The sequence below is a fragment of the Kocuria nitroreducens genome, assembly GCF_042879195.1.
Classification (GTDB): domain Bacteria; phylum Actinomycetota; class Actinomycetes; order Actinomycetales; family Micrococcaceae; genus Kocuria; species Kocuria nitroreducens.
Genome location: NZ_JBHZTC010000012.1, coordinates 1 through 110,454, shown reverse-complemented (window position 1 = coordinate 110,454; position 110,454 = coordinate 1). Strand labels below are relative to the sequence as shown.

General features: G+C 73.0%; 109 protein-coding genes, 2 tRNA genes and 3 pseudogenes (1 of these 114 only partly in view). 68 read left to right on the top strand and 46 right to left on the bottom strand.

The genetic code is table 11. The annotated features are described in order from the left end of the window. The 6 genes from ACFYE1_RS10160 to tadA form a co-directional block, all read right to left on the bottom strand. Positions 1–982 carry the beginning of an Lhr family ATP-dependent helicase gene (locus tag ACFYE1_RS10160; protein WP_387742409.1) on the bottom strand. The gene continues 4,043 nt to the left of window position 1, outside the view, so 982 of the gene's 5,025 nt are visible here — the first part of the coding sequence; its start codon is at positions 980–982; its stop codon lies beyond the left edge, outside the window. Beyond that, on the bottom strand, positions 972–1,781 hold the full coding sequence (locus tag ACFYE1_RS10155) for a DUF4232 domain-containing protein (protein WP_387742408.1): 810 nt from the start codon (positions 1,779–1,781) through the stop codon (positions 972–974). Before ACFYE1_RS10155 ends, ACFYE1_RS10160 begins: the two co-directional genes overlap by 11 nt. Before the next feature lie 141 nt (positions 1,782–1,922). Beyond that, a complete protein-coding gene (locus tag ACFYE1_RS10150) occupies positions 1,923–4,793 on the bottom strand; it encodes an FAD-binding and (Fe-S)-binding domain-containing protein (protein ID WP_387742406.1) in 2,871 nt (956 codons plus the stop codon). A gap of 84 nt (positions 4,794–4,877) precedes the next feature. After that, on the bottom strand, positions 4,878–5,204 hold the full coding sequence (locus ACFYE1_RS10145; protein ID WP_387742404.1) for a 2Fe-2S iron-sulfur cluster-binding protein: 327 nt from the start codon (positions 5,202–5,204) through the stop codon (positions 4,878–4,880). 279 nt (positions 5,205–5,483) lie between these two features. After that, positions 5,484–5,573, bottom strand: a tRNA-Ser gene (locus ACFYE1_RS10140). A 29-nt stretch (positions 5,574–5,602) separates the two neighbouring features. Next, positions 5,603–6,148, bottom strand: a complete 546-nt coding sequence (tadA, locus tag ACFYE1_RS10135) for a tRNA adenosine(34) deaminase TadA (RefSeq protein ID WP_387742402.1) — start codon at positions 6,146–6,148, stop codon at positions 5,603–5,605. 88 nt (positions 6,149–6,236) lie between these two features. On the opposite strand from tadA, the gene upp reads away from it, so the two are divergent. From upp to ACFYE1_RS10110, 5 genes are all read left to right on the top strand, one after another. After that, a complete protein-coding gene (gene upp, locus ACFYE1_RS10130; protein WP_387742400.1) occupies positions 6,237–6,872 on the top strand; it encodes a uracil phosphoribosyltransferase in 636 nt (211 codons plus the stop codon). A 508-nt stretch (positions 6,873–7,380) separates the two neighbouring features. Further along, positions 7,381–8,205: a winged helix-turn-helix domain-containing protein gene (locus tag ACFYE1_RS10125; protein WP_387742398.1), complete on the top strand. Its 825-nt coding sequence runs from the start codon at positions 7,381–7,383 to the stop codon at positions 8,203–8,205. A 94-nt stretch (positions 8,206–8,299) separates the two neighbouring features. Continuing rightward, positions 8,300–8,839, top strand: coding sequence for a SixA phosphatase family protein (locus tag ACFYE1_RS10120; protein WP_387742396.1), 540 nt, complete (start codon positions 8,300–8,302; stop codon positions 8,837–8,839). Between the two features lie 60 nt (positions 8,840–8,899). Further along, positions 8,900–9,886, top strand: a complete 987-nt coding sequence (locus ACFYE1_RS10115) for an aldo/keto reductase (RefSeq protein WP_387742394.1) — start codon at positions 8,900–8,902, stop codon at positions 9,884–9,886. A gap of 12 nt (positions 9,887–9,898) precedes the next feature. Then, positions 9,899–11,077, top strand: a complete 1,179-nt coding sequence (locus tag ACFYE1_RS10110) for an FAD-dependent monooxygenase (RefSeq protein ID WP_387742392.1) — start codon at positions 9,899–9,901, stop codon at positions 11,075–11,077. Between the two features lie 384 nt (positions 11,078–11,461). On the opposite strand, the gene ACFYE1_RS10105 is transcribed toward ACFYE1_RS10110, so the two are convergent. Then, entirely contained in the window at positions 11,462–11,668 is a 207-nt protein-coding gene (locus tag ACFYE1_RS10105; protein ID WP_387742390.1) for a hypothetical protein, read from the bottom strand. Positions 11,669–12,649: 981 nt separating this feature from the next. Here ACFYE1_RS10105 and ACFYE1_RS10100 point away from each other — a divergent pair. Further along, a complete protein-coding gene (locus ACFYE1_RS10100) occupies positions 12,650–13,381 on the top strand; it encodes a tyrosine-type recombinase/integrase (protein WP_387742388.1) in 732 nt (243 codons plus the stop codon). A 15-nt stretch (positions 13,382–13,396) separates the two neighbouring features. Here ACFYE1_RS10100 and ACFYE1_RS10095 read toward each other — a convergent pair. Next, positions 13,397–13,469 (bottom strand) — tRNA-Arg (locus ACFYE1_RS10095). A gap of 299 nt (positions 13,470–13,768) precedes the next feature. On the opposite strand from ACFYE1_RS10095, the gene ACFYE1_RS10090 reads away from it, so the two are divergent. Both ACFYE1_RS10090 and ACFYE1_RS10085 read left to right on the top strand, forming a co-directional pair. Beyond that, positions 13,769–15,634: a phosphoenolpyruvate carboxykinase (GTP) gene (locus ACFYE1_RS10090; RefSeq protein WP_387742386.1), complete on the top strand. Its 1,866-nt coding sequence runs from the start codon at positions 13,769–13,771 to the stop codon at positions 15,632–15,634. 172 nt (positions 15,635–15,806) lie between these two features. Continuing rightward, positions 15,807–16,382: an RrF2 family transcriptional regulator gene (locus ACFYE1_RS10085; RefSeq protein ID WP_387742384.1), complete on the top strand. Its 576-nt coding sequence runs from the start codon at positions 15,807–15,809 to the stop codon at positions 16,380–16,382. A gap of 233 nt (positions 16,383–16,615) precedes the next feature. Here the strand turns inward: ACFYE1_RS10085 and ACFYE1_RS10080 are convergent, their stop codons facing one another. Continuing rightward, positions 16,616–18,016 (bottom strand): phosphomannomutase/phosphoglucomutase, encoded by a 1,401-nt coding sequence (locus tag ACFYE1_RS10080; protein ID WP_387742382.1) that lies wholly within the window; start codon positions 18,014–18,016, stop codon positions 16,616–16,618. Positions 18,017–18,089: 73 nt separating this feature from the next. On the opposite strand from ACFYE1_RS10080, the gene manA reads away from it, so the two are divergent. Then, positions 18,090–19,193 carry a mannose-6-phosphate isomerase, class I gene (gene manA / locus ACFYE1_RS10075; protein WP_387742380.1) on the top strand — a complete coding sequence of 368 codons (1,104 nt, stop codon included), beginning with the start codon at positions 18,090–18,092 and terminating at the stop codon, positions 19,191–19,193. A gap of 24 nt (positions 19,194–19,217) precedes the next feature. On the opposite strand, the gene mdlC is transcribed toward manA, so the two are convergent. Beyond that, positions 19,218–20,819, bottom strand: coding sequence for a benzoylformate decarboxylase (gene mdlC, locus ACFYE1_RS10070; protein ID WP_387742378.1), 1,602 nt, complete (start codon positions 20,817–20,819; stop codon positions 19,218–19,220). Positions 20,820–20,913: 94 nt separating this feature from the next. Then, complete coding sequence (locus ACFYE1_RS10065) at positions 20,914–21,864, bottom strand: LysR family transcriptional regulator (protein ID WP_387742376.1); 951 nt, start codon at positions 21,862–21,864, stop codon at positions 20,914–20,916. Positions 21,865–22,071: 207 nt separating this feature from the next. Between ACFYE1_RS10065 and ACFYE1_RS10060 the strand changes: the two genes are divergently transcribed. The 6 genes from ACFYE1_RS10060 (at position 22,072) to ACFYE1_RS10035 (ending at position 27,392) form a co-directional block, all read left to right on the top strand. Next, a complete protein-coding gene (locus ACFYE1_RS10060) occupies positions 22,072–23,034 on the top strand; it encodes an ABC transporter substrate-binding protein (protein WP_387742374.1) in 963 nt (320 codons plus the stop codon). A 39-nt stretch (positions 23,035–23,073) separates the two neighbouring features. Then, positions 23,074–23,868 carry an ABC transporter permease gene (locus tag ACFYE1_RS10055; protein WP_387742372.1) on the top strand — a complete coding sequence of 265 codons (795 nt, stop codon included), beginning with the start codon at positions 23,074–23,076 and terminating at the stop codon, positions 23,866–23,868. Next, a complete protein-coding gene (locus ACFYE1_RS10050; RefSeq protein ID WP_387742370.1) occupies positions 23,865–24,638 on the top strand; it encodes an ABC transporter permease in 774 nt (257 codons plus the stop codon). The genes ACFYE1_RS10055 and ACFYE1_RS10050 overlap by 4 nt, the downstream gene beginning before the upstream one ends. Beyond that, positions 24,628–25,563: an ABC transporter ATP-binding protein gene (locus ACFYE1_RS10045; RefSeq protein WP_387742368.1), complete on the top strand. Its 936-nt coding sequence runs from the start codon at positions 24,628–24,630 to the stop codon at positions 25,561–25,563. The genes ACFYE1_RS10050 and ACFYE1_RS10045 overlap by 11 nt, the downstream gene beginning before the upstream one ends. 104 nt (positions 25,564–25,667) lie before the next feature. Continuing rightward, positions 25,668–25,880: a hypothetical protein gene (locus tag ACFYE1_RS10040; RefSeq protein ID WP_387742366.1), complete on the top strand. Its 213-nt coding sequence runs from the start codon at positions 25,668–25,670 to the stop codon at positions 25,878–25,880. 174 nt (positions 25,881–26,054) lie between these two features. Further along, a complete protein-coding gene (locus tag ACFYE1_RS10035) occupies positions 26,055–27,392 on the top strand; it encodes a hemolysin family protein (protein WP_387742364.1) in 1,338 nt (445 codons plus the stop codon). A gap of 59 nt (positions 27,393–27,451) precedes the next feature. Here ACFYE1_RS10035 and ACFYE1_RS10030 read toward each other — a convergent pair whose 3' ends face one another. Both ACFYE1_RS10030 and ACFYE1_RS10025 read right to left on the bottom strand, forming a co-directional pair. Beyond that, positions 27,452–29,152 carry a thiamine pyrophosphate-binding protein gene (locus ACFYE1_RS10030; protein WP_387742362.1) on the bottom strand — a complete coding sequence of 567 codons (1,701 nt, stop codon included), beginning with the start codon at positions 29,150–29,152 and terminating at the stop codon, positions 27,452–27,454. After that, positions 29,149–29,931, bottom strand: coding sequence for a cyclase family protein (locus ACFYE1_RS10025; protein WP_387742360.1), 783 nt, complete (start codon positions 29,929–29,931; stop codon positions 29,149–29,151). Before ACFYE1_RS10025 ends, ACFYE1_RS10030 begins: the two co-directional genes overlap by 4 nt. A gap of 375 nt (positions 29,932–30,306) precedes the next feature. On the opposite strand from ACFYE1_RS10025, the gene ACFYE1_RS10020 reads away from it, so the two are divergent. Beyond that, positions 30,307–31,182 (top strand): shikimate dehydrogenase, encoded by an 876-nt coding sequence (locus tag ACFYE1_RS10020; RefSeq protein ID WP_387742358.1) that lies wholly within the window; start codon positions 30,307–30,309, stop codon positions 31,180–31,182. A 72-nt stretch (positions 31,183–31,254) separates the two neighbouring features. Here ACFYE1_RS10020 and ACFYE1_RS10015 read toward each other — a convergent pair whose 3' ends face one another. From ACFYE1_RS10015 to ACFYE1_RS10005, 3 genes are read right to left on the bottom strand one after another with little or no spacing between them, the layout of a single operon-like run. Beyond that, positions 31,255–31,599 (bottom strand): GNAT family N-acetyltransferase, encoded by a 345-nt coding sequence (locus tag ACFYE1_RS10015; RefSeq protein ID WP_387742356.1) that lies wholly within the window; start codon positions 31,597–31,599, stop codon positions 31,255–31,257. 21 nt (positions 31,600–31,620) lie between these two features. Next, complete coding sequence (locus ACFYE1_RS10010; RefSeq protein ID WP_387742354.1) at positions 31,621–32,631, bottom strand: pirin family protein; 1,011 nt, start codon at positions 32,629–32,631, stop codon at positions 31,621–31,623. Then, entirely contained in the window at positions 32,628–33,293 is a 666-nt protein-coding gene (locus tag ACFYE1_RS10005) for a carboxymuconolactone decarboxylase family protein (RefSeq protein WP_387742352.1), read from the bottom strand. Before ACFYE1_RS10005 ends, ACFYE1_RS10010 begins: the two co-directional genes overlap by 4 nt. A 232-nt stretch (positions 33,294–33,525) precedes the next feature. Between ACFYE1_RS10005 and ACFYE1_RS10000 the strand changes: the two genes are divergently transcribed. Both ACFYE1_RS10000 and ACFYE1_RS09995 read left to right on the top strand, forming a co-directional pair. Next, entirely contained in the window at positions 33,526–33,822 is a 297-nt protein-coding gene (locus ACFYE1_RS10000; protein WP_387742351.1) for a DUF1540 domain-containing protein, read from the top strand. Between the two features lie 167 nt (positions 33,823–33,989). Beyond that, positions 33,990–34,559 (top strand): hypothetical protein, encoded by a 570-nt coding sequence (locus tag ACFYE1_RS09995; RefSeq protein WP_387742349.1) that lies wholly within the window; start codon positions 33,990–33,992, stop codon positions 34,557–34,559. 75 nt (positions 34,560–34,634) lie between these two features. Here the strand turns inward: ACFYE1_RS09995 and ACFYE1_RS09990 are convergent, their stop codons facing one another. Next, positions 34,635–35,138 (bottom strand): metallophosphoesterase family protein, encoded by a 504-nt coding sequence (locus tag ACFYE1_RS09990; RefSeq protein WP_387742347.1) that lies wholly within the window; start codon positions 35,136–35,138, stop codon positions 34,635–34,637. A 5-nt stretch (positions 35,139–35,143) separates the two neighbouring features. Beyond that, on the bottom strand, positions 35,144–36,196 hold the full coding sequence (locus ACFYE1_RS09985) for a HoxN/HupN/NixA family nickel/cobalt transporter (protein ID WP_387742345.1): 1,053 nt from the start codon (positions 36,194–36,196) through the stop codon (positions 35,144–35,146). A 225-nt stretch (positions 36,197–36,421) separates the two neighbouring features. On the opposite strand from ACFYE1_RS09985, the gene ACFYE1_RS09980 reads away from it, so the two are divergent. After that, the gene (locus ACFYE1_RS09980; RefSeq protein ID WP_387742343.1) at positions 36,422–36,964 is read left to right on the top strand and encodes a type 1 glutamine amidotransferase domain-containing protein; all 543 of its coding nucleotides are present in this window, start codon (positions 36,422–36,424) and stop codon (positions 36,962–36,964) included. A gap of 121 nt (positions 36,965–37,085) precedes the next feature. Here the strand turns inward: ACFYE1_RS09980 and ACFYE1_RS09975 are convergent, their stop codons facing one another. From ACFYE1_RS09975 to ACFYE1_RS09965, 3 genes are all read right to left on the bottom strand, one after another. Further along, positions 37,086–38,690: an ABC transporter permease gene (locus ACFYE1_RS09975; RefSeq protein WP_387742341.1), complete on the bottom strand. Its 1,605-nt coding sequence runs from the start codon at positions 38,688–38,690 to the stop codon at positions 37,086–37,088. Continuing rightward, positions 38,687–39,643: an ABC transporter ATP-binding protein gene (locus tag ACFYE1_RS09970; protein WP_387742339.1), complete on the bottom strand. Its 957-nt coding sequence runs from the start codon at positions 39,641–39,643 to the stop codon at positions 38,687–38,689. Before ACFYE1_RS09970 ends, ACFYE1_RS09975 begins: the two co-directional genes overlap by 4 nt. A 133-nt stretch (positions 39,644–39,776) precedes the next feature. Next, the gene (locus ACFYE1_RS09965; protein ID WP_387742337.1) at positions 39,777–40,874 is read right to left on the bottom strand and encodes an acyltransferase family protein; all 1,098 of its coding nucleotides are present in this window, start codon (positions 40,872–40,874) and stop codon (positions 39,777–39,779) included. A gap of 289 nt (positions 40,875–41,163) precedes the next feature. On the opposite strand from ACFYE1_RS09965, the gene ACFYE1_RS09960 reads away from it, so the two are divergent. Then, positions 41,164–42,126, top strand: coding sequence for a DUF5919 domain-containing protein (locus ACFYE1_RS09960; protein ID WP_387742335.1), 963 nt, complete (start codon positions 41,164–41,166; stop codon positions 42,124–42,126). 85 nt (positions 42,127–42,211) lie between these two features. After that, a complete protein-coding gene (locus ACFYE1_RS09955; RefSeq protein ID WP_387742333.1) occupies positions 42,212–42,436 on the top strand; it encodes a hypothetical protein in 225 nt (74 codons plus the stop codon). A gap of 218 nt (positions 42,437–42,654) precedes the next feature. Here ACFYE1_RS09955 and ACFYE1_RS09950 read toward each other — a convergent pair whose 3' ends face one another. Continuing rightward, complete coding sequence (locus ACFYE1_RS09950; RefSeq protein WP_387742331.1) at positions 42,655–42,849, bottom strand: hypothetical protein; 195 nt, start codon at positions 42,847–42,849, stop codon at positions 42,655–42,657. Between the two features lie 78 nt (positions 42,850–42,927). Between ACFYE1_RS09950 and ACFYE1_RS09945 the strand changes: the two genes are divergently transcribed. The 3 genes from ACFYE1_RS09945 to ACFYE1_RS09935 all read left to right on the top strand — a co-directional run bounded on the left by ACFYE1_RS09945 (position 42,928) and on the right by ACFYE1_RS09935 (position 44,850). After that, the gene (locus ACFYE1_RS09945; protein ID WP_449274639.1) at positions 42,928–43,347 is read left to right on the top strand and encodes an IclR family transcriptional regulator domain-containing protein; all 420 of its coding nucleotides are present in this window, start codon (positions 42,928–42,930) and stop codon (positions 43,345–43,347) included. Next, positions 43,326–43,499, top strand: a complete 174-nt coding sequence (locus tag ACFYE1_RS09940; protein ID WP_387742327.1) for a hypothetical protein — start codon at positions 43,326–43,328, stop codon at positions 43,497–43,499. Before ACFYE1_RS09945 ends, ACFYE1_RS09940 begins: the two co-directional genes overlap by 22 nt. A gap of 76 nt (positions 43,500–43,575) precedes the next feature. Then, positions 43,576–44,850 carry a cytochrome P450 gene (locus ACFYE1_RS09935; RefSeq protein WP_387742325.1) on the top strand — a complete coding sequence of 425 codons (1,275 nt, stop codon included), beginning with the start codon at positions 43,576–43,578 and terminating at the stop codon, positions 44,848–44,850. Here ACFYE1_RS09935 and ACFYE1_RS09930 read toward each other — a convergent pair. Further along, positions 44,808–45,650: an SDR family oxidoreductase gene (locus ACFYE1_RS09930; RefSeq protein WP_387742323.1), complete on the bottom strand. Its 843-nt coding sequence runs from the start codon at positions 45,648–45,650 to the stop codon at positions 44,808–44,810. The genes ACFYE1_RS09935 and ACFYE1_RS09930 overlap by 43 nt on opposite strands. A 90-nt stretch (positions 45,651–45,740) precedes the next feature. Between ACFYE1_RS09930 and ACFYE1_RS09925 the strand changes: the two genes are divergently transcribed. The 3 genes from ACFYE1_RS09925 (at position 45,741) to ACFYE1_RS09915 (ending at position 47,227) form a co-directional block, all read left to right on the top strand. Then, positions 45,741–46,289 carry a pyridoxamine 5'-phosphate oxidase family protein gene (locus tag ACFYE1_RS09925; protein WP_387742321.1) on the top strand — a complete coding sequence of 183 codons (549 nt, stop codon included), beginning with the start codon at positions 45,741–45,743 and terminating at the stop codon, positions 46,287–46,289. 78 nt (positions 46,290–46,367) lie between these two features. Next, positions 46,368–46,907: a DUF488 domain-containing protein gene (locus tag ACFYE1_RS09920; RefSeq protein WP_387742319.1), complete on the top strand. Its 540-nt coding sequence runs from the start codon at positions 46,368–46,370 to the stop codon at positions 46,905–46,907. Further along, a complete protein-coding gene (locus ACFYE1_RS09915) occupies positions 46,895–47,227 on the top strand; it encodes a cupin (protein WP_387742317.1) in 333 nt (110 codons plus the stop codon). The genes ACFYE1_RS09920 and ACFYE1_RS09915 overlap by 13 nt, the downstream gene beginning before the upstream one ends. 33 nt (positions 47,228–47,260) lie before the next feature. On the opposite strand, the gene ACFYE1_RS09910 is transcribed toward ACFYE1_RS09915, so the two are convergent. Next, positions 47,261–47,428, bottom strand: a complete 168-nt coding sequence (locus ACFYE1_RS09910; protein ID WP_387742315.1) for a hypothetical protein — start codon at positions 47,426–47,428, stop codon at positions 47,261–47,263. Between the two features lie 183 nt (positions 47,429–47,611). On the opposite strand from ACFYE1_RS09910, the gene ACFYE1_RS09905 reads away from it, so the two are divergent. Next, positions 47,612–48,271, top strand: coding sequence for an SDR family oxidoreductase (locus ACFYE1_RS09905; RefSeq protein WP_387742313.1), 660 nt, complete (start codon positions 47,612–47,614; stop codon positions 48,269–48,271). Between the two features lie 74 nt (positions 48,272–48,345). Here ACFYE1_RS09905 and ACFYE1_RS09900 read toward each other — a convergent pair whose 3' ends face one another. Both ACFYE1_RS09900 and ACFYE1_RS09895 read right to left on the bottom strand, forming a co-directional pair. Further along, positions 48,346–48,468, bottom strand: coding sequence for a hypothetical protein (locus ACFYE1_RS09900; protein WP_387742311.1), 123 nt, complete (start codon positions 48,466–48,468; stop codon positions 48,346–48,348). A gap of 55 nt (positions 48,469–48,523) precedes the next feature. Continuing rightward, the gene (locus tag ACFYE1_RS09895) at positions 48,524–48,730 is read right to left on the bottom strand and encodes a hypothetical protein (protein WP_387742309.1); all 207 of its coding nucleotides are present in this window, start codon (positions 48,728–48,730) and stop codon (positions 48,524–48,526) included. Between the two features lie 134 nt (positions 48,731–48,864). On the opposite strand from ACFYE1_RS09895, the gene ACFYE1_RS09890 reads away from it, so the two are divergent. From ACFYE1_RS09890 to ACFYE1_RS09875, 4 genes are read left to right on the top strand one after another with little or no spacing between them, the layout of a single operon-like run. After that, entirely contained in the window at positions 48,865–49,347 is a 483-nt protein-coding gene (locus ACFYE1_RS09890; RefSeq protein WP_387742307.1) for a pyridoxamine 5'-phosphate oxidase family protein, read from the top strand. Then, positions 49,344–49,682: an acylphosphatase gene (locus ACFYE1_RS09885; RefSeq protein ID WP_387742306.1), complete on the top strand. Its 339-nt coding sequence runs from the start codon at positions 49,344–49,346 to the stop codon at positions 49,680–49,682. Before ACFYE1_RS09890 ends, ACFYE1_RS09885 begins: the two co-directional genes overlap by 4 nt. A gap of 41 nt (positions 49,683–49,723) precedes the next feature. Then, positions 49,724–50,695: a cation diffusion facilitator family transporter gene (locus ACFYE1_RS09880; RefSeq protein ID WP_387742304.1), complete on the top strand. Its 972-nt coding sequence runs from the start codon at positions 49,724–49,726 to the stop codon at positions 50,693–50,695. Continuing rightward, a complete protein-coding gene (locus ACFYE1_RS09875; RefSeq protein WP_387742301.1) occupies positions 50,685–51,074 on the top strand; it encodes a hypothetical protein in 390 nt (129 codons plus the stop codon). The genes ACFYE1_RS09880 and ACFYE1_RS09875 overlap by 11 nt, the downstream gene beginning before the upstream one ends. Here ACFYE1_RS09875 and ACFYE1_RS09870 read toward each other — a convergent pair. Together ACFYE1_RS09870 and ACFYE1_RS09865 are read right to left on the bottom strand one after the other, a co-directional pair. Next, complete coding sequence (locus ACFYE1_RS09870) at positions 51,049–51,486, bottom strand: DUF779 domain-containing protein (RefSeq protein ID WP_387742299.1); 438 nt, start codon at positions 51,484–51,486, stop codon at positions 51,049–51,051. The two genes, ACFYE1_RS09875 and ACFYE1_RS09870, sit on opposite strands and share 26 nt — an antisense overlap. 33 nt (positions 51,487–51,519) lie before the next feature. Further along, positions 51,520–52,290, bottom strand: coding sequence for a spermidine synthase (locus tag ACFYE1_RS09865; protein WP_387742297.1), 771 nt, complete (start codon positions 52,288–52,290; stop codon positions 51,520–51,522). Between the two features lie 91 nt (positions 52,291–52,381). Here ACFYE1_RS09865 and ACFYE1_RS09860 point away from each other — a divergent pair, with 91 nt between their 5' ends. Beyond that, positions 52,382–53,875 (top strand): DHA2 family efflux MFS transporter permease subunit, encoded by a 1,494-nt coding sequence (locus tag ACFYE1_RS09860; protein ID WP_387742295.1) that lies wholly within the window; start codon positions 52,382–52,384, stop codon positions 53,873–53,875. Positions 53,876–53,894: 19 nt separating this feature from the next. On the opposite strand, the gene ACFYE1_RS09855 is transcribed toward ACFYE1_RS09860, so the two are convergent. Next, entirely contained in the window at positions 53,895–54,509 is a 615-nt protein-coding gene (locus ACFYE1_RS09855) for a cyclodeaminase/cyclohydrolase family protein (RefSeq protein ID WP_387742293.1), read from the bottom strand. Between the two features lie 228 nt (positions 54,510–54,737). Between ACFYE1_RS09855 and ACFYE1_RS09850 the strand changes: the two genes are divergently transcribed. The 7 genes from ACFYE1_RS09850 to ACFYE1_RS09820 all read left to right on the top strand — a co-directional run bounded on the left by ACFYE1_RS09850 (position 54,738) and on the right by ACFYE1_RS09820 (position 65,764). Continuing rightward, positions 54,738–54,989 carry a hypothetical protein gene (locus ACFYE1_RS09850; RefSeq protein ID WP_387742291.1) on the top strand — a complete coding sequence of 84 codons (252 nt, stop codon included), beginning with the start codon at positions 54,738–54,740 and terminating at the stop codon, positions 54,987–54,989. Between the two features lie 82 nt (positions 54,990–55,071). Beyond that, positions 55,072–56,982, top strand: coding sequence for a pyruvate kinase (locus tag ACFYE1_RS09845; protein ID WP_387742289.1), 1,911 nt, complete (start codon positions 55,072–55,074; stop codon positions 56,980–56,982). A 44-nt stretch (positions 56,983–57,026) separates the two neighbouring features. Then, positions 57,027–58,001 (top strand): acyl-CoA thioesterase, encoded by a 975-nt coding sequence (locus ACFYE1_RS09840; RefSeq protein WP_387742288.1) that lies wholly within the window; start codon positions 57,027–57,029, stop codon positions 57,999–58,001. Positions 58,002–58,107: 106 nt separating this feature from the next. Further along, on the top strand, positions 58,108–58,926 hold the full coding sequence (locus ACFYE1_RS09835) for a di- and tripeptidase (RefSeq protein WP_387742286.1): 819 nt from the start codon (positions 58,108–58,110) through the stop codon (positions 58,924–58,926). A gap of 173 nt (positions 58,927–59,099) precedes the next feature. Next, a complete protein-coding gene (locus ACFYE1_RS09830; RefSeq protein WP_387742284.1) occupies positions 59,100–60,095 on the top strand; it encodes a glycerophosphodiester phosphodiesterase in 996 nt (331 codons plus the stop codon). A gap of 112 nt (positions 60,096–60,207) precedes the next feature. Next, positions 60,208–61,110, top strand: a complete 903-nt coding sequence (locus tag ACFYE1_RS09825; RefSeq protein ID WP_387742282.1) for an FAD:protein FMN transferase — start codon at positions 60,208–60,210, stop codon at positions 61,108–61,110. 586 nt (positions 61,111–61,696) lie between these two features. Next, on the top strand, positions 61,697–65,764 hold the full coding sequence (locus tag ACFYE1_RS09820) for a Pls/PosA family non-ribosomal peptide synthetase (protein WP_387742280.1): 4,068 nt from the start codon (positions 61,697–61,699) through the stop codon (positions 65,762–65,764). Positions 65,765–65,879: 115 nt separating this feature from the next. On the opposite strand, the gene ACFYE1_RS09815 is transcribed toward ACFYE1_RS09820, so the two are convergent. Next, the gene (locus tag ACFYE1_RS09815) at positions 65,880–66,587 is read right to left on the bottom strand and encodes an AfsR/SARP family transcriptional regulator (protein WP_387742278.1); all 708 of its coding nucleotides are present in this window, start codon (positions 66,585–66,587) and stop codon (positions 65,880–65,882) included. A gap of 325 nt (positions 66,588–66,912) precedes the next feature. Between ACFYE1_RS09815 and ACFYE1_RS09810 the strand changes: the two genes are divergently transcribed. Then, a complete protein-coding gene (locus ACFYE1_RS09810) occupies positions 66,913–67,176 on the top strand; it encodes a hypothetical protein (protein ID WP_058873962.1) in 264 nt (87 codons plus the stop codon). 119 nt (positions 67,177–67,295) lie between these two features. Here ACFYE1_RS09810 and purB read toward each other — a convergent pair whose 3' ends face one another. Then, positions 67,296–68,723: an adenylosuccinate lyase gene (gene purB / locus ACFYE1_RS09805; RefSeq protein WP_387742276.1), complete on the bottom strand. Its 1,428-nt coding sequence runs from the start codon at positions 68,721–68,723 to the stop codon at positions 67,296–67,298. Between the two features lie 166 nt (positions 68,724–68,889). Between purB and ACFYE1_RS09800 the strand changes: the two genes are divergently transcribed. The 5 genes from ACFYE1_RS09800 to ACFYE1_RS09780 all read left to right on the top strand — a co-directional run bounded on the left by ACFYE1_RS09800 (position 68,890) and on the right by ACFYE1_RS09780 (position 75,645). Further along, a complete protein-coding gene (locus ACFYE1_RS09800; protein ID WP_387742274.1) occupies positions 68,890–70,053 on the top strand; it encodes a histidinol-phosphate transaminase in 1,164 nt (387 codons plus the stop codon). Positions 70,054–70,109: 56 nt separating this feature from the next. Continuing rightward, on the top strand, positions 70,110–71,450 hold the full coding sequence (locus ACFYE1_RS09795) for a thiamine pyrophosphate-dependent enzyme (RefSeq protein WP_387742272.1): 1,341 nt from the start codon (positions 70,110–70,112) through the stop codon (positions 71,448–71,450). Further along, positions 71,447–72,430, top strand: a complete 984-nt coding sequence (locus ACFYE1_RS09790; RefSeq protein ID WP_387742270.1) for an alpha-ketoacid dehydrogenase subunit beta — start codon at positions 71,447–71,449, stop codon at positions 72,428–72,430. Before ACFYE1_RS09795 ends, ACFYE1_RS09790 begins: the two co-directional genes overlap by 4 nt. Before the next feature lie 80 nt (positions 72,431–72,510). Beyond that, a complete protein-coding gene (locus tag ACFYE1_RS09785) occupies positions 72,511–73,965 on the top strand; it encodes a dihydrolipoamide acetyltransferase family protein (RefSeq protein WP_387742268.1) in 1,455 nt (484 codons plus the stop codon). Between the two features lie 450 nt (positions 73,966–74,415). Then, on the top strand, positions 74,416–75,645 hold the full coding sequence (locus ACFYE1_RS09780; protein WP_387742266.1) for an aminotransferase class I/II-fold pyridoxal phosphate-dependent enzyme: 1,230 nt from the start codon (positions 74,416–74,418) through the stop codon (positions 75,643–75,645). Here the strand turns inward: ACFYE1_RS09780 and ACFYE1_RS09775 are convergent. The 5 genes from ACFYE1_RS09775 to ACFYE1_RS09755 form a co-directional block, all read right to left on the bottom strand. After that, positions 75,611–76,354, bottom strand: coding sequence for a DNA-3-methyladenine glycosylase I (locus ACFYE1_RS09775; protein ID WP_387742264.1), 744 nt, complete (start codon positions 76,352–76,354; stop codon positions 75,611–75,613). The genes ACFYE1_RS09780 and ACFYE1_RS09775 overlap by 35 nt on opposite strands. A gap of 131 nt (positions 76,355–76,485) precedes the next feature. After that, complete coding sequence (locus ACFYE1_RS09770) at positions 76,486–77,499, bottom strand: hypothetical protein (protein WP_387742262.1); 1,014 nt, start codon at positions 77,497–77,499, stop codon at positions 76,486–76,488. Continuing rightward, on the bottom strand, positions 77,496–78,788 hold the full coding sequence (locus tag ACFYE1_RS09765; protein WP_387742260.1) for a sensor histidine kinase: 1,293 nt from the start codon (positions 78,786–78,788) through the stop codon (positions 77,496–77,498). The genes ACFYE1_RS09770 and ACFYE1_RS09765 overlap by 4 nt, the downstream gene beginning before the upstream one ends. Before the next feature lie 33 nt (positions 78,789–78,821). After that, entirely contained in the window at positions 78,822–79,538 is a 717-nt protein-coding gene (locus ACFYE1_RS09760) for a LuxR C-terminal-related transcriptional regulator (RefSeq protein WP_387742258.1), read from the bottom strand. A 136-nt stretch (positions 79,539–79,674) separates the two neighbouring features. Continuing rightward, entirely contained in the window at positions 79,675–80,670 is a 996-nt protein-coding gene (locus tag ACFYE1_RS09755; RefSeq protein ID WP_387742256.1) for a hypothetical protein, read from the bottom strand. Between ACFYE1_RS09755 and ACFYE1_RS09750 the strand changes: the two are divergent. Further along, positions 80,652–82,147: pseudogene (locus ACFYE1_RS09750) on the top strand (AMP-binding protein). The gene ACFYE1_RS09755 and the pseudogene ACFYE1_RS09750 overlap by 19 nt on opposite strands. Then, positions 82,096–82,296 (top strand): annotated as a pseudogene (locus ACFYE1_RS09745) (AMP-binding enzyme); the annotation flags it as partial. The pseudogenes ACFYE1_RS09750 and ACFYE1_RS09745, both read left to right, overlap by 52 nt. Positions 82,297–82,467: 171 nt before the next feature. Here ACFYE1_RS09745 and ACFYE1_RS09740 read toward each other — a convergent pair. Next, positions 82,468–83,082, bottom strand: coding sequence for a flavin reductase family protein (locus ACFYE1_RS09740; protein ID WP_387742254.1), 615 nt, complete (start codon positions 83,080–83,082; stop codon positions 82,468–82,470). 185 nt (positions 83,083–83,267) lie between these two features. Between ACFYE1_RS09740 and ACFYE1_RS09735 the strand changes: the two genes are divergently transcribed. The 3 genes and pseudogenes from ACFYE1_RS09735 to catC all read left to right on the top strand — a co-directional run bounded on the left by ACFYE1_RS09735 (position 83,268) and on the right by catC (position 85,078). Further along, entirely contained in the window at positions 83,268–84,203 is a 936-nt protein-coding gene (locus tag ACFYE1_RS09735) for a LysR substrate-binding domain-containing protein (protein WP_387742252.1), read from the top strand. Further along, positions 84,200–84,517, top strand: a pseudogene (locus tag ACFYE1_RS09730) (enolase); the annotation flags it as partial. The gene ACFYE1_RS09735 and the pseudogene ACFYE1_RS09730, both read left to right, overlap by 4 nt. 282 nt (positions 84,518–84,799) lie before the next feature. Then, positions 84,800–85,078 carry a muconolactone Delta-isomerase gene (gene catC / locus ACFYE1_RS09725; protein ID WP_368821274.1) on the top strand — a complete coding sequence of 93 codons (279 nt, stop codon included), beginning with the start codon at positions 84,800–84,802 and terminating at the stop codon, positions 85,076–85,078. Here the strand turns inward: catC and ACFYE1_RS09720 are convergent. Then, complete coding sequence (locus ACFYE1_RS09720) at positions 85,024–85,305, bottom strand: hypothetical protein (RefSeq protein ID WP_387742250.1); 282 nt, start codon at positions 85,303–85,305, stop codon at positions 85,024–85,026. The genes catC and ACFYE1_RS09720 overlap by 55 nt on opposite strands. On the opposite strand from ACFYE1_RS09720, the gene ACFYE1_RS09715 reads away from it, so the two are divergent. Further along, positions 85,304–86,005, top strand: a complete 702-nt coding sequence (locus tag ACFYE1_RS09715; RefSeq protein ID WP_387742248.1) for a dioxygenase family protein — start codon at positions 85,304–85,306, stop codon at positions 86,003–86,005. The two genes, ACFYE1_RS09720 and ACFYE1_RS09715, sit on opposite strands and share 2 nt — an antisense overlap. A 216-nt stretch (positions 86,006–86,221) precedes the next feature. Here ACFYE1_RS09715 and ACFYE1_RS09710 read toward each other — a convergent pair whose 3' ends face one another. Both ACFYE1_RS09710 and ACFYE1_RS09705 read right to left on the bottom strand, forming a co-directional pair. After that, complete coding sequence (locus tag ACFYE1_RS09710; protein ID WP_387742246.1) at positions 86,222–86,704, bottom strand: MarR family winged helix-turn-helix transcriptional regulator; 483 nt, start codon at positions 86,702–86,704, stop codon at positions 86,222–86,224. 59 nt (positions 86,705–86,763) lie between these two features. Then, on the bottom strand, positions 86,764–87,471 hold the full coding sequence (locus ACFYE1_RS09705; protein ID WP_387742244.1) for a hypothetical protein: 708 nt from the start codon (positions 87,469–87,471) through the stop codon (positions 86,764–86,766). 191 nt (positions 87,472–87,662) lie between these two features. Here ACFYE1_RS09705 and ACFYE1_RS09700 point away from each other — a divergent pair, with 191 nt between their 5' ends. After that, positions 87,663–88,739 (top strand): glutathione S-transferase family protein, encoded by a 1,077-nt coding sequence (locus tag ACFYE1_RS09700; protein ID WP_387742242.1) that lies wholly within the window; start codon positions 87,663–87,665, stop codon positions 88,737–88,739. Between the two features lie 124 nt (positions 88,740–88,863). Beyond that, positions 88,864–89,709 (top strand): HpcH/HpaI aldolase/citrate lyase family protein, encoded by an 846-nt coding sequence (locus ACFYE1_RS09695; RefSeq protein WP_387742240.1) that lies wholly within the window; start codon positions 88,864–88,866, stop codon positions 89,707–89,709. Positions 89,710–89,725: 16 nt separating this feature from the next. Here ACFYE1_RS09695 and ACFYE1_RS09690 read toward each other — a convergent pair whose 3' ends face one another. Next, on the bottom strand, positions 89,726–90,442 hold the full coding sequence (locus ACFYE1_RS09690) for an HAD family hydrolase (RefSeq protein WP_387742238.1): 717 nt from the start codon (positions 90,440–90,442) through the stop codon (positions 89,726–89,728). A gap of 148 nt (positions 90,443–90,590) precedes the next feature. On the opposite strand from ACFYE1_RS09690, the gene ACFYE1_RS09685 reads away from it, so the two are divergent. From ACFYE1_RS09685 to ACFYE1_RS09625, 13 genes are all read left to right on the top strand, one after another. Then, positions 90,591–91,583 (top strand): LLM class flavin-dependent oxidoreductase, encoded by a 993-nt coding sequence (locus ACFYE1_RS09685; RefSeq protein WP_387742236.1) that lies wholly within the window; start codon positions 90,591–90,593, stop codon positions 91,581–91,583. Positions 91,584–91,764: 181 nt separating this feature from the next. Continuing rightward, positions 91,765–92,811 carry an NAD(P)-dependent alcohol dehydrogenase gene (locus tag ACFYE1_RS09680; protein ID WP_387742234.1) on the top strand — a complete coding sequence of 349 codons (1,047 nt, stop codon included), beginning with the start codon at positions 91,765–91,767 and terminating at the stop codon, positions 92,809–92,811. A 57-nt stretch (positions 92,812–92,868) separates the two neighbouring features. Beyond that, a complete protein-coding gene (malQ, locus tag ACFYE1_RS09675; RefSeq protein WP_387742232.1) occupies positions 92,869–95,079 on the top strand; it encodes a 4-alpha-glucanotransferase in 2,211 nt (736 codons plus the stop codon). 58 nt (positions 95,080–95,137) lie between these two features. Then, positions 95,138–96,013, top strand: coding sequence for an SGNH/GDSL hydrolase family protein (locus ACFYE1_RS09670; RefSeq protein WP_387742230.1), 876 nt, complete (start codon positions 95,138–95,140; stop codon positions 96,011–96,013). Continuing rightward, positions 96,010–96,138: a hypothetical protein gene (locus ACFYE1_RS09665; RefSeq protein ID WP_387742228.1), complete on the top strand. Its 129-nt coding sequence runs from the start codon at positions 96,010–96,012 to the stop codon at positions 96,136–96,138. The genes ACFYE1_RS09670 and ACFYE1_RS09665 overlap by 4 nt, the downstream gene beginning before the upstream one ends. Positions 96,139–96,586: 448 nt before the next feature. Next, positions 96,587–96,823, top strand: coding sequence for a 50S ribosomal protein L28 (gene rpmB / locus ACFYE1_RS09660; RefSeq protein ID WP_387742226.1), 237 nt, complete (start codon positions 96,587–96,589; stop codon positions 96,821–96,823). 1 nt (position 96,824) lies between these two features. After that, positions 96,825–96,992 (top strand): 50S ribosomal protein L33, encoded by a 168-nt coding sequence (gene rpmG / locus ACFYE1_RS09655; protein ID WP_017832642.1) that lies wholly within the window; start codon positions 96,825–96,827, stop codon positions 96,990–96,992. 4 nt (positions 96,993–96,996) lie between these two features. Further along, positions 96,997–97,302 carry a 30S ribosomal protein S14 gene (rpsN, locus tag ACFYE1_RS09650; protein WP_387742224.1) on the top strand — a complete coding sequence of 102 codons (306 nt, stop codon included), beginning with the start codon at positions 96,997–96,999 and terminating at the stop codon, positions 97,300–97,302. 73 nt (positions 97,303–97,375) lie between these two features. Further along, positions 97,376–97,660: an HU family DNA-binding protein gene (locus tag ACFYE1_RS09645; protein WP_031282576.1), complete on the top strand. Its 285-nt coding sequence runs from the start codon at positions 97,376–97,378 to the stop codon at positions 97,658–97,660. Positions 97,661–97,889: 229 nt separating this feature from the next. After that, positions 97,890–98,570, top strand: a complete 681-nt coding sequence (locus tag ACFYE1_RS09640) for a hypothetical protein (RefSeq protein ID WP_387742222.1) — start codon at positions 97,890–97,892, stop codon at positions 98,568–98,570. A gap of 129 nt (positions 98,571–98,699) precedes the next feature. Next, a complete protein-coding gene (locus ACFYE1_RS09635) occupies positions 98,700–99,260 on the top strand; it encodes a copper resistance CopC family protein (protein ID WP_387742220.1) in 561 nt (186 codons plus the stop codon). A 203-nt stretch (positions 99,261–99,463) separates the two neighbouring features. Continuing rightward, a complete protein-coding gene (locus tag ACFYE1_RS09630) occupies positions 99,464–101,620 on the top strand; it encodes a cytochrome c oxidase assembly protein (RefSeq protein WP_387742218.1) in 2,157 nt (718 codons plus the stop codon). Positions 101,621–101,680: 60 nt separating this feature from the next. After that, complete coding sequence (locus ACFYE1_RS09625; protein WP_387742216.1) at positions 101,681–103,573, top strand: NHL domain-containing thioredoxin family protein; 1,893 nt, start codon at positions 101,681–101,683, stop codon at positions 103,571–103,573. 59 nt (positions 103,574–103,632) lie between these two features. Here the strand turns inward: ACFYE1_RS09625 and ACFYE1_RS09620 are convergent, their stop codons facing one another. Further along, positions 103,633–104,616 (bottom strand): hypothetical protein, encoded by a 984-nt coding sequence (locus ACFYE1_RS09620; protein ID WP_387742214.1) that lies wholly within the window; start codon positions 104,614–104,616, stop codon positions 103,633–103,635. 172 nt (positions 104,617–104,788) lie between these two features. Here ACFYE1_RS09620 and ACFYE1_RS09615 point away from each other — a divergent pair, with 172 nt between their 5' ends. Next, positions 104,789–105,439 (top strand): hypothetical protein, encoded by a 651-nt coding sequence (locus ACFYE1_RS09615; RefSeq protein ID WP_387742212.1) that lies wholly within the window; start codon positions 104,789–104,791, stop codon positions 105,437–105,439. A 232-nt stretch (positions 105,440–105,671) separates the two neighbouring features. Here ACFYE1_RS09615 and ACFYE1_RS09610 read toward each other — a convergent pair whose 3' ends face one another. Genes ACFYE1_RS09610 through ACFYE1_RS09595 form a run of 4 tightly spaced genes read right to left on the bottom strand, consistent with a single transcriptional unit; the run spans position 105,672 to position 110,134 of the window. Next, a complete protein-coding gene (locus tag ACFYE1_RS09610; RefSeq protein WP_387742210.1) occupies positions 105,672–106,931 on the bottom strand; it encodes an ABC transporter ATP-binding protein in 1,260 nt (419 codons plus the stop codon). Positions 106,932–106,982: 51 nt separating this feature from the next. Further along, the gene (locus ACFYE1_RS09605) at positions 106,983–107,816 is read right to left on the bottom strand and encodes a carbohydrate ABC transporter permease (protein WP_387742208.1); all 834 of its coding nucleotides are present in this window, start codon (positions 107,814–107,816) and stop codon (positions 106,983–106,985) included. A 6-nt stretch (positions 107,817–107,822) separates the two neighbouring features. Further along, positions 107,823–108,815, bottom strand: a complete 993-nt coding sequence (locus tag ACFYE1_RS09600) for a carbohydrate ABC transporter permease (protein WP_387742206.1) — start codon at positions 108,813–108,815, stop codon at positions 107,823–107,825. Beyond that, positions 108,812–110,134: an extracellular solute-binding protein gene (locus tag ACFYE1_RS09595; RefSeq protein WP_387742204.1), complete on the bottom strand. Its 1,323-nt coding sequence runs from the start codon at positions 110,132–110,134 to the stop codon at positions 108,812–108,814. The genes ACFYE1_RS09600 and ACFYE1_RS09595 overlap by 4 nt, the downstream gene beginning before the upstream one ends. Between the last annotated feature and the right edge of the window lie 320 nt (positions 110,135–110,454).

Below are 110,454 nucleotides of genomic sequence, written 5' to 3'. Positions count from 1 at the left end.
CGAGCACCAGGTCCACGACCCGCTCCTCGACGTGCGGCCAGATCGACGCCGTGGTCGTGGGGGCGAGGGCGTCGAGGTCGTCGTCCCCGAAGGCGGAGCCGGCCAGGGACGGCGAGGCGCTCGGCCCGCCCAGCACGGTCATGTCCGGGATGGGCACCGAGACCGTGAGGTCCCACGTCTTCTCCGTCCGCGGCGCGACGACGGTGACCGGCTCCCGGCCGCCCAGGAACCGGGCGACCGTCTCGATGGGCTCGACGGTCGCGGACAGCCCGATGCGCTGCACCGGCTGCTCCAGCAGGGCGTCCAGCCGTTCGAGCGTGAGCGCCAGGTGCGCCCCCCGCTTGGTGCCGGCCACGGCGTGCACCTCGTCCACGATGACCGTCTGCACGTCCGCGAGGGTCTCCCGCGCCTTGGAGGTCAGCATCAGGTACAGCGACTCGGGCGTGGTGATGAGGATGTCCGGGGGGTTCGTGAGCAGGGCCCGGCGGATCGCCTGGGGCGTGTCCCCGGAGCGGACGCCCACGCTGATCTCCGGGGGCTCGATCCCGGCGTGCCGTGCGGTCTGCGAGATGCCGATCAGGGGGGCCCGCAGGTTGCGCTCCACGTCCACGCCCAGGGCCTTCAGCGGGGAGATGTAGAGGACGCGGGTCCCGCGCCGCTCGCCCGCAGCGCTCGTGGAGCGGGCCTTGGCCCGCAGGGTCCCTCCACCGTCCGGTGCGCCGCCCGCAGCGCCGGCCGTGGGTCCGGCGGCCTTCACTCCGCCGCTGGGCGTCGCGGAGGCCTCCGCCACGAACCGGTCCAGCGCCCACAGGAACGCGGCCAGGGTCTTGCCGGAGCCGGTGGGCGCCACGATCAGGGCGTGCCGCCGCGCGGCGATCGCCCGCCATGCGCCCTCCTGGGCGGCGGTGGGCGCGGCGAACGCACCCGAGAACCATGCCCTGGTGTGCTCGGTGAACAGGCCCAGGGCTGGTTCAGGCGTCAAAGCCCTGGATCTCGAGCTGGTGGACCTGCGGATCGCCGCAGGCCTCCACGGGGAAGGGGATCACGACGGACTCCGTGTTCTCGGGCGGGTAGACGCGCAGCCCGGCGGCCGTCCGGGCGTCGCAGGTCGGGTGGTTGCCGGCCTGGCTCATGCGCAGGCCGGCGGTGACGGACTGCCCGGGCGCCAGGACCTGGCCGGTGCCGGGGACGGTGGTGTCCCGCAGGGCCGGGGAGCCGATCATCGTGCCGGTGGCGTCGACGAAGGACACCCCGGCGTAGCCGGCCAGCGTGCACGGGTTCTCGCCCGTGTTCGTGAGGACGACGTCCACGTGGACGGAGCCGGCGGCGCCGCCCACCGGGGCGGCCGCGACTTCGAGCCGGGACGTGGAGCACAGGGGTGAGCCGCCCCCGGTGCGCGCGCCCGCGGTGGTGCCGCCGGCCGGCGTGCCGGCGCCCTCGGCGGCACTGCCGTCCGCCGGGTCCTCGGCCGCCCTGTCCGCGGCGGGCTCCTCTGCGGGGTTGTCCGCGGGGTCGTCCGCCGCGCGGGGCTCCGCCGGCTCGGTGGTGCCCTGCGCACCGGGCCGGTCCTCGGCCTGCTCCCCGGCCGGCTCCGTGGTGACCCGCGCCTCGGCCGCGGGGGCGGTCTCCGGCGGCGCCGCCGTGGCGGCCGCCCCGCTCTCGCTGGTGGTGCCGGACGTGCCGGTCTGATCCGGCTCGCCCGCGCAGGAGGTGACGAGCAGCGCGGCGGCGAGAACGAGGGCGCCCAGGACGGGACGGGACGCGGGGGAGAGCGAAGACATGGGGGGATATCCTCCTCGAGCGGACGTCGTGGCGTGCCACGTCCCGGGAAGCCGACCCTCCCGGGCCCTTCATTCTAGGCAGGGCCACCGACACGGCGGCCGGAGGCGGCGCACGCACCGGCCGGTGCTGCGCCCGGCGCGCTACCGCTCGCCGGGCTCCTCCGGGGGCAGCGCCGCGCGCATCACCTCGGCGAGGTGGACGCCGTCGGCGCCGGTGCCCTGGGCGATCTGGGTGCGGCAGGAGAAGCCGTCGGCGAGCACGATCGTGCCGTCCGCGGCGTCGCGGATCGCGGGGAACAGCTCCCGTTCGCCGAGGGTCTGGGAGACCTCGTAGTGCCCGGGCTCGAAGCCCCAGTTGCCCGCGAGCCCGCAGCACCCGCCGCCGACCACGGCGGTGTCCACGCCCAGCTTCGCCAGGACCTCCAGCTCCGGGCCGTAGCCGTTCATCGACTGCTGGTGGCAGTGGACCTGGCACACGGCACCGGCCGGGCCCGCCCCGCCTGCCAGCTCCCGGAACGGCCACGCGCCGCCGTCGGCCAGGTGCCGGGCCGCGAACGCGCCGATCGTCGTCGTCAGCTCGGTGACGCGCCGGGCGCGGGGGTCGTCGGGGAGCAGCTCGGTGATCTCCTCCTGGAGCATCACCGTGCACGAGGGTTCGAGCCCGATGATCGGGTACCCGGCCTCCAGCAGCGGCTCCAACACGTCGAGGGTGTCGCGCAGCACCTTCTGCGTCATGTCCAGCTGCCCGGTGGAGTGCCACGTCAGCCCGCAGCAGACGTTGCCCATGGGCATCAGCACCCGGTAGCCCATGGCCTCGAGCACCTCCACGGCGGCCTTCCCGGGGGCGTCGGCGGAGAAGTTCGTGAACGTGTCCGGCCACAGCACCACGGACGGGCGGGACTCGGCGTCCTCGCCCCCGGGCCGGGTGGCGGAACGGGAGCGGAACCACCGGGTGAGCGGCTGCTCGGCGAAGGAGATCATCCGCCGCTTCGGCTCGATCCCGCCGAGGCGCTTGGTCAGCTCCTCGACGGGGCGGAAGGACTCGGCCAGGTTGATGACCCGGAAGGAGAAGGGCACCTTCTCCACGATCCGCATCAGGAGCGGCATCCAGCCCATCGTGAACTGCGCCATCGGCCGCCGGTCCCGGCCCAGGAAGGACGTCAGGCCGTGCCGGTAGTGGTGGTGCAGGAACTCGGCCTTGTAGGTCGCCATGTCCACGTTGACCGGGCACTCGGTGGCACACGCCTTGCAGGACAGGCACAGGTCCAGGGCCTCGAGGGTCTCCTTGGACTTCCAGCCGTCCGTGATGGACTCCCCGCGCAGCATCTCGGCCAGGGACCGGGCCCGGCCCCGGGTCGAGTGCACCTCGTCGCGGGTCGCCTGGAAGGACGGGCACATGGCGCCCACGTCCGAGCGGCAGGAGCCCACGCCCACGCACCGGTTCACCGCGCTGGAGAACGAGCCGCCGTCGGCGGAGAACGCGTGCACGGGCGTGAGCGCGAACGTCCGCGCGCCGGGCCCGGGGCGGATTCCCTGGTCGATGGGCTCCGGGTCCACCAGCACGCCGGGGTTGAAGACGCCGTCCGGGTCGAAGACGGCCTTGAACTCCGCGAAGGAGGCCAGCGCCTCGGGAGAGTAGATGGTAGCGAGCAGCTCGGAGCGGGCCCGGCCGTCGCCGTGCTCGCCGGAGACCGAGCCGCCGTAGCGGTGCACGAGCCGCGCGGCGCGCTCGATGAACGTGCGGTACGTCGCCATGCCGTCCTCGGTGCTGAAGTCGAAGGAGATGCGGATGTGCACGCACCCCTCCCCGAAGTGCCCGAAGGGGATGCCGGTGAGGCCCAGCTCGTGCAGCAGGTCGTAGAGGTCGCGCAGGTACTCGCCCAGCCGTGCCGGCGGCACCGCGGAGTCCTCCCAGCCGGGCCAGGCCTCCCCGCCCTCGGGCAGGCGGGTCACGATGCCGGCCCCGGCCTCGCGGATCCGCCACAGGGCCTTGGCCTCGGCCGCGCCGGAGACGACCACGGAGTCCACGACGTTCTCGGGGACCAGCCCCGGCAGCTCCCTCGCCCGGGCCTCGGCCTCCTCCAGGCTGTCCGCGCCGACCTCGCAGTAGAGCCAGCCGCCGCCGCGCGGCAGCTCGCCGCCGGCGTGCTCCTGGCCGGGGCGGGTGCGCAGGGCGTCGAGCAGGTCGGAGCCCATGCCCTCGATCGTGAACACCCCGGGCACGCGCAGCTTCGGGGCGGCCGTGGCGGCCTCGAACGCGTCCGGAAAGCCCAGTACGGCCAGGGCTGTGTGGGCGGGCTTGGCCACCAGCCGGACCGTGAGCTCGGTGATGATCCCGCAGGTGCCCTCCGTCCCGGCGAAGGCCTTGGCGGCGTCGAAGCCCTTCTCCCCGAGCAGGTAGTGCAGCCCGTACCCGGAGACTTGGCGCGGGAACTGGCCCAGCTCGGTGCGCAGCATCGCCAGGTGCCGGTCCCGGATCCCGGCCAGCGCCCGGTCGAGCCCCGGCTCGGAGGTGCCGCCCCCGTGCAGCTCCACCACCCGGCCGTCGGCGAGCATGACCTTCAGCGAGACCAGGTTGTCCGCGGACGTGCCCCACGCCACGGAGTGGGAGCCGCAGGCGTTGTTGGCCACCATGCCGCCGATCGTGCAGCGGGAGTGCGTCGAGGGGTCCGGGCCGTAGGTGAGGCCGAACTCGGAGGCCGCGGAGCGCAGCTGGTCGCAGATCACTCCCGGCTCGATCGTGGCGGTGCCCGCCGCGGGGTCGATCGACAGGATCCGGTTGAAGTACCGGGACGTGTCGATGACCAGTCCCTCGCCGATCGCGTTGCCCGCCACGGAGGTGCCCCCGCCGCGGGAGACCACCGACCAACCGCGATCCTTCGCCAGGGCGAGCAGCTCGCGGACCTCCTCCACGCTGCGCGGCTCGGCCACCGCCTCGGGCAGCCGGCGGTAGATCGACGCGTCCGAGACGTAGGCGGCGCGGGTCGTGAGGTCGTCACGGATGTCGGTCATGGTCCACTTCCTGCGCGCCGGCACGGCCGGTCCGTTCGGGGTCTGGTCAGAGCTGGCGGGAGCGTCCCCGCGGGGAGGAGCGGGTCACCACTCGGGGGCGATGGTGACCTCGGCGCCGTCGAGCTTCTCCGACCACTCGACCTGACAGCTGAGCCGGGAGGTGTCGTGCCGGGTGTCGTCGAGCATGTCGAGGAGGTCCTCCTCCTCGTCGTTGATCTCGTTGGCCTTGGCGAAGGTGTCCTGGTCGAGGTACGAGTGGCAGGTGGAGCAGGACGCGTTGCCGCCGCAGGTCGCGAGGATCGGGTACTTGTGGCGGGTGAGGGCCTCCATGAGGCTCTCGAAGTCCTTCCACTCGACACCCTCGGTGCGGTTGCCCTCGCGATCGATCACGGTGATGTTGATGCTGCTCACTTGGATGGCCTCCTCGGGGCGTGGTGTCCCCTGGTCTCGACGTCGGAAATCCCGCCCCATTGTACGGTCGCGCGGCGGGCGCCCCGGACGGAACGGGGCCCGCGCCGGGCCCGCCGGCTCGGCCGGGCCGGCGCTCGCGCACGGTGCGGCACTCGAGGGAGGCGAGGCCCCCGGCCGACCACGATCTCGCGTGGGTGCCCGTTGACCCCGGGATCAGCAGACGAGGTGGGCGGAGAAGCAGAAGGCCCCGGATCCCTCAGGACCCGGGGCCTTCCCGACTGGCGGTGACGGAGGGATTTGAACCCTCGTTGGCTCTTACACCAAACATCATTTCGAGTGATGCACCTTCGGCCGCTCGGACACGTCACCAGCTCGCAGTACTGTACCGGCTGGCGTGCTCAACCGCCAAAACCCGCGGGGCGGGCGGGACCGGGGACGGGCGGTCCGGCGTCGTCGTCCCCGCCGCGCCGGTGCGCCGTGAAGAAGTCGAGGAGCAACCGGGCGCACTCCTCCTGCAGCACGCCGCCGGTCACCTCCACCCAGTGGTTGAGCCGCCGCTCGCGGAGCACGTCGAGGACGGAGCCCGCGGCGCCGGCCTTGTCGTCCCACGCGCCCAGCACCACCCGGGGCACGCGGGCCAGGACGATCCCGCCCGCGCACATGGCGCAGGGCTCGAGGGTCACCACCAGCGTGCAGCCGTCCAGCCGCCAGGAGCCCCGGGTGCGTGCGGCGTCGCGCAGGGCCAGGATCTCGGCGTGGGCCGTGGGGTCGCCGTCGGCCTCCCGGCGGTTGCGGCCGCGCCCGACCACCGTCCCGTCCGGGCCGACGACGACGGCGCCGACGGGCACGTCATGCGTCTCGAGCGCCGCCCGGGCCTCGGCGAGGGCCAGCCACATCCACTCCTCCGCCCGGGCCTCGGAGCGGGTGCGCGGGGGCAGTGCCATGCAGGTCTCCTCCTGGGCGGATCGCCGGGCCGGGCAGGCCCCGGCGAGGGGACGGGGCGCCCCTGTGGCCCGATGGTAATTTTGGTCCATGCGAGTGACCGTTCTCGACCACCCATTGGTGGCACACAAACTGACCGTGCTCCGGGACAAGAACACCACGTCCCCGGTGTTCCGCCTGCTCGTCGAGGAGCTCGTGACGCTGCTCGCGTACGAGGCCACGCGGGGCGTCCGCGTGGAACCCGTGGATATCGAGACTCCGGTCACGCGCACCACGGGCGTGGGGCTGTCGAAGCCCCGTCCGCTGGTCGTGCCGATCCTCCGTGCCGGACTGGGCATGCTCGAGGGCATGACCCGGCTGGTCCCCACGGCCGAGGTGGGCTTCCTGGGCATGGCCCGCAACGAGGACACGCTCGACATCATCACCTACGCCGAGCGGTTGCCCGACGACCTCACCGGGCGCCAGGTCTTCGTGCTCGATCCGATGCTGGCCACGGGAGGGACCCTGCGGGAGGCGATCAAGTTCCTGTACCGCCGCGGGGCGGAGCAGATCACGTGCGTGTGCCTCCTGGCCGCCCCCGAGGGCCTGGCCGCCCTCGAGGAGGAGCTGGGGGACTCCGAGGTGAACATCGTCCTGGCTGCGAGGGACGAACGGCTCGACGAGAATGCGTATATCGTCCCGGGGCTCGGGGACGCCGGGGACCGGCTCTACGGCGTGGTCGACTGACCGCAGCACCCGAGAATCCGCAGGCCGGGGACCGAAAAGGGCCCGTCGACCTCGTCGGCGGGCCCTTTTTGTGCCCCTTACCCCATGTCCGCAGAGTGAGACGAGCTGTTCCGCGCAATGGCCGTCTTGACAGGCGGCTTGAGAAATGCTTCCGGATGGAAGGCCACGGAGAACGTCCCAGATGTCTGATATTCCAGGGAAGAGGCGGTCGATGGTGCTGCCGCTGTCTGGTGAAGGGAGTTCATTTTGGAGGAGGACTTGGACAGCTGGCGTTCTAATCTCGCATCGTGAGATAGCCCCGTGAATATTACTTGCAGGATCGATAAGGCTGGTGGACGATGAGAGCAATGCCACTGTCAGGAATTTGTCAGCTTCGCGGGGACCTTCCCCGACCACCACGGAGCCGGGAGTTCGGGAGCTGACGGTGGTGGGGCCGTTCCGAGGGGCGGATCGACTCAGGCGGACGGAGTCTCGTCCGCCGCATAACGGAAAGACAGAGGGGCAGCAAATGCCAGGCACACCGGGATACGTGCACATTTCCCAGCGCAACCGTTCGAGCGAAGCTCGCGCTGCCCGCGGTCCGGCCGCGGCTCCTGAGCGGGGGCAGGCGGCCCCCGCCGACTACCGTAGCCTCCGGAGCACGATGGGTCCCATGCCGGCCGCGCCGGGCGAGGCCCCGCTCCCCACCCGACTGCAGCGGGACGCGGCGCCGCGTCCGCAGGCGCAGGAGAACGAGGCCCGCGGATTCGTGATCTACGTGGGTCTCGACGAGGAGACCGCGGCGGCCAGCGGCACCTCGCTGGTCAAGATGGTCCAGAGCATCCGGGCGTACGCCCAGCAGCTGGTCCCGCAGGCCGACTCCTACGCCGCCGTGGCGCTGGCCCCTGCCAACACCGCCGGCACCGACCTCGAGGTCGTCCGCAATGCCCTGGGCGACCCCACCTCGGGGACCGTGCGGCCCGCGGCGCCCGCCGCGCCCGCGCCGGCACCCGAGACGAAGACCAGCCAGTCCACCGGTGTGCTCATCGACCTCTCCCGGCGGGAGGTCTTCCTCGACGGCGGTCTGCTGAACCTCACGTTCAAGGAGTTCGAGCTGCTGAACTACCTCGTGGAGAACGGCAGCCGGACCGTCGGCCGCCACGAGCTCCTGCACAGCCTGTGGCGGGACTCCGAGGAAGTGCCCAACGAGCGGACCATCGACGTGCACATCCGGCGCCTGCGCTCCAAGCTCGGCCGGCTGGCGAACACCGTGCGCACCGTCCGCGGCCAGGGCTACCGCTTCTACGAGCACCCCGAGGTCGTCGTGTGGGCCGCCCCCGAGTACTCCATCTGATCCGCTGTCGACCCGTGCGAGCCCCGGTTCCCTCCCCTGACGGGAAGGAGCCGGGGTCGCTCCGTGCCCGGCGGACACGTGGCATCATGAACCGATGACCCGCCACGACCGGAAGAAGCTCGTCCTCATGCGCCACGCGGAGGCCGAGCATCCGTGGGGCGTGGCCGACCACGACCGCCCCTTGGACCGTGGCGGGGCCGTGGACGCCGCCGCCGCGGGGCGCTGGTTGCTGGCGAACGGGCACGTGCCGGACATGATCCTGTGCTCGAGCGCCCTGCGCGCGCGCCAGACCTGCACGTGGGTGTGCAGCGAGCTCGGCGACCTCGCACCGACCGCCCGGCTCGACGAGTCCCTCTACGCGGCCCAGGACAGCCGGATCATCGCGGTGGTCAACCACGTGCCTGAGACCGTGGAGTCCCTGCTGCTCATCGGCCACCTGCCCGGACTGCGCGACGCAGCTCTCCGCCTGGCCACACCGGACTCCGACTACGACGCCGTCATGGCCCTGGCCGACGGCTGCCCCACTGCCGGCCTGGCGGTCCTCGAGGTCGCCGGCACCTGGGCGGGACTGGACGGCGCCGACGCCCGCCTAGTGGACTTCACGGTGCCGCGACCGTCCGCGGGAGGCCGCTGACCGGCGGCGCTCCGGCCGCCGGGCGTCCGCGCGGCGGCCGGACCGACGAAGGAGTCTTGGATGCGACAGATCGAATTCACCCCGTCCGGGGACCGCGTGGGTGCCATCGGGTTCGGGGCCATGGGCCTGAGCTGGGTCTACGACCGGCACGGGCTGACCGAGCGGCGCAAGCACGAGGTGCTCGCGCTGGCGGTGGATCTCGGCCTGAACGTGGTGGACACCGCGGTGCTCTACGGTGGGGGAGCGAACGAGGAACTCGTCGGCGCAGCTCTCGGTGGACGCCGGGACGAGGTGTTCCTCTGCTCCAAGACCGGGCTGCGCGCGGCGTCCCTGGAACCGCCCCGGACGGAGCGCTGCGGGCACCCCGACGAGGTGCGCCGCTCGATCGAGGACAGCCTCCGCCGTCTGCGCACCGACGTCGTGGACCTCTACTACCTGCACCGCGTGGACCCCGACGTGCCCCTCGAGGAGACATGGGGCGCGATGGGGGAGCTCGTGACCGCGGGCAAGGTGCGCCACGTGGGACTCTCCGAGGTCAGCACGGAGCAGGCCGACCGGGCGCACGCGATCCACCCGGTCGCGGCCGTCCAGTCGGAGTACTCCCTGTGGACCCGCAACCCCGACGGATCGGGCCCCACCGCCGACGGGGACCCCTCCGGGGACGTCATCGGGTGGTGCGCCGAGCACGGGGCGGTGTTCGTCGCCTTCTCCCCGCTGGGCCGCGGCTATCTCGCCGGGACCCTCGCGGACCGGACGTTCTCCGGCTACGACTTCCGCTCGCGCAGCCCCCGCTTCACGCCGGAGGCCAGGGCCGCCAACGAGGACGCCGTGCTCGCGCCCCTCCGCGAGGTCGCCCGCCGGCACGAGACCTCCCTCGCGGCGGTCGCGATCGCCTGGACCACGGTGGGGGGCGGGCACGTGCTGCCGATCCCCGGCACCACCGACCCCGGCCACCTGCGGGAGGACGCCGCGGCCGCGGAGCTGCGCCTGACGGCCGAGGACCTCGCCCTGCTAGACGGCGTCAGCGCCGTCGGCGACCGGTACTGAGGGGCGCGGGCCGTGCGCGCGGTCGTCTGCGGGGCAGGCATTGCCGGACTGGCGCTGGCCGGGTGCCTGGGCCGACAGGGCTGGGACGTCGTCGTCCTGGAACGGGCGCCGAGCCCGCGGGAGCAGGGCTACATGATGGACTTCTTCGGCCCCGGCTGGGACGCCGCAGAGGCGATGGGCGTGCTGCCGGCGGTCCTCGAGCTCGGCTACACGGTGGAGCGGCTCAGCTACGTGGACGACCGCGGCCGCGACCGGGCAGGGCTGCCGTTCGCCCGGTTCGCCCATGCCCTCGACGGGCACCTCGTCAGCGTGATGCGCCCCGACCTCGAGCGGGTGCTGCGCGAGCATGCCCGGGACGTCGCGGACCTCCGCTTCGGGAGGCGCGTCGTGGGGGTCCGGCAGCGTCACGGAGGCGCGGGCGCGGTGCTCGACGACGGCACGGTGCTCGACGCCGACCTGGTGGTCGGCGCCGACGGGGTGCACTCGGCCGTGCGGCGCTCGGTGTTCGGGCCCGAGGAGCGCTTCCGCCGCTGGATGGGCCTGCACACGGCGGCGTTCGTGGTCGAGGACCCGGAGGCGTACCGGCAGGTCGGCAACCGATTCTGTCTCACCGACAGCGTCGACCGGGCAATGGGCTTCTACGGGCTGCGCGACGGGCGCCTGGCCGTGTTCGCCGTGCACCGGGCCGCCGGGCCGACCCTGCCGGCAGATCCCCGCGAGACCCTGCGCGCCGTCCACGGCACGCTCGGCTGGATCGTGCCCCGCGCCCTGACGGCCTGCCCCGGCGCGGACCGGCTCTACTACGACCAGGTGGCGCAGATCGAGGTGCCGCAGTGGAGCAGCGGCCGGGTCGTGCTGCTCGGGGACTCGGGCCAGGCGGTGTCCCTGCTGGGCGGTCAGGGCGCCTCGCTGGGGATCGCCGGGGCGTGGCTGCTCGCCGAGCGGCTGGTCCGCGCCGCGTCGGTCGAGGAGGCGCTGACGGGCTGGGAGCGGGTCTGGCGGCCGGTCGTGACCGAGAAGCAGCGCGTCGCCCGCGGCGGAGCGCAGTGGTTCCTGCCGTCCTCCCGGGGGCGCTTGGAAGCGCGGCGTCTGGCGCTGCGCCTGGCCGCCCTGCCCGGGCTGGACGGCGTCGTGACCCGCGGCCTCGTGGGGCGCGCCGGGGGAGACATCCACGCCCTCGCCGCGGCCTGACCCGTCCCGGTCCTGCGAGGCGGGGGCCGGGCACGGGGAAGCCCGTCACGGCGTTTCCGCCGCTGAGGGGCTCCTCCATGGGGTGCGCCCGAAGGGATTCGAACCCCCGACCTTCTGTGCTGCCGTCAAGCACTCCGGCGGGTGCCTCCGGGTGCCGTCATCCGTGGCACGAGAAGGAAGTAGCCGGATCCGCTCACATCTGAGTGTCGTCCGATTCCGTGGGGAAGCCTCGAAGACGTGGGGTGAACGTGGGCCGACCGCACCGTCCGCCTCGGCCCCCGCGGCCACGTCAAGATTCCTGCCACGGGGACCGAGGAGCGCAGAACCCGGAACACCGGCAACCCGGGCGCACGGTAGCTGATTCGCCCGGAAGGGACCACGCCGTCACGAATGGCGCACGTCCTTGTCGTCACTGCATCCGGCGCAGGAAAATGGCCCCATGGGCAAGACAGAGCATGGATCCAAATGGTCGCTGTGGTCGGACGACTCCTTGTTGTCCATCGCCTCGAAAGGCTCGGTCCTTTCCATAGGCAGCATCGGGTCGAGCGCCTCCATCGCCAGCATCGGGTCCTTCGGCTCAGTTCTGTCCATCGGGAGCTCCCTGAGCGCTATGTCGGTGCTGTCCTCACGATCCCTGTGGTCCCTGCTCTCCCGGCGCTCCCGGGGCGGAGTGCTGACCTCCGGGGAGCGGCGGCACTGCAGGAACTGACCTCCTGGTCCGCCGCCAACCGCACACGGCTGCGCCCCTCCTTGCAGCAAGCGAGGCGAAGCGCTGGAGCGGCTCGGCGCCGCAGGCCCGTGTCCCGACGCCCCCCGTCGGGCGCGGGCTTGCCCACGCTCCGTGCACAGCGAGAGCGCCCACACTCAGGGGAATGAGGGGGCGCTCTCTACGGCAGCCGGCTCTGGTAGCGGCAGGTTCGCTGTCCCCCCATGGATCACGATGCATCAAACCTGTGCGCCGCTTCGGTCACCGCACAGCCGACGCTACTGACACCCGGAAAGAGAGTCGATATCATTTCGGCGTCAATCGTGGGGGCGTCACCATGCGCGACCCCTGCGGTATAGGGAGGGGTCATTTCGTTATCCCCGCGACACGTCGTGCTGGCCCCCTCGGCGTAAAATGCGTAGTCATAGACATGTTCCCGCCGATGGACCCATGGACAGGACCAGGCCCCGACGGCACCCACCCCAGCCACCCCCTCGGCTGGGCGGTCCAGCACCCCCGTGCTGGACCAGGAAGCGCCCCCACCCACTCCCAGGCGGGGGCGCTTTCGTGTTCAGCAGGACGCGAGGCCCTGGACAACGATCAATGGAACTCTTCAGAATCCGGGGTGTCGTCGGGGGTTGACCCCGCCGGTCTCCAGCAGGGATCTGGCGATGCCATCGGTGCGGTTGCGGAACCCGAGCGCAGAACCGCGCAGATGCTCGAGCCGCCCGTTGACCGCCCGCTCGTCCGCGGTGGCCGCGGTTGTCTTCCTGAACGCGACGCCGGCACGCATCCAGGGCGTCGCCGGCCAGGCGCACGGGGACCACTGTCACGCCCACCACCCTCGTCCGGGACCTCCTCACCGTATGGCTGGCGGACCTGGAGCAGTCCGGGAGGCGCCGCCCCGAACACTGTCCCGGTACGAGCGGGCCTACGTGAGTGACCCGGATCAGGCGGGTCATCCCCGCCCGAAGGATCTTCCCGCGATCATCGACGTGAGGCTGGGGACGGGCGCCCGCATCGGAGAGGTGCTGGCGTTGCGGTGGTCCGATGTCGACCTCGGGGCTACGCCGGTCAGGATCACGATCAGTGGGACCGTGGTGCAGCTCGCCGGGGGTGTGGTGCGGCAGGGTGTGAAGACGTCGAGCAGCTTCCGTGTGGTGACCGTGCCGGGGTTCGTGGCCGATGCGCTGCTGGCCCGGTCGGTCGAGGAGTGGCCCGACGATGGCGACCTCGCGTTCCCATCCAGCACGGGCACTCTGCGGTGGACGAACATCGTTCAGCGGCTGTGGCGTGCAGCCGGGGCATCGAAGCACTTGGACGGCCTGGAGTGGGTGAACCTGCACGCGCTGCGGAGATCGGTCGCGACGATGGTGGAGGGGTCGTCCACGGTCCACGACGCAGCCGCGCTGCTGGGGCACTCATCCCTGGCGATCACGGGGCGTGTCGACGTGGAACGGGCCGGTGTGGCGCCGGACGTCTCAGCTGTGCTGGACCCCCGCGGGGGACAGGTCCCGGACGAAGAAGTGGGGCAACCGTGGGCGGCACACGTCCCGGTCAACGTGGAACAGGCCCCTCGCTCGTGTTTCCACCAGTGAGGAGCCTGTTGCCTGTGCGCCCGAAGGGATTCGAACCCCCAACCTTCTGATCCGTAGTCAGATGCTCTATCCGTTGAGCTACAGGCGCATCGGCGTCCCGGCGTCACCGCCGTTCAAGCCGGATACAACTCTACATGTGGCCCCCGGCTCCGCAAAATCCGCCGGCGTCCGGCTCGACACCCGACGTGACGGGCCGCGGCGCGCGTCATCCTACTGGGGCGGCCGGGGCCGGGACGCTACGATGGGCCCACATCACAGTAGAGACCGGCCGCCCACCTCCACGCCGCTCACTGTGGGTCCGGTGACACCGGGCCGAGTGTTCGACGACGAGCACCAGCACGAGAGCCCCGGGCGGTCGGCGGACGGCCTCAACGAGGAGACATGTCAATGGCTGACAACCCCACTGCAACGACGGAGACCACCGGGCTGAACGAGGCTGTGAAGGGCGCCCTGGACAACGCGCCCACCACCCACGCGCACCTCCTCTCGTGGGTGCGCGAGATGGCGGAGCTGACCCAGCCCGACCGCATCCACTGGGTCGACGGCTCGGAGGCCGAGTGGACGCAGCTCACCGACGAGCTCGTGGACGCGGGCACCTTCGTCCGACTGGACGAGGAGAAGTTCCCCAACTCCTTCGCGGCGTTCTCGGACCCGGAGGACGTGGCCCGCGTCGAGGAGCGCACCTTCATCTGCACCAAGACGGAGAAGGGCGCGGGTCCCACCAACAACTGGGAGGACCCGCAGGTGATGAGGGACTCCCTGCGCAAGAGGTTCCGCGGCGCCATGCGCGGGCGCACGATGTACGTCATTCCCTTCGTCATGGGTCACCTGGAGGCCTCGAAGCCCAGCTACGGCGTGGAGATCACCGACTCCGCCTACGTGGTGTGCTCCATGCGCATCATGGCCACCATCGGCACCCCCGTGCTGGAGAAGATGACCGAGCAGAACGGCTTCTTCGTCGAGTGCCTGCACTCGCTGGGCGCCCCGCTGGCCCCGGGCGAGGAGGACGTGCCCTGGCCGTGCAATCCGTCCAAGTACATCGTGCACTTCCCCGAGGACCGGGCCGTCTGGTCCTTCGGCTCCGGCTACGGGGGCAACGCCCTGCTGGGCAAGAAGTGCTACTCCCTGCGCATCGCCTCGGCCATCGCCCACGACGAGGGCTGGCTGGCCGAGCACATGCTCATCCTCAAGGTCACCAACCCCGAGGGCGAGAGCAGGTTCATCTCCGGGGCGTTCCCGTCCGCGTGCGGCAAGACGAACTTCGCGATGCTCGAGCCGACGATCGACGGCTGGAAGGCCGAGATGGTCGGCGACGACATCGCCTGGATCCGCTTCGGCAAGGACGGCCAGGCCCGCGTGACCAACCCGGAGGCCGGCCTGTTCGGCGTGGCCCCGGGCACCGGGTGGCCCACCAACCCCAACGCCATGCGCGCCATCGCCCGCGGCAACACCATCTTCACCAACGTGGCGCTCACCGGCGACGGCGGTGTCTGGTGGGAGGGCATGACGGACGAGACGCCCGAGCACCTGACCGACTGGAAGGGCCGCGACTGGACCCCGGAGAGCGGCCGTCCCGCCGCGCACCCGAACTCGCGGTTCTGCACCCCGATCAAGCAGGTCGACATCCTCGCCCCCGAGTACGACGACCCCGAGGGCGTGCCCCTGTCCGCGATCGTCTTCGGCGGCCGCCGCAAGACCACTGTCCCGCTCGTGTCCCAGTCCTTCGGTTGGGAGCACGGCGTGTTCCAGGGCGCCACGCTGTCCTCGGAGACCACGGCCGCCGCGAAGGGCGCCGTCGGTGTCGTCCGGCGCGACCCCATGGCCATGCTCCCGTTCATCGGCTACAACGCCAACGACTACCTCGAGCACTGGGTCGAGGTCGGCGAGCGCATCGGCCAGGACGAGATGCCGAAGGTCTTCTACGTCAACTGGTTCCGGCGCACCCCGAGCGGCGGGTTCGCCTGGCCGGGCTTCGGCGAGAACTCCCGCGTGGTCAAGTGGATCTTCGACCGCCTCGCAGGCACGGCCGGCGGCCGGGAGACCCCGATCGGCATCGTGCCCACCCGGGAGGACCTCGACCTCACGGGACTGGACGTCTCCGACGAGGAGCTCGAGGCCGCCCTCAAGGTCGACGCCGAGGAGTGGAAGGCCGAGCTGCCCAGCATCGACGAGTGGTTCCACCGGCTCGGTCACGTGCCCGAGCCCATCCTGGAGCAGCGTGCCGGCCTGGAGGACCGCCTGAACCAGGCGTGATCCCGGGCCAGGGGCGCTGCGCCCGGGCCCGGCGGACGGACGAGGGGCCTCCCGCGGGGAGGCCCCTCGTCCGCGTCCGGGGACCGCGTGGGACAATGGGGGCGCTCCCGCGGCCGGCCGGGACGCGCGAGGTCTCGGAAGGAGCTGCCATGAGCGACCGGAGGACCGCGCCGTGCGGCTGACCGCCTTCTCGGACATCGCCCTGCGCGTCCTGCTGCTGACGGGAGCCGTTCCCGAGGGGGAGAAGCTCACCACGCGCGCCATCGCCGAGGGCGTGGGCGCCCCCTACCACCACGTGACCAAGACCGTGGGCCGGCTGAGCGGGCTCGGCCTGCTCGCTTCGAGCCGCGGCCGCACCGGCGGGGTGTCGGTCACCCCCGCCGGCCTGGACGCCACCGTGGGCTCGCTCCTGCGCGAGCTGGAGGCGGGCTCCGCGATGGTCGAGTGCGAATCGGCCGGTGGGGACTGCCCGCTGGACCGCGGGTGCCGGCTGCGCCGCGCCCTCGCGGACGCGCGCGAGGCCTTCTACGGCTCCCTCGACGACGTGCGGGTGCGGGACCTCGTGAGCGAGCAGCAGGTCGGCCCGGTGCTGGTGTCCATCGGGCTGCGCCCGCCCGAGCCGCCGGGAAGCACGGCGGTGGGCGCACCAGCACGCGTCCCTGGGCGTGCTGCCCGCGCACTGCCCGATCGTCCACGCACACCCGTTCGGCGCGATCGCCCGGGAACTCGACGACGCCGCGACGCCTGAGGTCGTGGCCTCCTGGGACGAGGTGTACTTGCTGATGGCCGACGCCCTGCTCCGGATCGGGGAGGGCCCCTGCGCGGGGCAGGCGAACACCATGGTGCCCACCCCGTACCGGGTCGCGGCCGAGGAGCGGACCGGGACCAGCACCGAGGCGATCACCCGCGAGCCCGCCGACGGCACCGCGACGACCCCCGCCGGACGGCTCGTCCGGCGGGGCCCGTGCGTGTCGGGGAGTCTCAGGCGCGCACGATGCCGAGGACCCGGTCCCGGACCCGCTCCATCGTCGCCCGGTCCTTCGCCTCGACGTTGAGGCGCAGGAACGGCTCGGTGTTGGAGGGGCGCAGGTTGAACCACCAGCCCTCGTCCGGGCAGCTGAGCGTGGTGCCGTCCAGCTCCTCCACGCTGACGTCCCGGCCGGCCAGGGCGTCGACGACCCGCCGGACGGCGCCGGTCTTGTCCTCCACCGTGGAGTTGATCTCCCCGGACGCCGCGTACGGGTCGTACTGGTGCATCAGCTCGCTCAGCGGCCGGTCCTGTTCGCCGAGCGCGGCCAGCAGGTGCATCGCGGCGAGCATGCCGGTGTCGGCGTTGAAGAAGTCCTTGAAGTAGTAGTGCGCGGAGTGCTCGCCCCCGAACACGGCGCCCTCCTCCGCCATGACGGCCTTGATGAACGAGTGGCCCACCCGGGTGCGCACGGGGCGGCCGCCGCGGGCGGTGACCAGCTCGGGCACGGCGCGGGACGTGATGAGGTTGTGGATGATCACCGGGTGCTCCACGCCCTCCGCCCGGGCGCGCTCGATCTCCCGCTCGGCGACCAGCGCGGTGACGGCCGACGGCGAGACGGCCCCGCCCTGGTCGTCGACCACGAAGCAGCGGTCGGCGTCGCCGTCGAACGCGATGCCCAGGTCAGCGCCGTGCTCGCGCACGGCCTGCTGGAGGTCCACGAGGTTCTCCGGCTCGAGCGGGTTCGCGGGGTGGTTGGGGAACGTGCCGTCCAGCTCGAAGTACAGGGGCACGATCTCCAGCGGCAGGGCCTCCAGGACGGCGTCGCCCAGCACGGCGGGAGTGGTCAACCCCGCCATCCCGTTGCCGGCGTCGACCACCACCTTGAGCGGGCGGGTTCCGGACAGGTCCACCAGGGAGCGCAGGTACTCCGCGTAGCCCGCCAGGACGTCCCGCTCGGCGACCGTGCCGGGGTCGGCAGCCTCCGGGACTCCGCCCTCGTCGAGATAGCGCTGGGCGAGGTCACGGATGTCGTAGAGCCCCGTCTCGGAGGACACCGGGACGGCTCCGGCCTTCGACATCTTCATGCCGTTGTACTCGGCGGGGTTGTGGCTCGCCGTGAAGGTCACCCCGGCGGCGTCGAACGTCCCGGACGCGTAGTACAGCTCGTCGGTGGAGATCAGCCCGATCTTCACGACGTCCGCGCCGCGGCGGACCGCGCCCTCGGCGAAGGCGTCCACGAACTCCGGCGAGGAGGGGCGCATGTCCCCGCCCACGAGAACCGTCAGGCCGGCGAGACCCAGGACGTCCACGAAGGCGGCACCGGTGGCCCGGACCGTCTCCTCGGTGATGGACTCGCCCACGATGCCGCGGACGTCGTAGGCCTTGAACGAAGCTGAGAGATCGATAGTCACAAGGGGTGATCTTAGGCCACGGCCGCTCCCGGGTGCCGCAGGGCGCGGGCGGTCCTGTGATTGGATGACGAGCATGGTCGAGATCCTCCGCATGCGCAATCCCGTCCAGCACTACGCGTGGGGCTCCCGCGAGGTGCTGGCTCGGCTCCAGGGCAGGCCCGTGCCGAGCCCCGAGCCCGAGGCCGAGCTGTGGGTCGGCGCGCACCCCTCCGCCCCGTCCGTCGTCGTCCGGGACGGCCGGGACGAGCCGCTGGAGGACCTGCCGTTCCTGCTGAAGATCCTGGCCATCGAGGCCCCGCTGTCACTCCAGGTCCACCCCTCCCCGGAGCAGGCCGAGGCGGGCTTCGAGCGGGAGCAGCGGTCGGGGATCCCGCTCGACGACCCGCGGCGCAACTACAAGGACCGCTCCGCCAAGCCCGAGACCGTGGTGGCGCTCACCGAGGTGGAGCTGCTGACGGGGGTGCAACCGGTTGACCGGTTGCGCGCCACCGCCGCGCGGCTGGGGCTGGACTGGCTGCACGACGTCGCCGACGGCGGACGTCCCGTGCTGCCCGCCGTGCTGACGCTCGACGACGCCGCCGCCGGGGCCGCCCTGCTGGCGACCGTCGCCGCGGCCCGCGCCGCGGATCCGGAGGAGCCCGTGGCCGCGCTGGTCCGCTACGTGCACGACCGTCACCCGGACGACCGCGGGCTGCTGGTCGCGGTGTGCATGCACCACGTCCGCCTGGCCCCGGGGCAGTCCCTGCACACCCCGGCCGGGCAGCTCCACGCGTACCTGGGCGGGACGGCGATCGAGGTGATGAGCTCGTCGGACAACGTGCTGCGCGCCGGGCTGACCGGCAAGCACGTGGACGTGGCCGAGCTGCTCGCCGTGCTGGCCGACGAGCAGGCGGTCCCGGAGATCGGCGAGCCCGCCGCCGACGAGCACGGCCGCCGCGTCTACCCGCTGTGGGACGAACGGCTGTCGCTGACCGCCCACGAGCTCGTGCCGGGACGGGCCGTCCCCGTCGAGCTGCGGGGGACCACGGTCCTGCTGAACACCGGGGACCGGGTGCTGGTGCGCACCGCGGACCGGGAGTGGGAGCTGGCCGGCGGGGAGTCGCTGCTGCACCGGGGCGGTGCCGGCACGATCGAGCTGTCCGGTGCCGCCCGGGTGTTCACGGTCTCCTGCCGCTGAGCCGCGCCCGGTGCCCGGTGCCGCTCACGGTGTGGTCAGCTCCGTGCGGACCTCGATGAGCGTGGGGCCTTCGGCCGCGAGGCCCTGCCGCACCAGGCCGGCGAGCTCCGCGGCCGTGCCCGCGGCGTGCGCGGGCACCCCGTAGCCCCGCGCGAGGCTCAGGAAGTCGATGCCCGGCACGTCCAGTCCCGGGACGTCCCCCGTGCCGAGCATGCCCGCGAACCAGCGCAGCGCGCCGTAGGTGCCGTTGTTGAGGATGACGAACACGACCGGGACCCGGTACTGCGCCGCGCTCCACAGGGCCGTGATCCCGTAGTTGGCGGACCCGTCGCCGACCACCCCGATCACGGGCCGCTCCGGCCGGGCCAGTTTCACGCCGACCGCCGCGGGCAGCCCGAAGCCCAGTCCGCCGGAGGCCGGCCAGAAGTAGGAGCCGGGCTCCCGCAGGTCCATGTGCCTCCAGAAGTCCCCGTTCGTCGAGGTCGACTCCACGACGTAGGCGGTGTCCGCGGGCGCGGTCTCGCGCAGCACCTCGAACACGGCCCCCGGGTGGAAGACGCCGTCCACGGGTTCCCGGGCCGGCGGCGGCACCGTCCAGTCCACCGGGGCAGCCGGGCGCGCTCCGCCGCGCCGCTCGTGGAGGGCGGCCACCAAGGCCACGGCGGTCGCCGCGAGCCCGGCCACGAACGACGTCCCGAACGGTGCCCGAGCGGCCTCCTCCGGGTCCTCCGTGACGTGCAGCAGCCGCGTGCCCTCGGCCAGGTACCGGGCCGGCTCGTACTGGTGGTAGCGGAAGACGGGGGCGCCGAGCACCAGGACCACGTCGTTGTCCTCGAGCGCGGCGTGCACGCCGCGCTCCGACGGGGTGAGGACCCCGCGGAACTGCGGGTGCCGGTTGGGGAACGGCAGACGGTAGGGGGACGGCGCCACCCACACGTCGGCACCCAGCAGCTCGGCGAGCTCGCGGCTGACCGCGTTCGCCGCCACGGCGTCCACCTCGGAGCCCAGCACCAGCGCGGGCCGGCGGGCGCCGGCCAGCAGGCCGGCGATCTCCTGCACGTGCTCGGGGCCCGGATGCAGGCCCTCGACCACCCGCCGGGGCAGCAGGTAGTCGTCGTTCTCCGCGGACTCCCGGTCCCAGTCGTCGTAGGGGACCGAGACGTAGGTCGGGCCGCGGGAGCCGGTGGTGGCCTCCCACAGCGCCTGGTCGAGCATGCGGGGGACGTCCTGCGCCGACAGCGGCTCGCCCGCCCACTTCGTCAGCGGGGAGGTCAGGTCCGGGGCCGTCACGTTGGCGAGCATGGGCTCCGCGCCGATCGTGGCGCGCACCTGCTGGCCGGCCGTGACCACGAGCGGGGTGTGCGAGCTGGCGGCGTTGGTCAGCGCGCCCATGGCGTTGCCCGTGCCGGAGGCCGAGTGCAGGTTCACGAGCACCGGCCGGCCCGTGGCCTGCGCGTAGCCGTCGGCCATGCCGACGACCACGCCCTCGTGCAGCCCCAGGACGTAGCGGACGTCCGGGGGCAGGTCCCGCAGGAAGGGCAGCTCGTTGGAGCCCGGGTTGCCGAACACGGTGTCGAGGCCGCGGGCCTGCATCCAGCGGTGGGTCCTGGCACGGATGGTGGTCACGCTGCGCTCCAATCGGGACGCGGCACCGGTGTGTCGCCTCACCGCGAGAGTAGAAGGGGGCCGGGGGTGCGGCCAGTCGATGTTTTCTATCCCCTCATAGACGGCGACGATGCCAGGGCCCGGGATGCAGCGGCGCGGACGGGTCCGGCGAGACGGACTCCCGCAGCGTGTCCACGATCAGCTGCGCGAACCACTGCTGCGCGGGACGCTGGTGGCCGGTCTCGCGGGTGTAGGCGGCCAGCTGCAGGACCGGCATCTCGACCGGGTGCGGGAAGACCCGGATCCCGGCCGCCTCCTGGAGGGTCTCGGCGAGGAACCGCGGCAGCACTGCGAGGCAGTCGGTGCGCTCCACGACGGAGACCAGGCCCGTGAAGTGGGACAGCCGCAGGGCCGTGCTGCCCGGGGCGCCCGCCCGCTCCGCCGCCACCTCGGCGAGCTCGTGACCCATCGACGGTGCGAGCCGGATCCGGGGCTCCTCCGCGAACTGCTCGAGCGTGAGCCGTTCCCGGACACGCGGGTGGCAGCGGGCGGCGATCACCACGTACTCGTCCGTGCCGATGACCGTCCGGACGATGCCGGGGCCGCCGATGTACGGGGCGCAGATCGCGGCGTCCACCCGGTTGCGCATCAGGTCGTCCGGGACGCGCTCGACGTCCAGCGGCAGCACGGTCAGCTCCACGCCGGGCGCCTGCTCCCGCAGCGCCACCATGACGGAGGGCAGGAACGCCAGCTCGCCGAGGTCGGTCAGCGCCAGGGTGAAGCGCTCGCGGGCGGTCGCCGGATCGAACAGCCCGCCGGAGGAGACGGCCGCGGTCACCTGGGCGATCCCGGCCTTGACCTGGGGGAAGATGCTCCTCGCGAACGGCGTGGGGCTCAGGCCCCGGCCCTCCCGGACGAACAGCTGGTCGTTGCACTGCCGGCGCAGGTTCTTCAGGGCGTGGCTCACCGTGGGCTGGGTGAGGTGCAGCTCGGCGGCGGCCCCCGTGACGCTGCCCTGCTCGTAGACCGTGCAGAACACGCGCATCAGGTTCAGGTCCAGTTCCACGGCCCCACTCCTCGGTCAGTGACTCATAGATGTCATGTATCGGTCTATCGACAACATGCACTGGTTTGTGAATGCTACGTCACTAGAGTGAGCCCTATCACAACCCGGATCCACCGGGTCGCACAGCGCAGTGCCGACAGCGGGTCCGGCACCGACCACGAGGCACGACCACGGAATACGTTCACGGAACGACACAGGGGAGACACGATGCGGCGATCGCTCATCAGCTGGGGAGCAGCAGCGTCCGTACTGGCGCTGGCCGCGTGCGGCGGCGACAGCGGCGGAGGTGGCACCGGGGCCGAGGGGGAGATGCAGGACGTCACCGTCGGCGTCATCCCCATCGTCGACACGGCAGCCATCTGGCTGGGCGAGGAGCAGGGCTTCTTTGAGGAGGAGGGGATCAACCTCGACATCCAGACCACCAGCGGCGGCGCCGCCGCCGTGCCGGGCGTGGTCAGTGGTGACTTCGACTTCGCCTTCGGGAACACCCTGTCCGTCATGGTCGCCCAGGGCGAGGGTCTCGACCTCAAGTACGTCGCCAACGGCACCACGACCTCCGGCGACGCCGAGCGGGACTTCGGCGCCGTGGTGGTGCCCGCCGATTCGGACGTCCAGGGCCCTGAGGACCTGGCCGGCAAGACCGTGTCGGTGAACAACCTCAACAACATCGGCGACACCACGATCCGCTACGTCGTCGAGCAGGCCGGCGGGGATCCGCAGGCCATCGACTTCGTGGAGGTCGGCTTCCCGGACGCCCCGGCCGCGCTCGACCGCGGCCAGGTGGACGCGGCCTGGATCCTCGACCCGTTCCTCACCCAGGTCCTCGACGAAGGCGCCCGCGCGGTGTCCTACAACTATGTGGAGTTCGACCCGGAGCTCGACATCGCCGGCTACTTCACGACCGCCCTGAAGCTCGAGGAGGACCCCGAACTGGTGGAGCGGTTCCAGGCCGCGATGAACCGCTCGCTCGAGTACGCGAACGAGAACCCGGACGCGGTCCGGGAGGTCGTCGGGACCTACACGGAGATCAGCGACGAGCTGCGCGCCGAGATGGCCCTGCCGCGCTTCCGCACCGAGTTCGACCGCGAGGCGCTGCAGAAGCTGGGCGACGCCGCCGTCGAGTACGGGACCCTCGAGGAAGCCCCCGACCTCGACGCGCTGCTGCCGTAGCCCGTCTGCGGACACGGCACACCAGGGAGGAAGCACGACATGGCACGAAAGCGCACGGTGCGGGCCTGGGCGCCCGGCGCCCTCGGGGTGCTGGGGATCCTCGGATTCCTGCTCACCTGGGAGCTGCTGCCCCTGACCGGGATCGTCGACCCGCGGTACCTGCCCCCGGCCAGCGAGGTCCTGCTGGAGCTCGGGGAGCAGCTCGGCTCGGCGGGCTTCTGGCTGGCGGTCTGGCAGACCGTCCGGGCCTGGTTCCTCGGGCTGCTCATCGCCGCGGTCGCCGCGGTCGTCCTGGGGCTGGTCATCGGCAGCAGCACGTTCCTGCGCCGGGCCACCCACAGCACGATCGAGTTCCTCCGGCCCATCCCGTCGGTCGCGCTCATCCCGCTGGCCGTGCTGCTGTTCGGCGTGCAGCTGGAGTCCACCCTGCTGCTGGTGGTGTACGCGTCCTTCTGGCAGATCCTCATCCAGGTCCTCTACGGGGTCGGCGACGTGGACACCGTGGCGCAGGACACGGCCAAGAGCTACGGGCTCGGAACGCTGGCCCGCGTCCGGTACGTCACCTGGCCCACGTCCCTGCCCTACGTGATCACCGGGCTGCGGCTCGGAGCGGCCGTGGCCCTGATCCTGGCGGTCACCGCCCAGCTCGTGATCGGCACGCCCGGACTGGGCCGGGAGATCTCCCTGGCCCAGTCCGGCGGCGCCGTCACGGCCATGTACGCGTTCATCGTCACGGCCGGGCTGCTCGGCGTGCTCATCAACCTGGGGATGCGGGCGCTGGAGCGCCGGGCGCTGGCCTGGCACTCGTCCGTCCGCGGAGAGGTGGCGGTGTGAGAATCGTCAAGACCCTGGTCTACGCCCTTGCCCTGCCCGTCCTGCTGATCCTCCTGTGGTGGGTCTACACCCTGGTGGAGACCAACTTCTACGTCCCGGAGCCGGGCGAGTTCGCCACGACGTTCGTGGACGTCTGGATCGGGGACCGGTTCTTCGACGACGTGCTCCCGAGCATCGGCCGGCTCCTGGTGGGACTGGCGCTGTCCATCCTGCTCGGCGTCGTCGCCGGGCTCGTCATCGGCTCGGTGCGCTGGCTGCGCAACCTGCTGGAGCCCGTGCTCGAGTTCTTCCGGGCGATCCCGCCGCCGGTGCTGGTGCCCGTGCTGATGCTGCTCATCGGCGTCAACGACCAGATGAAGGTCGTGGTGATCGTGCTCGGGTCCGTGTGGCCCGTCCTGCTGAACACCATCGAGGGCGTGCGCTCGGTCGACTCCGTCATGAACGAGACGGCCCGCTCGTACGGGATCCACGGGTGGTCGCGGATCATCCACCTGGTGATTCCCGCCGCCAGCCCCCAGATGATGGCCGGCATCCGGCAGGCCCTGTCGATCGGGCTGATCCTGATGGTGATCTCGGAGATGTTCGCCTCGTCCTCGGGGCTCGGCTTCACCATCGTGCAGTTCCAACGATCGTTCGCCATCCCCGAGATGTGGAGCGGCATCGCCGTCCTGGGTCTCATCGGAGTGGTGCTGGCGTTCGTCTTCCAACGTGTTGAACGCAAGGTCCTCGCCTGGTACCGGGGCCTGAAAGAGGTGGAGAATGCAAGCTGAATCAGGAAGCTCGGCTGTGGACGGCGGCGGGCCCGCTCCCCGGACCGAGGCGGGCGGGGGCGCCACGCACGAGGCCGGCACGCTCGAGACCGGCACCGGGGTCTCGGGTGCCGGCGCGGGACGCACCGGCGGGAAGGACGTGCTGCTGTCCGTGCGCGGGCTGCAGAAGATCTACCAGAGCGACCACGGTGACGTAGAAGCCGTCCGCAACCTCACGTTCGACCTCGGCCGCGGCGAGCTGGCGTGCCTCGTGGGGCCCTCGGGCTCCGGCAAGACCACGCTGCTCAAGTGCATCTCGGGGCTCATGGCGCCCACGTCCGGCGAGGTGCTGCTGGGCGGCGAGCAGGTGACCGGTCCGCCCAAGGACATGGCCGTGGTCTTCCAGGAGTACGGGCGCAGCCTCTTCCCCTGGATGACGGTCCGCGAGAACGTGGAGCTGCCGCTGAAGAACGCCAAGCTGGCCCGGGACGAGCGGAACCGGCTCGTCGAGGAGGCGATCGCCGCCGTCGACCTGCGCGGCGCGGACAAGAAGTACCCCTGGCAGCTCTCCGGCGGGATGCAGCAGCGCGTCGCGATCGCCCGCGCGGTCGCCTACCAACCGAAGATCCTGCTGATGGACGAGCCCTTCGCCGCGGTGGACGCCCAGACCCGCGCCGACCTCGAAGACCTCATCCGGGACGTGTGGCACCGGATGGGCGTGACCGTGCTGTTCGTGACCCACGACATCGACGAGTCCGTCTACCTCGGCGAGCGCGTCATCATCCTGTCGAGCTCGCCCACGGTGGTCCAGGAGGACCTCCCGATCGACCTGCCCGACGACCGCGACCAGCTCACCACCCGCGGCCTGCCGCGGTTCACCGAGCTGCGCGGGCACGTCTACGAGGAGATCCAGCGCGCCAAGCGGGAGGCGGGCACGCGGGCCTGAGCCGGCCGCTCCACCCGGGACGGGCCGAGTCCGGAGCCGGTGCGCCCACTACACTGGGCCCACCGGCTCCGGAGTGCCCGGCGCCGCCTTCCGGGAGGCCCGCCATGAGCACCACCCCGTCCGACGGTCTGCGCGGCACCACCGCGCCGTGCCCGCGCTGCGGCGCCACCGGATTCGAGCTGGTGTACGTGCAGATCATGCCCGACGACTGGGACCAGGCGCGCGACGTCGAGCTGGCCTCTCCGTCGATGATGCTGCCCGACGGGCGCGCCCCCGAGTTCTCTTGCCAGAACAGGCAGTGCCGCCACCTCTGGTGAGCCCGGTCGGCCCCGGGACCGCTTGCCCCGCCCGTCGGGTCCGGTGCGCGCCGGCGCGGTCCAGGAACGCGACCCGGTCCGCGTAGGCGACGGACCGGAGGGTGCGAAACCGGACCGCGAGGGCGCATCGCCCTGACCCTCCGGTGCCACGGGCCGGCCGGTACCGTGGTCACCATGGACGACAGCACGATCGTGAACATCCTCCTGGTCCTGCTGTTCGTGGCCGTCGGGGGCGTCTTCGCGGGGACCGAGATGGCGATCGTCAGCCTCCGGGAGAGTCAGGTCAAGCGGATCGAGCGCTCGGGACGGAAGGGCGTCCGGACCGCCGCCCTCGTCCGCGATCCCAATCTCTTCCTCTCGGCGGTGCAGATCGGCGTGACGGTGGCCGGGTTCTTCTCCTCGGCCTACGGCGCCTCGACGCTCGCCCCGGACGTGGCCCCCGTGTTCGAGCGGGCCGGTCTGTCCACCGCGGCCGCGGAGACCTCGGCGCTGATCGGGATGACCCTGGTGATCGCCTACCTCTCCCTCGTCCTGGGGGAGCTCGCACCCAAGCGTCTGGCCATGCAGCGCTCCGTGGGCTTCACGATGCTCCTCGCTCCTCCGCTCAGCGTCTTCGCCGTGCTCATGCGTCCCGTCATCTGGCTGTTGTCCGTGTCCACGAACCTCGTGGTCCGGCTCCTGGGCGGGGATCCGCACGCCGTCACCGAGGAGGTCTCGGCGGAGGAGATCCGGGAGATGGTCGTGGACACCCAGGGCATCGGGCCCGTCTCGCGCTCGATCCTCACGGACGTCTTCGAGGCGGGCGAGCGCCGCCTGGTCGAGGTCATGCGCCCCCGCCCCGACGTCCACTTCCTGGACGGCACCCTGCCCGTCACAGAGGCCTATCACCAGGCCCTGGCCCGGCCGCACTCCCGCTACCCCGTGCTCGGCACGAGCGTGGACGACGTCCTGGGCTTCGTGCACATCCGCGACCTCGTGGTGGCGGACCAGGACGGCGACGGGGTCATCGAGGCCCCGCCCCGGACCCTGCGTGACGTGGTGCGGCCCATCCCCTTCCTGCCGGAGACCAACCACGTGCTGCGCACCCTGCACGCCATGCGCAAGGACGGGCACCACATCGCGCTGGTGGTCGACGAGTACGGCGGGACGGCGGGCATCGTGACCCTCGAGGACCTGGTGGAGGAGCTCGTGGGGGAGATCTACGACGAGTTCGACGCCGGAGCGCGGGAGTACGAGGACACGGTGCTGCGCCAGGGCGGGGCCGTGCTCGTGGACGGCGGGCTGATCATCCAGGAGGTGTCGGCGGAGGCCGGGCCCGTAATCCCCGAGGGCCACTACGAGACCGTGGGCGGGTTCGTGATGGACCGGCTGGGACGGGTGGCGCGCCCGGGGGACGTCGTCGACGTGGACGGCCACCGGCTCGAGGTCCTGGCCGTGGACGGCAGCCGGGTGGAGCGGGTGCGGATCACCCCTGCTCGGCAGGACGCGGAGGAGGAACGGCCCAGCTCCTGACCAGGTCCTCCGGGGCTCGGCCCGCGGCCACCGACGAGGACCGCGGCGCGGGCGCGGCGTCAGTGCCCCCGGAAGGCCTCGGCCAGCCACCACGCCCCGCCGTCGGAGGCGATCTTGGCGTCGATCACCAGGGGCCGGTCCAGCGACCCGGACAGCCGTTCCCGCACGGCGGCCAGGTCCTCGACGGAGCGCACGGCCACGCCGTCGGCGCCGAAGCCCCTGCCGATGGCGGCGATGTCGACGTCCGGGAAGACCACGGTGTCCAGCGGCACGTCACCGTCGCCGGCGAAGTGGTGCACCTCCGCGCCGTATGCGGCGTCGTCGTAGACCACGCACACCAGCGGCAGGCCCAGCCGGACCGCGGTCTCGAGCTCGGCGATCCCCATGAGGAAGCCGCCGTCCCCGGCGCCGAGCACGGGGAGCCGGTGCGGCTGCGCCAGGGCGGCGCCGATGGCCGTGGCCAGGCCCAGGCCGACGGACTGGAAGGCCTGGGTGAAGCAGAAGCCGCGCTCGTCCGGGACGGAGAGGTACTGGCTGGGGTAGCCCATGAAGTTGCCGCTGTCGACGGCGACGACGCGCTCGGCCGGCAGCATCGCGTCCAGCTCGCGGGACAGCACCCGCGGGTCGATCCGCTCCGCCGTGGAGAGGTCCTCGAACGGGATGTCCCGCCATCCGCCCTCCCGGGCGATCCGCGCGGCCAGCTCGGGTGTGCGCCACGACGACGACGCCGGGGCGGGGGCTTCCGGCCCGGCAGCACCCTTCTGCGCGGTGTCGTGCTCCAGGGCGGCGAGGACGTCCCGCGCGGTGAGCGCGCAGTCGCCCACGATCCCCAGGTCCAGCGGCCGGCCCACCGGCCGGTGCGCGCCCAGGGCGGACTCCTCCAGGTCCACCTGCACCACCGAGGCCCCCGGGCCGAGGAGGCGTCCGTGCCGCGTGGTCCACATGGTGAGGGCGCAGCCCCACCCCACCACGAGGTCGGCGTCCCCGATCAGCTCCGCGGTCGTCGGGGAGGAGAATCCCCCGGAGATGCCGAGGTCGAAGTCCTCGCCGGCGAACAGGCCCTTGGCCACCGCCGACGTCGCGAGCAACGCCCCCGACCGCTCGGCGAGGGCGGTCAGCTCGGCGCGGGCTCCCCGGGCGCCGCGTCCCGCCACGAACACCGGCCGGCGCGCGGCGGCCAGCATCCCCGCCAGGCGCGCGGCGGCCTCGTCGTCCGGGCGCACGCGCGGGACGGGCGGGAGCGCGGGCACCACGGCGCCCTCCGGGGCGGGTGCGGCCTGGACGTCGAGCGGGACGCTGAGCACCACGGTGCGGCGGTCGTTGCGGGCCCGGCGGACGGCCCGGGCGACGTCGGCCGCCGCGCTCGCGGGGGAGTGCACCCGCTCGGCCACCGCTCCCACCGCCCGGGCGAGGGCGTCCTGGTCGATCCGGAAGTTGGAGTGCACGGCCGCGGCCTGGGTGTCGGCGGTGAGCACGATCAGCGGGGTGCGGGACTTCGCGGCCTCGCCGATGCCGGTGGTCGCGTTGGTCAGGCCGCAGCCCTGGTGCGTGGTGAGCACGGCGACGCGCCCGCTCGTGCGGGCCCAGGCGTCGGCCATGATCGCGGCGCCGTTCTCGTGCCGGGCGGCCGTGTAGGGCACCCCCGCCGCGATCAGCGCGTTGGTGAGGTGGAAGTTGCCGCTGCCCACCACGCCGAAAGCGTGCCCGACGCCCAGGTCCGCGAGCGCACGGCCCACGAGCTGGGCGACCGTACCGGTCACGCCCCGGACCTCTCGACGAGGGCGAGCACCCGGGCGGGGCTGCCCGTGCCGCCCACGACCGGCAGGGGCGCGACCACGAGCTGCGCCCCGAGGACCGGCAGCCGGTCGAGGCGGCGCAAGGAGGTCAGCCCGTACTTGTCGTGGCCCAGCAGGTGGTGGTGGGCGGGGAAGGGCGGGTCGAAGCCGCCGGCGACGCCCGCGTCGATGCCCACGGTCTCCACGCCGAAACCGCTGATGTGCGGGTGGGCGGCGAGCCACTCGGCGGCCGCCACCGACGGCCCCGGGGCGTGCAGGCCGTGCTCGTCGGCGTTCAGGAAGAGCTCGGGATCGTCCCCGCGGTCGGACCAGCCGGTGCGCAGGAGGACCCAGCAGTTCTCGGGGAAGCGCCCGTGCTCGGCCTCCCACCGTTCGAGGTGGGCGGGCTCCAGCAGGGCGTCGGCGTCCGCCTCCGCCTCGGCGGTAAGGTCCAGGACGGCGGCCGGGCCCACGAGCCTCGCCGGCTCGATCCGGTCCACCGACCTCCCGTCCCGGCCGGTGATCCAGTGCACGGGCGCGTCCAGGTGCGTACCGGCGTGCTCACCCACCGTCAGGTCGTTCCACGCCCAGCCGGGCCCGGCCTCGTCGAAGGCGCTCACCGGGGTCATGGACAGGCCCACCGTGTTGGCGAACGGTTCCGGCAGCCGCAGGATCGGGGTGTCCCGGTCCAGGGGGGTGGTCAGGTCCACGACCTCCACGGTTCCGGCGGCCAGTGCCGCCCCCAGTTCGCCCAGCACGCTCATGACGTCACCCTCCGCAGTTCGTCGGCCCCGTCAGCAGGGCCCCGGCACACACTTCGTCGCCCATTGTCCCCCGAGCGGGCTCGGCGTCCCGGCGATGCGGGGAAGCGTCGCCGGCACGGAGGATGTCGTTCGTCCGCACGCCCCGCACTGCGAGGTGATCCGGGAGGAAGGTGTGCTCCCGGTCAATCTCAAGCCGCTTCCACTCTGTGGCACTCCTGTTCACATAGTGAGTAAAGAGGGGGTGCAGAGTCTCTCCCCGGTGTACTGTGATGGGCGTCCCATCGGCTCGCGATGCCCTCCCCGCAACCGGCACCGACTCTGCACCGAGGGCGGTCGGCGCAGCCGCGCCCAGCCCGCACCCGCAAGGAGCCCTCCATGAGCACCACCTCCGAGTCCTACCTCGTGGGCCTGATCGGCGACGGCATCACCCGAAGCCTCACCCCGCCGATGCACGAGACCGAGGCCCGGAACCACGGCCTCCACTACCTGTACCGCCCGGTGGACCTCGAGGTGATCGGCCGCCCGGGCGAGGACGTGGGGGAGCTGCTGCGGGCCGGGCGCGACCTCGGGTTCAACGCCTTCAACATCACGCACCCGTGCAAGCAACTGGTGCTGGCCCACCTCGACGAGGTCGCCCCGGAGGCGGCCGCGCTGAAGGCCGTCAACACGGTGGTGATCCGTGACGGCCGGTTCATCGGCCACAACACCGACGTGTCAGGCTTCGCCGCGGGGCTCCGGGCCGAGCTCCCCGGCGCGGCCAAGGACCGCGTGGTCCAGGTCGGCACCGGCGGCGCCGGCTCCGCCGTGGCCTCCGCCCTGCTGAGCGCCGGCGTGCAGACCCTCCACCTGTTCGACGTGGACCCCGACCGGGCGGCCGAGCGGTCCGCCGCCATGGCCGAGCTCTTCCCCGGGCAGCAGGTCGCGGCCGCCACCGCCCGGACGCTGCCGGAGCTGGTGCACGCGGCCGACGGGCTGGTCAACGCCACCCCGGTGGGCATGCACCACCACCCCGGCACGCCCGTGGACCCCGATCTGCTGGAGGCCCGGCAGTGGGTGGCCGACGTCGTCTACCTCCCGGTGGAGACCGAGCTCATCGCCGCGGCCCGGGCCCGGGGGTGCCAGGTGCTCGACGGCGGCCACATGGCCGTCGGCCAAGCGGTGGACGCCTTCCGTCTCATCACCGGCGTGGAGCCCGAGCGGGCCCGGATGCGCGCCCACTTCCTCGACCTCGTCGCGGCCCAGCAGGGCTGAGCGCGAGCCCTGGTCCCGGAAGCCCCGGGGCTCCGGTGCTCACCGGGGGCCGGCCTGCCCCGGCGGGCGGGGTCACTGCTGCTGCCGCGGGACGGCCGCGAGGTGCTCGGGGCGCACGGGCACGGTGTGCTGCTGGTGGTCGGGGTGCTTGTGCAGCCACTTCTTGATGTAGGGGCACACCGGGACGACCGCCAGCCCCGCCTCGACGGTGTCGTCGAGGGCGTGGCGGGCCAGCACGGAGGCCAGTCCCTGCCCGCCGTAGGCGTCGTCCACGGTGGTGTGGTAGAAGATCCGCTGCGGCCCGTCCGCGCCCTCGAAGGGCACCCAGGAGGCCGCGCCGATGACGGTCTCCCCGTCGAGGAGCTCGTAGCGCTGCCGGTCGGGGTCGTTCCGGACCGAGACGGTGGAGGTGTCCATGGTGGTCTCCTGTGGACGGGCTCAGCCGCGGGGCCGCAGCTGGACGGCGGGCAGGGGTGGGGCCGGCAGCGGGGCGGGCTGGCCGGCTGGGTAGGGCCCGAAGCGCGGGTACGGGGCGCCGTCGTCGTAGCTGCCGCCGGCCGGCGCGGAAGCCGGTTCGGCGTCGATCTCCGCCTGCCAGGCGGCGCGGTAGGCGACGACCTCCTCGTGGGTGCGGCCGACGAAGTTCCACCACATCACGATCTGCTCACCCAGCGGCTCCCCGCCGATGAGCAGCAGCCGGACCGGGCTCAGGCCGGCCTCCAGCACCACGGACCCCTGCCCGACCGGGAGGTAGGCGAGGTGGTCCACCGGCACGGGTGCGCCGTTGAGCGCCAGGTCGCCGGTGTCGAGCAGCACGCCGTGCTCGAGGACCGGGTCCAGCTCCAGCTCCAGCCGGGCACCGGGCCGCAGGGTGGCCTCGGCGGCCAGCAGCGGCGGGGTGAACGTGTCCACCGGGGACGTGCTGCCGGCCAGGGAGCCCAGGAACACGCGCAGCTCCGTGTCCTCCCCGACCACCGGCTCGGGGGCGTGGTGCTCGAAGGCCGGGGCCATGTGCCGGGTCGCCTCCGGCAGGGCGTACCACAGCTGGACCCCGTGCAGGAGCGTGGTGCCGGGAGTGGAGAACTCCTGGTGGGAGATCCCCCGCCCGGCGATCATCAGGTTGACCTCACCGGGACGGACGACCGCGTCGTAGCCCGCCGAGTCCCGGTGGGCTATTCCGCCCGTGAACAGCAGGCTCACGGTGGCCAGGCCGGTGTGCGGGTGCCGGGCCACCCGCATGCCCCCGGACTCCGAGACGAGGTCGGGGCCGTAGTGGTCGACGAAGCACCACGCCCCGATGAGGCTGCGCTGCCGCTGGGGCAGGGTACGTCGCACGGTCATCGCCCGGGGCCCGCCCAGGGGCACCTCGCGCGGGGCCAGCAGCTGCGCGCCGGCCCCGACGGCCTCGGTGCACAGGAGCTCCTGCGGATTCACGTCCAGATTGGTCACGCCGTGCCTCCCGCGACGGTCGACGGGGTGCGCGAGGGACCCGGCGCCTGCGCCTCCGGGGCTTGTTTCCCCCGCGCCTGGCTCCTGGCCGCGTGCTCCTTCGAGGACTGTTCCTCCGGGGCCTGTTGCTTCGGAGCCGGTTTCTCCGGGGTCTGTCTCTTCGGCGCCTGTTCTCCCGGGGCCTGCTTCTTCGGGGCGGCCGCGCGGGGGCGGACCCGGTGGCGGGAGAGGACCGAGACCCGGTTGAAGGCGCTGATCGCCACCGCCGTCCACTGCAGCGCGGAGTACTGCTCGTCGGTCAGCTCGGCCCGAGCCACTGCCAGCTCCGCCAGCCGGGTCTCCTCGTCGGGCAGCAGGGCCACGGCCTCGCCGATGGCCAGCGCGGCCCGCTCCAGGTCGTCGAACAGCTCCGTCTCGCGCCAGGCGGCGAGGACGGCCAGCTTCTGCGCGCTCACCCCGGCCTCCACGGCGTAGCCGGTGTGCAGGTCGAGGCAGTAGGCGCACCCGTTGAGCTGGGAGACCCTGACGCTGAGCAGCTCCACCAGCGCCCGGGACAGCCCGGAGTCCTCGGCTGCGTCGGCGACCTTCCGTGAGAGGCCGTTGAGCGCCCGCCAGCTGCGCGGATCCGCCTTGTCGAGGTAGAAGTGGTCGCTGGCGGTCATGGCGTCTCCTCGTGGTCGTCGCGGCTCCGCTGGGCGGCCCCGCCCTGCTCCCAGCGAATACCCCCGGCGGTGCCCCGTCAAGGGCGGGACCGCCGTGCTCGTCGGCCGGCCCGGGGACATTGGGGCACGAAAAAATGTGCTATCCATCGCCCCCGGTGAGGCGCATCCTGGAAGAGCCCGTTCAGGTCGGGGCAGCAGGCTCCGGCCAGGAGATCCTCCCGGAGGAGAAGTCATGGCCACCACCGAGTTCGTTCCCGTCTCCGACTGCACCGTGGGGCAGTGCTCGTTCAACCACGACCACGAGTGCACGGCCCATGCGATCACCGTGACCGGCAGTTCCGGCCACGCGCACTGCGGCACCTTCATCGCGCTGGGCCCCGACGGCGGCCTGCCCACCGTGCACGCGGAGGTGGGCGCCTGCCAGCGCGGCGAGTGCGTGCACAACTCGCGCCTGATGTGCACGGCCCACGACGTGAAGATCGGCGCGGGCGCCGACGAGGCCGACTGCCTGACGTACCAGGCCGCCTGACGCCCGCCGGCGGCCCCGTCCCCGGCCCCGGGGCGCCTGCGCCCCGGGGCCGGGGTCTCCGCGTGGCCTGGGAGCGGACGTGCCACGGCGCCCGGGGCGCGGGACAATGGAGCTGGACAGTGGAGGGGCACGCGCAGGCGCACGGAGCGACGAGAGGACGGTACGCCATGGACGAGGAGATCCGGCTCAGCGGGGCGGACCATCCGCACGTGCCGATCCCACGACTCGGGGAGCTCGACGCGGTGTGGGCCCGGCGGATCGTGCTCGCCGTCGTGGCGAGCCTGGTGGTCGGGCTGCTCGGCGGCATCGCGGCCGCGCTCCTGCTGGGCGAGGGCGGACTGCTGAGCCCCGCCCAGTGGGGGCTCGTGATCGGCGGGGCGGCCCTGCTGCTCAGCGGCATCGTCCTCTCGCTCACCCGCGCGGACGATGCGCCCCGCAACGACCTCATGGACGCCCGCGCCCGGGCGAGCAAGGGGCTGCGGACCTCGGTGCGCCGCGGTGCCGTCCCGCGGGACCCGGTCCTGCGGGAGATGCAGGACTACATGGCCGTGGAGATGGTGCAGTACGCCTGGCCGATCCTGCTCACCGTCCCCGGCATGGCGCTGGTGGTGTGGGCGATCTTCGTCCCCGTCCCGGCCGTGCTGGTGGCGCTGCTGCTCGTGCTGGTGTGGGCCGTGGTCCGGGTCAACGGGACCGTGGTGGGCCGGCGCTACTACAAGCTGCGGGGCCTGCTCTGAGCCGACGGGCCCGCGGCGGACGGGCCTGCGACGCCGGTTCGGCGTGGCCGCTCGATCGGGGCCTGCGTCGGGGCGTCAGCGTCGCGGCAGACGGACGCGCTCCACGTCGGTGAGCCGCCCGCCGTCGGCGACCGCCGTCAGGTAGGTGCAGTGCGGCTGGCGCCGACGGTCCGTGGGAGAGCCGGGGTTGAGCAGCCGCAGACCCGCCGGGGTGGTGCTGTCCCACGGGATGTGGCTGTGGCCGAAGACCAGGACGTCGAGGTCGGAGAACGCCCGGTCCATGCGGGCCTCCCGCCCGGCGGCGGCACCGGTCTCGTGGACCATGCCGAAGCGCACGCCCCCGAGCGTCTCGCGGGCCACCTCGGGCAGCCGCTCGCGCAGCTCCGGCCCGTCGTTGTTCCCCCAGACGCCCACGAGGCGCGCGGCCCGCTCCTCGAGCCGGTCGAGGGTCGCGAGGTCGACCCAGTCGCCCGCGTGCAGCACCACCTCGGCGTCGTCGACCGCCTGCCACACCGCGGCGGGCAGGTCGCGGGCGCGCTTGGGGACGTGCGTGTCGGCGAGCAGGAGGAGTCGGACCATGGCGCTCAGCCTCGCACAGGTACCGGCCGGCCGTCGCGGCGGATCCTGTCCAGGACCCGCGAGCCCAGCCAGACGGCGCCGAACAGGACGATCACGGCCATGCCGAGGAAGTTGAGGTCGACCGCGGCCACGAGAGCGAGCGCGCCGCCGGTCGGCTGCAGGATGTCGGCGAGCACGGACAGCAGGCTCGTCCCGCCGATGACGAAGGCGATGACGACGGAGGCGGTGGTCACCGTGACGTTGTAGTCCAGCGTGCGGTCGGCGTCCACCGAGGCCCAGCCGTAGACCCGGTTCATCAGGATGCCGTCGGCGCTGTCGAACGCCGTCATGCCTGCGGTGAAGAGCACGGGCAGCACGAGCACCGCGTACCAGGGAAGCTCGGGGGCGAGACCGCCGGCCATGACGAACAGCCCGATCGAGGCCGCCGTGTCGAGACCGAGGCCGAACAGGAAGCCGACGGGGTACATCCTGGCCGGACGGTCCACCACGCGGGTCACGGGGTGCAGCACGCGGTGCAGCACCCCCCGGGCGGCGAGGTGGGCGTCCAGCTCGCCGGCGTCCAGGGTGCCGGTGCGCCCGGTGCGGCGGGCCCGGCGCAGCCGGAGCAGCACGGCGAGGTTGAGCACTCCGGCGGTGACGAGGAACAGCCCGGAGACGGTGCCGCCCCAGACCCCCGCGGCCTGCCGCAGCTCGGAGCCCTCGTCCGCGAGACCGCCCGCGAAGGCCTCCAGGCCGAGGGTCAGCAGCAGAACGGAGACGAGGACCACCGAGGAGTGGCCCAGGGCGAACCAGAAGCCGGTGGCCGCGGACTCCCGGCCGCGCGCCATCAGTGAGCGCGTGGCGTTGTCGATCGCGGCGATGTGGTCGGCGTCGAAGGCGTGCCGGATGCCCAGGGCGTAGGCGCTGAGCGCGAGCCCCGCGAACAGTCCCGTGCCCGCCTCAGGGGTGTCGGTGCCCACGACCAGGGCGAGCAGCGAGCCCCAGCCCACGAGGTGCAGGAGGACGACCGCGGCGCCGATCGCGGTGACGGGCGGGGAATCGGTGCGGCAGGGGCTCACGGGGGTCCTCTCTCCGATCCGGTGGGTGGTCACAGGGCTGCGCTCACGCTAGCGGCGCCGTGTTTCCGACGTGTTCCGGCGCGGGGTGACGGGGAGCGGCGCGGTCCCGGGTATCGCCCAGCGAGAACGGAGCCGTGCGGCGCTTCCCTTTCGCCGCCCGCCGGGGCCACAGTGGTGAGGTGTCACGGCGCCACGGTGCCGACCCACCGACCCAGGAGGTTCCGCATGACCACCGACATCACCGGCAAGAAGATCGCGTTCATCGCTACGAACGGCGTCGAGGAGCCCGAGCTCACCGAGCCCTGGAAGGCCGTCCAGGAGGCCGGCGGCACCCCCGTGCTCCTGTCCTCGGAGCAGGGCAGCATCACCGCGATGCAGGGGGACTGGGACCACGCCGGCAGCTACGACGTCGACGGCACCCTCGCCGCGGCGAAGGCCGAGGACTTCGACGCGCTGGTCCTGCCCGGTGGAACCCTCAACGCGGACAGCGTGCGCGTGGACCAGGACGCCCTGCGCCTGGTGAAGGAGTTCGACGCCGCGGGCAAGCCGATCGCGGCCATCTGCCACGCCCCGTGGATCCTCATCGAGGCCGGACTCGCGCAGGGCCGGCGGCTCACGTCCTACGCCTCCCTCGCCACGGACCTGAGGAACGCCGGGGCGGACTGGGTGGACGAGGAGGTCGTCGTCGACGGCCGGCTCGTCACCTCCCGCAACCCCGGTGACCTCGAGGCCTTCAACCGGGAGACGCTGAAGCTCGTCGCGGGCTGACCGGCTCCGCGGCTCCGCCGCAGAGCCGTTCGGCTCCGCGCGTGCCGAGGGGGCGCCCCAGGACGGCCGTCGTCCCCGGTGCCGTCCGGGAGCGCCTCCTCGGCCGTGCCGGCCCGCAGGCTCAGGCCAGCAGGTCCCGGCGGCGGAACCCGGCGGCGGCCGCGGCGAGGAGCGCGAGCGCCAGTGCGCCCAGAGCCAGCAGGGGTGCGGCCGCCCAGTCCTCGGAGGGCACGAGCGGCGTCAGCTGCACCGGGGAGAGGTTCATCGCCGCCTCGGGCAGGTCGAGCAGCAGGCCGAACCACGAGACGAAGACCACGTACGCGACCACGGCCCAGCTCAGCGCGGCGAACCGCGGGGCGAGTCCCACCAGCGCGGCGGCGACGCCGGCCACGACGAGCACGGCGGGGACGTAGGCCAGGGCGGCCAGGGCGAGCTCGCCGGTCCAGCGCAGGTCCCCGGTGGTGGCGGTGACCCCGGCGCCGAGCGCCGCCCCCGCCAGCAGCAGGGCCAGGAGGGCCTCCACGACGACGACGGCGAGCCAGCCGAGCACCCAGCGCACCCGGTCGAGACCCGTCGAGAGGAGGAGGGCCGTGCGGCCGGCCTCCTCCTCCGTGCGCAGCCGCAGCACGCCCGAGACGGCGAACGCGACCACCCCGAGCGCGAGGTAGGACAGCGTCGCGGCGGCGAAGGACTCGGTGAGGGCGTCGAGGTCCATCACGAGCCACTCGGTGATCGACGGGATGTCCGCGATGCTGTCCTCCAGCGAGTCCGCCAATGAGCCGAAGGCCAGGCCGAAGAGGACGAGTCCCGCGGTCCACCCGAGGAACGTGCCGCGCAGCAGCCGCCGCGCCAGCCCGGTCGCGGAGAGCAGGGACGCCCCGGCCGCCGCGGGCCCGGGGCGCGCCTGCCGCAACCCCGCGCCCAGGTCCCGCCGCTGGGCCAGGAGCACGGCTGCCACCAGCAGCACCGCGGTCGCCGCCCCCGAGAGCGCCAGCGGCCACCACCGCAGGTCCACGAAGAGCCGGGTCTGCTGGGCCCACGCGATCGGCGAGAACCAGGACAGCCACGAGCCGGTGGGCTCGATGACGTCCCCGATCCCGCGCACCAGGAAGGCTGCGCCGAGCACGGCCATCGCCGTGCCGGAGGCGGCCCGCGCGTGCTCGGTGAGCTGGGCCGTCACGGCCGCGACGGCCCCGAACACCAGGCCCGTGAGCGCCGTGGCCAGTCCCCACGCCACGGCGTCGACCCCGCCCAGGCCCGCCGCGAAGAGCCCCGCGGTGATCCCGGCGCCCACCGCTGCGTCCGCCACGGCGACCGCCCCGAGGGCGGCCGCCGCCGGGGCGAAGCGGCCCACCGGCAGCGCGCGGACGACCTCGAGCCGCCCGGACTCCTCCTCGGCGCGCACGTGCCGGCTCGCGAGCAGGATGCTCATGATCGCGGTCGCCACGAGCACCGACAGGCTCAGCTCGTTGACCGTCATGGCGCCCAGCGTGTAGTCGTCCGCGCCGAAGGCCGGTCCGGTCATCATCACGGCGGACGGGTTGTCCAGCAGGGCGGCCCGGGCCTGGCGGGCCTCGCCGTCCGGGAACGTCTCCTCCAGGGCCAGCACCGTCGCGTACACGGTGCCGGTGATCGCGAGTACCCACACGAGGATCCGCACCCGGTCCAGGCGCAGGTTCAGCCGGAACAGGCGGCCGGTCGCCGCCCACGGCTCGGCGGTCCTCATCGGGGCGTCCCTGCGTCCCGGACGGCGCCGCGCCCGGCCCCGTCCGGGGCGGCGGGCTCGGCCGGGCGGTCGCCGTAGTGGCGCAGGAAGAGCTCCTCGAGCGAGGGCGGGGTGACGGTCAGGTTCCGCACGCCCAGGTCGGCGAGCGCCCGGAGGACCTCGGCGACGCGGGCGTCGTCCACGTCGAAGCTCAGCCGCCCGTCCTCGTGCACGAGGTGGTGCACGCCCGGCAGCCCGCCCAGGCGGCCGGGACCGGCGGGAGTCGTGGCCGTGACGGCGGAGCGGGTCAGGTGGCGCAGCTGGGCGAGGGAGCCGCTCTCCACGTCCCGGCCGGTGCGGATGATGGTCACGGTGTTGCACAGCTTCTCGACCTCGGCCAGGATGTGGCTGGAGAGCAGGACCGTGCTGCCCTGCCCGCTCAGCCGGCGCACCTCGTCCGTGAACACGGCCTCCATGAGCGGGTCCAGTCCGGAGGTCGGCTCGTCCAGGACGTACAGCTCCGCCTCGGCGCTCAGGGCGGCCACCAGCGCCACCTTCTGCCGGTTGCCCTTGGAGTAGCTGCGGGCCTTCTTCGTGGGGTCGAGCTCGAAGCGCTCGATGAGCTCGTCGCGGCGCCGGCGCCGTCGTCGTCCTCCGCGGATGCCGGTGAGCAGGTCCACGATCTCGCCCCCGGTCAGGTTCGGCCACAGGTTCGTGTCCCCGGGGACGTAGGCGGTGCGGCGGTGGATCTCCACGGAGTCCTGCCAGGCGTCCCGGCCCAGGACCGTGGCCGTCCCCGCATCCGCCCGGAGCAGGCCCAGCAGCACCCGGATCGCCGTGGACTTCCCCGAGCCATTGGGGCCCAGGAAGCCCGCCACCTGCCCCGGCGCCACGGTGAGGTCGAAGCCGTCCAGAGCCGCGGTGGGCCCGAAGGTCTTGACGAGCCCACGGGCCTCGATCACCGGAGTGTCCATGGGTGCTCCTGACAGGTCGGGGCCGGCGGCGTCACGCCCGCCTGCTCCTCACGGTAGGCACCGCCCGGGCGCCGGACAAGGAGGCCCGGACGCCGGGCGCGCCGTCCGGGCCGCGGAGCGGGAGCCGCACGGGTCAGCCCGGCCGGCGCCCCTCCACGGCCGTGGCGGACGGGTCCTCGGCGCCGGTGGAGGGGACGCGCCGGTCGGGCCGGTCGCGGGGATCGAGCCACGCCTTGGCCCTCAGGGCAGGCTTCTCCACGAGCGTCCACGACAGCAGCGCCAGGGGCAGCGTCAGCAGGACGACGAGCAGGGAGTTGACGGCGACACCCCACGACGCCGTGCCGAGCAGCACGAGGAGCTGCTGCACGGGGTACGCGTAGATGTAGACCCCGTAGGAGAGGTCCGTGCGCGTGGTCCAGTTCCGGGACGGGGCGGCGCCGAGACCGAGCAGCAGCACGGCGAGCGGCAGCTGCCCGTACAGGTCCGCCCAGCCGAGGTCGGTCAGAACGGCGTAGACGACGGCGGCCCCCGCCATGTGCCACCAGGCGGGGCGCCACGTGCCGGCCCAGGCCCAGACCGCCGCGCCCGCCAGGAAGTAGCCCACCAGCCGGGCGCCGTTGAGATAGAGGTGGGTCGTGACGTCCAGCGGTCCTTCGGCCAGGGGGCGGAGGACGAGCACGACGAGGAACAGCGCCGGGAGCACCCACCGGGCGTGCCGTGCCGCGACCGCGAGGCTGAGGACCAGACCGATCATCAGGTAGGCGGCGGCCTCGTAGAACAGCGTCCAGAGCGACCCGTTCCAGGAGTCGGGAGTCGGGACCCGGGTCAGGGTTCCGTCGATGCCCCACTGCGAGATCCTCAGGTCGCCGTTGCTCAGCACGAACCCGGCGGCGGAGGCCAGGTCGAGCGACGAGCCCTCGAGCGCGGCCGCGAGCGGTGCGAAGACGACCGCCACCACGAACAGACTCACCAGGAAGGCCGGGTAGATGCGCAGGAACCGCCGCCAGATGTACGGCACCATGGTGGTCCGCGCCCGGCTCTCGGCGATGAGGTAGCCGCTGAGGACGAAGAAGCCGTTGACGGCCACGTCGGACAGGACCTCGAGACCCGGCCCGTCCGCGCCGGTCAGCGGCCAGGCGTGGCCGAGGACGACCAGGGACGCCAGCACCAGGCGGACGGCGTTGAGGCGGTTGTGGCGGTCGCCCAGGCGTTGCCGGAGAGTCGTGGCCAAGGGATGTGCCTTCCGCGGGAGGGGGCAGCGCGGCCGGTGCGGTCTGCTGCTGGACGTGGGTCGGCCCCCGGAGCGGGAGCGGGCGCGACGCCGTGCCGCCGAACGTCCTAGCACGAGTTTAGTTATGCAAACGCATGTTCCGACCACTGTGCCGCCGAAGTGTGGACGGCTGCCGGGGCGGACGCGGCGCGCCGGGTGTCACAAATTGCCCCGGTGTCCGCGGTGCTAACGCCCTGGTCAGGAGCCGTGCCAGGCTGGCATCAGATCCGCCCGACGAAGGGGGAGTCCCGTGCTGGAGATCCGCAGTGCCGCCCAGGACCGGGCCGTGGGCGACGGGTGGCACGACGCCGCACGGGCCGTGCCGGTCCGGCGCCGCGTCACGGCGCCGGGCGTGCTGCTCGGCCTCGGTGCGGCGCTCGTCGTCGTCGCGCTGGTGGCCGGACGGGCGTGGTCGGAGGTGCTGCTCGACGCCGGGGCCGTCCTGCTCACCGTGGGCGGCGTGGGGCTGCTCCTGGACGCCGGACTGGCGCGGTGGCGGGGCTCCTGGCCGGTCGAGGTCCAGCGTCCTCCGGTCCCCGCGCCGCCCCGCGACGACCAGCTGGGTCTCGTGGGGGTCCGCGAGGAGCTCGACGCGGTCGACGTGCTCCGGAGCGTGCGGGCCGGTCAGGAGCTGTGGTGGATGGACACCTTCCCGCTGACGCTGGCCGGTGACCTGGACGCGATCCACAAGGCGCTGGGCGCCGGGGTCCGTGTCCGGCTGCTGGTCCTCGACCCCAAGTCCCCCGCGCTCGCGTCCCGGCTCCGCGAGATCCGCCACCACTACGGACTCTCGCCCATGGACCTGCGGCGCAGCTTCGACACGCTGGTCCACCAGCTCCGGGCCCTGGGAGAGCTCGACCCCGTGGTGGCCGAACGCCTGGAGGTGCGGGTCTACGACGGCCTGCCCGGAGCCCCGATCTACCTGGTGCTGGGCAGTCCCGCCGCGGGGGAGGACCCCGCGGCGGACCCGGGCGCACCGGAGGTGCTCCGGGCGTTCAGCAGTTACTTCCTGCTCGACGCGAGCCAGGACATGCCCTACCTGGAGTGGCGGGACGGGCCCTTCGCCGCCCGGCTGCACGCCTACGCGCGGCACAAGTGGGAGGAGGGGCACACGGTGTTCCCGACCGTGCCCGCCGACCGCTCCGCCTCGGCGTTCAACGTCCGGACCGGGACGGCGCCGCGCGCGGCCGGACGGGGAGTCGAGGGCTCCTGACGCCCGGCCGCCGCTGCGGCCGCAGACCCTCGCCCAGGCGGCGGCGAAGCAGTGGCCGGAGGGCCGGCAGGAAAAGATCGGGCACATGCGGCAGGAGTTCGCAGAGGAGTCGGGGCCGGTCCAGCTGACCGTTCCGGCCTACCGGACCGAGGGGTCCCTCGTGGTGCTCGACTCCAACCACCGCCTCGTGGGGGCCTATCTCTCCGAGGCGGATCTGCGCGTGCTGCTGGTCGTGCTGGACGGCCCCTCGTCATCCCTGATCCTTCCCGCCACGGCGCAGATCGAGAACGACCGGGCGGACCGCATCTAAGACTTTCCGCGCACCCGGTCCATGCCTCGGGGCGCGCCAGGACCTCGTCCTGGCGCACGAGCCGGCCGTCGCGCTCCAGCAGGTCGAGCACCTGCTGGTAGCGCTCCCGGATCTCACGGCCGGTCCGGTTGAAGCCGAAGACGTCGTTGAGCCCCTGCATCACGTCGCCGGTCGGGGACGGGCCACGATGCGGGGGCGTCCAACGTGCCCGGGTGTCGTCAGCTCACCTCGTCGTCGGGATCGAGGTCGGTCTCGCCGACTCCGGTGGACTCGCCGCTGGCATCGTTGTCGTCGGGGTCCACCTCGTCCTGGCCCCGGAGGGTCGGATCGTCGCGCACGTCGGAGGCGTCCGCCTCCGACGTGCCCGTGAGGGAGTCAGGGTGCTTGATGTTGTCTTCGGGTCCGGTGCTCATGACGTTGTCCTTCCGGGGCGTTCCGAGAAGTCGATCCGATGGGCGGAGCGGTGGACGCGCCCCGCGGGTCGGACATGAGTGGGCTCTTCGTCGTGTGCGGTTCAGACTAGACGCCGGACCGGGCCGTGTCTGCCCCTGGCGCCCTCGGACTCGCCCGCCCCGTCGCTGCGCGAGGCGGCGATGGCGGCGCTCGAGGACCTGCACGCCCGGGGCCGCCAGTACGCCCAGATCGGCGTCCTGGACGGCGCCGAGGTGCTGTTTCTGAAGCGGCTCAGCGCGCCGGACGCGGTGGTGGACGTCACCTACATCGCCGGACGTCTGTCCCTGCGCGCCTCCTCGTCGGGGCTCGTGCTCCTGGCGCACAGCGACGCCGCGTTCCAGGAGGAGGTGCTCGCCGGTCCGCACGAGGCGTTCACGGACTCCACGCCCACGGCCCCCGGCAGCTGCAGGACGACCGGGAACGGCTGGTGGAGCTGGTGCCGACCTGCACCCAGGTGAGCGCCGAGCTCCCCGAGCAGGTGGAGATGCCCGTGTTCCAGGGCGAGCTGGATCTCGTGAAGCTGCAGCGGACCGCGGACCTGATGCAGTGGCACGGCATCACCGGGGACCGGCTAGACGTCGCGGGTCTCGTGGCGGAAGCGGTGCGCTGAGCCGGCCCGGGGTGCCGGCCCGGCCCTCGGGGGAAGGCGCCTGCCCGCCGTCGCACCCCGCGACTAGCATGACCCCATGAGCGACGACGCCCGTCCCGAGACCCGCTGCCCCGTTCCGCACGGCGACCGGCGCAGGACCGCCCCACCCGGCGAGCGCAGCGCGCCGCGGGTGGAGGTGGCCGACGGCGTCTGGCACGTCCGGTCCCTGCCGATGGTCCGCCAGGTGCTGAGAGAGGCGGACGGCACGGTGCAGGCCGGCTTCAGCGCGGAGACCGCCCGGCAGGGCCTGACCGGTGACCACCCGCCCGTGCTCTACGCGGACGGCCCCGAGCACCGGCGCCAGCGCACGGCCACCGCGAGGTTCTTCACCCCGGCCTCGGTGAGCCGCCGCTACCGGGCCCTGATGGAGGAGCGGGCCGATGAGCTGGTCGAGCGGATCCGGCAGGACGGTGGGGCCGAGCTGTCCGCGATCACCCTGCGCTACTCCGTGGAGGTCGCCGCCCAGGTGGTGGGGCTGACGAACTCGGACATCGACGGGATGTCCCGGCGCCTGGAGCGCTTCTTCAGCGGGCCCGCCACAGTCTCCCCGCGGCACCCGCTCCCGGGCCGGCTTGGGGCCGTCGTCGGGTCCCTGCGTCCGCTGTGGGCGATGAACGCCTTCCGGCTCCGGGACGTGCGCCCGGCCGTCCGGGCGCGGCGCCGGCAGCCGCAGGAGGACGTCGTGTCCCACCTGCTCGCGGAGGGCTACACGGACCGGGAGATCCTCGTCGAGTGCCTCACCTACGCCGCCGCAGGCATGGCCACCACCCGCGAGTTCATCGCGGTGGCCGCCTGGCACCTGCTGGAGGACGACCTGCTGCGGGAGCAGTACCTCGCGGCCGACGAACCGGCCCGGCACGGGATCCTGCACGAGATCCTGCGCCTGGAGCCGGTGGTGGGCCACCTCTACCGCCGGACCACCCGGGAGCTGGTCCTGGAGGACGACGGCGAGCGCCACGAGGTGCCCGCCGGCGCCCTGCTCGACCTCTACGTCCGCCAGGCGAACGCCGACGAGCAGGCACTGGGAGAGGACGCCCGGCGGCTGTGCCCGGAACGGTCCCGGCCGCGGGGGGTCCGGCCCGAGGCGATGTCCTTCGGCGACGGCGCCCACCGGTGCCCGGGCGGATTCCTCGCGATCCAGGAGACCGACATCTTCCTGCAGCGCCTGCTGCGTCTGCCCCTGGGGTTCGCGCACCCGCCGCGGGTCTCGTGGGTCGAGCTGATCGCCGCCTACGAGGTGCGCGACGTCGTCCTGCGGGTGGGTGCCGGTCAGGGGTGGCGCACGCCCTCGCCGGCGAGCACCGCCCGGTAGCCCTCCCGGTACGTGGGGTGGCGGAGCTCGACGCCGGACTCCCGCAGCCGCCGGTTGGACAGCCGCTTCGAGCCCCGGTGCGGCGTGTCCGCCTCCGGGACGTCCTCGGGCCGGGGGACGCCGAGCTCCTGCGCCAGGAACTCGAGGACCTCGAGCTCGGGCACGGGCTCGTCGTCCGTGCCGAGGTACAGCGTGAGCGGCTGGGCGTCCATGGTCAGCAGGTGCACGGCTGCCGCCGCGGCGTCGTCCCGGTGGATCCGGTTCGTCCAGGCCGCCCCGGCCGCGACGTCCCCGGATCGCACCTTGTCGATCAGCCGGGTCCGCCCCGGTCCGTAGATCCCGGACAGCCGCAGGACCGTGCCGTGCGGGAACTGCTCGTGGAACAGCTCCTCGGCCTCCAGCAGGATTTGTGCGGTGGGGGTCGAGGGGTCCGGCGGGGTGTCCTCGGTGACCACCCCGCCGTCGGCGTCCCCGCACACGGCGGTCGAGGAGATCAGCAGGGCACGCCGGGGGAGGGTCCCGGCGGCGCGCAGCCCGTCGGCCACGTGGCGCAGCCCGTCGAGGTAGGCCGCGCGATAGGCCTCGGGCGTCCGCCCGTCCGCGGCGGTGGCCACGACCAGCAGCTCGACGTCCCCCGGCAGCTCGGGCACCTCCGTGCTCAGGTCCACCCCGAGCCCGATCAGGGGCGGCGGCACCAGCTCCGCCCGGCGGCGCAGGCCCAGCACCTCGTGCCCCTGCTCGGCCAGCCGCAGCCCGATCTCCGTGCCCACGTCCCCGCATCCCGCGATCACCACGCTCATGCCCCGATTCTCCCACGGCCCGCTCCGCGCACCGTGGCGGCGCCGCAGGCCCTGTTCCACCGGCGTCCGCGGCACCGTAGGTTGGGAGTGGTGACCGGGCACCTCCGGGCAGCCGAGGAGCACGGGAAGGGGACGACGGTGAACTGGTACCGCAAGGACGTGGAGGAGCTCGCGCCCGAGGCCTGCTGGGACCGGCTGCGGACAGACGGCGTCGCTCGGCTGGCTGTCGTGGTGGACGGGACGCCGGAGATCTTCCCGATCAACTACGTGGTCGACCGCGGGACGATCGTCTTCCGCTCGGGCCTGGGCACGAAGGTGAGCGGCGCGCTCGAGGGCCGGGCGGTGGCCCTCGAGATCGACGGGCACGACCGGGCGACCGCCACGGCGTGGAGCGTGATCGTCAAGGGCGGTGCCGAGAGCGTCCGGCCCGGCCACGCCCTGATGGACGCGCTGCAGCTGCCGTTGTTCCCGTGGCAGGAGGGGATGAAGGACCAGTTCGTCCGCGTCGTCCCCACGACGGTGACGGGCCGCCGCTTCACGATGGCCGACCACGAGGCGTGGAACTCCCCGGCGGCCGTCGGCCGCCGGACCCCCGGAGGATCCGCCCGCTGGACCGCGGCCGGCCCCGGCGGCTCGTGACGCCCCGGGCCCGGCATCCGCGGAGCCGGCCGTGTCGGGCCGGGAAGGCTGCCGTGCCCGGTCAGTAGGGTGGGGGTCATGACCGCGCACACCGTCTACACCGTGGGCCACTCCACGCGCTCCGCCGAGGAGTTCGTGGAGCTGCTCCGGGAGTCCGGTGTGCGGCAGCTCGTCGACATCCGCACGGTGCCGCGCTCGCGGACGAACCCGCAGTTCGACCCGGACGCGCTGCCGGGCACGCTCGCGGAGGCCGGCATCGAGCACAGCTGCTGCAAGGGACTGGGCGGACTGCGCCCCACGTCGACGGACTCGGTCAACACTGCCTGGCGCAACGAGTCCTTCCGCGGCTACGCCGACCACATGCAGACCGACGAGTTCCGGACCGCGCTGGCCGAGCTCGAGCAGCTGGCCGAGGACCGCGTCGTCGCGCTCATGTGCGCGGAGGCGGTCTGGTGGCGGTGCCACCGCTCGCTCGTGGCCGAGGCCCTGCTGGTGCGCGGGCACGACGTGCAGCACATCATGGGCCCCGGCAAGCTGACCCCCGCGACGCTGCGGGACTTCGCCGTGGTCGACGGAGACCGGATCACCTACCCAGGAGGAGAACCATGCAGCACTTGAACGAGATCGCCCTGCAGCACCTCAACGAGGCCCGGCACAACGGCCACGGCCGCAGCTCCGAGCGCCTGCTGCACCAGAAGGTGCTCCGCCAGACCCTCCTGGCCCTGAAGGCAGGCGCGGTGCTCGCCGAGCACAACGCCCCGTACGCCGGGAGCCTGCAGGTGCTGCACGGTCGTATCCGGGTCTCCTCGGGCGAGGACCTGGTGCTCGAGGCCGGGCACCTGCACGTGATCCCGGTGGAGCGCCACTCCGTGGAGGCCCTGGAGGACTCGGTGTTCATCCTCACCGCGGTGACCGGCATCGAGGACGCCGCGGAGTAGCCCCGGAGCGGTCCGGGGGAGGAGCGGAGGGGCTCAGCGCCGGCCCAGGTGCTTCTCCCGGCGATAGGCGATGAACACGCCGGACACCGCGATCATCAGCATCATCGTGGCGATGAGCGCGAGCGTCCACGCGCCGTCGATCAGCGCGACGACCAGCAGGACGAGGGCGATCGCGGACAGCAGGAGCTGGAAGATCAGCACGGGGCAGCCTTCGGTCGGGTACAGGGGTCCCGTCGAGGCTACCCGAGGCCGGGACGGTCCCGGACGGCGGAGCCGGGCGCATTCCCGGTTTCGCCCTCCGCGTGAGCCGTGTCCCTGCGGGCGAAAGGGGTCTAGCGTCGGGGAAGAGCGCCACGTCCCCTCTGCACCCCAAGGAGCACAATCATGTCCCGCACAGCCATCATCGGCGGCCACGGCAAGGTCGCCCTCGTCCTCGCCCAGCTGCTCACGACCGGCGGTCACAACGTCACGAGCATCTTCCGCAATCCCGACCACACCCAGGACGTCGAGAACACCGGCGCGACGCCCGCGGTGGCCGACGTGGAGCAGCTGTCCGTCGCGCAGCTCGCCGACCTGCTCGAGGGCCACGACGCCGTGGTGTGGAGCGCCGGCGCCGGCGGCGGCAGCCCCGAGCGCACCTACGCGGTGGACCGGGACGCGGCGATCCGCGCGATGGACGCGGCAGTGATGGCCGGCGCCAAGCGCTTCGTCATGGTCTCCTACTTCGGGGCCGGCCAGGACCACGGCGTCCCCGAGGACGACCCCTTCCACGCCTACGCCCAGGCCAAGGCCGACGCCGACGACCACCTGCGCGCCTCGTCGCTGGACTGGACGATCGTGGGCCCCGGCGCCCTCACCGAGGACGAGGCGACCGGCAGGATCGACGTGTCCACGGGCGAGCGGGACGGCGAGCACCGGACCTCCCGGGCCAACGTGGCGCTCGTGGTCTCAGCCGTGCTGGACGACCCCTCCACCATCGGGAAGACCATCGAGTTCTCCGACGGCCATACGCCCATTCCCGACGCGCTCGAGGTGCAGGCCTGACCGGCTCAGGACGGTGCCGATCTGTAGGGCGTCGGCGGCGGGCACCCGGTCCCACCCGCCGCCCGCGGCGGGGCTCATGGGCGGGTCCGGCCGGCGGCCGCGAGCACGGCGCCGTCGAACATCGCCGAGGCGTACGGGTCCGGCGCGTATCCGCCCTCGGCGAGCGCCACGCAGGCGGAGTCGTTGCGGGGCGCCACGGTGCGCCGCTCGATCCGCCACCCGGCGGCGGTGCGGCGGAACGTGTCGATGTCGTCACCGCAGGCCGCCCTCCGGCACGAACACCTCCCCGAACATGTCCCACTGGCCGTTGTCCAGCAGGTGCGAGGAGAAGCTGAGGATCTCGTTGCTCTCGAACCGGTCCTGGGCGCTGATCGTCCCGGGACCGCTCCCGGAAGACTGCTCGGTGGTCTCCCCGCTGGTGTTCCCAGCGGTCTGCTCCGAAGCCCGCGCGTCGTCCATCTGCCTGCTCCGGTCCTTTCCTGGGCCGGCCGGGCGGGCCGTTCCGGCCCGCCCGGCGGATGCGCGGTTCCGCCCATGATGAATTCCCGGGCCCGGCCGTGCCATGGGGCCCGGTCGTTCCCTAATCTGACCACATGAACACGCACCAGGATGACATCCAGCACATCGTCGAGTTCGTGAACCGCACCCGCGTCGGCATGCTCAGCACCCGCGAGGCCACCGGCAAGCTCGTCAGCCGCCCGATGACCGTGGTCGACGTCGCCCCGGGGGAGGACCTCAACTTCTTCACCAGCCGGGACACCTCCTCGGTCCGGGACGTGGCGGCCAACGACGCCGTCAACGTCGCGTTCGTGGGGGACCACGAGTGGGTCTCCATCTCCGGCGCCGCCGAAGTGGTCGAGGACCGGCAGGTGATCGAGGGGCTGTGGTCCGACGCGCTGAAGGCGTACTACCCGGAGGGGACCGCCACCCCCGGACTCGTGGTGCTGCGCGTGCGCACGGAGACCGCCGAGCACTGGCGCAGCCCCGGGACGGTGGCCACCGCGCTGCGCTGGGCGAAGGCCCGCGCCACCGGCGAGCAGATCGACCCCGGCCAGTCCAAGGTGGTGGACCTGTGAGCCTGCCTCCGATCCACCAGGGAGCCTCCGCCGACCGGGACCCCCAGGGGCTGGACCTCGGGGAGGACCTGCGGCTGACCGCGATCGTGCACGGCTCCGTGCAGGGTGTCGGGTTCCGCTGGTGGACCGCGCGCCACGCCGATCAGCTGGGCCTGCGCGGCTCGGCGGTCAACAACGCCGACGGCACCGTGGGGGTGATCGCCGAGGGTCCCCGGCACGCCGTACGGGACCTGCTCAGGGCTCTCAACGGCGGCGGCACGCCCGGCGTCGTCATGAAGGTGGACTCCCACTACGGCCCCGCCACCGGGGAGTTCCGCGGGTTCGTCACCGGCTGATCCACGACACCGGGCCCGCGCCCCCGCTCTACGATGGAGCCATGGCTCACGACCACGCCGGGGACCGCGGGCGCGCGGAGCACGGGCACGACCACGGGCCCGGGCACTCGCACGCCGGCCCCGGGACCGACCGGTGGCGGATCGCCACCGCCTTCGGGATCACTGCGGGCCTGTTCGTCGTCCAGCTGGTCGGCGCCCTGTGGACGGGCTCCCTGGCGCTGCTCATCGACACGGCCCACGTGCTGACCGACGCGGGCGGGCTGCTGCTCGCGCTGATCGCCGCGCAGCTGACCCTGCGCCCGCCCAGCGCCCGGCGCACGTGGGGCTGGCGGCGCGCGGAGATCGTGGCCGCGGCCATGCAGGCCGGGGTGCTGCTGGCCGTGGGGCTGTTCGTGCTGGTGGAGGGTGTGCGCCGGTTCCTCGAGCCGCACCCGGTCGCCTCGGCCGAGATGCTCGTCTTCGGCGTCCTGGGCCTGGCCGGAAACCTCGTGGCGATGGTTGTGCTCTTCGGGGGGCGCCGCTCCAACCTGAACCTGCGCGCGGCGATGCTCGAGGTGCTCAACGACGCGCTGGGCTCGGTCGCCGTGATCGTCGCGGCCGTGGTCATCACCCTCACCGGGTGGATGCAGGCGGACGCCGTCGTGGCGCTGCTCATCGGCGCGCTCATCGTGCCCCGCACCATCCGGCTGCTCGTGGAGTCCCTGTCCGTGCTCATGGAGAGCGTGCCCCCCGGGCTCGACATGGACGAGGTCCGAGGGCACCTCCTCGAGCTGCCGCACGTGGTGGAGGTCCACGACCTGCACGCGACCCGGATCTCCTCGGACCTGCCCGTGCTCACCGCCCACGTGGTGCTCGAGGAGGAGTACTTCTACTCCGGCGGCTCGGCCGAGGCGCTGGGCCGGATCCAGCGCTGCGTCGCCGAGCACTTCCCGGTGTCCGTCCAGCACTCCACGATCCAGCTGGAGCCCGCCGACCACGACGAACCGGAGGTCTGCGCACCCCATGAGCACTGACCCCCGGAGCAGCGAGCACCACTGCCTGGTCGTGTTCGTCCCCGCCACCCACGCCGAACAGGTCCTGCAGGCCTTGGGCGACGCCGGGGCCGGACGATCCGGCCACTACACCCACACCGCGTTCGTCAGCCGCGGAACGGGACGGTTCACGCCGCTGCCCGGGGCGCACCCCGCGATCGGGGAGGCCGGGACGCCCCAGGAGGTCGACGAGGTCCGCATCGAGACGCTGTACCCGGCGGCCGAGCGCGAGCGCGTGCTGCGGGCGATGGCCCGGGCCCACCCCTACGAGGTCCCGGCCTTCAGCACCTTCCCGGTCCACGACCGGGGCCCGTCCTTCGACGAGCAGGGCCGGCTCAGGAGCCGGCCGGATCCTGCCTGAGCACCGAGCGGATCAGGAACCGCTTGCCCTCCGGCGCCTCCACCGAGAACCCGGAGCCACGGCCCTCTACCACGTCCACCGTGAGCAGGGTGTGATTCCAGTACGCGAACTGCTCGCGGGACATCCAGAACTCGAGCTCGGCCGTGGCCGGGTCCCCGGGCAGCGTGAACACGCCCAGCAGCACGTCCGCCGGGCCGGTGAGGAAGTCCCCGGCCGGGTAGCACATGGGCGCGGAGCCGTCGCAGCACCCGCCGGACTGGTGGAACATCAGCCGCCCGTGGAGGCCCCGCAGCTTCCCGAGCAGATCCACGGCGGCCGGCGTCAGGGCCACACGGGAGAACCTCTCCCCCTGGACGGCGGGGACGGACTCCAGGACGGTGGTGCTCCCGGTGGTGCTCTCGGTGGTGCTCACGGCGCGCTCCTCGGCTCGGCGGTGTGATCCACGCTACAGCCGGGCGAGCAGTTCCTCCAGGCCGAGGCCGTCCAGAACGCCCGCCGGGTGCGGTCCGGCCGCGGCGAAGGCGTCCGCCCACTGCCGGGGCAGGGCCCGGCGCCCGCCCACGAGGACCAGGTTGCCCGGATGGCGGCCCGCGAGCAGCCGCTCCTCGGCCAGGCACCACACGTCGGCCAGGGCCGCCCGCACGGCCCGCGCCTGGTCGGCGAAGAACGCCAGCCCGGGGTCGTCGCCCACGTTGACGACCAGCACCCCGCCGGGCGCCAGCAGCCCGGCGGCCTCGGCGTAGAAGGACGCCTCCGTGAGGTGGCCGGGGGCGTCCCGGCCCGAGAAGACGTCGAGGACCACGAGATCGGCGGTCCCAGGGGCGACGACGTCCGGCAGGGCCGCCCGGGCGTCGTCGATCACGACCCGCACGTCCGCGCCCACGGGCAGGGGCAGCGCCTCGAGCACGAACGCGGGCAGCTCCCGCTCGAGCTCCACGGCGATCTGCGCGGAGCCGGGCCGGGTCGCGGCCACGTACCGGGCGAGCGTCAGGGCCCCGGCGCCCAGGTGGACCGCGGTGACCGGCGCCCCCGGCGCCGCCACGACGTCGACGACGTTGCCGATCCGCCGCAGGTACTCGTAGAAGATCTCCCCGGGGCGGGCGAGGTCGACGTGGGACTGCTCGGCCCCGCCGATGGACAGCACGAACCCGCCCTCGGTGAAGCCGTCCGGGGTGATCTCGGCGTGCACGCCGGCGTCCTTGAGGTATCTGCGCATGAGCCCATTGTCACTTCCCGGACGGGAATGAACCGGGGCGCGGGGCGGCTGCACCGGTGTATCACTGTTGCGTCCCGAAGGATCCCCGCCCATGACCCCCGACGTCCCCGTGTCCGAGACCACGCCGGCCCCCGCCCCCGCCCCCTCCGCCGGTGTCCCGGACCCCGGCGTCGTCGCGGACACCGACCACTCCGCCCGCAACCGACTGGTCATCGGGCTGCTGCTCGTCTCCACGTTCGTGGTGATCCTCAACGAGACGATCATGGGCGTGGCGCTGCCCCGTCTCATGTCCGACCTCTCCGTCACGGCAGTCGCCGGCCAGTGGCTCACCACCGCCTACATGCTCACCATGGCCGTGGTCATCCCGGTGACGGGGTTTCTGCTCCAGCGTCTGCACACCCGGCCCGTGTTCCTGACCGCCATGACCCTGTTCAGCCTCGGCACCCTCGTCTGCGCGGCCGCGCCCGGGTTCGGGACTCTGCTCGCGGGGCGGGTGGTGCAGGCCGGCGGCACCGCCATCATGATGCCGCTGCTGATGACCACGGTCCTGACCCTGGTGCCGCCGGCCGCGCGCGGGCGGGTCATGGGCAACATCTCCATCGTCATCTCGGTCGCCCCCGCCGTGGGACCCACCATCTCGGGCGTCATCCTCAGTGTGCTCGAGTGGCGGTGGATGTTCATCCTGGTGCTGCCGATCGCGGTGGGCTCCCTACTGCTGGGTGCCTGGCGGATGCAGAACGTCACCGAGCCGCGTCCGGCGCCGCTGGACGTGGTCTCGGTGGTGATCTCGGCCCTGGGCTTCGGCGGCCTCGTCTACGGCCTGAGCACGTTCGGGGAGGGCGGGGACGCCGCCGTCCCGGCCGGGGTGCCGCTCGCGCTGGGCGTGGCGGCGCTGGTCGTGTTCGTGCGGCGCCAGACGCGGCTGCAGCGCGCGGACCGGGCCCTGCTGGACCTGCGGACCTTCCGGTCCCGGGTGTTCACGATGTCCACGGCGGTGCTCGCCGTCAGCATGATGGCCCTCTTCGGCACGCTGATCGTGCTGCCCATCTACCTGCAGACCGTGCACGGCCTCGACCCCCTGGGCACGGGCCTGCTGCTGCTGCCCGGCGGGCTCGTCATGGGCCTGCTCGCGCCCGTCGTCGGGCGGGTCTACGACCGTGCGGGACCCACCGTGCTGCTCGTGCCGGGCTCCGTCCTGCTGAGCGCGTCCCTGTGGTACCTCGCCTCCACCTCGGGGGCCACGCCCGTCCCGATGGTCCTGCTCGCCCACGTGGTGCTCAGCACGGGCCTGGCCCTGATGTTCACCCCGCTGTTCACCGCCGGCCTGGGCTCCCTGCCGACACGCCTGTACTCGCACGGCTCCGCCATGGTGGGCACCCTGCAGCAGGTGGCGGGGGCCGCGGGCACGGCCTTGTTCGTGACGGTGCTGACCCTCGGCGCCGCCGGCGCCACGGCCTCCGGGGCCTCGGCTCTCGAGGCCACCGAGGCAGGCGTGCGGAGCGCCTTCCTGTGCGGCGCGGTCATCTCCCTGCTCGCCGTCGTCGGATCCTTCTGGGTGCGCCGGCCGGCCGCCGCGGGCGGCTGACAGGCCGCGGGCCCGGTCCTCAGCCCTGGACGCGCTCGCGGATCCGTCGCGTGAGGTCCGTGGCGTCCTCGACGGCCTGCTCGCCCTGGGCCAGCCCCGAGCGCAGCTCCTCCCGGGTCGTGGCGTCCTTGAGGGAGCGGACGTTGATCTCGAGGGTGACCATGGCCGTGGCCACGGCGGCCCGGGCCGCCTCGGAGGCCGCCGCCACGTCACTGAGGACGTTGGGGTTGCACCAGCCGGTCAGCTCGCGGGCGAGTCCCACGACCTCGGCGCCCACTCCGATCAGCTCCCGCGGGGGCTGCGCGGCGCCGGCCGTGGCCTCCTGGACCGCCCGCGAGCGTTCCGCCTTCTCCTCGTCGGTGCCCTTCGGCAGGGCGTAGGCGGCCGAGAGCGCGCCGAAGGCCTCGGCGTCGGCGTCCGCCAGACCCAGCGCGCGTGGGATCAGCTCCTCGGCGCGGTCGGCCGTGTGCTCGGCCCGGTCCGCGTGCTCGGACCCCGTGGAGTAGCGGGCGGACATCGCGAGCAGGGCCGCGCCCAGCGCCGCCTGCAGGGCCCCCGCGGCGCCGCCGCCGGGGGCAGGCTCGCCCGAGGCCATGCGCTCCACGTAGGCACTGACGTTCTCCGAGCTGATCACAGCGTTTCCTTCCGGTGGCGGGACCTGCGGCCGCCGCGGGGGCGGGCGCAGGCGGTGTCGTCCGCACGAGCCTAGCCCTCCGCCGCTCCCCGTGATGAGTCTCACAGCCGCGGCGGGACGATGGCACAGTCCGGCCATCGCCCGGAAACGTGCCGGCCACATCGGCGGACGACCCTGGAGCAGTCCGAGGGCACCTCCCCGGACCCGACCCCGAGAGGAAGCGCCGCCATGACGACCCTCGAAGCGACGACCGTCGACACGATCCCTGATGACACGTGGGTCCACGACCCCGCCCGGATCCGGCCCGGCGACCGGATCGAGGTGTGGGAGCAGGACCACCTCCGCCACGTCGGCACCGTGGGCCAGTGCGCGCCCCATCTGAGACTGCTCTGGATCCTGGAGGCCGGCACGGGCTCCCGCCGGCTGATCCCCGTCCACGGCTACCGCCTGCGCCTGTCCCCGTCCGCTCGCGCCGCCTGATGCCCCTGTTCCCTCGCGTTCAGCCGCCGTTCGCCCGGACCGACTACGGTCGGCGCTGACAGCAGGGCGGACGAGGAGGATCATGGGGAGTCAGCAGATCGACGGCGGTCGCGGCCGGGCAGCACCCGGCCGCGGCGGCGGGAGGGAGGACGGCATGGCGGTGACCGCACGGCAGGAGTGCGCCGCGCAGCTGCACGACCGGGTCGCGGACCTCGTCGAGGTGGTGCTCCGGGCCCGCCGGGCAGCCGTGCCGCAGCTCGAGCGCGTGAATGCCCGCCACCGCCGGTCCGCACTGAACCTCGTGGACTACGTGGCCGTGCGCAGCCAGGACGTGCGGGAGCTGCAGCGGGACCTCAGCGGCCTGGGCGTGTCCTCCCTGGGACGGATGGAGGCCGGGGTGATGAGCCACCTGGGCGCCGTGCTGGAGACCCTCCGCGTGCTCGCCGGCCGGGCGGACGAGGGGGTCAGGACCCCTGGTCCCGAGTTCGACGAGCCCGACGAGCCCGGTGTGTCCGGTGCGGAGGTGCTGCGCCGGAACACCGCGGCCCTGCTCGGCCCCGGCCGGGAGGGGCGCAGCACCCGGATCATGGTCACCTTCCCGTCTGAGGCCGCCCAGGACCCCCGGCTCGTCCAGGACATGGTCCGTGCCGGGATGGACGTGGCCCGGATCAACTGCGCCCACGACGGCCCCGAGCAGTGGGCGGCGATGATCGGCCACGTCCGCGCGGCCGAGCAGTCCCTCGGCCGCGAGGTCCGCGTGGCCATGGACCTCGCGGGGCCCAAGCTGCGCACCGGGCCGATCGAGCCGGGACCGCAGGTCGAGAAGATCAAGCCCACCCGGGACAGCAGCGGCCGGGTGACCGCCCCGGCCCGTCTCTGGCTGGGCGAGGCGGATCCGGCGGTCGACGACGACGCCCCGGCCGTGCCCGTGGCCGGCGCCGCCTGGACCGCGGCCCGCATCCCGGGGGAGAGGCTGCGGCTCAAGGACGCGCGCGGCTCCGGCCGGACGCTGCGGGTGCTCGAGGCCACCGGGCCCGGTGTGCTCGTCGAGTGCTCCAAGACGGTGTACTTCGCCACGGGGCTGTCCGTGCGGGCCGAGGACGGAACGGAGGGCGTGCTCGGCGAGCTGCCCGCCGTCGAGCAGTCCCTGCGCGTGCGCGCGGGGGACACCGTGGTGCTGACCCGGGACCTCACGCCCTCCCCGGCCCCAGCCGAGGGCCCCTTCCGGATCGGCTGCTCCCTGCCCGAGGTGTTCACGGACGCCCGGGACGGGCAGCCCGTGTGGATCGACGACGGGAAGATCCGATGCCGGATCACCTCCGTGGAGCCCGACGAGATCGCGCTGGAGGTGCTCCAGACCGGCCCCGACGGCACCCGGCTCAAGGCCGAAAAGGGCATCAACCTGCCCGAGACGGACCTGCGCCTCTCCGCGCTCACCGACGAGGACCGCTCGCACCTGCCGTTCGTGGCCGAGCACGCCGACATCGTGAACATGTCCTTCGTGCGCTCGCGGGAGGACGTGACCGACCTGCTGCGGGAGCTCGAGCGTATCGGCAGCACCGCCCTGGACGTCACCCTCAAGATCGAGACCGTGGGTGGTTTCGAGTCCTTGCCCCCCATGCTCCTGGAGGCCATGCGGTGGCAGGACGTGGGCGTCATGATCGCCCGCGGGGACCTGGCGGTCGAGGCCGGGTTCGAGCGGATGGCCGAGGTGCAGGAGGAGATCCTGTGGCTGTGCGAGGCGGGGCACGTGCCGGTCGTCTGGGCCACCCAGGTCCTCGAGTCCCTGGCCAAGAAGGGCCTGCCCTCCCGGGCCGAGGTCACGGACGCGGCGATGGGCCAGCGCGCCGAGTGCGTCATGCTCAACAAGGGTCCGTTCGTGGTGGACGCGATCGAGGCCCTCGACGACATCCTCGTGCGGATGGAGGGGCACACCCGCAAGAAGTCGGACATGCTCCGCCGGCTCAACGCGTGGGCGCCGCTCGCCGAGTGAGCCGTGGCGCCGGCGATGCCGTGACCCGTGCCACACTGGGGGGCATGGCCGCACGCGACACCGCTGTTCTCCGCTTCCTCGCCGCCCCGACCGACGCGGGGCGCACCGGCACCGTGGACGGTGGGCGCGTCCTCGAGTGGATCGACAAGGCCGCGTACGCATGCGCCGTGGGCTGGTCCCGGGCGTACTGCGTCACGGCGTACGTGGGCAACATCCACTTCGACCGCCCGGTGTGCGTGGGGGACATGGTCGAGGTCTCCGCCAAGATCGTGCACACCGGCCGGTCCTCGATGCACATCCGGGTGGAGGTGGCCTCCGCGGACCCCCGCGAGCACGGGGTGACGCTCAAGGACACGTGCCTGATCATCATGGTGGCCGTGGACGGGGACGGCCGGCCCACCCCCGTCCCGCAGTGGACGGCCGAGACGGAGCACGAACGGCAGCAGTCGGCCATCACGCAGCAGCGGATCGAGCTGCGCAACAGCATCGAGTCGCTGATGGCCGAGCAGCGGTACACGGACGAGGGCACGGCCGACGAGACCGTGCTGCGCTTCCTCGCCGCCCCCGCGGACATCAACTGGGGCGGGAAGGTGCACGGCGGCACGGCCATGCGCTGGATCGACGAGGCCGCGTACGTGTGCGGGGCCCGGTGGGCGGGCCGCCCGGTCATCGCCGTCTACGCCGGGGGCGTGCGGTTCTACCGGCCCATGCACATCGGCCACCTCGTGGAGGTCCGGGCGCGGCTCATCCACACCGCGGCCCGCGGCCTGCACATCTCCGTCAACTGCTGGTCGGGGGACCCCGCGACCGGTGAGCTCGCGCTGACGACCAACTGCCTCATGGTCATGGTCGCCCTCGACGACGAAGGGCACGCCCTGCCGGCCCGGCAGTGGCAGCCGGTGAGCCAGGAGGACCGGGACCTGGACGCGTTCGCCCGGGAGCTGGTCCGGCTGCGCGCCGAGTTCCCGGACTCCTTCCAGCGGGTCGACCCCTCCGTCTCCCGGCTGCCCGGGAGCTGACCGGACCCTGTCCTCCGCCGTCGGCGAATCCCGGGACCCGGTCAGTGCGCTGTGCATATAGTGGGCCGAGACCCACCGTCCCGGCACCGCACAAGGAGAGCACGCCATGGACCTGAATCCCCTGAACAACGCGTTCGACGACGAGGGCAAGCCCAAGCCCGCCATGAACAAGCTCCTCGACACCGTGCTGCGCGTGCAGCGGCCCGTGGTCCTGGGCTTCGTCCGGAAGGAGCGCGCCGACCACCCCGACGAGACGCCCGAGCAGATCGCCAAGCGGCTCGAGAAGATCTACGTCCGGTCCGTGACGATGGGCGGCGGGGCCGTCGGCGCCACCGCCGTGGTCCCCGGCATCGGCACCGTCGCGTCCCTCGGCCTGTCCTCCTTCGCGGTGATCGGCTACCTCGAGGCCACCGCCCTGTACGCCCAGGCGATCGCCGAGCTGCACGGGGTGCACACCGAGGACCCCGAGAAGACCCGCACCATGGTCATGGCCCTCATGCTCGGCGAGGACGGCCGCCAGGTCATGAACCAGATCCTGGCCAGCGGCACCAAGGGCAGGGGCATGATGTCGTCCTGGGGCCTGATGCTGGGCAAGGACGACTCCAAGACCTTCGACGTCAGCCGGATCATCCGCAACATGTTCGTCAAGCGCTTCCTGCTCAAGCAGACCGGAGCCGTGTTCGGCCGCGCCCTGCCGTTCGGCGTGGGCGCGATCGTCGGCGGGGGAGCGAACCTGGCCATGTCCAAGCAGGTCATCTCCGCGACCCACGAGGCCTTCGGGCCGCTGCCCACGACGTTCCCCGCGGAGCTCGCCCCCGAGGAGCGGGCCCCCCGGTTCGACGACCGGAAGTCCCGGAAGGGCAAGCGGGACCAGACGGCCGACACGGTCGCCGAGGCCCGCGGCGAGATCGCCGGCGACCAGTAGGCCCCGCGCCGCGCTCCCGCACCATCCGCAGCACGACGACGCCCCGCGCCCCGCGGGGCGTCGTCGTCGTTCACGGCAGGTCCGCCCGGGCGTGGCCCCGCGTTCACCGCGTCTCCCTAGCGTGGTGCGTGAGCGGGGCCGACCGCGCCCCGCCCGACAGCCGAGGGAGCGCCGTGCGGCCGATCGTCTACGCGCACCGGGGAGCCAGCGCGGCCTACCCGGAGCACACCCGGGCCGCCTACGTGCAGGCGCTGCTGGACGGCGCCGACGGCGTGGAGTGCGACGTCCACCTCAGCCGCGACGGCCACCTCGTCCTGCACCACGACGCCCAGCTGGGCCGCACGAGCGACGGCCGCGGCCCCGTCTCCGCCCGCACGCTGGCCGAGCTGCGCCGCCTCGACTGGACCTCCTGGAAGGGCGTCCGCATCCCGCCGGGCCACGGTGCGCCGGACCGTCAGCTGCTCACCCTGCCCGAGCTGCTGGACCTGCTGCGGGGAGCGGGCCGGCCCGTGGGCCTGGCCGTGGAGACGAAGCACCCCAGCCCGTTCGGCCATCGGCTCGAGGAGGAGGTCCTGGGACTGCTGATGCGGGAGGGCTGGGACCCCGAGACCGGGCGGCTGGACGACGTCACGGTCTCGCTCATGAGCTTCCACCCCGACGCCGTCCGGCACCTCCTGGAGACGGTGCCCGCCCGGCACGTGTGCCAGCTGGTGGAGACGACCACCCGCCGCACCGTCGGGGACGGCCTGCGCGTGGGCCGCACGGCCGCGGCGGTGCTCCACGCCGGCATGCGGTTCGTGGTGCCTCCGGCGCTGCCCGTGATCTCGGCGGGCCTGGTGGACCTGGTGGGTCCGGGGCTGGACTTCGTCCGGGCCCGCCCTGACCTGGTGCGGCAGTGGCGGGCCGAGGGGCGCGTGCTGCGGGTCTGGACGGTCGACACCGCACGGGACGTGGACCTGTGCCGCGCGCTCGGCGTCCAGCAGCTCACAACGAACCGGCCGGCCGACGTGCTGCGCTGGGCGGGTGCGCCGGCCGGAGTGCCGCTCGGACTTCCGCTCGGCGTCCCGACGGGTCCGCCGACCGGGGTCCGGCTCGGCGTCCCGGCCGGCGCGCCGGCACCGGAGACCGTCGCGGGCTGGTCCCGGTGCGCGACGATGACGGTCGGGTAACGGGCGGTCACGTCACCGCCCGGCGGGACCCGGCGCGTATGCTCGTCAGCACCTGCCCGTGTCCCCCGCACACTATCGATGCTCGCCTCTCCCCCACCACCAGGAGACGGTCATGCCCGCCCCCGTTCCGCCCCGCGCCCCGGACGCCGGCGCCGTGCTCGCCCCCGCCCCGGACCTCCAGGCCGAGGCGCTCCGGCTCGCCGAGCGCGTGCGCCGCGAGGTCGCCCGGGCCGTCGCACCCGGGCGCATCGACTCGGAGCTGTCCCTGCTGAACCGGTTCGCCGAGCACGAGGACATCGACGTCGTCGTGGGACCCGTCCTGGCCGAGATCATCGCTGCCGCCCTGCTCGCCGCCCGCCTCACGAGCGGGCTCGCCGACCCCACCACCGGCGCGGCGGCCTGGCGGGCCCTGGACGGGCTCGCCCCGCACCCGGCGCCCGGCATCGGTCGCCTCGAGCTGGACGTGCCCACCCGGCGGCTGCGCATGGGCCGCGGCACGGTCCTGGACCTCGCGCCTGTCGCCGACGCGTGGGCGGCGGACCGCACGGTCCAGGTCTTCACGGAGGCGCACCCCGGCCACGCGCTGGTCGCCGAGGTCGGCGGAGCGTGCGCCGTGGGCGGGCCGCCCGCCGGGGCCGCAGCCCTCGTCGGCGCCGCGCCGACGGCACCGGCCGCGGGCCCCCGGAGCGGCGTGGAGCCCGGCGTCCGTGCTGCCCTCGTCGAGCGGGGACGGCGGGGTCTCGCCGTGGTGGAGAGCTCCGGGATCGTCCTGGTCAACCCGGTGACCGGCGCCGCCGCGACCAGCCCGTGGGACCGGGTCGTGGTCGCCGCGCAGAGCGCGGTGGAGGCCCAGGCCTACGCCCGCGCCGTGCACGTGCTGGGGCAGGACGCCCCCGGCTGGGTCGAGGCGTGCGGCGCCGACGGCGAGTTCACCGGGTCACGGCCCGGAAGCACCTTCCGCCGCCGGCTCAGGACACCGGGCTGGCCGGGGCGGACGGGCCGCGCGGCGGCCTGAGAGGCGCCGCCGGCACGACCGCCTGAGAAGCGCCCCTGGCACGACCGCCTGAGAAGCGCCCCTGGCACGACCGCCTGAGAAGCGCCGCCCTTGGGGGTCGTCGCCGGAGGAGCGTCCGCGGTGACCCGTCTGCGCCGACTGCTGGAGGACGCCGAGATCACGGTGCGGCGGAGCGGAAGACCCGGAAGCTGCTCGTGGACCCGGAGGACGTCCGCACCCCGGCGAGCGTTCACGAAAGGTAACACGGGGAATTCGCCTGTCCCCGGAGCTGTGGACGGGCCGACCGGCCTGCCACCCGACCCCGGCGAACGGCGTGTCCGGACGGAGGTCCCGCGGCCGGCGGCTCCCGGTTCGGGAACCGCGGAATTGCAGTCGGAAACGTCTCGATGGGCGAGATGAGAGCTGTGATGTTCACCACTGGAAACCGATCGGAGGCCGGCATCGCCCCCGGCAACTCCGGAGACGAACGCATCGATAACGCAAGAATAACGCCACCGTGACGGATCCGTGAGGAGGCCATAACACCCCGCTCCGTAGAACGGACTTGCCGGTAACACCGGTGTCCGTGCATCGAAAGGAGTTGGACATGACCTCAGTGCCACATCGCTCTCACCGCCGCGACAAGGCTGCGGCGGCAGAGCGCGTGCTGTGGGACGAGGCTGCAGCGAAGGAGGCCCCCACGGGAGCGCTTCCGTGGACGGAGCCCTCGACCCGAGGCGTCCGGAGCACGGAGACCAAGCCCACCCGGCTGCACCACTTCTTCGAGCGCAGCTGCGATCTCACCCCCGACGCCCAGGCGCTGTACGCCGACGGCCGGTTCTACACCTACGCGGAGCTCGACGAGCTCGCCAACCGCCTGGCCCACCTGATCGCCGGCTACGGGCTGGGTGCGGGCGACCGCGTCGGGATCCTGCTCCAGCGCTCGACCATGCTCTACGCGTCCCTCCTGGGGATCCTCAAGACGGGCGCCACCTTCGTCCCGATCGACCCGAACCTGCCCGCGGACCGCGTGCAGTTCATCGCCGAGGACTCGGACCTGTCGCTCATGCTGACCTCCGCCGAGTTCGTGGCCGTGGTCGAGGACGCGCCCGCCGACGTCGTCGACGTCGGCCGGATCGGCGAGCGGCTCCAGGAGGCGTCCGCGCACCGCCCGGCGCTCCGCCACGAGGGCGACCCCACGTGCTACATCATCTACACCTCGGGCTCGACCGGCCGCCCCAAGGGCGTCGAGATCGCGCACTCGAGCATCTGCAACTTCATCGAGATCGTGCCCCAGGTCTACGACGTCCGCGCCGAGGACCGCGTCTACCAGGGCATGACCATCGCGTTCGACTTCTCCATCGAGGAGATCTGGCCGACCTGGGCCGTTGGCGCCTCCGTGGTGGCCGGTCCCACCGACGACGCCCGCCTGGGACAAGGACTCGCCGAGTTCCTGCAGCGCATGGAGATCTCGGTGCTCTACTGCGTGCCGACCGTCCTGGCCACCCTGGAGCACGACCTGCCCCGCATCCGCAGCATCCTGGTGGGCGGTGAGGCGTGCCCCGCCGACCTCGTCGAGCGGTGGTCCACCCCCGAGCGCCGGATGCTCAACACCTACGGCCCCACCGAGGGCACCGTGACGGCGACGTGGGGCGAGCTGGCCCCCGGGCGGCCCGTGACCATCGGCAAGCCCCTGCCCACCTACGAAGTGCGGATCCTCGACGAGGACATGAACGAGGTCGGCGCGGGCGAGCCGGGCGAGATCTGCATCGCCGGCCCGGGTGTGGCCCGCGGCTACGTCAACCTGCCGCACGTCACCGAGGAGCGCTTCCGCCCGCACCCGGACGGACCCCGGGCCGGGCGGATCTACCGCACCGGCGACCTGGGCCGCTTCCTGCCCGACGGCGAGATCGAGTACCTCGGCCGCGCCGACAGCGAGGTGAAGATCCGCGGTCACCGTGCGGACCTGCAGGAGATCGAGAACGTGCTGCGCCGAGAGGACGCGGTGGCGGACGCCGCGGTGAGGCTCGTCTCCGGCGGCGACGACGTCGCGGCGTTCCTCACCCTGCGCGCCCCGGTGCGCGACGAGCGCGCCCTCTTCGAGCTGCTCCACGACTCCGTGGTCGCGGCGCTGCCCCCGTACATGGTGCCGTCCTTCTACGAGATCCTGCCCGCGATGCCGATGATGGTCAGCGGCAAGGTGGACCGGAAGAACCTGCCGGACCCCAGCACGCCCCGCTTCGTGACGACGATGGGCCTGGTCCCGCCGGAGACGGACACCGAGTGGGGGATCACGGAGGTGTGGTCAACGGTTTTCCGCATCCCCGAGGACCAGCTCTCCGCGGAGGCGGACTTCTTCATGGAGCTCGGCGGGCACTCGCTGCTCGCCGCGACCGCCACGTCCGAGCTGCGCCGGGCGCACCCCGACCAGGACATCTCGATCGCGGACATCTACACCTACCCGACCGTCCGGGACCTGGCACGCCACCTGGACACCGCCCCGGCGGCCGTCCCCGCCCTGGCCGCTCCGGACGACCGCCCCGCGCCGCTGCACCACACCAGCGGGCGCGTGGCGCTGTGCGGCCTCGCGCAGGTGACGACCATGGTCCTGGCGGCCATGCTCGTCGGCTCCCCGCTCGCCGCGGTCCTGTACTCCTACGGGGGGCAGTTCAGCTACTCCCTGATGTGGGACATGCTCCTCGTGGGCGTCCTGGTCTCGGTGCTCGCTCGCTTCTTCCTGCCGTTCCTCGGCTCGCGCGTGCTGGGCCGCCTCGTCAGACCCGGGCACCACGCCCTCTGGGGCCGGCAGTACTACCTGCTGTGGTGCATCGACGGGCTGACCCGCCTCTCGCCGCTCAACCTCCTGACCGGCACCCCGATGGCCGCCGTCTACCTGCGCCTGCTGGGCGCCAGGATCGGTCCGGACGCCCACGTGGGCACCGCCGCCATCGGTCTGCCCTCGCTGGTCACCATCGGTTCCCGCGCCAGCATCGGCTACAACTCCTCCGTACAGACCGCCCAGGTCGAGGAGGGGTGGGTGACCATCGCCCCGGTGCACATCGGCGACGACGCGTTCGTGGGGGCCAACGCCCTCCTGCAGCCGGGTACCCGGATCGAGGACGGTGCCCGCCTGGCGGAGCAGTCGCTGGCCTCCCGCAACCAGACGATCCCCGCCGGCGAGCACTGGCTGGGCTCCCCGGCCCGGCCCGGTGACGGCGACGACGAGCTGCTCGAGCGGATGGAGCGGCGCCCGCTGCCCAGCGGCCGCTGGCCCGCTCCGCTCGCGGCCGGGCTGCTCCTGGGCTGGATGGTCCTCGAGCTGATGCCCTTCGTCCTGGTGCTCCCGTCCTTCCTGATGATCTGGGTCGCGGCCCTGGAGTTCGGCGTCCCCGTGGGGCTCGCTCTCACCCCGGCGGTCGGCATCGTCTACGTGCTCACGGTCTGCGCCGTGGTCGCGGGCGGCCGGGCGATGGTCCTGCGCCGCACGCCCACCGGCATCCACCCCGTGCGCAGCGGGCTGGGCGTGCGCAAGTGGATGGCCGATCAGCTGCTCTCCACCAGCCTGGAGAGCACGAACGCCCTGTACGCCACGATGTACACCGTGCCCTGGCTGCGCGCCCTGGGCGCCAAGGTTGGCCCGCGCTCCGAGGTCTCCACGGTCGGCCACATCGACCCGGATCTCCTCACCCTCGGCGAGGGGAGCTTCGTCGCGGACATGGCCAGCGTGGGCAGCGCCGTCTACCACCACGGCCACCTGTACATGGAGCGCACCGTGGTGGGCGACCGCTCGTTCGTGGGCAACGCCGCGTTCGTGCCCTCGGGCACCCGGATGGGCGAGGGCTCCCTGGTGGGCGTCGCCTCGGTGCCGCCTGCTGACGTGCCGGACGGCACGTCCTGGCTGGGCTCACCGGCCATGTTCCTGCCGCGCCGCCAGGACAGCGGCAACTACGACGAGAGCCTCACCTTCCGGCCCACGCGCAGCAAGGTGGCAGCCCGTCTCATCATCGAGGCGCTGCGCATCACGGTCCCGCCGGCGCTGATCGGGCTGATCGGCTACCTGGGCCTGCTCGCGTCCGTGGCCCTGGTGCCCGAGCTGACGCTGCTGGGCTTCGTCGCCGTGCTGCCGCTGATCGCGCTGGCCACCGGTCTGACCGTGGTCCTCGCCGTGGTCGTCCTGAAGTGGGCGATCGTGGGCAGGTACCGCCAGCGCGTCGAGCCGCTGTGGGACAACTTCGTCCGGCGCAGCGAGTTCGTCACCGGCGTGTACGAGTCCGCGGCGGTTCCCGCTCTCGTCGGCGGCCTCGTGGGCACGCCCCTGATCGGTCCGGTCCTGCGCCTGTTCGGCGCGCAGATCGGGCGGCGGACCTACATCGGCACCACCTATCTGACCGAGTTCGACCTCGTCCACATCGGTGACGACGCCGCCGTCTCGACGGACGTGTCGCTGCAGACGCACCTCTTCGAGGACCGCGTGATGAAGATGTCCCACGTGGAGATCCTGCCCGGCGCGAGCGTCGGCGCGCGCTCGATTGTGCTCTACGACACGACGGTCGGCGCGGGCGCCTCGGTGGACGCACTGTCGCTGGTGATGAAGGGCGAGCAGCTGCTGCCCCACACCACCTGGCGCGGCATCCCGGTGCGGTCGGCCGCGGCCGCAGTGACCTCGGGACGATGACCAGGTCATGAACGCCGAGCCGGTGCCCCCGCAACCCGTTCCGGGGTCGCGGGGGCACCGTCCCTCCAACCACGGGACCGCTCCGGGCAGGACCGCTCCGGGCGGGAGCAGCGCGTCAGGCGCTGCGCATGTGGCCCATCAGCTGGGTGATCTGGGGGGACGGCGGCGCTCCGAGCTCGTCGGCCATCGTGCTGCAGAAGCTGCGGAAGGTCTGCAGGGCCGGAGCGTTGTTGCCCAGGCCCAGATCCGCCTCGATCGACACGCGGACCGCGCTCTCCCGCAGGGGGTCGAGGGCCCGGACGTTGTCGGCGAGCACGTGGGCACGGTAGAAGTCCCCGTTCTCCAGGGAGAGCCGGGCGAGGTGCTCCACGGCGTTCACGTACAGGGTCCGGAGCCGGTCCTGCTCGGCCATGACCCAGCCGTCGTACCAGCCGGGCAGCAGCTGGGCGCCGTCGGGGGACAGGAACCAAGGGTCCTCTGCCACGGGCGCCGTGGTGGACGCCGCCCGGTGCAGCGACTCGCGCAGCTCGTACAGGTCCACGGTGACCTGCTCCGCAAGGGCGATGTTGTTGCCCCGGGCCCCGACGGCCCCGGGCACCTGGCGCGAGATGTTGAAGACGGTGGTGCGCAGACTGCCCATCGCGCGCTCCGCGGTCCGGTCGGGCCACAGCAGCTCGCCGAGGAAGCGGCGCGGCTTGGGACCGAGGACGGCGAGCGCGGCCAGCAGGCGCTGCTGTCGGTGGCCCAGGGCCAGCACGGTGCCGTCGAGCTCGACCTCCACGTTGCCGAGAAGCCGCAGCCCGATCGAGTGTTCCCCATCCATTGTCATGATCCCCCACTGTCATGATCACTGTTCCCCGGTGCGCCCGGAGCCGGCCTTCCCCCGAAGGCCGTGGTCCGAGCACCGTCCTCTCCGGTCCCGCGGACCAGGATCCAGGTCCGCCGCGAGAGAGGCTTCAGGCACCGATGATCCCGGGAGACGGGCCATGAGTCAAAAGCGAACGCCCCGGGCGTGTCAAAAGCAAACAAAAAGCCAGGTGGCCGGCGCCCGACCCCGGGGAGGGTGGCGCCCAGCCCCACACCGTGGTACACGACCGATCCCCGGGCCGGCGGCGCCGGCCGGGGGCACGAGTTCAGGAGTTCTACCGATGACCGACCAGCGACCCGTCACGGGCGTCCGCACGGACCCCCTCGGGAACATCGTCGCGCTGTGCAATCCCGCCGAGGTGTGGTCCCCGCGGTCGACCACCCGGATCATCCGGGACATCGAGAGCGGTGTCCACCTCTACTACGTCCCGGGATCGTCGGGGCAGCTGCGGGTCCGCGTGGTGTCCGCCGGGTGCGAGAAGCGGCTGTGGGCCGCCCCGGAGGACACCGTCTGCAACAACCTGCACGACCTCCCGTCCGTCTGATCCGCGCGGATCCGTGCCGTTCGGCGCGGACCGGTGCGGCACGGACCGGTGCGGCACGGGGTGCCCGGGCACGAGTGCGCCCCGTGCCCGGGCGCTCCGACGTCGTGCGGGGCGCGGGCTCAGAGGAAGCGCACGAGCTCGGCCGCGATGCCCGTGTAGGTGGCCGGGGTGAGACCGGACAGTCGCCGCTCCGCGGCCGGGGACAGACCCAGGCCCGCCACGAACTCCTGGAGCCGCGCCGCGTCCACCCGGCGGCCGCGGGTGAGGTCCTTGAGCCGCTCGTACGGGTTGTCCATGCCCTCGACACCGGCGATCGCCTCGGCGCGCATGACCATCTGGACCGCCTCCGCGAGGACCTCCCAGTTCGTGTCGAGATCGGCGGCCAGGACCGCTTCCGCCACATCCAGGCGGGCCAGCCCCTTGCTCACGTTGGTGACCGCGAGCAGGGAGTGCCCGAAGGCGACCCCGATGTTGCGCTGGGACGAGGAGTCCGTGAGGTCGCGCTGCCACCGGGACGTCACGAGCGTGGCGCCCAGGGCGTCCAGCACGGCGTTGGAGAGCTCGAGGTTCGCCTCGGCGTTCTCGAAGCGGATGGGGTTGACCTTGTGAGGCATGGTGGAGGAGCCGGTGGCGCCCTCCACCGGAATCTGCTGGAAGTAGCCGATCGAGATGTAGGACCAGACGTCGGTGCAGAAGTTGTGCAGGATCCGGTTGAACCGGGCGAGGTCGGCGTAGAGCTCGGCCTGCCAGTCGTGGGACTCGATCTGAGTGGTCAGCGGGTTCCAGGACAGGCCCAGGCCCTCCACGAATCCGCGCGAGACCTCCGTCCAGTCCGCGTCCGGGACGGAGGCGTAGTGGGCGGCGTAGGTCCCCGTGGCGCCGTTGATCTTCCCCAGGTACTCCGTGCGCTCGATCCGGGCCAGCTGGCGGCCCAGGCGGTGGGCGACCACCGCCATCTCCTTGCCCAGGGTGGTGGGCGTGGCGGGCTGGCCGTGGGTGCGGGAGAGCATGGGGGTCCCCGCCGCGGACTCGGCCAGCGCCGCGACGTCGGCCACGAGCGCCCGGGCCGCGGGCAGCCACACGTCGATCGTGGCGTCCTTGACGCCCAGGGCCCAGGCCAGGTTGTTGATGTCCTCGGAGGTGCAGCCGAAGTGCACGAGGGGGACGAGGTGCTCCAGCCCCAGGGCGGGCAGCCGGCGGCCGATGTAGTACTCCACGGCCTTGACGTCGTGGACCGTCACGGCCTCGATCTCCGCGAGCTCCGCGACCGAGTCGGTGTCGAAGTCCGTGACGATCCGGCGCAGCCCGGCGGTCTGCTCCGCGGTCAAAGGCGCCAGGCCGGGCAGCACCGAACGCTCGGCGAGGTGCACGAACCACTCGACCTCCACGTGCACGCGGTTGCGGTTGAGGGCGGCCTCGGACAGGTGGTCGACCAGCGGCGCGACCACGGGCTGGTAACGGCCGTCGAGGGGCCCGAGCGCGATGGGCGGGACGGCGGCGGCGAGCGCCGCACGCCCCGAGGACAGGATGCGATCGGTGTTGGGCATGGGCACATTCTCCCACGGCGCCCGTGCGCTCCCGGGCGGACGGATTGTCGTCCGCCGCCAACTTTCGCGGAACCCGGTTGTAGCTTTCGCCCGGAAAAGCGCCGGGTCGTCCGGAGGGGCGTCATCCACCGGGGAACCCCGAGGGTGCGGGGATAGCATGACCTCCATGAGTACCAGCGACGCTACCCGCACCCTGGCCGGCACCGCCCCGGCCTCGGGCCCGGCCACCGCCACCACCCCGGCGGTCCGGCCGCGCCCGGCTCTGTCCCGACTTCCCCGCTACGCGGCCGGCAAGCCTCCGGTCGTGGTGGAGGGGCTCGACTCCTACAAGCTGTCCTCCAACGAGAACCCGTTCGGGCCCGTGCCCGCCGTCAAGGAGGTCCTCGCCGACTGGGACGCGGTGCACCGCTATCCCGAGCCGACCTCCGCGGAGCTGCGGGAGGTGCTCGGCGAGTTCCTCGGCGTGCCCGCCGAGGACATCGTCACCGGCGCCGGCAGCCTCGGCGCACTCAACCAGCTGCTGGGCGCCTTCGTGGGCGCCGACGAGGACGGCACCCCGGACGAGGTGGTGCACGCCTGGCGCTCCTTCGAGGCCTACCCGATCAGCATCGGGCTCTCCGGTGGACTGGGCGTCCCGGTCCCGAACCGCCGGGACGGCTCCCACGACCTGGAGGCCATGGCCGCCGCCGTCACCGGGAGGACCAAGGTCGTGCTGCTGTGCACGCCGAACAACCCGACGGGTCCCAGCCTCACCACCGCGCAGGTCGAGCAGTTCCTCGCCGCCGTGCCCCGCGACGTCCTCGTGGTGATCGACGAGGCGTACCAGGAGTTCCAGCGCCGGGACGACCTCGTCAACGGCGTCGACCTGTACCGCCAGCACCCCAACGTCGTCGTGCTGCGGACGTTCTCCAAGGCGCACGGTCTGGCAGGCCTCCGGATCGGCTACTCCGTGGCCGGTCAGGAAATCACCCAGTACCTGCGCCAGGCCTCCCCCACCTTCTCCGTGACCGACCTCGCCCAGCACGCGGCCATCGCGTCCGTGCGCCACTACGACCAGGTGGCCGAGCGCGTCCAGCGGGTCGTCGACGAGCGGGATCGGGTCCTCGCCGGGCTCGACGACCTCGGCTGGCCGTACCCGGAGACGCAGGCCAACTTCGTGTGGCTGAACCTGGGGGAGCACAGCGGGGGATTCGCCGAGCTGTGCGACGCCCACGCACTGTCCGTGCGCCGTTTCGGCGCCGAGGGCGTGCGCGTGACCATCGGGGAGCCGGAGGCCAACACCCGGTTCCTGGAGCTGTGCGCACAGTTCCCCCACCCGCCCGTGCTCTGACCCGCGGCCGCGCCGGCCCGGCTCCTTCCCGAGCAACCCGAAAGGACGTCCTGCCCATGGATGCCGCTCCATCGTCTCCGGCCGCCCCTGTGCCGGACCGCACCGTGCCGGACCGCACCGTGCCGACACCGGAGGTGCGCACGCGCCTGGTGCGGCTCCTCGACCGGGACGGCCGTCTGAGCGAGGACCCGGTCCTGTCCCCGTACGTGCGCGACGTCGACGCCGAGCAGCTGCGCGAGCTGTACCGCTCGATGGCGCTGGCCCGCCGCTTCGACGAGGAGGCGACTCACCTCCAGCGGCAGGGACAGCTGGTGCTGTGGGCGCCGATGCGCGGGCAGGAGGCCGCCCAGGTGGGCTCCGCCCGCGCGCTGCGCCCGGCCGACCACGTGTTCCCGACGTACCGCGAGCACGCCGTGGCCATCGAGCGGGGCGTCGAGCCCGCCGAGCTGCTCACCGTGTTCCGCGGGCACAGCGCCGGGGGGTGGAGGCCGAGCCGGCACCACATGAACGTCTACTCGATCGTGCTCGGCTGCCAGGTCCCGCACGCCGTGGGCTATGCCATGGGCATCGACCTGGACCGGCGGACGGCCGAGGCGGAGGGCAGGGAGGCGGAGCCGGCGGCCGCGGTCGTCTACTTCGGGGACGGCACCTCCACCCAGGGCGAGGTCCACGAGGGCATGGTCTTCGCGGCGTCCTACGACGCCCCGGTGGTCTTCTTCGTGCAGAACAACCAGTGGGCCATCTCGGTGCCGTTCAGCACCCAGTCACGCGTGCCCCTGGCCGAGCGCGCCGCGGGGTACGGCTTCGAGGGGATCCGCGTGGACGGCAACGACGTCCTCGCGGTCCTGGCGGCCTCGCGGTACGCGCTCGAGAAGGCCCGCGCCGGCCAGGGCCCCGTGCTCGTGGAGGCTGAGACCTACCGACTCGGTGCCCACACCACCGCGGACGACCCCACCAAGTACCGCCGGCGGGAGGACGAGCACCACTGGAGCGAGCTCGACCCGCTGCTCCGACTCGAGGCGCACCTGCGCGAGGCCCACGGCACCGGCGACGACTTCTTCGCCGACGTCGCCGCCGATGCCCAGGCGTTCGCCGACCAGGCCCGCGCTCTCGTGCTGGCCATGGACCCGCCCGTGTTCGAGGACTTCTTCGACCGGCCCTACGCCGAGCCCCACTCCCTCGTGGAGGAGGAGCGCGCCTGGTACGCGGCCTACCAGGCCGGCTTCGAAGACACCGACACCGACACCGACGACGACGCCGGGCCGGGCAGCGCACCCGGTGCGGGCCCCGCGGGACCGGACCGCGGCACGCAGGCCTCGGGCTTGACCGTGGCCGCCGACCCCGTGACCGGGGTCCCCGACGCACGGACTGCTGGCACCCAGGAGGACCTCGCATGAGCACCGCTCCCGACCTGACGATCGCGAAAGCGGTCAACGCGGGCCTGCGCCGGGCCATGGAGGAGAATCCCCGGGTGCTGCTCATGGGCGAGGACATCGGCTCCCTGGGCGGCGTCTACCGCGTCACCGAGGGGCTCATGGCGGACTTCGGCGCCCACCGGGTGATGGACACGCCGCTGGGGGAGGCCGGGATCGTGGGCACCGCCGTCGGACTCGCCCTGCGCGGCTACCGGCCCGTGTGCGAGATCCAGTTCGACGGCTTCGCCTTCCCGGCGTTCAACCAGATCACCACGCAGCTGGCGAAGATGCGCAACCGCACCAACGGGGACGTCACCGTCCCCGTGACGATCCGCATCCCGTACGGCGGGGTCATCGGCTCGGTGGAGCACCACTCGGAGTCTCCCGAGGCGCTGTTCGCGCACACCGCGGGGCTGCGCATCGTCACGCCGTCCAACGCCCAGGACGCCTACTGGATGACCCAGCAGGCGATCGCGTGCGAGGACCCCGTCATCGTCTTCGAGCCCAAGCGGCGGTACTGGCTCAAGGGCGCGGTGGACGTCGAGCGGCCGACCGCCGACCCGTTCTCCGCGCAGGTCGTCCGCCCGGGCGAGGACGCCACCGTGGTCGCCTGGGGTCCCCTCGTGCCCGTCGCGCTGGCCGCGGCGCAGGCCGCGGAGGAGGACGGGCGCAGCGTCGAGGTGATCGACCTGCGCTCGCTGTCGCCGATCGACTTCGACACCCTCGAGGACTCCGTGCGCCGGACCGGCCGCCTCGTCGTCGCCCACGAGGCCCCGACCTTCGGCGGCCTCGGCGGGGAGATCGCGGCCCGCCTGACCGAGCGGGCGTTCTACTCCCTCGAGGCACCGGTGCTGCGGGTGGGCGCCTTCCACCTGCCGTACCCCGTGGCCGCCGTCGAGGACCGGTACGTGCCGGACCTCGACCGGATCCTCGAGGCCCTGGACCGGTCCTTCGCCTACTGACCTGCCGACCCGGTCGCCGGGTTCGCGGGCCGGCGGCACCGCCGCCGGTCGGGGAACCGCGCGAGAGAGGAAGTACTGACATGCCCCAGATCTTCAACCTGCCCGACGTCGGCGAGGGCCTGACCGAGGCGGAGATCCTCGCGTGGAGGGTCGCACCGGGGGAGACCGTCACGGTCAACCAGGTGCTCGTCGAGATCGAGACCGCGAAGTCCGTGGTCGAGCTGCCGTCCCCGTACGCCGGCACCGTCCTGGACCTGCTGGCCGCCGAAGGCAGCACGGTCGAGGTCGGCACCCCCATCATCGCCGTGGTCTCCCCGGGCGAGTCGCCGGAACCCGCCCCGGTCTCCGGCGTCCCCGGGGTGCTGGGCGAGGGCGGGGAGCCCAGCACCGGTGCGGACCGCCCGCTGGTCGGCTCCGGGCCCAAGGCCGACCCCGTGCGCCGGCGCCGCCGGGTGGCCGAGCCGCCGGCACCCGAGGCCGGAGCAGAGGCGGCCCGTCCCGCGGGCTGGACGGAGAAGCTGTCCCGGGGCCCATTGGGGACCGGGCTCGGCGGGGGGATCGGCACGGCGGCCCAGGGCATCGCCGGGCGCGCCGCCCGGCTGGCCGAGGACAGCGGCGTCTGGCGCCGGCCCGGTCGCGGGGAGGGGCCCACGGCCGTCGAGAGCGTTCCGCGCCGCCCCGCGCTGGCGAAGCCTCCCGTCCGGAAGGCCGCACGGGACCTGGGCGTCGATCTCGCCGACGTCCCCGCCACGGGCGCCGCCGGGCAGATCACCAAGCGCGACCTGCTGGCCCACGTCGCGCGGCTCGGCGAGGCAGGGGACCGGCGCCGCCCCGCGGCCCCGGAGGAGCGGATCGAGCGGATCCCCGTCAAGGGTGTGCGGAAGGCCACGGCGCAGAACATGGTGCGCAGCGCGTTCAGCGCCCCGCACGCCTCGGTCTTCGTCGAGGTCGACGCCACGCGCACCATGGAGTTCGTCCAGCGGCTCAAGGCCGCCCCGGACTACGAGGGCGTCAAGATCACGCCCCTGCTGGTGCTCGCGAAGGCCGTCCTGTGGGCCGCGGCCCGCAATCCGATGGTCAACGCGACGTGGACGGACGAGGAGATCCTCGTCAAGCACTTCGTCAACCTGGGCATCGCGGCGGCCACGCCGCGCGGGCTCATGGTCCCGAACGTCAAGGACGCCCAGGACCTCTCGCTGCGGGAGCTGGCCGTGGCCCTCGACGAGCTCTCGAAGACCGCCCGGGCGGGACGGACCCAGCCGGCGGACATGCAGGGCGGCACCCTGACCGTCACCAACATCGGGGCCCTCGGCCTCGACACCGGCACGCCGATCATCAATCCCGGCGAGGTGGCGATCGTCGCGTTCGGGAGCATCAAGCAGAAGCCGTGGGTCGTGGACGGCGCCGTGGTGCCCCGCTGGGTGACCACGCTGGGCGGGTCCTTCGACCACCGCGTGGTCGACGGGGATCTCGCGGCCCGCTTCACCGCGGACGTCGCCCGGATCCTCGAGGAGCCGGCACTGCTGCTGGACTGAGCCCCGGCCGGTGCGGCACGGCAACGGCCCCGCACCGATCGGTGCGGGGCCGTGTGCTGCGTCGTCGACGCGCGTGCCGCCACGTCTCGCGCTCTCCCCGCCGGGCCATGGCCCGGCGCCGCACCGACGTGGAACAGGGCGGTTGCTCGCCGTGCCCGGCGTCCCATCTCCGTGGACCCGCGATTGAAATCCCCCCAGACACAATCACACATCTCATTCACGATGGATCACTCGTGCGACGCCGGCTGCGGTGGCAACCTGCCCGTCGGCCCCCGGCACTGCTGCCGGGAACCTGTCCCCCCACGCCCGGAGGGCCGCCTCAGCGCGACCTCCTGACGTCCAGGACTGGGACCAGTATTGCGGAGGTCTGGACAAAAGTCTGTCCCCCGAAGTGCGCATGACGAGGCGTGACGGCGGCCACTCGGGCGAGGGCGGCCGTAGGCTGGGCGCATGCCCGCGCACCTGCCTCCCCGTCCCTCGGCACGCTCGGCGGTGCCGCCGTTCCGGGTGATGGAGATCCTCGCCGACGTCGAGCGCCTGCGGGCCGTCGGCCGGGACGTCGTCTCGCTCTGTGCGGGAGAGCCCTCCGACGGTGCCCCGGGCCCCGTGGCCCGGGCGGCCGCCCGGGTGCACGCCCGCAACGAGGGGCTGGGCTACACCCCCGCCCTCGGGATCGAGCCGTTGCGCCGGGCGGTGGCCGGCCACTACGCCCGGTGGTACGGACTCGACGTCCGTCCCGAGGACGTCGCGATCACCACGGGGGCCTCCGGGGCGCTCGTGCTCACCTTCCTGGCGGCGTTCGACGTGGGGGACCGGGTGGCGGTGTGCCGGCCCGGCTACCCCGCCTACCGCAACACCCTGGCCGCCCTCGGCGCCGACGTGGTGGAGCTCGACTGCGGGGCGGCGACCCGCTTCCGGCCCACGCCCGGGATGCTCGACGCCGCGGTCGCCGCGCACGGACCGCTGCAGGGCCTGGTGGTGGCGGGTCCGGCGAACCCGACCGGCACCGTGCTGGAGCCCGCGGAGCTGGCGGCACTGGGACGGTGGTGCGCCGAGCACGGGACGCGCCTGATCAGCGACGAGATCTACCACGGGATCGTGCACACCGCCCCGGAGGACAGTGCTCCCCGCGACGGCGGGCCGTACCGGGGCACCAGCGCGTGGGAGCACGGCCGCGACGCCGTGGTGATCTCCTCCTTCTCCAAGTACTGGGGGATGACCGGGTGGCGGCTGGGCTGGGCCCTGCTGCCCCGGGACCTCGCGGCCGCGGTCGACGCGCTGGCCGGCAACCTCAGCCTCTGCCCGCCCGCCGCCGCCCAGCACGCCGCCGTGGAGGCCTTCTCCCCGGACGCCTACGCCGAGGCGGACCGGGCCGTCGAGCAGTTCGCCCGCTCCCGGAGCCTGCTGCTGGACGCGCTCCCCGCGCTCCGGTGGGGAGAGGTCGCGCCGGCGGACGGGGCGTTCTACCTCTACGCCGACCTCGGGGAGCAGCTCGAGCGGTACGGCAGCTCCCTGGAGTGGTGCCGGCGGCTGCTGGAGGCGGAGGCCGTCGCGGTCGTGCCCGGTCTGGACTTCGACGCCGCGCGCGGCCACCGCGCGGTCCGGCTCTCCTTCGCCGCGGGGCCCGACCTGGTGGAAGAGGCCGTCACCCGGATCCTCCGGTTCCAGTCCCGGCCCTGAAGCACCCGGCCAGGTGGCCGGGGAGCACCCCGGTGCGGAGCAGGAACCGGTGCGCGGTGGTGCGCCCCACGAACACGAGCCCCACTTTCTTGAGCCGGGCGGCCAGGCGTTCCCCCTCGGGGGAGCGGCGGGACTCCTCCAGCACGGTCAGCGGCGGCTCGGCGGCGGCCGGTCGGAGGTCCCCGACATGCTCCGCCCAGTCCTCGGGCCCGAGCCCGCGGCAGGCGCGGGCGTTGTGCACCACGGCCTCGATCTTGGCCCGGTTGCGGATGACCGCGGGATCCAGGAGCAGCTCGTCGACGTCGTCCTCCGTCATCCGGGCGATCTCCTCGGGGACGAAGTCCCGCAGCGCCCGGCGCAGGCCCTCACGACGCTGTGCGATGCTCCAGCGGGCCAGGCCTGCCTGGAAGATCTCCAGGCTGAGGGCCTCGAACCAGCCGGAGGACTCCGTGGGCAGTGCGCCCCAGCGCCGGTCGTGCTCCTCGAGCGCTGCCGGGCCCGTGGGAGCCCAGGGGCAGCGGCGCCGGCCGTCCCCGCAGAGCACGGCGCGGAAGGCGTCGTCGGGGGAGCGGCGGGTGTCGGGGGAGCGGTCGATGGTCTCGGGGAAGCGGTCGTCGCCACGGGGACGGGCGCCGGGAGAGCGATCGTCCTCGGGGGAAGAGCGGTCGTGGGCGGGGTGCGGGTCGTGCCCGGCGGAAGCGGTGTCCATGCGACCACGGTAGGAACGCCGGGAGGCGGGCCGGGGCGCGCGCGGCCCCCTGTGGACGGTGCCGCCCGTGCCCGGGGCGCCGGCCCCTGGGTGCAGTGCGGGCGCCCCGCACCAGGGGACGGCGGAGCCGGTCAGAACCGGGAGACCTCACCGGTGCCGTCGGCGATCTCGATGGCCACGGGCTCCTCGTCCCCGGCGTTGCCGTCGTGGACGATGAACACCGCGGCGGGCTCTCCCTCCGGGAAGGCGCGGATCGTGACCGACCCCGAGGTCGCGGCGTTGAGCACCTCCATGGCCTGGCGGGTGGCCGCGCGCAGCACCGCCGTGGGCAGCGGCTTGCCGCGTTCGTCCAGGATGTCCACGAGCACGCCCCGGGCCCGCGCCGCCCGCGTGACCTCGAGCAGGTAGGGGGTGGCGACCGAGCGTCCCCGGATCGAGTCCCGCAACTGCGCCTCGGTCAGCCGGAACTGCCCGATCTCGTACTCGGAGACCGGCGAGGGGTCGTGCGCGATCCGCTCGAGGAGCCCGCCCGCGAGTCGGCGCACCTCGTGCACGCGCTGCACGGAGGCATTGACCGTGTCCTGCTCGGCCTCGTCGTGGGTGCGCGCCGAGATCACCATGTCCCTGGCCTCGGCGAACGCCGCCGAGGCGCGGTCGTACTCCCGGGCGATGAGCTGGCTCGCGAGCAGCAGGGCCGCCGCCGCCGCGTTCGTCAGCGCCGCGTCCCACAGGCCCAGGGCGGAGCGGGCGCCCCACGTCATGGACATGGCGACCGCGATGACGAGCGTGGCCCAGCCCCACCCGGCGCGGCGCCGGATGCCGAGGACCACGAGGAATCCGTCGAAGCCCAGGGTGAACCACTGGCCGCCGAACAGCTCGGCCTGGGGGTTCAGCGCGTCGTAGGAGCGCTGGATCGACACCAGCATGAGGAGCACGCCGAGGACCGCGGGCAGGTCGGGGAGCCGGCGCTGCCCGTACGGGTACACGACGAGCGCCACCGCGATCACATAGGTCGCGAGCGCGGCCTGCATGAGGTCCGGCTTGTCCATGCTGGGCGTCTGCAGGATCCCGAGCACCACGGGGATCAGGAAGAACACCGCGGCGGCCACCAGGCTCATGGGGTGGAAGATCGTGCGGGAGATCATGGCTGCGCGTCCCGGGGCCAGAGGATCGTCACGCGGGTGCCCCGGCCCGGTGCGCTGTCGACGTCCACCGCGCCGCCCACGTGGCGCACGTTGCCCAGGATGGACACGCGCACCCCGAGCCGCCGGGAGTCGACGCTGCGGACCTGGAAGCCGCGGCCGCGGTCCACGACCTGGAAGCGCAGGAAGAAGCCCTCGGGATTGAGGGGGGTGGGCGGGCACACGTCGCCGTCCATGGTCACGAAGGTGACCTCCGTGCCGGAGTGGCGGGCGCTGTTGGAGACCGCCTCGGTGACCGCCTGCACGAGGGCCTGCGCCGTCTCCACGGGAATCAGGGGGCGCGGCTGGCCGGGCGGCCTGATGTAGGGGGTGATGCTGTTGAAGCGCACCCGGTTGCGCCACGGGGACAGGGACTCGAGCAGGTCGTCCAGCAGGGTGTGCACCATGGTGGTGCCCTTGCCCTCGGCGCGGCGCTCCTCGAAGGCGAGGACCTCGAGGGCCCGCTGGGCCAGTTCCCGGGTGCGCCGCTGGACGGGCCCCGGAGCCCGTCCGGCGTCGAGCAGCGCGGCCATGACGTTGTCGTGGATCAGACGGTCGAGCCGCTCCTGCTCCTCGGCCTGCGAGCGGGAGCGGTTGAGCTGCAGCTCCTGCGCGATCGCGGCCGCGTAGACCTGGTCCGCGTTCTGCCCGCCCTTGTAGACCAGGCTGATCAGCACCACGAGGACCACGCCGAAGGCGATCCGGCTCGTGGCGTCGAACAGCACGCCCATCACGTCCCCCGACTCCGTGGTGCGCACCATGACCAGGACGTAGAAGACCGTGACGGACGCCAGGTACGCCACGGCCAGCTCGATGCTCCACGCGACCACGGTGGCGGCGGCCGCGAGCAGGATGAACGGCTCCACCCACGGGTCCTGCGGCAGAGGGGCGCCCGTCCAGGCGAGCGGCAGGGTCAGGACGGCGAGCGCCACGAGCACCGGGGCCGCGAGCACGGGCCACATCCGCACCTGCCGCCTGGCGCCCTGGAAGAGCATGGCGCCGCCGTTGACCAGGAGCCCCAGCAGGAACACCAGGTGCCACCGCTCGAAGGCACGCAGCTGGTCCCCCACGATGGTGAGGGACTCCAGGAACAGCGCGATGACGACCAGCCCGTGACAGATGTTCGCGAGCAGGTGGATGCGGTAGGAGTTCATCCCCAGCTCCTGCGGCGAGGTCGGCACCAGGAGGCTGCTGCGGCGCCGCCGGGCGGGGACCTTTCGGTAGGCGAGCGGGGGCCGGGCGGCGTGACTCACGGAGCGGTGGTCCTCACCGGGGCGAGGGGCGGATCACAGATGCTTCTCCGCCGTGGTGATGTCCGCCGTGGGCTCCACGAGGCCGTCCTCGATCGCCCGGATGCGCAGGTCGATCTTGGTGGGTGCCGGGCGCCCCACGCGCGCGTACTTCTCGCGGATCCGGTCGATGTTGGTCTTGACCGCGCTCTGCTTGATCCCCATCCGGCGGGCCACCTGGACCTGGGCGAAGCCCGAGGCGTAGAGCCGCAGGGTCTCCTGCTCGCGCGGGGAGAGGCTGGCCCGGGAGAACTCCACGTCCCCGTCGATCGCGGCGGCGAGCTCCTTCGTGATCACGGGCTTGCCCTCGGCGATGTTGCGGGCCTCCTCGATCGCGTGCTCGAGCGGGTCCGACTTGCGCACCAGGCCCAGCGCGCCGGCCCGCAGCGCCTCGCGGATCAGCGTGGCGTTCTCCCCGATGCTGAAGATGAGCACCTTCATGCCGGCGGCGCGCAGCAGCTCCACGTTGGTGGCGGGACGGGACATGTCGTCGAGGGACAGGTCCAGGAGCACGACCTCGCACTCGATCCGCTTGGCGCCGTGGGCGGTGAGGGCCGGGTTCTCGGGGTCCCGGCCGAGCTGGTCGAGGAGGCCGGGGACGCTGGAGGCCGATCCGACGAGCTTCACGTCCGCCTGCGAGGTCATGGAGACGAGGCGGACGCCCTCCCGGACGACCTCGTGGTCATCGACGACGGCGACAAGGGTGGACGGCATGGGTATTTCCTCCGGGTGCTGCTCGGTGGGCCGGTCCGCAGATTTCCGCGTGGGGGTGCCGGATCTCACCGAGGTGCTCCGATTGTCCCCCCTTTTGTGGTGCGATGCGAACCCGACACGGTGCCGGGACGCAACGTTACCGGGTCTGGTCCCCCCAGCCGTCCCCCCAGCGGTCGACCCGGCGGTGGTAGCGGACGCCCCACAGCCCGCCGAGCACCGCCGCGAGCAGATCGACGACGAGCACGGCCAGGACCGCGAGCAGCCCCGGGACCAGCAGGTCGCCGATCAGCGCCTGGGCCGAGACGCCCACGGGCGCCAGACCGACGGTGTCGGCCCACACCAGTCCTGCGACAGTGGCCACGGAGCGGCCGAACAGGGACCACAGCCACACGGACACGCCCTGCCGGGCCCCGGAGAAGCGCGCCATCCGGCCGGCGGCGTATCCGCCGCCCAGGAACGCGAGGAACTCGACCAGACCGAGGGCCGCCGCGCCCGTCCAGGCCGTCGCGGACCCGGCGGCGAGCTCGTCGACCACGCCGCCCACCCCGTCCACGAGCCGCAGCCCCAGCGCGGCCACGACCAGGCCCGCCAGCGCGAGCAGCAGCCAGGTCAGGGCCATGGCGCTGAGCCAGCCGAAGAAGCCGGGGATCAGCTGGAGGCCTCCGAACTCCTCCCGCTGCCGGGCGAGACGGGTCGCGGCGTCGGCCGGGGCGCCGGCCGGGACGACGGGCCCCGGATCGTGGCTGCCTCCGGTGCCCGGCGCGGCACCGTACCCGGCTGCGGGCGCGGTGCCGTAGGCCCCGACCACGGGAGTCGGGTCCGTGCGCGGCCCTGGATCCTCGTGCACCGGGCGCTGGGCGGTCACCGCCGGCAGCGGCCGGGTGTGCTGGTCGTCCTCGTCGTCGTACCAGGACCAGTCCTCGGTCCCGCCGCTCCCGGTGCCCCCGTCGGGGGCGTCGTGCGGCGAGCCACCCCTGTCGGGGACACCGTGCGGCGAGCCGCCGCCCGGGGCGGCGGACCGGCCGACCGGGGGCAGCGGCCGGGTGGCGTCCGAGGAGCCGTGCGGACCGGTGTCCGACCAGGGCATCGGGTCGTCGGGGGAGGGCGAGCCGGGTGTCGAGGAGGGCGTCATGGCACCGGAGTCTACGGCCGGTCCCCGGACCGGGCCTGGTGGGCCGTCCCCGTCGGCGCGTGGTGTCGTCGAGCGAAGTGGCGGACGGATTCCGCCGAGCCGGTCGGGGCCATGCCTGTCGACACGGCGCGCGAACTCCTGGGCGCCCGTCCCCGGACCGCCAGCTGCGACCCGGGGGTCCCCGCGGACCCGGAGCTGCCGGAGACGTCGTTGGTGCGCGTGCTCGAGCGCTCGGTCGCCGCCACCGCGCGAGCACCGCGCTCGAGTTCTTCGGGGCCACGACCTCCCACGCCGCCCTGGGCCGGCAGGTCGACCGCGCGGCCGAGGGCCTGCGCCGGCTGGGGGCGCGCCGTGGCGACCGGGTCGCGATCGTCCTGCCCAACTGCTCGCAGCACGTGGTGGCGTTCTGCGCGGTGCTGCGCCTGGGTGCTGTCGTCGTCGAGCACCATCCGCTCTGCACGGCCCCGGAGCTGCGCCACCAGTTCGAGGACCACAGGGCGCGCGTGGCGATCGTCTGGGACCGGCCGGCCGACCGGGTGCGCTCGCTGCCCGCGGACCTGCCGGTCGACGCGGTCGTGTCCGTGGACATCACCGCCGCGATGCCGCGCGCGAAGCGGTGGGCACTGCGCCTGCCGCTGCCGCGCGCACGGGACGCACGCGCCCAGCTCACCGGCCCCGCCCCCGGGCACGATCCCCTGGCAGGAGCTGCTGGCCGCCGATCCGATGACCGTGGAGCACCCACGACCCACGACCTCGCGCTGCTGCAGTACGCCTCCGGCACCACCGGCCTGCCCGAGGGGGGATGCTCACGCACCGCATCCTCGAGTCCAACGCCCTCATCGGCCGGTTCTGGCTCCGCTCCGGCGAGCACGAGGTGGTGCACGGCGTGCTGTCCCTCTTCCACGCCTTCGGTCTGACCCTCGGTGTGACGTTCGCGATGTCGCTGGGGGCGAGGCTCGGGTTTTTCCCGACCGGGCGCGCGGATTCCGTCCTCGGGGCCATGAAGCGGGCGCGGCCCACGGTCCTGCCCGCCGTGCCGCGCGTGTACCAGAAGCTCCTGGATGCCGCGCCGGGGCAGGGCCTCGACCTGCGCGGCATCCCGGTGGCCGTCTCCGGGGCCATGAGCCTGCCGGTCCCGCTCGTGGAGCGGTGGGAACGGGCCACCGGGGGTCTTCTGATCGAGGGCTACGTGCTGACCGAGTGCTCCCCGCTGGTGGCCTGCAATCCCCTCAACGGCCCCCGCGGGCGGGGTCCACCGGGATCCGGCTGGTCGACCCGGACACCCTCGAGGACGTCGCCCGGGACCGACCCGGGGAGCTGTGGGTGCGGGGTCCGTAGGTCTTCCAGGGGTACAGGGAGCGCCCCGACGAGACCGCCCGGACGCTGGCGCAGGACGGGTGGCTGGGCACCGGCGACATCGTCACGGTGGACGACGCCGGGTTCCTGCGGGTGGTCGACCGGCTTGAGCAGGTCGTGATCACCGGCGGGTTCAGCGTGGCCCCCAGCGAGGTCGGGACCACGCTGCGCCGGCACGACGCCGTGCAGGACGCCGCGGTGGTGGGGCTCGCCGACCCCCGCGGCGGCGAGGTGGTCGTCGCCGCAGTGACCTTCGTGCCGGGCGCCGATCTGGACGAGCCCGCCCTGCGGGAGCACTGCTGCGCGGGCCTCGCCCGCTGCAAGGTCCCCGGCGGATCGTGGCCGTCGAGGAGCTCCCGCGCACCATGCTCGGCGAGGTTCAGCGCAACAAGGTCCGTGAGCAGCTGCGGCGGGCGGGAGCAGGGCCCTGAGGGCGGGACCTCAGGGCAGGTCCGCCTCCGGGGCCACCTCCCGGTAGGGGACCCGCCGGACGGAGCGGATCCGCCCGAGCTCGCCCCACTCGTCGCGCCCGAGCCGTGCGATCGGCCGCAGCGACCCCACCACGGGGCCCCGCTCGTCCATGGCCCGCTCGTCCACCGCGACGTGGGTGACGGCGCCGAGGACCAGGAAGCTGTCGCCCACGGGGATGGGGTCTGCGTGCAGCCGGCACTCGATGGCGGCGGGGGACTCGGCCACGCGGGGGGCGGACACGGTGAGCGAGGGCTCACGGGTCAGCCCCACGGCGTCGAACTCGCTGAGCCCGGGAGGATAGTCGGTGCCGGTCGCGTTGATCTGCTCGAACAGCCCCGCGGGTGCGAAGTTGACCACGAACTCCCGGGTCTGCCGGATGTTGCGGAGGCTGTCCTTCTCCCCGACCGAGACGAACTGGACGATCGTGGGGTGCTCCGACGCCACCGTGAAGAACGAGTGCGGAGCCAGGTTGTCGATCCCCGCGGCCGAGAGGGAGCTGACCCACGCGATGGGGCGGGGGACCACGAGGGACTTGACCGTCCGGGCGAAGGAACCGTGCCGGTCGGCGGTGATGTCGGTGCGCATGCGCCCATTGCACCACCTCGGCGAGCCCTGGTTGCAGGGCACGGCCACCGAGTGCCGGGGGCAGTCTCCCTGATTGAACCACCACGATGTCCTAATAAAGACTTTTCAGTGTACTCTGTGGATCAATCCTAGGTGTGGCGGTCGACGACGACGCCTCCGACCGAGCGGAAGGACCAGGGTCCACGATGGAGATCCGGCAGCTCAACTACTTCATCGCCGTGGCCGAGGAGCGCCACTTCGGCCGCGCCGCCAAGCGCCTGCACATGGCCCAGCCGCCGCTGTCCCAGCAGATCCGCCAGCTCGAGGAGCAGCTCGGCGCGCGCCTGCTGGACCGGACCACCCGGCGGGTGGATCTCACCGCCGCCGGTCAGGTGCTCCTGGACCGCGGGCGGCTGATCATCAACGAGATCGAGGCCCTCAAGGCCGACGTCTACCAGGTCGGCCAGGGCGCCACCGGCGTGCTGCGCGTCGGCTTCTCCGGCTCGGCCACCTACGGGGTGATGCCGCAGCTGGTGCGGCGCGCGAAGGAGTCGATGCCGGGGCTGTCCCTGGCGCTGCACGGCGAGATGCTGACCCCCGCCATGGAGGAGGGGCTGCGGGGCCACACCCTCGACGTCGCCCTCCTGCGCCCGCCCGTGGCCTCCCCGGACGTCGAGTACCGGGTCGTCGCGCGGGAGCCGCTCGTGGTGGCGCTGCCCTCCTGCAGCGCCCTCGCCGTGGACCTGCCCGTGGCGGTGCACGAGCTCCAGGACCAGGAGTTCATCACCTATCCGCCCGACTCCGTGCTCTACCGCACGGCCGCGGACCTCTGCCGCCAGGCCGGCTTCCAGCCCCGGGTCGCCCAGGTGGCGGGGGCGACGTCCACGCTGCTGTCCTTCGTGGCGGCCGGCGGCGGGGTGGCCGTGGTGCCCGCCGGGGTGCGGGCCTTCCAGCTCGAGGGCGTCGTCTACCGCGACGTCGAGCACTCGCCGCAGATCGAGCTCGCCGTCGCGTGGCGGCGCGAGGACCGTTCCGTCCTGCTGCACCACTTCATCGACCTCGTCGTCGACGCCCAGGCCGCCTCCGGGGTCCCCGGCGGTGTGCCCGTCCCGCCCGCCCCGGAACGGCGCGCCCGTCCATGAAGACCGCCACCATCGAGCCGATCCCCTGCGTCCACCTGCTGCACGTCGCCGCGGGCGCCGTGCACGAGGCGGACCACGTCCTGGTGCGGATCACCACCGACGGCGGGATCGTGGGCACTGCCGACACCCTTCCGCGGCCCTACACCTACGGCGAGACCCAGAAGTCCGTCGTGGCCGTCGTCGAGGACCTCTTCACCCCGCAGCCGGTGGGCCTGGACGTCCTCGACCGCGAGAAGGCCCAGGCCGTGCCGGCCCGCACCGTCCACCACCGGACCGCCAAGGGCGCGGTGGACATCGCCCGATGGGACGTCATCGGCCAGGTCCTGGCCCACACCTCGAAGCGGTCCGGGGCGCTGTCCCACGTCCTGGACATGTCCGACGACCTCCTCGCCGAGCCCGTGGTCATCGCCGACGGCCGGATCAGGGTGCCCGACGTGCCCGGGGCGGGCACCGCCGTGGACGAGGACGAGCTCACCTCCTGCCGCACCGACCGGTGGACCCGGCCCGGACACCCCTGCGCACCCCGCCCGAGGGCGCGGAGCCACGAGCCGGCCCCAGACCCAGCCCGAGAACCCACACCGACGGAAGGACGCACCGTGAAGTACCTGGTCCACATGGACATCGACCTCCCCACCGACATGCCCGCCGAGGAGGCCGCGGAGATCAAGGCCACGGAGAAGGCCTACTCCCAGGAGCTGCAGCGCTCCGGGAAGTGGCCGGAGATCTGGCGCGTGGTGGGCGAGTACGCCAACTACTCGGTCTTCGACGTCGAGTCCCACGACGAGCTGCACGACATCCTGCAGAACCTGCCGCTGTTCCCCTACATGGACATCACGGTGGTGCCGCTGGCCAAGCATCCCTCCGACGTGAAGTAGCGGCGTGGCGCAGGACGGGCCCGCCCCGGGAGGGGGTGGCCGACAGAGGCCCGGCCGCCGGGATGGGCCAGGTACACCCAGCCGCCCTCGACGATGTACTGCGTCTCCAGCTCGACGATCTCCTCGTCGGTGCGGATCTCCCGCTCGGCACGGACGAGGCCGTTCCCGCGGTCGTCCACCACGGCGTCGAAGAGCCTCTCGCGGACGTGGGCCAGGCTCTCGGTCATGACGTGCTCCTTCTGCGCGAGTCGACTGGTCGGGATGTCCGGGCGGGCTGCTCCGAGCTGGATCGGGAGCGACAGGCACGAGGGGCATCCCCGGACACCGCGCAACGAGGAATGCGGAGAGTCCCATGACGGTGCCCCGCGCGGCAACGCGCTCGAGCTGCCCGAGTGGCTGTTCCGCGGCGCCGTGAAGTCCGACGAGAGCGGCTTCCTCGAGATCGACACCAAGCGCCCGGCCCCGTGCCGGATCCCCGCCGACGCGACCTGCGGGCAGCTGATCGCCGCGGCCGGCCGGCACGCACGGCGTCCGGCGCACATCCAGCTCAAGGTCTCCGCCCCGGGGCACCAGCTGGTCACCCAGCAGCTGTACGTCCCCGGCGATCCGCACGACGAGGACGACATCGCCTCGGCGGTCAGGCCCGAGCTGATGCTCGACCCGGAACCGCGCACCGACGGCGGCGAGCACGAAGAGGTCGTCCACGACTACGCCCTCCCCGAGGAGGGCCAGGCGAAGCAGTACCCCACCTGCGGACGCGGCGCCCGCGGCGCACGGGAACGCCCCCGCCGACCGAGGTCAGCAGGGGCGTTCCCGTGCGCGGAGCCGGCCGATCGAGCGCGGTGCCGAGCACTCCCAATGCCACCTCTCGGGCCGCCGGAACACCCGGGGTCAAAAAACGCACAGTCGGCTTGCTCATGCAGATGACTGGGTCTAAGGTGAATTTGTCGTCGGCGATGGCCCGGAGGTGATCCCCCCATCTGCCTCCGGATGGTTCCTGCCGACGTCTGGCGTCCCATTCCCCCGATCGGGATGCCTGACAGGCCCTGCCGATCCCCCCATGCGGCAGGGCCTGTCCCCTGTCCGGGGTCGGTCCCGGAGCAGGGGCGGCCCTCGTGCGGTGGGTGGCTCGGGGGCCCGGCGTCAGTACAGCCCCAGTTCCTCGAGCCGGGGGAGCACCTTGCCGGAGACGGAGAGCAGCGCGTCCATCTCCTCCCGGGTCAGATGGTCGATGAGCGCCGCCCGCACCAGCTCGAGGTGGCCGGGGGCCGAGGCCTCGATGGCCCGTCGCCCCTCCGGGGTGATCCGCACGTCCAGACCGCGCGCGTCGCTGTCGCACGGCAGCCGCTCGAGCAGTCCGCGCCGGGCCATGCGGGAGAGCAGGTGGGAGAGGCGGCTGCGCTCCCAGCCGAGCTGGTTCAGGAGGTCGCGGGAGCGGATCAGGCCCGTGCTGCTCTCCGACAGCTGGACGAGGACCTCGTACTCGGAGCCGGACAGCGCGCTGTCCCGGGACAGCTGGCGGTCCATCGCGGTCTGCATTCCTCGGCTCAGGGCCAGGAAGCTGCGCCAGACGCGCTGCTCCTCGTCCGACAGCCAGTCGACCTGGTCGGTCTCCGGGTGGCTCATGCGGCGGTCCTCTCGTGGGCCGGGAAAGCCCTCACTTTAAATTGACATGTCAACAAATGTCAACCGCCCGGCACGTCTTCCGGAGGGGTGTTCCACGGGTCGGGGCGAGCGCCGGCGTCGCGGCCGTACCGCACCGGGCGGCGGTGGACCCACTCCGAGTCGTAGTGGTCCCCGGGTCCTCGCAGGGGCTCCCGAAGCCGCTCGGCGTAGCCGGTGGGGCGCAGGGGAGAGTCGTCGTCGTCGACCGGTGTGAACGAGGCCATGGCCACGAGGCCGAAGCCCAGGGCCGCGGCGACCACCAGGGTCATTCCCGAGACGACCAGGACGCTGACGTACTCGTCGGCCAGGTGCGCGCCGGCCGTGCCCACCAGCAGCGGCTGGACCGCGAACACCCCGGCGAGGGGCACCAGGCCCAGCAGCAGCAGGACGGAGGGGATGAGCCACAGCTTCGAGCGGCTCCGCAGTGGGCGCGCCGAGGCGTCGCGGAGAGCCGGGTGCAGCTGGGCCTGGACGACGGTGAACCCGGCCAGCCCGGGCAGGGCGAGCAGCGCGCCGACCGCCCAGCCCCACGGGTGGCCCAGGGCGGTGAGCCCGCCCCCGAGCAGGAGGCCCAGCAGCACGAGGGTGAAGGAGAGCCCGCGCGCCATCCGCCGGGCGGCCTGTGGTGAGGCCGCAGGGCTGCGGTCCGCCCGGGGTGCGGTCCCGGATGTAATGTGCTGCGGGGGAAGACGCTGGCCGTACTCGGGCTCGTTGCCGTGGGTGCTCATGGCGGGCTGTTCCCTGGTGGGAGGGTGCTGGACGGCTCTACTGTAGACCTCGCCTCCGACGGAGCGTCCCCCTGGCGCCCCTCTTGTGATTGACATATCATCAAAACAGAGGGGCGGATGGTGTGCCGTCCCGCCGTCGACCGTCGTCCCGGCCGGTGGTGCCCTGTCCCGCCGCACCTCGAGGAGCCACCATGTCACAGCGCAGCACCGAGCGTTCCGAGCACAGCACCGCCGGCGCCTACGTGCATCCCGGCGAGGAGTTCACCCGGGACACCGCTTACATCGAGGACCGGATCGTCCGTGACCCGTCGCGCGCGGACGTGCCCGAGGGAGCGCAGGCCTGGCCCGTCGAGGCCGGCCGCTACCAGCTCGTCGCGGCGCGAGCCTGCCCCTGGGCCAACCGCACCCTCATCGTGCGCCGGCTCCTGGGGCTCGAGGACGCCCTGTCGGTGGGACTGCCCGGTCCCGTCCACGACGTCCGCTCGTGGACGTTCGACCTCGACGCGGACGGCAGGGACCCGGTGCTGGGCATCGAGCGGCTCCAGGAGGCGTACTTCGCCCGCTACCCCGACTACCCGCGGGGGATCACCGTGCCGGCGGTCGTGGAGATCGCGAGCGGCCAGGTCGTGACCAACGACTTCCCCCGGATCACGGAGGACCTCGCCAAGGAGTGGGGCGCCTTCCACCGCGACGGCGCGCCCGATCTCTGGCCGGCCGACCTCGAGGACGAGATGCGCGAGGTCATGCAGCGGGTCTACACGGAGGTCAACAACGGGGTCTACCGGTGCGGCTTCGCCGGCTCCCAGCGGGCCCACGAGAAGGCCTACGAGCGGTTGTGGGCCGCCATGGACTGGCTCGAGGACCGCCTCGCGACCCGCCGCTACCTCATGGGCGAGCGCATCACCGAGGCGGACGTGCGGCTGTTCACCACCCTGGTGCGCTTCGACCCGGTCTACCACTCGCACTTCAAGTGCTCGCGCAACAAGCTCTCCGAGATGCCCCACCTGTGGGGCTACGCCCGGGACCTCTTCCAGACGCCCGGCTTCGGCGACACCGTGGACTTCGAGCAGATCAAGCAGCACTACTTCGTGGTGCACGAGGACATCAACCCGTCCCAGATCGTGCCCGTGGGCCCCGACCTGGGCAACTGGGTGTCCGCGCACGGCAGGGAGGCCCTCGGCGGCTCGCCCTTCGGTGCGGGGACCGCGCCGGATCCTGTCCGGCCGGAGGAGCGTGTTGACGGACGTCACACGCCTCTGACCGTCTGAGCGTTCCGCCGGGTCGGCGCGCCGCCTAGACTGGACAGCTCCTACGGCCCGGGCCCGCTCGCGGGACCGGGCGCCCAGGGGCCCCCCGTGTCCCCGCCGCCCTCCTCTCGGAAAGGACCCCCACATGGCCCCCTACCGCAACCAGCGCGCCGCCGCGCTGCCCGCCCGCCTGTCGCGCTCGTGGCTGCTCACCTCGGCCGCCGACCCCTCCGTCTTCCCGACGGCGCTCGCGTCCGAGGCGGACTCCGTCGTGTTCGACATCGAGGACGCCATCCCCGCCGAGGGCAAGGACCGGGCCCGGCAGAACGTCATCGAGGCCTTCGAGGCCGGGGCGAGCGCGTGGGTGCGGATCAACGACATCACGACCCCGTACTGGGAGGAGGACCTGGCCGCCCTCAGCCGGGTCGGCCACCTGCGCGGGATCATGCTGGCCAAGACGGAGCACCCCGACCACATCACCAAGACGGCCATGATGGCTCCGGCGGGCACCCCCGTCGTGGCACTCATCGAGTCGGCCGTGGGGATCATGAAGGCCAACGACATCGCCCGCGCCCCCGGGGTGTTCCGGCTCGCCTTCGGGGTCGGCGACTTCCGGCGGGACACCGGTGTCAGCGCGGACCCCATGGCTCTGGCGTTCGCGCGCTCGAGCCTCGTCGTGGCCTCCCGGGTGGGCGAGCTGCCCGGTCCCATCGACGGGCCGACCCTGGGGGCCTCGGAGGAGGCGCTCGCCGAGGCGTGCGCCGTGACGCAGTCCATGGGCATGACGGGCAAGCTGTGCCTGGACCCGCAGCAGACCGACGGGATCAACCGCAACCTCGCCCCGAGCGAGCAGGAGATCACCTGGGCGCGCGAACTCATCACGCAGCACGACTCCGGGCACGTCGTGGGCGACGGCAGCTACCTGCCGCGCCTGGCCCGGGCCCGCAAGGTCTCCGACCTGGCGCAGACCTACGGGCTCTGGAACCGCTGAGCGCCCCGGACCCCGCTCAGCCCAGCCAGCGGGCCATGAGCTCCCGGAAGGCGGGGTCCGTCAGCGCCGACGCCCGGTGGTGGGCGGGCACGGGGTCCCCGTCCGGGACCGACGGCACGGCCACGACCACCAGCCCCGCCGCCACGGCCGAGGTCCCGCCCACCACGGAGTCCTCCACGGCCAGGGCCTCGCCCGGCGCGAAGCCCAGCCGCCGTACGGCCTCGGCGTAGATGTCCGGGGCCGGCTTGCCGCGCGGCACGTCCTCGGAGGAGACCCACGTGCTGAGGTGGGGGGCGAAGCCGGCCTGCTCCAGCTTCACGCCGAGGATCGTGCTCGTGGAGTTGCTGGCCACGGCCACGGGCAGCCGCTCGGCGAACGCGCGCACCGTCTCGAGCGCGCCGGGCAGGGGCACGATGTGCCCGGTCAGAGTCTCCTCCTCGGTGCGCAGCACGTCGGCGTAGACCGAGGCGCGGTCGGCCCGGGCGGCGTCGGCGATCGCCGTGGAGACGTCCGCCGCGGACCAGCCCATCATCCGGCGCTGCATGGCCTCGGTGAACTCGAGCCCGTAGCTCTCGGAGACGGCCCGCTGGACCTGGGCCCAGTTCGCCTCCGTGTCCATGAGGATGCCGTCGCAGTCGAACACCACGCACGCCGGGGTCCACCCGGGGGCGGGCGCCGGGAGCTCGGGGGAGGGCGTGGGCAGCGACGGCGTGGGGGCAGGGGAAGACGTCATGCTCCCATGGTGCCCCACCCGGGTCCGCCCGGGGCAGGGGTGTGAGCAGGACGACGCCCGGGAGGACCCTCGGAATAAGGAGCCCGGCCCGGGGTGTTGCCGCCACCGGACCCCATCGTTGCCATCCCCGACGGAAGAAGCCCAGCCCTTGCCCGCCACGCCCCGCGTCCCGCTGTCCGCCCTCGACCTCGTGCCCCTGTCCGAGGGCCGCTCCGCGGCGGACGCCCTCCGCGAGGCGGTGGACCTCGCCCGCAGGCTCGACGCGTCCGGCTACCGGCGCCTGTGGTACGCCGAGCACCACAACACGGAGGCGTTCGCGTCCTCCGCCACGGCGGTGCTCATCGGGCAGGCGCTCGCCGCCACGGAGCGCCTCCGTGTGGGCTCCGGCGGGATCATGCTGCCCAACCACGTGCCGCTGACCGTGGCCGAGGCCTTCGGCACGCTCGCCAACCTCTACCCCGACCGTGTGGAGCTGGGCCTGGGCCGGGCCCCGGGCACCGACAGGCGCACCGCCCTCGAGCTGCGCCGGGGCCACGCCGGCCACGACACCTTCGAGTCCGACGTGCGCCGCCTGGTGCGCCTGTTCGGCGGCCAGGAGCAGGAGGTCGTCCGGGCGTCCGTGGCCCGGGGGACGGACGTTCCCCTGTGGATCCTCGGCTCCTCGACGGGGGGCGCGGAGGTCGCCGCCCGGCTCGGCCTGCCCTACGCGTTCGCCTCCCACTTCGCCCCGGCCATGATCATGGACGCCATCGCCCTGTACCGGCAGCGCTTCGACCCCGACGCCCCGACCGCCACGGTCGAGCGCCCGCACGTGATGGTCGCGGCGAACGTCCTCGCCGCCGACACCGACGACGAGGCGCGGCGCCAGTTCAGCACCCACCAGCTGCTGGTGCGCGGGATCGCCCGCAACGACCGCCGGCCGCTCCAGCCGCCCGCCGAGCGCGTGGAGCTCACCGCGGCGGAGGCGGCCATGGTGCAGGAGCACCTGGCCGTCTCGGCGGTCGGCACGCCCGAGCGGGTGGTCGCCGACCTCGAGCAGATCGTCGAGCTCACCCGGGCCGACGAGCTGATGCTCAACAGCTACGCCCACGACCCCGAGGTGCGCGCCCGGTCCTACGAGCTCGTCGCCCAGGCCTGGTGAGCGCACCGACCCGGCGCCGGGGGTCCCGGTCGCACGAGCGCGGACCGCACCGCCTCCGACTGCACGACCTCCGACTGCACTGCCAGCGACTGCACGACCTCCGCCTGCACTGCCAGCGACTGCACGACCTCCGCCTCGCGACCTCCGCCGGGCGGCATCCGCACCACGACAGGAGCACCCCATGACCACCGTCCCCGCCCTCGAGGCCGTCTCCGCCGACTCCGGCTTCCGCCGCACCACGATCGAGCGCCGCCCCGTGGGTCCGAGCGACGTCGAGATCGACATCCACTTCGCCGGCATCTGCCACTCCGACATCCACGTCGCGCGCGACGAGTGGGGCGGCACGCACTACCCCGTCACCCCGGGCCACGAGATCGTCGGCCGCGTCAGCGCCGTCGGGGAGGCCGTGACCGGCTTCGCGCCCGGCGACACGGTGGGCGTCGGCTGCTTCGTCGACTCCTGCGGCCGGTGCGAGCACTGCACCGACGGCCAGGAGCAGTTCTGCACCGAGGGCGTGACGGCCACCTACAACACGCCCCAGGCCGACGGCGTCGCCACCAGGGGCGGCTACAGCGGCGCGATCGTGGTCGACGAGCGCTTCGTCCTGCGCGTCCCCGAGGCTCTCGACCCCGCCAGGGCGGCCCCGCTGCTGTGCGCCGGGATCACCACGTACGCCCCGTTCAAGCGCTGGGGAGCCGGGCCGGGCCGGCGGGTCGCCGTCCTGGGCATGGGCGGGCTCGGCCACGTCGCCGTGAAGATCGCGGCCGCCATGGGCGCCGAGGTCACCGTCCTGAGCCAGAGCCTGTCCAAGCAGGAGGACGGCCTGGCGTTCGGCGCGACCGACTACTGGGCCACGAAGGACCCCGAGACCTTCGAGCGCAACAGGGGCCGCTTCGACCTGATCCTCAACACCGTCTCCGCGGACCTGCCCATCGAGCAGTACCTGTCCCTGCTGCGGGTCGACGGCGTGCTGTGCTCCGTGGGGCTGCCCACCGAGCCCTACAGCGTGCGGGCCATGGCTCTCGCCGCCCGCCAACGGGTGCTCACGGGCTCGATGGTGGGCGGGATCCCGCAGACCCAGGAGATGCTCGACTTCTGCGCGGAGCACGGCGTGGAGTCCGAGATCGAGCTGATCGGTGCCGACGACGTCGACTCCGCCTACGACCGGGTGGTGGCCTCGGACGTGCGGTACCGCTTCGTCATCGACGTCGCCCGCACCCTGGCGTAGCCGCGCAGACCGTCAGCAGCCTGCGGCTCCGGCCGCGCTGATGGTTAGAGTGGGGCCATGGCCGACACCACCACCACCGACGGCGCCCTGCGCCGGCTCGCCGAGGCCTACCGGGTCTCCACGACCTACTCCGGGTTCGACGGACAGGAGCGGGAGGTCCCGGAGCCGACGCTGCGCGCCGTGCTCGACGCGCTGGGCGCGGACGCCGGCGACGACGCCGCGATCGAGGCGTGCCTCGCCCAGCGGGAGCTGGCGCCGTGGCGGCGGGTCCTGCCGTCCGTGGTCGTTGCCGTCGCGGGGGAGCGCACCCGCTTCGCGGTGCACGTCCCGCACGGCTCCGCGGTCCGCGTGACCCTCGTGGCGGAGGACGGCGCACGGGCCACCGCCCCCCAGGTCGACAACTGGCGCTCCCCGCGCGACGTGGACGGCGCCCTCACCGGCCAGGCCACCTTCGAGGTGCCGGAGAGCCTCGCCGTGGGCTGGTACGAGGTCCGCGCCGAGTGCCCCGAGATCGACGGCGGACGCGCGGTCACGACCCCGCTGGCCGTGACCCCGCGGCACCTGTCCAGCACCGACCGGCTGCACGGCCGGCACCGCTGGGGATACATGGCGCAGATCTACTCGGTGACCTCCGGGCGGTCGTGGGGCGTGGGCGACGCCTCGGACCTCGCGAGCCTCGCCGCGATCTCGGGGGAGCAGGGGGCGGACTACCTGCTGGTCAACCCGCTGCACGCCGCCGAGCCCGCCCCGCCGGTGGAGCCCTCGCCGTACCTGCCGACCAGCCGCCGCTTCTTCAACCCTCTCTACCTGCGCATCGCCGAGGTCCCCGAGTACGCCTACCTGCGCCCGGCCGACCTCGAGGTGGTCAACACCCTGGCCGCGATCCAGCGCAAGGACAACCTCGACACCAGCACCATCGACCGGGACAAGGCGTATGCGGCCAAGCTCAAGAGCCTCGAGCTGCTGTTCACCGTCCGCCGCTCCCCGCACCGCCAGCAGCAGCTGCGCCGGTTCGTGGCCGAGGGCGGGCAGGGCCTGCAGGACTTCGGCCTGTGGTGCGCGCTGCGTGAGGAGCTCGGCGAGGACGCCCCCAAGTGGGACGACGTCGCGGCGAGCCCCGACTCCCCGTACGCGGTGGAGGCGCGCACCCGGCTGGTCCACCGGATCGACTTCCACGTGTGGATGCAGTGGCTGCTGGACGAGCAGCTCGAGGCCGCCCAGCGCGCGGCGCACCTGGCCGGGATGGACATCGGCGTGATCCACGACCTCGCCGTGGGCGTGCACAAGCAGGGCGCCGACGCGTGGACGCTCCAGGACGTGCTGGCCCTGGGCGTCAGCGTGGGCGCGCCCGCGGACATGTACAACCAGAAGGGCCAGAACTGGTCCCAGCCCCCGTGGCACCCCGAGCGCCTGGCCGAGGCGGGCTACCTGCCCTGGCGGGACATGCTGCGCACGATCTTCCGGCACGCCGGCGGCATCCGGGTGGACCACGTCCTCGGCCTGTTCCGGCTGTGGTGGATCCCGGACGGCCAGGAGGCCTCGGAGGGCGCCTACGTCTACTACGACCACGAGGCGATGGTCGGCATCCTGGCGCTCGAGGCGGAGCTCGCCGGGGCGGTCGTGGTCGGGGAGGATCTGGGCACCCTCGAGCCGTGGGTGCGGGAGTACCTCGCGGAGCGCGGCGTGCTGGGGACGTCGATCCTGTGGTTCGAGGTGGACGGCGACGAGCCCCTCCCGCCGGCGCAGTACCGGGAGCTGAGCATGGCCTCGGTGAGCACCCACGACTTCCCGCCCACCGCGGGCTTCCTGGAGGGCGTGCAGGTGGACGTGCGCCAGGAGCTCGGCCTGCTGGCCCGGCCCGTGGAGGAGGAGCGGGCCGAGGCCCGCCGGCAGCTCGACACGTTCTTCGCGGCCGTGGCCGCGGACGGGCTCCTCCCCGACGGGGACGCCACGGACGAACAGGGCCTGGTCGAGGCGCTGCACCGCTATCTCGCGCAGTCCCCGGCGCTGCTGTTCAACGTCTCTCTCGTGGACGCCGTCGGCGAGCGCCGGATGCAGAACCAGCCGGGCACGGGGGACGAGTACCCCAACTGGCGCGTGCCCCTCGCCGACCACGCGGGCTATCCGGTGCTGATCGAGCAGCTGCCGGACAACGCCCGGGCGAACTCCCTGGTGCGCGCGGTCAACGAGTCGCTCGGCAACCGGTCCCGCTTCCGGTCCGTGGGGGAGCCCGGGCAGCCCCAGCACACCGACCGCACGGCGCCCTGACCGGACGCGGTCGCCCCGCCCGCAGCACCCCCCCTGCCCTGACCGGAGAGGACACCGCATGACGGGACCGACCCCGCCCCGCCCGGCCGCTGTGCCGCTCGCCCCGCCCGTCCGCTACGTGGCCCTCGGCGACTCCATGACGGAGGGCGTGGGCGACCCCGACCCCGCCCGCCCCAACGGGGTGCGCGGCTGGGCCGACCTCGTGGCCGAGCAGCTGACCGCAGTCCACCCGGACACCCGCTACGCGAACCTCGCGGTCCGGGGCCGGCTGCTCCGCGGGATCGTCGAGGGGCAGCTGGAGGCGTGCCTGGCCCTGGAGCCGACCCTGGTGAGCCTCTACGCCGGCGGCAACGACATGCTGCGCCCCCGGGCCGACGTGGACGCCCTCATGAAGGTCTACGAGCAGGCGGTCGCCCGGCTGCGGGGCTCCGGCGCCCAGGTGGTGCTGTTCACGGCCTTCGACCCCGGCCGGGACTCCCCCACGTCCTGGACCCGCCCCCGGCAGGCGCTCTACAACGAGCACGTCCGGGAGATCGCCGACCGCCACGGGTGCCTCGCCCTCGACTACTGGCGGATGCGCACCCTGCAGGACTGGCGCTACTGGGCGGTGGACCGGCTGCACATGTCGACCGCCGGGCACACGCACGTGGCCGCCCGGGTGCTGGAGCTGCTGGGCGTGGAGCACGCCCTGGAGCTGCCGCCCACCGACCGGCTGCCGGTCACGGCGAGCCCGGGGGTGCTGAAGCGGGATCTCCACTGGGCCCGCGAGTACCTGCTGCCCTGGATCGGTCGGCGGCTGCGCGGGACCTCCTCCGGGGACACGGTCGCCGCCCGCCACCCCGAGTACACGACCCTGCCGCCGCGCCCGGTGCTCCCCGCCGGTCCCGAGACCCGCCACGAGGCGGCGGCCCCCGCCCCGAAGGTGCACGCGTGAGCTCGCTGCGCACGGTGGGCCTCAGCCTCGCCCACGGTGCGGAGCACGTCCTGCGGGACGTCACCGTGGAGATCCCCGAGGGGCAGGTGACCGTGGTCGTGGGCGCCAACGCCTCCGCATCGTGACGGACCCTGTCCCGCGCACCCCGCTCATCGTTCCGATCGGGCGCCACCACCCGTGCACGGCGACCGACTGCCGGTACCCGACCGGCCACGGACCCGGCTCCAGGCCCGCCCCGGTGCGGCTGATCGGGGAGTCCCCCGGTTTGCGGGGGTCCGGGGAGCCGGTAGACTGACCCGAAGCTGGTCACACCTGACGTCAGGTTGCGGGGAAGTCCGTCCGGGCCTAGACTTCAAGGCTGTCGTGTGGTGGAGTCCACCTTCCGGCACCTTGATCTTCACCGTCTTCATCGTGGCGAGGCCTTCGCCGGTTCCGGCCGCGGGCCTTACGAGAGGGCCCGGTTGGCGAACGGTGGCAATTCTGAAGGTGGCGGGACGCCCGTTGCCGCAGCTGAGTGATCATCTGCGGCACCCACTGCGTGCCGTCATTTCGTCAACATTGGAGGAGAACACTATGGCAGCGCACTGCCAGGTGACCGGAGCTCAGCCGGGCTTTGGGCACAGCATTTCGCACTCGCACCGCCGCACCAAGCGCCGGTTCGACCCGAACATCCAGAAGAAGCGGTACTGGGTGCCGTCGTTGCGCCGCAACGTCACGCTCAACCTCAGCGCCAAGGGCATCAAGGTCATCGACGCCCGTGGCATCGACGCCGTCGTGACCGACATGATCGCACGTGGGGAGAAGATCTAGCATGGCCAAGGACAAGGACGTTCGTCCCATCATCAAGCTGAAGTCCACCGCCGGCACCGGTTTCACCTACGTGACCCGCAAGAACCGCCGCAACGACCCGGACCGCATGGTGCTCAAGAAGTACGACCCGGTCGTCCGCAAGCACGTCGATTTCCGCGAGGAGCGCTGAATCCATGGCCAAGAAGTCCAAGATCGCCAAGAACGAGCAGCGCAAGGTCATCGTCGAGCGCTACGCCGCGAAGCGTGCCGAGCTCAAGAAGACCCTCGTCGACGAGAACGCCACCGACGAGGCCCGCGAGGAGGCCCGGCTGGGTCTGCAGAAGCTGCCCCGCGACGCCTCCCCGGTCCGGCTGCGCAACCGGGACCAGATCGACGGCCGCCCCCGCGGCACCCTCCAGAAGTTCGGCATCTCCCGCGTCCGGTTCCGCGACATGGCTCACCGCGGCGAACTGCCCGGCATCTCCAAGTCCAGCTGGTAATTTCTGACGCAGGAGCGCGATCGGTCCCCCGTGCCGCGCTTCCCCACGACCCCAAGTCCAGGAGGACATGAACATGGCTAAGAACCGCAGTGAACTCGTCGCAGAGGTCGCCGAGAAGGCCGGCACCACCAACGCCGCCGTCAACGGCGTCCTGGACGCGATGTTCCAGGTCTTCGAGGAATCCGTCTCCGCCGGCGAGAAGATCACCATCCCGGGCTGGCTGGCTGTCGAGCGCACCGACCGTGCCGCCCGCACCGGTCGCAACCCCCAGACCGGTGAGACCATCGAGATCCCGGCCGGCCACGGCGTCAAGCTGACCGCTGGTTCCAAGCTCAAGGCGGCCGTGTCCAAGAAGTAAGGACACCCGCGGGTCCGCTCCGGACCCCGTCCCACGGCTTCGTCCGAAGGGGCGGCCCCGCCCAGGGGCCGCCCCTTCTGCGCGCCCGGGTCCCGCACCGGAGGCACCGCTCCCGGGCGTGACCGGCAGCGCCCGCCGGGAGCCGCAGTCGGTCCGGCGCCGGGAGCGGCACGCATAACATAATGGGACCACCGAGCCGAGCGGCCGGGGACGAGACGGGAGGTGCGGCGTGAGCCCACGCGCACGGCGCCTCGCCCGCGGCTGGGCCGGAGCGTCCATCGCCACCTCCGCCGCCGTGGTCTCCCACGCCGCTGTGGGCGGGCAGGCCCCGCCCGCAGTGCTCGTCCTCCTGTCCCTGGCCGTGTCTGGGCCGCTGTGCGTGGCGCTGGCCGGCCGGGTGCTCTCCCGGTCGTCCCTGCTGCTGGGCGTGCTGCTCAGCCAGTCCGTCCTGCACGTTCTGTTCGCGGCCTCAGGTGGTGCCGGGACGGTGGCCCACGCCACCCACTCCTCCCTGCACCAGGTCGGGCAGCTCGGTGCGGCCGGCAGCTCGTCCGGGGCCGGTCCCGCCCTCGTGCTGGAGGTCCAGTCCCACGCCGTGCACGGCGGGACCGCCATGCTCGTCTCCCACGTGCTGGCCGGGCTGGCCGCCTACGTGCTCATGCGCCACGGCGATGTCGCGGCCGTGGTCCTGCTGGGGGCGCTCCGGTTGCGCGTGCACCGCCGACGGCAGGTCCTGCCGGTTCCCGTGGTCGTCGGCCGGCCGCGCCCCGTGCGGGCCGGGCGCCCGCACGCACTGACCGACCAGACGCTGCTGCGTCCCGCGCGCTCCTATCGAGGCCCTCCGCGCACCCGCCGTCGACCCCTGCTGCCGGCCCTCCTTCCCGGACCCGCCACGCTGCCCGCCCGCTGAGCCGGCCGGTCGCGGGGCGCCGTCCTGGCCCGGCGACCCCGGCAGCAGGTCCGACGGCCCGTGCACGCCGCCCGGCCGTCCCGGCCCGGCGGTCCGGTTCATCGCCGCCCCGGCCCACGAGGAGACCTCATGCCCACGCCCACCCTCCGACGCACCGCCGCGCTGCTGACAGCGGGCGCTCTCACGATCCTGCCCCTGCTGCCCGCCTCCGCGCACGACGAGCTCACCGCCGTCTCGCCCGAACCCGACTCCGTCCTGACCACCGCGCCGGAAGAGATCGAGCTCACCTTCTCCGGGGAGGTCATGGACATCGGCCACCAGATCCTGGTCACCGACTCCGAGGGGCGCTCCGTGACGGACGGCCCGCTCGAGCCCGAGGGGAACCGGATCGTCCAGCCCCTGACCGGGGCCGGGACCGACGACGAGACCTACCGCGTCGTCTGGCGCGTCGTCTCCAGCGACGGGCACCCCATCGAGGGGACCTTCACCTACGACGTCGGCTCCGGCCTCGAGCCCACGGCGGACCCGAGCGCCGCGGTGGAGGACTCCGCCGATCGCGCCCAGGGCGTCGCGGACCGCGCCTCGTCCGGGAACGTCCCGCTCTGGCTCGTCGCCGTCGCCGGCGGGGCCGTGGCCCTCGCCGTGCTCGGACTGGTGAGCCTCGTCTCGAGCCGGCGCCGCAAGGGCTGAACCGCCCGGGGACCGTCCCGGCGCCGCACCGTCCGACCCGCCGGCCGCCAGGGCTGGGCCGGGGGAGGGTCCGTGGGGACAAGCTCCTCGGGCACCGGGGCCCGCGTGTGGGATCCGGCACACGTGCACGGGCCGGTGTGCGCGGAGGGGGACAATGGAGACGGGCCGCCCCGTCGTCGGGGGGCGGATGAAGGAGACAGACCATGAGTTCGAGGACGGCCGAGCGCGCCGACCACGGCACCGCCGCCCGGCCGGACGGCCGGGGGATCGACCCCTGGTGGCTCGCGTCCGTGCCCGTCGTGGCCCTCACAGCTCTCGTCCTGGCGATGCTGTGGACCGGGTCCGGCGCGGCCCGGCTCGCTGCCGACCCCGGGGCACTGGTCCGCTGGGGGCTGCCCGCCGCCGAGCTCGTGCACAACGGCGCGCTGGTGGTCGTCATGGGCGCCCTGCTGTTCGCGGTGGGCGTCGTCCCGACCGCCCGCGACGGGCGCCGCCGGGAGGCCCGGGACCGCGCCTCCGCCCCCGAGCACCCGTTGTTCAGCAGCACCATGCGCCTCGCCGAGGCCGCGGCCGTGGTCTGGACCGTGGCCGCGGTGGCCGTGCTCGTCCTGTCCTACTCCGACGTCGCGGGTGTGCCCGTGGGCGGGGACGGGACCTACACCCAGCAGCTGCTGCACTACACCACGGACATCCCCACGGGGCAGGCCCAGGCGGCGATCGTCGTGGTGGCCGCCGTCGTGACCACCCTGGTCTTCGGGATCCGGGCCCTGCTCGGGCTGCTCCTGACCCTGGCCCTGTCCTGCGCGGCCCTCGTCGCCATGGCCCTCAACGGGCACTCCGCCGGCGGCAACGACCACATGGGTGCCGTCAACTCCCTGGGCCTGCACCTGCTGGGCGCGGGGCTCTGGACGGGGGGTCTCGTGGTGCTCGCCTGGCTCTCCCCGCGGCTGAGCGCCCCGGACGCCGGCACCGGCACGCTGCCCGAGGGCGCCTCCCGGGGCCGTCCGTCGGCCGGCTCGCGGCGTCGCGTGCCCATCGCGGCGGTGGTCCTGCGCCGCTTCTCCGCGGTCGCCCTCGGCGCCTTCCTCCTCGTCCTGTTCTCCGGGACGGTCAACGCGGGCGTGCGCGTCGGCTCCTGGGAGCAGCTGTTCAGCGGCTACGGGTGGCTCGTGCTGGTCAAGACCGTCCTGACGCTGGGCCTGGGCCTCGCGGGCCTCGCCCACCGCCGGTGGCTGGTCCCCGCGCTTGAGACCGGCCGGCTCACGGCCCGCCGCGCCGTGTGGCAGCTCGTGCTGGGGGAGCTGCTGGTGATGGGCGCCGTCATGGGCGTCGCGGTGGCTTTGTCCCGGACGGCCCCGCCGGTGCCCGAGGAGCTCGCCCCGGACGCCTCCCCGGCGCAGATCCTCACCTGGTACGAGCTGCCGCCCGAGCCCACCTCGGCCTCGTGGCTCACCACGTGGCGCGTCGATTGGCTGTGGCTCGCGGTGTGCGTGTTCCTCGCGGTCGTCTACCTCTGGGCGTTCGCGCGCGTGCGCCGGCGCCGGGACTCCTGGTCCGTGCTGCGCACCCTCTCGTGGCTCGCCGGGCTCGGGGTGCTGTTCTACATCACCTCGGGCGGGTTCGCCGTCTACGGCCGGGTCCTGTTCTCGGCGCACATGGTCGAGCACATGGCGCTGACCATGGTCGTGCCGATCTTCCTGGTCCTGGGCGCGCCGGTCACCCTGCTGCTCAAGGCCCTGGAGTCCCGCCCGGACGGCACCCGAGGACCCCGCGAGTGGATCCTGCGGCTCGTGCACTCCGGCTTCGGCAAGGTCGTGACCCACCCGATCTTCGCGGCCGTGAACTTCGCCGGGTCGATCGTGGTCTTCTACTTCACGCCGCTGTTCCACTTCACGCTGCACTACCACGTGGGCCACGTGTTCATGGTCGTGCACTTCTTGATCACCGGGTACCTGTTCATGCTCGTGCTGATCGGCGTGGACCCCATCCCGTACCGCCCCGGCCACATGATGCGGCTCGTCCTGCTGCTGGCCACGATGGTCTACCACGCCTTCGTGGGGGTCGCGCTCATGGGCTCCGACACCCTGCTGCAGGCCTCTTGGTTCGGCAACACCGGCCGGGACTGGGGACGCACCGCGATCGAGGACCAGCAGCTCGGTGGGGCCCTCATGTGGGGGATCGGCGAGTTCCCCACCGTCGTCGTCGCCGTCGTCGTCGCGATCATGTGGGCGATCGAGGGCACGAAGGAGAACCGCCGTGCGGACCGCAAAGCCGACCGCACGGACGACGCCGAGCTCAAGGCCTACAACGACATGATGGCCGGGCTCGCGGACCGCGACGACCACGCCGCCCGACGCTGAGCCCGAGCCGCCCGTCCCGCCTCCCGCCCCGTCCTGCTCCGCCCCGAAAGGATCCCACCCATGCGCCTCACCTCCCGCGTCCGCGCCTCCGAGCTCCGGGGCCGCGCCTGGCTCAACACCGGCGGGAAGGAGCTCGACCTCGCCGCGCTGCGCGGCAAGGTGGTGGTCCTGGACTTCTGGTCCTTCTGCTGCATCAACTGCCTGCACGTGCTCGACGAGCTGCGCCCCCTCGAGGAGCGCTTCTCCGACGTCCTCGTCACGGTGGGCGTGCACTCCCCGAAGTTCGAGCACGAGGCCGACCCGGACGCGCTCGCTGCCGCCGTGGACCGCTACGAGGTCCACCACCCCGTGCTCGACGACCCCGGGCTGACCACCTGGGACGCCTACACGGCCCGTGCGTGGCCCACGCTCGTGGTCGTCGACCCGGAGGGCTACATCGTGGCGCACCTCTCGGGAGAGGGCCACGTCCAGGGCCTCGTCTCCCTCGTGGAGGAGCTCGTGGCCGAGCACGAGGCCCGGGGCACCCTGCACCGCGGCGACGGGCCGTACGTGCCCCGGCCCGCGCCCGAGGGGGACCTCCGGTTCCCGGGCAAGGTCCTGCCGCTGCCCGACGGCTCGTTCCTCGTCTCCGACACGGGTCACCACCGCCTCGTCCAGCTCGACAACGACCTCGAGACCGTCCGGCGGGTGATCGGCGCGGGGAAGGGCCACGAGGACGGCGACCCGGAGCGCGCGCGCTTCACCGAGCCCCAGGGACTCACCCTGCTTCCCGAGGAGGTGCGCGCGGCGGCCGGCTACGACGTGGTCGTGGCCGACTCCGTCAACCACCGGCTCCGCGGCGTGGACCTCGCCACCGGGCAGGTGCGCACGGTGGCCGGCAACGGGGTGCAGCGGCTGCTCGACGAGGAGCGCGCCCGCGGGGCGGAGCCGAACCACATCGACCCCGGTGCCGACCCGCTGGACGTGGCACTGTCCTCCCCGTGGGACGTCGTGTGGTCCGCGCGGGCCGACCGGCTCGTGGTGGCCATGGCGGGCACCCACCAGCTGTTCTCGTTCGACCCGCGGACCGGCCGGCTCGCCGTGCTGGCGGGCACGGGGGACGAGGGGCTCAAGGACGGGTCCGCCGCCGCGGCATGGTTCGCGCAGTCCTCGGGACTCGCGGAGGACCACGAGGGCAACGTGTGGGTCGCCGACTCGGAGACCTCCGCCCTGCGCGTGCTCCGGTTCGACGACGACGGGGCCGTCGCGGTCGAGACCGCCGTGGGCGAGGGACTGTTCGACTTCGGCTTCCGCGACGGCGCCGCCGGTGAGGCCCGTCTGCAGCACTGCCTCGGCGTGGCCCAGCTGCCCGACGGGTCGGTGGCCGTGGCGGACACCTACAACGGCGCCGTGCGCCACTTCGACCCCCGGACCCGGCAGGTCGCCACTCTGGCCCGCGGCCTGGCCGAGCCCTCCGACGTGCTGCTGGACGTGTCGGGGGAGGAACCGCTGCTCGTCGTCGTCGAGGCCAACGCCCACCGCCTGGTGCGCGTGCCGATCCCAGCCGCCGCCCAGCGCGTCGACGAGGGGGCGTCGCGGACCCGGCGAGCGCGCACGAAGCTCGCTCCGGGCGCGCTCGCGATCGAGGTGCGCTTCGCGGCGCCGACCGGTCAGAAGCTCGACGAGCGGTGGGGCGACCCGACGCAGCTGAAGATCTCGTCCTCCCCCGAGGAGGCGCTGGCCGAGGGCGCCGGCACGGCCCAGGGCCTGCGCCGGCAGCTCGTGCTGGCGGACGGCGTCACCGAGGGCGTCCTGCACCTCACCGCGCGTGCTGCGGCGTGCGACGGCGAGCCGGGCGGGGAGATCCCCGATCACGCGGCGTGCCACCTCTACCAGCAGGACTGGGGCATTCCCTTCGTGCTGGACGCCGAGGGGGAGACCGAGCTGGTCCTGGACCTGCGCGGCGTCAACTGAGCCCGGTCGGCGGAACCCGGTCGGCGGAGCGCGACCGGGCGGTGCCGCGTGCGGCGGGCTCAGCCGCGCGGAGCGACCCGCACCGTCGATCCGTCGATGGTGAGGTCCGCGGCGACCTCGAACGGCACGCTGCGCTCGAGCCGTTCGACGTCCCCGGTGAAGAGGTCGAGGGAGTCGAAGGCGATCCGCGCGGTGCCCCAGGCCGGCTCCAGGGCCCAGCCCCTGCCGCCCTGGGAGCCCACGACGATCTCCGGGTCCGGATAGGACTCGATCGTCCACTCCACGTCCCCGGCGACCCGCCCGTCGAACTCGAAGGAGAACGGGCAGCCGGACGGGAAGAGGCTGCTCTGCTCCGCGCAGCCGTCCAGGTGCTCCTTCAGCTGCCGGTCCACCTCCTGCTCCAGGGTCTCGGTCGGCCGGGCCTCCAGGACGATCTCCGCCTGCTGGCCCGGGTCGGTCAGCACCGTGCGCACCGGATCGGCCGCCACCAGCTCGGACGTGTAGGAGGCCGTGTACACGCCCGGGAAGAACGCGGAGAACTCCGCGGAGGACTCCGGGAGGGCCACGGACATGCCGTTCACGTCCACCGAGGTCGCCCCCGGCAGGCTGACCGTCACCGTGGGGAGCGGGGTCTCGTCGAACGCCCACACCGTGAAGAAGCCCCACTGGGTGTCCACGGAGTGCAGTGCGAACTCGGAGCTGTGCCGCTCGTCGTCGAGGGTGTAGTCCGCGCGCACCACGGCCCGCTCGCCGTCGACCGAGACGGTGGAGACCTCGAGGTCCTCGAGGGTCTCGGCCGAGGCCTCCAGCGGGTCGCCGTCGAGCATGGCCGCGTTGGCGTCCGGGACGCGGGCGTTGAGCAGCCCCAGCGCCCTGCCCCCGTGCCCGTCCCGCAGGTCCTCGAAGTACGCCCGCACGTCCGTCTCCGGGCCGTACATGTACTTGTTGACCAGCGCGATGGTGACGGCGGCGGCCGCCACCCCGAGCAGCACGAGGAACAGCCAGGCCCCGAGGGCCTTCAGCACGCGGACGTTGGACTCCATCCGATCACGCTAACCGATCGGCTCCTCACCTGCGCGTGCACCGGGCCGGGGGAGCCCGCCCGGACGGCACGGTCCGTCCCGGACGGGTACGCTACGTGCCGCACCCCTTCCCGTGTCCGATCCCGTCCGAGTTCCCGTCCGCGTCCCCGTTCCCGTCTGGAGCTGACTCCCCATGGCCGACTCCGTCCGTCAGGTCCCTGAGAAGTACGGGACCGTCCGCGCCGTGCTGCGTCCCCGGCTGGGCTCATACGGCCGGCGCCTGCTCTCGTGCCTGGGCCCGCTGCTGGTGGGCGTGGTGCTCGTCCTCTTCCTCTGGACGCGGCGGCCGGCCCCCGGCGTCGCAGTGGTGGTGCTCGCGATCGTGCTCCTCGCCGCCGCCGCGTGCTGGCTCCGGCTCCGTCCCGTGCTGGTCGTCCGCACGGACAGCCACGTCCTGCGCTCCCGCACCGTGGGCTTCGCCGCGACGCCGCTCGCGGAGGTGGAGCACGTCGTCACGGTCGGCGCCCTGCACCGGTCGTCCGGCGCTCCGCGACCGGCCGCCCGCTCCCACCTGTGGGCCGCGGGCCGCTCGGGCCGTCGTGTCCTGGGACTCGACGGCGCGGTGTGGGACGCCCGCGCACTCGAGGACGTCGCCGCGGCGCTGGGCGCACCCCGGACCCACCTCGAGCGGGCGACGGCGCGGGAGGCCGCGGCCCGCTGGCCCCGGCTCGTGCCCTGGGGCCTCCGGCACCCTCGGCTGCGCTCCGCCGCGTCCTCCTCGGGCCTGCTCGCCGTCCTCGCCCTCGTGGCGTGGTTCTCGCTCGGCCTGCCGGGCACCGGCTGAATCCCCGGGCGCCGGCTGGTCCTCCGGGTACCGGTTGAACCCCCGGGCGCCGGCCGAGGTCCCGGCCCGGCGCCCGGACCCGCCGCCGGCACAGTGGTCGTGGCTTCGGCGCCGGAGCCCCCGCTCCGGCGCACCGGTCCGTGCTCCGGCACCGGAGCTCCGCACGCGCGGGAGCCCGCCGCCCCGGGAGAGGGCGGCGAGCTCCTCGAGCGCCGGGCGGAGCGCTGGGTGCTCAGCCGGCGGCGGCCAGCTCCTGGCGCGCCCGCTCGATCTCGGCCTTGCGCTCATCGACGGCCTCGCGGGTCAGCTCGGCACCGGCCTCCTCGTCGCGGGTCAGGTTCGCCCCGGTCTCGGGATCGAAGACGTGCATCCGGCGGGTGTCGACCCAGATCCGGCCCTTCGTCCCCCCGCGGATCCGGGAGGTGGCGTCCAGGGAGACGACGATCTGCGGGTGCATCTCGTCCCCGTCCAGCTCCTGCGCCAGCTCGTCGAGCTTCGCCTTCACCGAGTCGTCCTGCCGGTAGTTGATGTAGCCGTACTGCTCGTTGCCCATCCACTCCGTGTGGGTGAACTCCGTGTCGAAGACGGTGCCGCGGGAGGCGACCGCCTCGTCCACGAACTTGGCATCGTTGAAGTGCTCGGGACGCAGGCCGAGGAGCACGATCGATCCGTCCGTGGGCAGCTTTCCGGCGGCCTTCTCGGGGACCGGGATGTCGCCCAGCGGGGTGTCGAACAAGTTGCCCTTCACGTGCGCCGGGAGGAAGTTCATCGACGGGGAGCCGATGAACCCCGCCACGAACAGGTTGGCCGGCTGCTCGTAGAGCTCCCGGGGCGAGGCGATCTGCTGCAGGATGCCCTTCTTGAGCACCGCCACGCGGTCGCCGAGGGTCATGGCCTCGGTCTGGTCGTGGGTCACGTAGACGGAGGTGATGCCCATCCGGCGCTGGAGCTGGGCGATCTCCGTGCGCATCTGGCCGCGCAGCTTCGCATCCAGGTTGGACAGGGGCTCGTCGAACAGGAACGCGTCGGCGTCCCGCACGATCGCCCGGCCCATGGCCACGCGCTGACGCTGACCGCCGGAGAGGTTGGCCGGCTTGCGCTCGAGGTGGTCGTCGAGATCCAGGGTCGACGACGCCGTGCGCACCTTACGGTCGATCTCCTCGTCGGAGAACTTGCCCTTGGACAGCCGCAGCGGGAACGCGATGTTCTCATACACGGTCAGGTGCGGGTAGAGCGCGTAGTTCTGGAACACCATGGACAGGTTGCGCTCCCGGGGCTCCTTCTCGTTGACCCGCTGCCCGTCGATCAGGAGGTCCCCGGAGGTGATGTCCTCGAGACCCACGATCATGCGCAGCAGCGTGGACTTGCCGCAGCCGGAGGGGCCCACGAGGATGAGGAACTCGCCGTCGGCGATGTCGATCGACACGTCGTTGACGGCAGGGAAGCCGTCACCGTACTTCTTGACGAGGTGGTTGAGGGTGATGGATGCCATCTGGTTCTCAGTCCTTCGGTCGGTTCGGGAAGATGCGGGGGCGGGGCGGGCTCAGCCCTTGACCGCGCCCTGGGTGAGGCCGGAGACGATCTGGCGCTGGAAGAGCAGCACCAGCAGCACCACCGGGATGGTGACGATGATGGCCGCCGCGGAGATCGCGCCCGCCGGATCCTCGAACTGCGAGGCGCCGGTGAAGAACGCCAGCGCTGCCGGGACGGGCCGCGCCGCCTCGGTGGAGGTGAGGCCGATGCCGTAGACGAAGTCGTTCCACGCGATGAAGAACGCGATGATCGCCGTGGTGAACACCCCCGGCAGGGCCAGCGGCACGATCACCTTGGTGAACGCCTGCCAGGTGGTGGCGCCGTCGACCTGGGCCGCCCGCTCGAGGTCCCACGGGATCTGCTGGAAGAACGCCGTCAGCGTCCAGATCGAGATCGGCAGGGTCAGCGAGAGGTAGGGGATGATCAGGCCGGGCCACGTGTCGTACAGCCCGATCTGGCGCCACAGGTTGAACAGCGGAGTCACGATCGAGACGACGGGGAACATGGACACCGCCAGGGCGACCGTGAGGATCATCTTCTTGCCGGGGAAGTCCAGGCGGGCGATCGCGTAGGCGCACAGCGTGGCCAGGACCACGGCGATGGCCGTGGCGATCAGGCAGATGCCGATCGAGTTCCGCAGCGAGGGCAGGAACAGGTCGCGGGCCGAGCCCACGAAGAGCGACGAGTAGTTCTCGCCGACCCAGTCGGTGGGCAGGAACTTCCCGGAGGTCAGGTCCGACGGCGCCTTGAAGGACGTCATGAGGATCGAGAGGACGGGGAACAGGGCGTAGATCAGGACCAGGACCGAGACGACGGCCCAGCCGACCTTGTGCTTGGTGGACATGGGCGGTTACCTTCCCTTCCCGGCGCCGGCGAGGTCGACCTTGAACACCTTGATGGCGAGGAAGGCGATCAGCAGCACGCAGACGAACAGGATCACGGAGATTGCCGAGCCGAGCCCGATCTCCAATCGGCCGATGGACGTGCGGTAGGCCAGCAGGGACAGCGTCTCCGTGCCGTACTGGCCCTGGGTCATGATGAAGATGTTGTCGAAGATGCGGAAGGCGTCCAGGGCGCGAAACACGACCGCCACCATGATCGCCGCCTTCATGTTGGGCAGGATCACCCGGGACATCCGCTGCCACCAGGTGGCGCCGTCCACCCGGGCGGCCTCGGTGTACTCGCTCGGCACCTGGGCCAGGCCGGAGAGCAGCAGCAGCGAGATGAACGGCGTGGTCTTCCAGATCTCGGAGGCCATGATCACGAACAGGGCCGACCAGGTGTTGGAGAACCAGTTGAAGTCCGGGCCGATGCCCGGGACCCAGGAGAACCAGTTGTTGATGTAGCCGGTCGTGATGTCGAACGCGTAGAACCAGGCGAAGGCCGAGACCACGGTGATGATGCCGTAGGGCACCAGGATCGCGGTGCGCAACAGGCCCCGGGTGTTGCGGATCGCGTTGTTCATCACGAGGGCCAGCGCGAAGCCCAGGACGAGCTCGACGACCACGGTGACGACCGTGATGAGCACGGTCACGCCCAGGTCACGCCAGAACACGATGTCGGAGAGGACCGTGGCGTAGTTGCCGAAGACGACGAACTCCTTGTTCCCCGGGTCGGTGAGCCGGAAGGAGAACAACGAGTCCCACAGCGCCTGCAGGATCGGGTACATGGTGACCAGCAGCATCACGATGAACGCCGGCCCGGCGAGCATCCAGCCGAGCTTGCGCTCCGAGCGGGCGCGGTCGGACATCACCGGCTTGGAGCTGCGGCGCCCGGTCACGGGCGCGGGTGCGGCCTCTCGGGGGCCCGTGCCGGGAGCGTTGGGGTTGACGACGGTGCTCATAGCAGCTGGTCTCCCTTCAGGACGGCCTCGATGAACTCTGAGGTCTCACGGGGCGTGTTCTCGGTGACGGAGGCCGGCGGGGTCCATTCCTGCTGGATGGCCGTGGAGACCTCGTTGTAGTAGGGGGTCTGCGGGCGGGGCGCCGCCTGGTCGAGGGACTCCCGGATCGTCTCGTACATCGGGAAGGCCTCCCGGACCTCCGGGTCCTCGTAGGCGGCCTCGGACGCCGCCGGGTTGCCGTTGCTCACGAAGTAGTACGCCTGGTTCTCCGGCTGGACGATGCACTCCACCGCCTCCCACGCCAGTTCCTGGTGCTCGGACGTGGCGCCCACGCCCAGGTTGATCCCGCCCAGCGGGGGAGCGGAGGGCTGGTCGGCGTCCACGCGCGGCCAGAGGGCCCAGCCGATGTCGTCGAACATGGACTGCTCGACCGTCCCGCCCTCCACGGCCGCGGCGGTGGCCGCGTAGATGAAGGGCCAGTTGACCATGAAGGATCCGTCGTCGGACTGGAACTGGGCCATCGTCGAGCCCTCGTCCGAGGTGGGCAGCCCGGGCCCGCCGAGCCCGTCCCGGCCGATGGTGCCGACGATCTCCGCGGCCTTGGCCGCGGCGTCCGAGTCCATGCCGATGACCACCTCGTCGGCCGGGGCCTCGGGGTTCTCGATGATGTCGCCGCCGGCGGACTTGATCAGGCCGTTGACCCACACGGTCATCGACTCGGCCGACGTGCCCTGCACCCCCAGGTACTTGTCCTGCTCGCGGGCGGCGTCCATGATCTGCTTCCAGGTCACCGGCTGGTCCATGTTCAGGCCGGCAGCCTCCGCCACGGACTCCCGGTACCAGAGCAGCTGCGTGTTGGCCCAGAACGGCACCGAGACCAGCTCGTCCTTCCACTTCGCGCCCTCGAGCGGCCCGGCCAGGACGTCCTGGGTCGTGGCCTCCTCGACGTCACCCGGCACGGGAGTCAGGAAACCCGGCTCGGCCAGTTCGGGGATGAAGGGCGGGTCCAGGCTCATGATGTCCATCGACCTGTCCCCGGCGGCGAGCCGCCGGGCGAGCTGCTCGCGCTGCGACGCGGCGTCGCGCGGGAGCAGCGCGGTCTCGATGTTGTACCGGCCGCCGGACTCCTCGGAGCACTGCTGGGCGAGCTCCGCCTGGCCGCCGGCATCGGGGTTGATGTACCAGGTCAGGGTGGGGGTGCCGCCGGCATCGGCGTCACCGCATCCCGTCAGGAGCAGGGCGCCCACGGCGCCGAGCGCTGCGGCGGCGCTGAGCCGCCGCCTGCCCGGTGCTCTATGGGGGTGTGAGGTGGTGGTCAACGGTCGTTCCTCCCCTTCGGCGATGTGGCGGTCCGCGAGGGGCGTCGAGGGGATCCTGTGGGACCCGGTCGGCGGGACGGTCGGCGACAGGTGCTGCCCGTCGACCACCCCTGCACGGAGCCTTCAGTCTATGAGTGGTCTACCTCACAGACCAGTAACCTGAGGGTTTGCCCCGGCGCGCCTCGGTGCGTCTGTCCGCGCCCGCCCGTCCGGCGGGGCCGGGACCGGTCCCGGCGCCGGAAGAATCACGAGAGCAGCAGGGCCACGACCGCCATGGTCAGCATCGCGATCACCGTGGTCAGCAGCACGGTGTCGCGGCA

Bases quoted from the DNA above. Each gene is read 5' to 3' on its own strand.
- ACFYE1_RS10155 (WP_387742408.1), bottom strand. From the start codon at position 1,781: ATGTCTTCGCTCTCCCCCGCGTCCCGTCCCGTCCTGGGCGCCCTCGTT.
- ACFYE1_RS10150 (WP_387742406.1), bottom strand. From the start codon at position 4,793: ATGACCGACATCCGTGACGACCTCACGACCCGCGCCGCCTACGTCTCG.
- tadA (WP_387742402.1), bottom strand. From the start codon at position 6,148: ATGGCACTGCCCCCGCGCACCCGCTCCGAGGCCCGGGCGGAGGAGTGG.
- upp (WP_387742400.1), top strand. From the start codon at position 6,237: ATGCGAGTGACCGTTCTCGACCACCCATTGGTGGCACACAAACTGACC.
- ACFYE1_RS10125 (WP_387742398.1), top strand. From the start codon at position 7,381: ATGCCAGGCACACCGGGATACGTGCACATTTCCCAGCGCAACCGTTCG.
- ACFYE1_RS10120 (WP_387742396.1), top strand. From the start codon at position 8,300: ATGACCCGCCACGACCGGAAGAAGCTCGTCCTCATGCGCCACGCGGAG.
- ACFYE1_RS10115 (WP_387742394.1), top strand. From the start codon at position 8,900: ATGCGACAGATCGAATTCACCCCGTCCGGGGACCGCGTGGGTGCCATC.
- ACFYE1_RS10105 (WP_387742390.1), bottom strand. From the start codon at position 11,668: ATGGACAGAACTGAGCCGAAGGACCCGATGCTGGCGATGGAGGCGCTC.
- ACFYE1_RS10100 (WP_387742388.1), top strand. From the start codon at position 12,650: ATGGCTGGCGGACCTGGAGCAGTCCGGGAGGCGCCGCCCCGAACACTG.
- ACFYE1_RS10090 (WP_387742386.1), top strand. From the start codon at position 13,769: ATGGCTGACAACCCCACTGCAACGACGGAGACCACCGGGCTGAACGAG.
- manA (WP_387742380.1), top strand. From the start codon at position 18,090: ATGGTCGAGATCCTCCGCATGCGCAATCCCGTCCAGCACTACGCGTGG.
- ACFYE1_RS10060 (WP_387742374.1), top strand. From the start codon at position 22,072: ATGCGGCGATCGCTCATCAGCTGGGGAGCAGCAGCGTCCGTACTGGCG.
- ACFYE1_RS10055 (WP_387742372.1), top strand. From the start codon at position 23,074: ATGGCACGAAAGCGCACGGTGCGGGCCTGGGCGCCCGGCGCCCTCGGG.
- ACFYE1_RS10045 (WP_387742368.1), top strand. From the start codon at position 24,628: ATGCAAGCTGAATCAGGAAGCTCGGCTGTGGACGGCGGCGGGCCCGCT.
- ACFYE1_RS10040 (WP_387742366.1), top strand. From the start codon at position 25,668: ATGAGCACCACCCCGTCCGACGGTCTGCGCGGCACCACCGCGCCGTGC.
- ACFYE1_RS10035 (WP_387742364.1), top strand. From the start codon at position 26,055: ATGGACGACAGCACGATCGTGAACATCCTCCTGGTCCTGCTGTTCGTG.
- ACFYE1_RS10025 (WP_387742360.1), bottom strand. From the start codon at position 29,931: ATGAGCGTGCTGGGCGAACTGGGGGCGGCACTGGCCGCCGGAACCGTG.
- ACFYE1_RS10020 (WP_387742358.1), top strand. From the start codon at position 30,307: ATGAGCACCACCTCCGAGTCCTACCTCGTGGGCCTGATCGGCGACGGC.
- ACFYE1_RS10015 (WP_387742356.1), bottom strand. From the start codon at position 31,599: ATGGACACCTCCACCGTCTCGGTCCGGAACGACCCCGACCGGCAGCGC.
- ACFYE1_RS10005 (WP_387742352.1), bottom strand. From the start codon at position 33,293: ATGACCGCCAGCGACCACTTCTACCTCGACAAGGCGGATCCGCGCAGC.
- ACFYE1_RS10000 (WP_387742351.1), top strand. From the start codon at position 33,526: ATGGCCACCACCGAGTTCGTTCCCGTCTCCGACTGCACCGTGGGGCAG.
- ACFYE1_RS09995 (WP_387742349.1), top strand. From the start codon at position 33,990: ATGGACGAGGAGATCCGGCTCAGCGGGGCGGACCATCCGCACGTGCCG.
- ACFYE1_RS09990 (WP_387742347.1), bottom strand. From the start codon at position 35,138: ATGGTCCGACTCCTCCTGCTCGCCGACACGCACGTCCCCAAGCGCGCC.
- ACFYE1_RS09980 (WP_387742343.1), top strand. From the start codon at position 36,422: ATGACCACCGACATCACCGGCAAGAAGATCGCGTTCATCGCTACGAAC.
- ACFYE1_RS09975 (WP_387742341.1), bottom strand. From the start codon at position 38,690: ATGAGGACCGCCGAGCCGTGGGCGGCGACCGGCCGCCTGTTCCGGCTG.
- ACFYE1_RS09970 (WP_387742339.1), bottom strand. From the start codon at position 39,643: ATGGACACTCCGGTGATCGAGGCCCGTGGGCTCGTCAAGACCTTCGGG.
- ACFYE1_RS09955 (WP_387742333.1), top strand. From the start codon at position 42,212: ATGCGGCAGGAGTTCGCAGAGGAGTCGGGGCCGGTCCAGCTGACCGTT.
- ACFYE1_RS09950 (WP_387742331.1), bottom strand. From the start codon at position 42,849: ATGAGCACCGGACCCGAAGACAACATCAAGCACCCTGACTCCCTCACG.
- ACFYE1_RS09935 (WP_387742325.1), top strand. From the start codon at position 43,576: ATGAGCGACGACGCCCGTCCCGAGACCCGCTGCCCCGTTCCGCACGGC.
- ACFYE1_RS09930 (WP_387742323.1), bottom strand. From the start codon at position 45,650: ATGAGCGTGGTGATCGCGGGATGCGGGGACGTGGGCACGGAGATCGGG.
- ACFYE1_RS09920 (WP_387742319.1), top strand. From the start codon at position 46,368: ATGACCGCGCACACCGTCTACACCGTGGGCCACTCCACGCGCTCCGCC.
- ACFYE1_RS09915 (WP_387742317.1), top strand. From the start codon at position 46,895: ATGCAGCACTTGAACGAGATCGCCCTGCAGCACCTCAACGAGGCCCGG.
- ACFYE1_RS09905 (WP_387742313.1), top strand. From the start codon at position 47,612: ATGTCCCGCACAGCCATCATCGGCGGCCACGGCAAGGTCGCCCTCGTC.
- ACFYE1_RS09895 (WP_387742309.1), bottom strand. From the start codon at position 48,730: ATGGACGACGCGCGGGCTTCGGAGCAGACCGCTGGGAACACCAGCGGG.
- ACFYE1_RS09890 (WP_387742307.1), top strand. From the start codon at position 48,865: ATGAACACGCACCAGGATGACATCCAGCACATCGTCGAGTTCGTGAAC.
- ACFYE1_RS09880 (WP_387742304.1), top strand. From the start codon at position 49,724: ATGGCTCACGACCACGCCGGGGACCGCGGGCGCGCGGAGCACGGGCAC.
- ACFYE1_RS09875 (WP_387742301.1), top strand. From the start codon at position 50,685: ATGAGCACTGACCCCCGGAGCAGCGAGCACCACTGCCTGGTCGTGTTC.
- ACFYE1_RS09865 (WP_387742297.1), bottom strand. From the start codon at position 52,290: ATGCGCAGATACCTCAAGGACGCCGGCGTGCACGCCGAGATCACCCCG.
- ACFYE1_RS09860 (WP_387742295.1), top strand. From the start codon at position 52,382: ATGACCCCCGACGTCCCCGTGTCCGAGACCACGCCGGCCCCCGCCCCC.
- ACFYE1_RS09850 (WP_387742291.1), top strand. From the start codon at position 54,738: ATGACGACCCTCGAAGCGACGACCGTCGACACGATCCCTGATGACACG.
- ACFYE1_RS09845 (WP_387742289.1), top strand. From the start codon at position 55,072: ATGGGGAGTCAGCAGATCGACGGCGGTCGCGGCCGGGCAGCACCCGGC.
- ACFYE1_RS09840 (WP_387742288.1), top strand. From the start codon at position 57,027: ATGGCCGCACGCGACACCGCTGTTCTCCGCTTCCTCGCCGCCCCGACC.
- ACFYE1_RS09835 (WP_387742286.1), top strand. From the start codon at position 58,108: ATGGACCTGAATCCCCTGAACAACGCGTTCGACGACGAGGGCAAGCCC.
- ACFYE1_RS09825 (WP_387742282.1), top strand. From the start codon at position 60,208: ATGCCCGCCCCCGTTCCGCCCCGCGCCCCGGACGCCGGCGCCGTGCTC.
- ACFYE1_RS09820 (WP_387742280.1), top strand. From the start codon at position 61,697: ATGACCTCAGTGCCACATCGCTCTCACCGCCGCGACAAGGCTGCGGCG.
- ACFYE1_RS09815 (WP_387742278.1), bottom strand. From the start codon at position 66,587: ATGGATGGGGAACACTCGATCGGGCTGCGGCTTCTCGGCAACGTGGAG.
- ACFYE1_RS09810 (WP_058873962.1), top strand. From the start codon at position 66,913: ATGACCGACCAGCGACCCGTCACGGGCGTCCGCACGGACCCCCTCGGG.
- purB (WP_387742276.1), bottom strand. From the start codon at position 68,723: ATGCCCAACACCGATCGCATCCTGTCCTCGGGGCGTGCGGCGCTCGCC.
- ACFYE1_RS09800 (WP_387742274.1), top strand. From the start codon at position 68,890: ATGAGTACCAGCGACGCTACCCGCACCCTGGCCGGCACCGCCCCGGCC.
- ACFYE1_RS09795 (WP_387742272.1), top strand. From the start codon at position 70,110: ATGGATGCCGCTCCATCGTCTCCGGCCGCCCCTGTGCCGGACCGCACC.
- ACFYE1_RS09790 (WP_387742270.1), top strand. From the start codon at position 71,447: ATGAGCACCGCTCCCGACCTGACGATCGCGAAAGCGGTCAACGCGGGC.
- ACFYE1_RS09785 (WP_387742268.1), top strand. From the start codon at position 72,511: ATGCCCCAGATCTTCAACCTGCCCGACGTCGGCGAGGGCCTGACCGAG.
- ACFYE1_RS09780 (WP_387742266.1), top strand. From the start codon at position 74,416: ATGCCCGCGCACCTGCCTCCCCGTCCCTCGGCACGCTCGGCGGTGCCG.
- ACFYE1_RS09775 (WP_387742264.1), bottom strand. From the start codon at position 76,354: ATGGACACCGCTTCCGCCGGGCACGACCCGCACCCCGCCCACGACCGC.
- ACFYE1_RS09770 (WP_387742262.1), bottom strand. From the start codon at position 77,499: ATGATCTCCCGCACGATCTTCCACCCCATGAGCCTGGTGGCCGCCGCG.
- ACFYE1_RS09760 (WP_387742258.1), bottom strand. From the start codon at position 79,538: ATGCCGTCCACCCTTGTCGCCGTCGTCGATGACCACGAGGTCGTCCGG.
- ACFYE1_RS09755 (WP_387742256.1), bottom strand. From the start codon at position 80,670: ATGACGCCCTCCTCGACACCCGGCTCGCCCTCCCCCGACGACCCGATG.
- ACFYE1_RS09740 (WP_387742254.1), bottom strand. From the start codon at position 83,082: ATGCGCACCGACATCACCGCCGACCGGCACGGTTCCTTCGCCCGGACG.
- ACFYE1_RS09735 (WP_387742252.1), top strand. From the start codon at position 83,268: ATGGAGATCCGGCAGCTCAACTACTTCATCGCCGTGGCCGAGGAGCGC.
- ACFYE1_RS09715 (WP_387742248.1), top strand. From the start codon at position 85,304: ATGACGTGCTCCTTCTGCGCGAGTCGACTGGTCGGGATGTCCGGGCGG.
- ACFYE1_RS09720 (WP_387742250.1), bottom strand. From the start codon at position 85,305: ATGACCGAGAGCCTGGCCCACGTCCGCGAGAGGCTCTTCGACGCCGTG.
- ACFYE1_RS09710 (WP_387742246.1), bottom strand. From the start codon at position 86,704: ATGAGCCACCCGGAGACCGACCAGGTCGACTGGCTGTCGGACGAGGAG.
- ACFYE1_RS09705 (WP_387742244.1), bottom strand. From the start codon at position 87,471: ATGAGCACCCACGGCAACGAGCCCGAGTACGGCCAGCGTCTTCCCCCG.
- ACFYE1_RS09700 (WP_387742242.1), top strand. From the start codon at position 87,663: ATGTCACAGCGCAGCACCGAGCGTTCCGAGCACAGCACCGCCGGCGCC.
- ACFYE1_RS09695 (WP_387742240.1), top strand. From the start codon at position 88,864: ATGGCCCCCTACCGCAACCAGCGCGCCGCCGCGCTGCCCGCCCGCCTG.
- ACFYE1_RS09690 (WP_387742238.1), bottom strand. From the start codon at position 90,442: ATGACGTCTTCCCCTGCCCCCACGCCGTCGCTGCCCACGCCCTCCCCC.
- ACFYE1_RS09680 (WP_387742234.1), top strand. From the start codon at position 91,765: ATGACCACCGTCCCCGCCCTCGAGGCCGTCTCCGCCGACTCCGGCTTC.
- malQ (WP_387742232.1), top strand. From the start codon at position 92,869: ATGGCCGACACCACCACCACCGACGGCGCCCTGCGCCGGCTCGCCGAG.
- ACFYE1_RS09670 (WP_387742230.1), top strand. From the start codon at position 95,138: ATGACGGGACCGACCCCGCCCCGCCCGGCCGCTGTGCCGCTCGCCCCG.
- rpmB (WP_387742226.1), top strand. From the start codon at position 96,587: ATGGCAGCGCACTGCCAGGTGACCGGAGCTCAGCCGGGCTTTGGGCAC.
- rpmG (WP_017832642.1), top strand. From the start codon at position 96,825: ATGGCCAAGGACAAGGACGTTCGTCCCATCATCAAGCTGAAGTCCACC.
- rpsN (WP_387742224.1), top strand. From the start codon at position 96,997: ATGGCCAAGAAGTCCAAGATCGCCAAGAACGAGCAGCGCAAGGTCATC.
- ACFYE1_RS09645 (WP_031282576.1), top strand. From the start codon at position 97,376: ATGGCTAAGAACCGCAGTGAACTCGTCGCAGAGGTCGCCGAGAAGGCC.
- ACFYE1_RS09635 (WP_387742220.1), top strand. From the start codon at position 98,700: ATGCCCACGCCCACCCTCCGACGCACCGCCGCGCTGCTGACAGCGGGC.
- ACFYE1_RS09630 (WP_387742218.1), top strand. From the start codon at position 99,464: ATGAGTTCGAGGACGGCCGAGCGCGCCGACCACGGCACCGCCGCCCGG.
- ACFYE1_RS09625 (WP_387742216.1), top strand. From the start codon at position 101,681: ATGCGCCTCACCTCCCGCGTCCGCGCCTCCGAGCTCCGGGGCCGCGCC.
- ACFYE1_RS09620 (WP_387742214.1), bottom strand. From the start codon at position 104,616: ATGGAGTCCAACGTCCGCGTGCTGAAGGCCCTCGGGGCCTGGCTGTTC.
- ACFYE1_RS09615 (WP_387742212.1), top strand. From the start codon at position 104,789: ATGGCCGACTCCGTCCGTCAGGTCCCTGAGAAGTACGGGACCGTCCGC.
- ACFYE1_RS09610 (WP_387742210.1), bottom strand. From the start codon at position 106,931: ATGGCATCCATCACCCTCAACCACCTCGTCAAGAAGTACGGTGACGGC.
- ACFYE1_RS09605 (WP_387742208.1), bottom strand. From the start codon at position 107,816: ATGTCCACCAAGCACAAGGTCGGCTGGGCCGTCGTCTCGGTCCTGGTC.
- ACFYE1_RS09600 (WP_387742206.1), bottom strand. From the start codon at position 108,815: ATGAGCACCGTCGTCAACCCCAACGCTCCCGGCACGGGCCCCCGAGAG.